General features: G+C 61.2%; 107 protein-coding genes (2 of these 107 cut by a window edge). 68 read left to right on the forward strand and 39 right to left on the reverse strand.

Annotated elements, in window-relative coordinates; all coding sequences use genetic code 11:
• Positions 1-815 carry the 3' portion of a 2-isopropylmalate synthase gene (locus KI612_RS06235; RefSeq protein WP_226442954.1) on the forward strand. It extends 730 nt beyond the left edge of the window, so the window shows 815 of its 1,545 coding nt (coding positions 731-1,545); its start codon lies off the left edge, out of view; the stop codon is at positions 813-815.
• A 36-nt stretch (positions 816-851) separates the two neighbouring features.
• Here KI612_RS06235 and KI612_RS06240 read toward each other — a convergent pair whose 3' ends face one another.
• Together KI612_RS06240 and wrbA are read right to left on the reverse strand one after the other, a co-directional pair.
• Positions 852-1,211, reverse strand: coding sequence for a DUF2069 domain-containing protein (locus KI612_RS06240; protein ID WP_226442955.1), 360 nt, complete (start codon positions 1,209-1,211; stop codon positions 852-854).
• Positions 1,208-1,804 carry an NAD(P)H:quinone oxidoreductase gene (wrbA, locus tag KI612_RS06245; protein WP_226442956.1) on the reverse strand — a complete coding sequence of 199 codons (597 nt, stop codon included), beginning with the start codon at positions 1,802-1,804 and terminating at the stop codon, positions 1,208-1,210. Before wrbA ends, KI612_RS06240 begins: the two co-directional genes overlap by 4 nt.
• Between wrbA and KI612_RS06250 the strand changes: the two genes are divergently transcribed.
• Positions 1,772-2,659: a YihY family inner membrane protein gene (locus tag KI612_RS06250; RefSeq protein WP_226442957.1), complete on the forward strand. Its 888-nt coding sequence runs from the start codon at positions 1,772-1,774 to the stop codon at positions 2,657-2,659. The genes wrbA and KI612_RS06250 overlap by 33 nt on opposite strands.
• Here the strand turns inward: KI612_RS06250 and KI612_RS06255 are convergent.
• Positions 2,631-4,145, reverse strand: a complete 1,515-nt coding sequence (locus tag KI612_RS06255; RefSeq protein WP_226442958.1) for a hypothetical protein — start codon at positions 4,143-4,145, stop codon at positions 2,631-2,633. The two genes, KI612_RS06250 and KI612_RS06255, sit on opposite strands and share 29 nt — an antisense overlap.
• Positions 4,146-4,321: 176 nt before the next feature.
• Between KI612_RS06255 and rpsP the strand changes: the two genes are divergently transcribed.
• The 4 genes from rpsP to rplS are packed head-to-tail and all read left to right on the forward strand — an operon-like array spanning position 4,322 to position 6,291.
• The gene (gene rpsP, locus KI612_RS06260) at positions 4,322-4,576 is read left to right on the forward strand and encodes a 30S ribosomal protein S16 (protein WP_226442959.1); all 255 of its coding nucleotides are present in this window, start codon (positions 4,322-4,324) and stop codon (positions 4,574-4,576) included.
• A 12-nt stretch (positions 4,577-4,588) separates the two neighbouring features.
• Positions 4,589-5,101, forward strand: a complete 513-nt coding sequence (gene rimM, locus KI612_RS06265; RefSeq protein ID WP_226442960.1) for a ribosome maturation factor RimM — start codon at positions 4,589-4,591, stop codon at positions 5,099-5,101.
• Positions 5,102-5,120: 19 nt separating this feature from the next.
• Positions 5,121-5,885, forward strand: a complete 765-nt coding sequence (gene trmD / locus KI612_RS06270; RefSeq protein WP_226442961.1) for a tRNA (guanosine(37)-N1)-methyltransferase TrmD — start codon at positions 5,121-5,123, stop codon at positions 5,883-5,885.
• 25 nt (positions 5,886-5,910) lie between these two features.
• On the forward strand, positions 5,911-6,291 hold the full coding sequence (gene rplS / locus KI612_RS06275; RefSeq protein WP_226442962.1) for a 50S ribosomal protein L19: 381 nt from the start codon (positions 5,911-5,913) through the stop codon (positions 6,289-6,291).
• A gap of 95 nt (positions 6,292-6,386) precedes the next feature.
• Here the strand turns inward: rplS and folE2 are convergent, their stop codons facing one another.
• Genes folE2 through xseB form a run of 4 tightly spaced genes read right to left on the reverse strand, consistent with a single transcriptional unit; the run spans position 6,387 to position 10,198 of the window.
• A complete protein-coding gene (folE2, locus tag KI612_RS06280) occupies positions 6,387-7,187 on the reverse strand; it encodes a GTP cyclohydrolase FolE2 (RefSeq protein ID WP_226442963.1) in 801 nt (266 codons plus the stop codon).
• Positions 7,188-7,201: 14 nt separating this feature from the next.
• Positions 7,202-9,067, reverse strand: coding sequence for a 1-deoxy-D-xylulose-5-phosphate synthase (gene dxs, locus KI612_RS06285; protein WP_226442964.1), 1,866 nt, complete (start codon positions 9,065-9,067; stop codon positions 7,202-7,204).
• Between the two features lies 1 nt (position 9,068).
• Complete coding sequence (locus KI612_RS06290; RefSeq protein ID WP_226442965.1) at positions 9,069-9,962, reverse strand: polyprenyl synthetase family protein; 894 nt, start codon at positions 9,960-9,962, stop codon at positions 9,069-9,071.
• Entirely contained in the window at positions 9,959-10,198 is a 240-nt protein-coding gene (gene xseB / locus KI612_RS06295; protein ID WP_226442966.1) for an exodeoxyribonuclease VII small subunit, read from the reverse strand. The genes KI612_RS06290 and xseB overlap by 4 nt, the downstream gene beginning before the upstream one ends.
• A gap of 105 nt (positions 10,199-10,303) precedes the next feature.
• Here xseB and KI612_RS06300 point away from each other — a divergent pair, with 105 nt between their 5' ends.
• The 4 genes from KI612_RS06300 to KI612_RS06315 all read left to right on the forward strand — a co-directional run bounded on the left by KI612_RS06300 (position 10,304) and on the right by KI612_RS06315 (position 13,585).
• Positions 10,304-11,440: an aromatic ring-hydroxylating oxygenase subunit alpha gene (locus KI612_RS06300; protein WP_226442967.1), complete on the forward strand. Its 1,137-nt coding sequence runs from the start codon at positions 10,304-10,306 to the stop codon at positions 11,438-11,440.
• Between the two features lie 66 nt (positions 11,441-11,506).
• Complete coding sequence (locus tag KI612_RS06305; protein WP_226442968.1) at positions 11,507-12,358, forward strand: DMT family transporter; 852 nt, start codon at positions 11,507-11,509, stop codon at positions 12,356-12,358.
• 40 nt (positions 12,359-12,398) lie between these two features.
• Positions 12,399-12,746, forward strand: a complete 348-nt coding sequence (locus KI612_RS06310) for a SpoIIAA family protein (RefSeq protein ID WP_226442969.1) — start codon at positions 12,399-12,401, stop codon at positions 12,744-12,746.
• Positions 12,743-13,585, forward strand: coding sequence for a sulfurtransferase (locus KI612_RS06315; RefSeq protein WP_226442970.1), 843 nt, complete (start codon positions 12,743-12,745; stop codon positions 13,583-13,585). Before KI612_RS06310 ends, KI612_RS06315 begins: the two co-directional genes overlap by 4 nt.
• A gap of 37 nt (positions 13,586-13,622) precedes the next feature.
• Here KI612_RS06315 and KI612_RS06320 read toward each other — a convergent pair whose 3' ends face one another.
• Complete coding sequence (locus tag KI612_RS06320) at positions 13,623-15,032, reverse strand: YdgA family protein (RefSeq protein ID WP_226442971.1); 1,410 nt, start codon at positions 15,030-15,032, stop codon at positions 13,623-13,625.
• A gap of 91 nt (positions 15,033-15,123) precedes the next feature.
• A complete protein-coding gene (gene queG / locus KI612_RS06325; protein ID WP_226442972.1) occupies positions 15,124-16,179 on the reverse strand; it encodes a tRNA epoxyqueuosine(34) reductase QueG in 1,056 nt (351 codons plus the stop codon).
• Here queG and tsaE point away from each other — a divergent pair.
• The 3 genes from tsaE (at position 16,174) to KI612_RS06340 (ending at position 18,908) form a co-directional block, all read left to right on the forward strand.
• Complete coding sequence (gene tsaE / locus KI612_RS06330) at positions 16,174-16,689, forward strand: tRNA (adenosine(37)-N6)-threonylcarbamoyltransferase complex ATPase subunit type 1 TsaE (protein WP_226442973.1); 516 nt, start codon at positions 16,174-16,176, stop codon at positions 16,687-16,689. The genes queG and tsaE overlap by 6 nt on opposite strands.
• Positions 16,623-17,969, forward strand: coding sequence for an N-acetylmuramoyl-L-alanine amidase (locus KI612_RS06335; protein ID WP_226442974.1), 1,347 nt, complete (start codon positions 16,623-16,625; stop codon positions 17,967-17,969). The genes tsaE and KI612_RS06335 overlap by 67 nt, the downstream gene beginning before the upstream one ends.
• A gap of 87 nt (positions 17,970-18,056) precedes the next feature.
• Positions 18,057-18,908, forward strand: coding sequence for a hypothetical protein (locus KI612_RS06340; protein ID WP_226442975.1), 852 nt, complete (start codon positions 18,057-18,059; stop codon positions 18,906-18,908).
• Positions 18,909-18,959: 51 nt separating this feature from the next.
• Here KI612_RS06340 and KI612_RS06345 read toward each other — a convergent pair whose 3' ends face one another.
• Entirely contained in the window at positions 18,960-20,012 is a 1,053-nt protein-coding gene (locus KI612_RS06345) for a GGDEF domain-containing protein (protein ID WP_226442976.1), read from the reverse strand.
• A 168-nt stretch (positions 20,013-20,180) separates the two neighbouring features.
• On the opposite strand from KI612_RS06345, the gene KI612_RS06350 reads away from it, so the two are divergent.
• The 12 genes from KI612_RS06350 to rpsT all read left to right on the forward strand — a co-directional run bounded on the left by KI612_RS06350 (position 20,181) and on the right by rpsT (position 32,438).
• A complete protein-coding gene (locus tag KI612_RS06350; protein ID WP_226442977.1) occupies positions 20,181-21,101 on the forward strand; it encodes a bifunctional riboflavin kinase/FAD synthetase in 921 nt (306 codons plus the stop codon).
• Between the two features lie 9 nt (positions 21,102-21,110).
• Positions 21,111-23,909 carry an isoleucine--tRNA ligase gene (gene ileS, locus KI612_RS06355; RefSeq protein ID WP_226442978.1) on the forward strand — a complete coding sequence of 933 codons (2,799 nt, stop codon included), beginning with the start codon at positions 21,111-21,113 and terminating at the stop codon, positions 23,907-23,909.
• Positions 23,902-24,387 (forward strand): signal peptidase II, encoded by a 486-nt coding sequence (lspA, locus tag KI612_RS06360; protein WP_226442979.1) that lies wholly within the window; start codon positions 23,902-23,904, stop codon positions 24,385-24,387. Before ileS ends, lspA begins: the two co-directional genes overlap by 8 nt.
• Positions 24,384-24,815 carry an FKBP-type peptidyl-prolyl cis-trans isomerase gene (locus KI612_RS06365; protein WP_226442980.1) on the forward strand — a complete coding sequence of 144 codons (432 nt, stop codon included), beginning with the start codon at positions 24,384-24,386 and terminating at the stop codon, positions 24,813-24,815. The genes lspA and KI612_RS06365 overlap by 4 nt, the downstream gene beginning before the upstream one ends.
• Positions 24,816-25,742, forward strand: coding sequence for a 4-hydroxy-3-methylbut-2-enyl diphosphate reductase (ispH, locus tag KI612_RS06370; protein WP_226442981.1), 927 nt, complete (start codon positions 24,816-24,818; stop codon positions 25,740-25,742).
• 210 nt (positions 25,743-25,952) lie between these two features.
• Complete coding sequence (locus KI612_RS06375; protein WP_226442982.1) at positions 25,953-29,315, forward strand: pilus assembly protein; 3,363 nt, start codon at positions 25,953-25,955, stop codon at positions 29,313-29,315.
• Positions 29,315-29,824 (forward strand): GspH/FimT family pseudopilin, encoded by a 510-nt coding sequence (locus tag KI612_RS06380; RefSeq protein ID WP_226442983.1) that lies wholly within the window; start codon positions 29,315-29,317, stop codon positions 29,822-29,824. Before KI612_RS06375 ends, KI612_RS06380 begins: the two co-directional genes overlap by 1 nt.
• A 22-nt stretch (positions 29,825-29,846) precedes the next feature.
• The gene (gene pilV, locus KI612_RS06385) at positions 29,847-30,353 is read left to right on the forward strand and encodes a type IV pilus modification protein PilV (protein WP_226442984.1); all 507 of its coding nucleotides are present in this window, start codon (positions 29,847-29,849) and stop codon (positions 30,351-30,353) included.
• Entirely contained in the window at positions 30,350-31,108 is a 759-nt protein-coding gene (locus KI612_RS06390) for a PilW family protein (protein WP_226442985.1), read from the forward strand. The genes pilV and KI612_RS06390 overlap by 4 nt, the downstream gene beginning before the upstream one ends.
• A gap of 8 nt (positions 31,109-31,116) precedes the next feature.
• A complete protein-coding gene (locus KI612_RS06395) occupies positions 31,117-31,638 on the forward strand; it encodes a pilus assembly PilX family protein (RefSeq protein ID WP_226442986.1) in 522 nt (173 codons plus the stop codon).
• Between the two features lie 12 nt (positions 31,639-31,650).
• Positions 31,651-32,085: a type IV pilin protein gene (locus KI612_RS06405; protein ID WP_319002992.1), complete on the forward strand. Its 435-nt coding sequence runs from the start codon at positions 31,651-31,653 to the stop codon at positions 32,083-32,085.
• A gap of 83 nt (positions 32,086-32,168) precedes the next feature.
• Positions 32,169-32,438: a 30S ribosomal protein S20 gene (gene rpsT, locus KI612_RS06410; RefSeq protein WP_226442987.1), complete on the forward strand. Its 270-nt coding sequence runs from the start codon at positions 32,169-32,171 to the stop codon at positions 32,436-32,438.
• A 71-nt stretch (positions 32,439-32,509) separates the two neighbouring features.
• Here the strand turns inward: rpsT and KI612_RS06415 are convergent, their stop codons facing one another.
• Positions 32,510-32,809 (reverse strand): DUF3579 domain-containing protein, encoded by a 300-nt coding sequence (locus KI612_RS06415; protein WP_226442988.1) that lies wholly within the window; start codon positions 32,807-32,809, stop codon positions 32,510-32,512.
• Positions 32,810-32,990: 181 nt separating this feature from the next.
• Between KI612_RS06415 and KI612_RS06420 the strand changes: the two genes are divergently transcribed.
• Entirely contained in the window at positions 32,991-33,221 is a 231-nt protein-coding gene (locus KI612_RS06420; protein ID WP_226442989.1) for a hypothetical protein, read from the forward strand.
• Between the two features lie 7 nt (positions 33,222-33,228).
• On the opposite strand, the gene KI612_RS06425 is transcribed toward KI612_RS06420, so the two are convergent.
• Positions 33,229-33,990, reverse strand: coding sequence for a ParA family protein (locus KI612_RS06425; protein ID WP_226442990.1), 762 nt, complete (start codon positions 33,988-33,990; stop codon positions 33,229-33,231).
• A 140-nt stretch (positions 33,991-34,130) separates the two neighbouring features.
• Between KI612_RS06425 and KI612_RS06430 the strand changes: the two genes are divergently transcribed.
• The 6 genes from KI612_RS06430 to KI612_RS06455 are packed head-to-tail and all read left to right on the forward strand — an operon-like array spanning position 34,131 to position 38,632.
• Positions 34,131-35,303: an aspartate aminotransferase family protein gene (locus KI612_RS06430; RefSeq protein WP_226442991.1), complete on the forward strand. Its 1,173-nt coding sequence runs from the start codon at positions 34,131-34,133 to the stop codon at positions 35,301-35,303.
• Between the two features lie 3 nt (positions 35,304-35,306).
• Positions 35,307-36,227, forward strand: coding sequence for an ornithine carbamoyltransferase (argF, locus tag KI612_RS06435; RefSeq protein WP_226442992.1), 921 nt, complete (start codon positions 35,307-35,309; stop codon positions 36,225-36,227).
• Between the two features lie 24 nt (positions 36,228-36,251).
• Complete coding sequence (locus tag KI612_RS06440; RefSeq protein ID WP_226442993.1) at positions 36,252-37,592, forward strand: argininosuccinate synthase; 1,341 nt, start codon at positions 36,252-36,254, stop codon at positions 37,590-37,592.
• A 3-nt stretch (positions 37,593-37,595) separates the two neighbouring features.
• Positions 37,596-37,820 (forward strand): DUF2788 domain-containing protein, encoded by a 225-nt coding sequence (locus KI612_RS06445; protein ID WP_226442994.1) that lies wholly within the window; start codon positions 37,596-37,598, stop codon positions 37,818-37,820.
• Positions 37,821-38,132 (forward strand): pyrimidine/purine nucleoside phosphorylase, encoded by a 312-nt coding sequence (gene ppnP / locus KI612_RS06450; protein WP_226442995.1) that lies wholly within the window; start codon positions 37,821-37,823, stop codon positions 38,130-38,132.
• Between the two features lie 5 nt (positions 38,133-38,137).
• Positions 38,138-38,632 (forward strand): YajQ family cyclic di-GMP-binding protein, encoded by a 495-nt coding sequence (locus tag KI612_RS06455; RefSeq protein ID WP_226442996.1) that lies wholly within the window; start codon positions 38,138-38,140, stop codon positions 38,630-38,632.
• Positions 38,633-38,713: 81 nt separating this feature from the next.
• Here the strand turns inward: KI612_RS06455 and KI612_RS06460 are convergent, their stop codons facing one another.
• Positions 38,714-39,427: a type 1 glutamine amidotransferase gene (locus tag KI612_RS06460; protein ID WP_226442997.1), complete on the reverse strand. Its 714-nt coding sequence runs from the start codon at positions 39,425-39,427 to the stop codon at positions 38,714-38,716.
• Here KI612_RS06460 and KI612_RS06465 point away from each other — a divergent pair.
• The 14 genes from KI612_RS06465 to KI612_RS06530 all read left to right on the forward strand — a co-directional run bounded on the left by KI612_RS06465 (position 39,411) and on the right by KI612_RS06530 (position 57,258).
• The gene (locus KI612_RS06465) at positions 39,411-40,088 is read left to right on the forward strand and encodes a retropepsin-like aspartic protease family protein (RefSeq protein WP_226442998.1); all 678 of its coding nucleotides are present in this window, start codon (positions 39,411-39,413) and stop codon (positions 40,086-40,088) included. The genes KI612_RS06460 and KI612_RS06465 overlap by 17 nt on opposite strands.
• A 10-nt stretch (positions 40,089-40,098) precedes the next feature.
• Positions 40,099-40,356 carry a hypothetical protein gene (locus KI612_RS06470; RefSeq protein ID WP_226442999.1) on the forward strand — a complete coding sequence of 86 codons (258 nt, stop codon included), beginning with the start codon at positions 40,099-40,101 and terminating at the stop codon, positions 40,354-40,356.
• Positions 40,353-40,946, forward strand: a complete 594-nt coding sequence (locus tag KI612_RS06475; RefSeq protein ID WP_226443000.1) for a CoA pyrophosphatase — start codon at positions 40,353-40,355, stop codon at positions 40,944-40,946. The genes KI612_RS06470 and KI612_RS06475 overlap by 4 nt, the downstream gene beginning before the upstream one ends.
• Positions 40,947-41,009: 63 nt before the next feature.
• On the forward strand, positions 41,010-41,933 hold the full coding sequence (locus KI612_RS06480) for a CobD/CbiB family protein (protein WP_226443001.1): 924 nt from the start codon (positions 41,010-41,012) through the stop codon (positions 41,931-41,933).
• Positions 41,934-41,956: 23 nt separating this feature from the next.
• Positions 41,957-43,138 carry an acetyl-CoA C-acyltransferase family protein gene (locus tag KI612_RS06485; RefSeq protein WP_226443002.1) on the forward strand — a complete coding sequence of 394 codons (1,182 nt, stop codon included), beginning with the start codon at positions 41,957-41,959 and terminating at the stop codon, positions 43,136-43,138.
• A 204-nt stretch (positions 43,139-43,342) separates the two neighbouring features.
• Positions 43,343-44,755 carry a circularly permuted type 2 ATP-grasp protein gene (locus KI612_RS06490; protein ID WP_226443003.1) on the forward strand — a complete coding sequence of 471 codons (1,413 nt, stop codon included), beginning with the start codon at positions 43,343-43,345 and terminating at the stop codon, positions 44,753-44,755.
• Positions 44,756-44,758: 3 nt separating this feature from the next.
• Complete coding sequence (locus tag KI612_RS06495; protein WP_226443004.1) at positions 44,759-44,953, forward strand: alpha-E domain-containing protein; 195 nt, start codon at positions 44,759-44,761, stop codon at positions 44,951-44,953.
• Positions 44,947-45,894, forward strand: a complete 948-nt coding sequence (locus tag KI612_RS06500; RefSeq protein ID WP_226443005.1) for an alpha-E domain-containing protein — start codon at positions 44,947-44,949, stop codon at positions 45,892-45,894. Before KI612_RS06495 ends, KI612_RS06500 begins: the two co-directional genes overlap by 7 nt.
• 845 nt (positions 45,895-46,739) lie before the next feature.
• Positions 46,740-47,867, forward strand: coding sequence for an aminotransferase class V-fold PLP-dependent enzyme (locus tag KI612_RS06505; RefSeq protein ID WP_226443006.1), 1,128 nt, complete (start codon positions 46,740-46,742; stop codon positions 47,865-47,867).
• Positions 47,868-48,021: 154 nt separating this feature from the next.
• Positions 48,022-51,396 carry a transglutaminase family protein gene (locus KI612_RS06510; protein WP_226443007.1) on the forward strand — a complete coding sequence of 1,125 codons (3,375 nt, stop codon included), beginning with the start codon at positions 48,022-48,024 and terminating at the stop codon, positions 51,394-51,396.
• Between the two features lie 81 nt (positions 51,397-51,477).
• Positions 51,478-53,997 carry a circularly permuted type 2 ATP-grasp protein gene (locus tag KI612_RS06515; protein WP_226443008.1) on the forward strand — a complete coding sequence of 840 codons (2,520 nt, stop codon included), beginning with the start codon at positions 51,478-51,480 and terminating at the stop codon, positions 53,995-53,997.
• Between the two features lie 2 nt (positions 53,998-53,999).
• Complete coding sequence (locus tag KI612_RS06520) at positions 54,000-54,998, forward strand: transglutaminase family protein (protein WP_226443009.1); 999 nt, start codon at positions 54,000-54,002, stop codon at positions 54,996-54,998.
• Positions 54,998-56,257 carry a TIGR03862 family flavoprotein gene (locus KI612_RS06525; protein WP_226443010.1) on the forward strand — a complete coding sequence of 420 codons (1,260 nt, stop codon included), beginning with the start codon at positions 54,998-55,000 and terminating at the stop codon, positions 56,255-56,257. The genes KI612_RS06520 and KI612_RS06525 overlap by 1 nt, the downstream gene beginning before the upstream one ends.
• Before the next feature lie 110 nt (positions 56,258-56,367).
• Entirely contained in the window at positions 56,368-57,258 is an 891-nt protein-coding gene (locus KI612_RS06530) for a response regulator (RefSeq protein ID WP_226443011.1), read from the forward strand.
• 6 nt (positions 57,259-57,264) lie between these two features.
• On the opposite strand, the gene KI612_RS06535 is transcribed toward KI612_RS06530, so the two are convergent.
• From KI612_RS06535 to KI612_RS06560, 6 genes are all read right to left on the reverse strand, one after another.
• Positions 57,265-60,564 (reverse strand): ATP-binding protein, encoded by a 3,300-nt coding sequence (locus KI612_RS06535; protein WP_226443012.1) that lies wholly within the window; start codon positions 60,562-60,564, stop codon positions 57,265-57,267.
• A gap of 6 nt (positions 60,565-60,570) precedes the next feature.
• The gene (locus KI612_RS06540) at positions 60,571-65,337 is read right to left on the reverse strand and encodes a PAS domain-containing protein (RefSeq protein ID WP_226443013.1); all 4,767 of its coding nucleotides are present in this window, start codon (positions 65,335-65,337) and stop codon (positions 60,571-60,573) included.
• Positions 65,334-68,417: a PAS domain S-box protein gene (locus KI612_RS06545; RefSeq protein WP_226443014.1), complete on the reverse strand. Its 3,084-nt coding sequence runs from the start codon at positions 68,415-68,417 to the stop codon at positions 65,334-65,336. Before KI612_RS06545 ends, KI612_RS06540 begins: the two co-directional genes overlap by 4 nt.
• A 35-nt stretch (positions 68,418-68,452) precedes the next feature.
• Entirely contained in the window at positions 68,453-69,538 is a 1,086-nt protein-coding gene (locus KI612_RS06550) for a response regulator (RefSeq protein ID WP_226443015.1), read from the reverse strand.
• Positions 69,539-69,658: 120 nt separating this feature from the next.
• Positions 69,659-70,543: a ribosome small subunit-dependent GTPase A gene (rsgA, locus tag KI612_RS06555; RefSeq protein WP_226443016.1), complete on the reverse strand. Its 885-nt coding sequence runs from the start codon at positions 70,541-70,543 to the stop codon at positions 69,659-69,661.
• A complete protein-coding gene (locus KI612_RS06560) occupies positions 70,540-71,790 on the reverse strand; it encodes a M48 family metallopeptidase (protein WP_226443017.1) in 1,251 nt (416 codons plus the stop codon). The genes rsgA and KI612_RS06560 overlap by 4 nt, the downstream gene beginning before the upstream one ends.
• Positions 71,791-71,880: 90 nt before the next feature.
• On the opposite strand from KI612_RS06560, the gene orn reads away from it, so the two are divergent.
• Positions 71,881-72,390, forward strand: coding sequence for an oligoribonuclease (gene orn, locus KI612_RS06565; protein WP_404818097.1), 510 nt, complete (start codon positions 71,881-71,883; stop codon positions 72,388-72,390).
• Between the two features lie 18 nt (positions 72,391-72,408).
• Here orn and KI612_RS06570 read toward each other — a convergent pair whose 3' ends face one another.
• The 6 genes from KI612_RS06570 to KI612_RS06595 all read right to left on the reverse strand — a co-directional run bounded on the left by KI612_RS06570 (position 72,409) and on the right by KI612_RS06595 (position 78,912).
• Positions 72,409-74,031, reverse strand: coding sequence for an ArnT family glycosyltransferase (locus KI612_RS06570; protein ID WP_226443019.1), 1,623 nt, complete (start codon positions 74,029-74,031; stop codon positions 72,409-72,411).
• Between the two features lie 60 nt (positions 74,032-74,091).
• Entirely contained in the window at positions 74,092-74,313 is a 222-nt protein-coding gene (rpmE, locus tag KI612_RS06575; RefSeq protein WP_226443020.1) for a 50S ribosomal protein L31, read from the reverse strand.
• Between the two features lie 114 nt (positions 74,314-74,427).
• On the reverse strand, positions 74,428-75,687 hold the full coding sequence (gene rho / locus KI612_RS06580) for a transcription termination factor Rho (RefSeq protein WP_226443021.1): 1,260 nt from the start codon (positions 75,685-75,687) through the stop codon (positions 74,428-74,430).
• A gap of 157 nt (positions 75,688-75,844) precedes the next feature.
• Positions 75,845-76,171, reverse strand: coding sequence for a thioredoxin TrxA (gene trxA / locus KI612_RS06585; protein ID WP_226443022.1), 327 nt, complete (start codon positions 76,169-76,171; stop codon positions 75,845-75,847).
• Positions 76,172-76,276: 105 nt separating this feature from the next.
• Positions 76,277-76,879, reverse strand: coding sequence for a response regulator transcription factor (locus KI612_RS06590; RefSeq protein ID WP_226443023.1), 603 nt, complete (start codon positions 76,877-76,879; stop codon positions 76,277-76,279).
• Positions 76,876-78,912, reverse strand: coding sequence for an ATP-binding protein (locus KI612_RS06595; RefSeq protein WP_226443024.1), 2,037 nt, complete (start codon positions 78,910-78,912; stop codon positions 76,876-76,878). Before KI612_RS06595 ends, KI612_RS06590 begins: the two co-directional genes overlap by 4 nt.
• 89 nt (positions 78,913-79,001) lie before the next feature.
• Between KI612_RS06595 and KI612_RS06600 the strand changes: the two genes are divergently transcribed.
• The 21 genes from KI612_RS06600 (at position 79,002) to KI612_RS06700 (ending at position 99,861) form a co-directional block, all read left to right on the forward strand.
• Entirely contained in the window at positions 79,002-80,351 is a 1,350-nt protein-coding gene (locus tag KI612_RS06600) for a dicarboxylate/amino acid:cation symporter (protein ID WP_226443025.1), read from the forward strand.
• A gap of 159 nt (positions 80,352-80,510) precedes the next feature.
• The gene (locus KI612_RS06605; RefSeq protein ID WP_226443026.1) at positions 80,511-81,515 is read left to right on the forward strand and encodes a TRAP transporter substrate-binding protein; all 1,005 of its coding nucleotides are present in this window, start codon (positions 80,511-80,513) and stop codon (positions 81,513-81,515) included.
• 62 nt (positions 81,516-81,577) lie between these two features.
• Positions 81,578-82,360, forward strand: coding sequence for a TRAP transporter small permease (locus KI612_RS06610; protein ID WP_404818080.1), 783 nt, complete (start codon positions 81,578-81,580; stop codon positions 82,358-82,360).
• On the forward strand, positions 82,357-83,640 hold the full coding sequence (locus tag KI612_RS06615) for a TRAP transporter large permease (protein WP_226443027.1): 1,284 nt from the start codon (positions 82,357-82,359) through the stop codon (positions 83,638-83,640). Before KI612_RS06610 ends, KI612_RS06615 begins: the two co-directional genes overlap by 4 nt.
• Positions 83,641-83,754: 114 nt before the next feature.
• Positions 83,755-84,441: a hypothetical protein gene (locus KI612_RS06620; RefSeq protein ID WP_226443028.1), complete on the forward strand. Its 687-nt coding sequence runs from the start codon at positions 83,755-83,757 to the stop codon at positions 84,439-84,441.
• Positions 84,442-84,512: 71 nt separating this feature from the next.
• On the forward strand, positions 84,513-84,941 hold the full coding sequence (ndk, locus tag KI612_RS06625) for a nucleoside-diphosphate kinase (protein ID WP_226443029.1): 429 nt from the start codon (positions 84,513-84,515) through the stop codon (positions 84,939-84,941).
• 64 nt (positions 84,942-85,005) lie between these two features.
• On the forward strand, positions 85,006-86,097 hold the full coding sequence (gene rlmN / locus KI612_RS06630; protein ID WP_226443030.1) for a 23S rRNA (adenine(2503)-C(2))-methyltransferase RlmN: 1,092 nt from the start codon (positions 85,006-85,008) through the stop codon (positions 86,095-86,097).
• Positions 86,094-86,888, forward strand: a complete 795-nt coding sequence (gene pilW / locus KI612_RS06635; protein ID WP_226443031.1) for a type IV pilus biogenesis/stability protein PilW — start codon at positions 86,094-86,096, stop codon at positions 86,886-86,888. Before rlmN ends, pilW begins: the two co-directional genes overlap by 4 nt.
• The gene (locus KI612_RS06640) at positions 86,888-87,802 is read left to right on the forward strand and encodes a RodZ domain-containing protein (RefSeq protein WP_226443032.1); all 915 of its coding nucleotides are present in this window, start codon (positions 86,888-86,890) and stop codon (positions 87,800-87,802) included. The genes pilW and KI612_RS06640 overlap by 1 nt, the downstream gene beginning before the upstream one ends.
• Positions 87,803-87,805: 3 nt before the next feature.
• Entirely contained in the window at positions 87,806-89,035 is a 1,230-nt protein-coding gene (gene ispG, locus KI612_RS06645; RefSeq protein WP_226443033.1) for a flavodoxin-dependent (E)-4-hydroxy-3-methylbut-2-enyl-diphosphate synthase, read from the forward strand.
• Entirely contained in the window at positions 89,032-90,330 is a 1,299-nt protein-coding gene (gene hisS, locus KI612_RS06650; RefSeq protein ID WP_226443034.1) for a histidine--tRNA ligase, read from the forward strand. The genes ispG and hisS overlap by 4 nt, the downstream gene beginning before the upstream one ends.
• Before the next feature lie 4 nt (positions 90,331-90,334).
• Positions 90,335-90,973, forward strand: a complete 639-nt coding sequence (locus tag KI612_RS06655) for a YfgM family protein (RefSeq protein ID WP_226443035.1) — start codon at positions 90,335-90,337, stop codon at positions 90,971-90,973.
• Positions 90,973-92,127, forward strand: a complete 1,155-nt coding sequence (bamB, locus tag KI612_RS06660; RefSeq protein WP_226443036.1) for an outer membrane protein assembly factor BamB — start codon at positions 90,973-90,975, stop codon at positions 92,125-92,127. Before KI612_RS06655 ends, bamB begins: the two co-directional genes overlap by 1 nt.
• Positions 92,124-93,455 carry a ribosome biogenesis GTPase Der gene (gene der, locus KI612_RS06665; RefSeq protein WP_226443037.1) on the forward strand — a complete coding sequence of 444 codons (1,332 nt, stop codon included), beginning with the start codon at positions 92,124-92,126 and terminating at the stop codon, positions 93,453-93,455. The genes bamB and der overlap by 4 nt, the downstream gene beginning before the upstream one ends.
• Positions 93,456-93,532: 77 nt before the next feature.
• Complete coding sequence (hfq, locus tag KI612_RS06670) at positions 93,533-93,769, forward strand: RNA chaperone Hfq (protein ID WP_011288708.1); 237 nt, start codon at positions 93,533-93,535, stop codon at positions 93,767-93,769.
• A gap of 63 nt (positions 93,770-93,832) precedes the next feature.
• Positions 93,833-94,987, forward strand: a complete 1,155-nt coding sequence (hflX, locus tag KI612_RS06675) for a GTPase HflX (RefSeq protein WP_226443038.1) — start codon at positions 93,833-93,835, stop codon at positions 94,985-94,987.
• A gap of 36 nt (positions 94,988-95,023) precedes the next feature.
• Positions 95,024-96,328, forward strand: coding sequence for an FtsH protease activity modulator HflK (gene hflK / locus KI612_RS06680; protein ID WP_226443039.1), 1,305 nt, complete (start codon positions 95,024-95,026; stop codon positions 96,326-96,328).
• The gene (gene hflC / locus KI612_RS06685) at positions 96,328-97,215 is read left to right on the forward strand and encodes a protease modulator HflC (RefSeq protein ID WP_226443040.1); all 888 of its coding nucleotides are present in this window, start codon (positions 96,328-96,330) and stop codon (positions 97,213-97,215) included. The genes hflK and hflC overlap by 1 nt, the downstream gene beginning before the upstream one ends.
• Entirely contained in the window at positions 97,212-97,397 is a 186-nt protein-coding gene (locus KI612_RS06690; RefSeq protein ID WP_226443041.1) for a DUF2065 domain-containing protein, read from the forward strand. The genes hflC and KI612_RS06690 overlap by 4 nt, the downstream gene beginning before the upstream one ends.
• A complete protein-coding gene (locus KI612_RS06695; protein WP_226443042.1) occupies positions 97,394-98,548 on the forward strand; it encodes an ATP phosphoribosyltransferase regulatory subunit in 1,155 nt (384 codons plus the stop codon). Before KI612_RS06690 ends, KI612_RS06695 begins: the two co-directional genes overlap by 4 nt.
• 5 nt (positions 98,549-98,553) lie before the next feature.
• Positions 98,554-99,861, forward strand: coding sequence for an adenylosuccinate synthase (locus KI612_RS06700; RefSeq protein WP_226443043.1), 1,308 nt, complete (start codon positions 98,554-98,556; stop codon positions 99,859-99,861).
• 94 nt (positions 99,862-99,955) lie between these two features.
• On the opposite strand, the gene KI612_RS06705 is transcribed toward KI612_RS06700, so the two are convergent.
• From KI612_RS06705 to KI612_RS06770, 14 genes are all read right to left on the reverse strand, one after another.
• Positions 99,956-100,339 carry a hypothetical protein gene (locus KI612_RS06705; RefSeq protein ID WP_226443044.1) on the reverse strand — a complete coding sequence of 128 codons (384 nt, stop codon included), beginning with the start codon at positions 100,337-100,339 and terminating at the stop codon, positions 99,956-99,958.
• 201 nt (positions 100,340-100,540) lie between these two features.
• Positions 100,541-102,772, reverse strand: coding sequence for a PhoX family protein (locus KI612_RS06710; protein WP_226443045.1), 2,232 nt, complete (start codon positions 102,770-102,772; stop codon positions 100,541-100,543).
• 86 nt (positions 102,773-102,858) lie between these two features.
• Positions 102,859-103,647, reverse strand: coding sequence for a type II secretion system protein N (locus tag KI612_RS06715; protein WP_226443046.1), 789 nt, complete (start codon positions 103,645-103,647; stop codon positions 102,859-102,861).
• Positions 103,644-104,150 carry a type II secretion system protein GspM gene (gene gspM, locus KI612_RS06720; RefSeq protein WP_226443047.1) on the reverse strand — a complete coding sequence of 169 codons (507 nt, stop codon included), beginning with the start codon at positions 104,148-104,150 and terminating at the stop codon, positions 103,644-103,646. Before gspM ends, KI612_RS06715 begins: the two co-directional genes overlap by 4 nt.
• Complete coding sequence (gspL, locus tag KI612_RS06725; protein ID WP_226443048.1) at positions 104,147-105,328, reverse strand: type II secretion system protein GspL; 1,182 nt, start codon at positions 105,326-105,328, stop codon at positions 104,147-104,149. Before gspL ends, gspM begins: the two co-directional genes overlap by 4 nt.
• On the reverse strand, positions 105,325-106,239 hold the full coding sequence (gene gspK, locus KI612_RS06730) for a type II secretion system minor pseudopilin GspK (RefSeq protein ID WP_226443049.1): 915 nt from the start codon (positions 106,237-106,239) through the stop codon (positions 105,325-105,327). Before gspK ends, gspL begins: the two co-directional genes overlap by 4 nt.
• Complete coding sequence (gspJ, locus tag KI612_RS06735; RefSeq protein ID WP_226443050.1) at positions 106,220-106,804, reverse strand: type II secretion system minor pseudopilin GspJ; 585 nt, start codon at positions 106,802-106,804, stop codon at positions 106,220-106,222. The genes gspK and gspJ overlap by 20 nt, the downstream gene beginning before the upstream one ends.
• Positions 106,801-107,166, reverse strand: coding sequence for a type II secretion system minor pseudopilin GspI (gene gspI / locus KI612_RS06740; RefSeq protein ID WP_226443051.1), 366 nt, complete (start codon positions 107,164-107,166; stop codon positions 106,801-106,803). Before gspI ends, gspJ begins: the two co-directional genes overlap by 4 nt.
• Entirely contained in the window at positions 107,163-107,615 is a 453-nt protein-coding gene (locus KI612_RS06745; RefSeq protein WP_226443052.1) for a prepilin-type N-terminal cleavage/methylation domain-containing protein, read from the reverse strand. Before KI612_RS06745 ends, gspI begins: the two co-directional genes overlap by 4 nt.
• Before the next feature lie 13 nt (positions 107,616-107,628).
• Complete coding sequence (gspG, locus tag KI612_RS06750; protein WP_226443053.1) at positions 107,629-108,069, reverse strand: type II secretion system major pseudopilin GspG; 441 nt, start codon at positions 108,067-108,069, stop codon at positions 107,629-107,631.
• 7 nt (positions 108,070-108,076) lie between these two features.
• Positions 108,077-109,288, reverse strand: a complete 1,212-nt coding sequence (gspF, locus tag KI612_RS06755) for a type II secretion system inner membrane protein GspF (RefSeq protein ID WP_226443054.1) — start codon at positions 109,286-109,288, stop codon at positions 108,077-108,079.
• Positions 109,289-109,292: 4 nt separating this feature from the next.
• Positions 109,293-110,765, reverse strand: a complete 1,473-nt coding sequence (gspE, locus tag KI612_RS06760) for a type II secretion system ATPase GspE (RefSeq protein WP_404818081.1) — start codon at positions 110,763-110,765, stop codon at positions 109,293-109,295.
• Positions 110,766-110,782: 17 nt separating this feature from the next.
• Positions 110,783-112,846 (reverse strand): type II secretion system secretin GspD, encoded by a 2,064-nt coding sequence (gene gspD / locus KI612_RS06765; protein WP_226443056.1) that lies wholly within the window; start codon positions 112,844-112,846, stop codon positions 110,783-110,785.
• 9 nt (positions 112,847-112,855) lie between these two features.
• Positions 112,856-113,036: the end of a type II secretion system protein N gene (locus tag KI612_RS06770; RefSeq protein WP_226443057.1), read on the reverse strand. It continues 323 nt past the right edge of the window; only the last 181 of its 504 coding nucleotides appear in the window; its start codon lies beyond the right edge, outside the window; the stop codon is at positions 112,856-112,858.

The raw sequence follows: 113,036 nt of genomic DNA on the forward strand, positions 1-113,036 counted from the left end.
AAGTGGTGATGGCAGTGCGTACGCGCGCCGACGTTTTTCCGGTCGAAACCCGGATCGATACGACGCAGATCGTGCCGGCCTCGAAACTGGTTTCGCAGATCACCGGTTATCCGGTGCAGCCCAACAAGGCGGTGGTCGGGGCCAATGCCTTTGCGCACGAATCCGGCATTCACCAGGATGGCGTGCTCAAGCATCGCGAAACCTACGAGATCATGCGCGCGCAGGATGTCGGCTGGTCGCAGAACAAGCTGGTCCTCGGCAAACATTCCGGGCGTAACGCCTTCAAGACTCGCCTGCAGGAACTGGGGATCGAGCTCGATAGCGACGAAGCGCTGAATGCCGCCTTCGCCCGTTTCAAGGAACTGGCTGATCGCAAGCACGAAATTTTTGATGAAGATCTGCATGCGCTGGTTTCCGACGAGGTGGTGACGCCGGAGCAGGAACATTACAAGCTGGTCTATTCGCACGTCTGTTCGGAAACCGGCGAGATGCCGCACGCCTCGGTGATCCTCAATGTTGGCGGCGTCGAGCAAAAAGGCGAGGCTGGCGGCGGTGGACCGGTGGACGCGACGTTCAAGGCGATCGAAAGCATTGCCGGTAGCGGCGCCGAATTGCTGCTCTATTCGGTGAATGCGATCACGACCGGGACCGACGCCCAGGGCGAGGTGACGACACGGCTTGCCAAAGGCGGGCGCATCGTCAATGGCAATGGCGCGGATACCGACATCGTCATTGCCTCGGCGCGTTCCTACCTGAATGCACTGAACAAGCTGCATTCGACGCTGGACAAGGTGAGGGCGCAGGGCGACGTCTAAAGGTGCTTGCGCCCCGCAGAAAAGGCCGCTCCGTTGTTACTGGGCGGCCTTTTCTTCTTGCGGGAGGCGCGTGCTGCGAATGTAGAGGATCAGGGAAACGAACAAGATGGTGGCGAGAACGGTTTCGCCGGCGGCCAGCCACTGCGAGAGCCCGTGGTCGCTGGTGGCGCGGAGCAGACCTTCCATCAGGTAAAACTGGATGAAGAGTGACAGCCATTTGTAGGTGTAGCGCTTGCCGCGCAGGATGCCGAACAGCGGAATCAGCAAAAAGACCGCCTTCAGGATCATCCAGGAGCCACCTGGGCGCAGTGGCGCCAGCCAGCCTTCCCAGAGAAGGCAAAGAAAGGTCAGGGCGACGAGGCTGATGCTCGCTGTCAGTTGGTAGTGCTTGCTCACGGTCGACTCAGTTTCAGGGCAATATTTGCCAGACGCTTGCCCTGGGCAAAGGCGAGCCGGCTTTCGGTTTCGGAGAGTTGCGGGTTGCCGTCGCTGCCTGCCACCCGGCTGGCACCGTAAGGCGTGCCACCGGTGCTGGTGTGGGCGAGGTCGGGCTCGGTGAAGGGCAGGCCGGCGAGGAGCATGCCATGGTGCAACAGGGGCAGCATCATGCTGAGCAGGGTGCTTTCGTTGCCGCCGTGCTGGCTGGCGCTGGAAGTGAACACGCAGGCCGGTTTGCCGGCCAGGCTGCCGTTTTGCCAGGCGGCAATGGTGCTGTCCCAGAAGTATTTCATCGGTGCGGCCATGTTGCCGAAGCGAACCGGGCTGCCCAGGGCGAGGCCGGCGCATTCTTCAAGATCGGCGAGTTCGACATAGGGCGCACCGGCGTCCGGGATGGCGTCAGCACTGGCTTCGCAGACGGTGGATACGCGCGGCACGGTGCGTAGCCTGGCCTGGGCGCCGGGGACGGATTCGATGCCGCGCGCAATGCGTTCGGCGAGGGCGCGCACCGAGCCGCGATGGCTGTAATAGAGAACGAGGATGTCTTGCATGGTCGGCTATTATACGGCCCCATGCAAACGCACTCCCGTTATCGTCGAACCCGGCCAAAATCAGTTCGCGCCATCAGCATATTTCAGCGTTTTCATAATGAAAACATGATGCAGACGAGCTCGGCGCTGGCTTTCACCACCTTGATGGCGCTGGTGCCGCTGGTTGCCGTGGTGCTTTCGGTGGCGGATACGGTCCCTTATCTCGATGTGTTGCTTGGTCGCCTGGATTTGCTGATTCAGGGGGCGATGCTGCCGCAAGGGGCGGCCGGTACGATTGCCGGCAGCATTGGCCGCTTTTCGCACAAGGCGCAGCAGTTGACCGTAGCCGGCATTGCCTTTCTCAGCATCACGGCGTTTTTGCTGATGAATACCATTGAGCGTGCGCTGAATCATTTGTGGCAGGTCGGGCCGCGGCCGCTCCTGGCGCGCTTGCGTCTTTACGCGCTGGCGATGGCGGTCTGGCCGTTCCTGCTGGGGGCGGTGGCGGCAGCCATGTCGTTTGCCGTAACGACCTCGCTCGGTTTGTTCGATGAGCCGGTCTGGATTCGCCGCTTTCTGCTGAAGGGGGTTTCAATCGCCTTGCTCGGCTTGTTTTTTTCCTTCGTTTATTACGCCGTCCCCAATGCCAATGTGCCACGGCGGGCAGCCTTGCTGGCCGGGCTTTTTGCCACGCTGGCCTTTGCTGCGATGCAGAAGGTGTTTGAACTCTATCTGGTCAGTTCGGCAATGCTGAAAAGCATCTACGGTGCCTTTGCCGCATTTCCGGTGTTTCTGATCTGGCTGCACCTGTCCTGGGCGGTGGTGCTGTTTGGCGGCCTGATCGCGGCTAGTCTGTCCCGTCCGGCGCAACGCTGAATATTTCGATCAGGCCGGTTTGTTCATCGAGGTGGGTGGCGCGTACCTCGCGGATTTCGAGGTTGTGTTTCTCCACCAGAACGATGATCCGGTGACTTTCATCCTTGAGGACGCCGCTTGGCATGATCAGTGATTGTGCGCGGGGGGGCGTCAGTTTCTCCGGCAGGACAAGGGCTGAGATGCTTCGCGGGTCACGCGAATCGGGGAGTGTTATTTTGGCGGCAATGGCCTGGGAGGCGAGGAGTTGCAAACCCAGTTCAATGTGCTCCGGATTCTCGGAAAGAGCCCAGCGCACGATGCAGATGTGCCACAAGGGCACGCTTTCGCTGCGTTCGCCGGTTGGTTGCAGGGCGACAACATCGCCAACCCGCAGGCGATGGGTCTGCCCGGCCATGTGCATCAAGGCATAGCCGTCCGGGCTTTCGTTGATCACCATCCATTCGCTGAGGTTGTTGTTTTCCTCGTGCGGGGCCTTGAACAGGCGCCATAGATTGTTCAGGCCGACACACAATTGCACACGATAAGACTGGCGACGCCGAGGAAAGCGGCGTTTTGCCGGTTGTCCCCAGAGCAGGTTGAGGCGGCGCAGGGTGCCTTGCCCTGAGCTGGTTTCGGCAAAAGCGCCCAGGCCGAGTGCGGCTGCCTTGACGCCCTGTTTGAGCAGGGAGAGGTCTTCGCGTGCCTTGTTGGCGATTTCTTCGCAGGAGAAATACAGTATCCGTGTTTCCGCGGCGGGAATCCGTCTGATCAGTGCGTGGGCGGGGAGGTCCTTTTCCAGGTCCACCCAGAAAATGCCGGTGCTGTCCGGCGGGTTATCAAACAGGTTGAGATTGTGGTTGTTCTGTTCGATGTACTGGCTGATGAATTCGAGTTCGCGAGAATTGAACGAGGCGGGCTGGGCGATTGCCGCAAGCAGGGCGCTGGTGTAGATCTGCAGTATTGACTGGCTGTCGCGCGGGCCGGGGAGTTCGGCAACCCCCAGGCGGCGCGCGGTGCGGAATGCGGAATGGAGCTGTTGCCACAAGCCGATTCCGGTTGGTGAGGCAACCAGGTGGTTGATCCGGATTTGCCAGCTGATGCAGTACATGACGCGGCGCAGTGTTGTCTGCGGCGTGCGGGATGGGGAGCCGCCCAAGGGGTCGAAGAGTTCGGCCAGTGTGTTGAAGTAATCCTGGGTCAGGGTTTCCAGCAGCTTCAGGGTCAGCCGGATGCGCTGGCGCAGTTTGCGTGAAATCGGCAGGGCAACTTCATAAAGGCTGGGGCGTTCCGCTTCGACCAGCTTTTCAGCTTGTCCGTACAGCAGGTCGAGGAGCTTGATGCGCTGGGCCGTTGGGATGGGGGTTTCCCGCAGCAACAGAAGTTGCCGGTAGAGCGGATCGAGGTTTTCGCCTTCCTGCTGGTCGTGCGTCAAGGCCAGCCACTCAAGAATGCTCTTGATATTGGCTTCGGCTGAAGTTGCGGGATGGTTCTCCAGATCGGCGCTCATTTCGGGCGAGAATATACAGAAATTTACATTCTGACCATCTGTGTGGCGACCAAAGGTCTGTTCCGCCCTCCGGGTGGCATCGTGTGCCCATCGTTTTTAGATTGGCTAAGTGGCTTGTTTTTCCTTGGTAAAGAGATATAATCTCGGGTCTTTTTTCCAGCTTACGAAAGAATCACATGGTTGTTATTCGTCTTGCACGTGGTGGCGCCAAGAAGCGTCCTTTCTACAACATGGTTGTTACCGATTCGCGCAATCGTCGCGATGGCCGCTTTGTCGAGCGCATCGGCTTCTACAACCCGGTTGCCTCCGGCAATGCTGAAGGCCTGCGCATCGCTACCGATCGCCTGGCTTACTGGCAAGAGAACGGCGCCCAGCTCTCCCCGACGGTTGCCCGTCTGGTCAAGCAGCACGCTGCTCAGCAAGCCGCCTAAGCAGTTTTCGCTTTGACCGGCAACGATATTGTTATTCTGGGGCGGCTTGCCGACCCCTATGGAATTCGTGGCTGGCTGAAGCTGCATCCTTTTGGCGATGACCCGCTGGACTGGGGTGAAATTCCCGTTTGGTGGGTCAGCAAGGACGGCGAGACGTGGCGTGAATGCGGGCTGAAAGGCCTGAAAGTTCACGGTAATGGTGTCGTGGTGCTGCTTGAGGGCATTGACGACCGGACCGCAGCCGAAGCCATGAAGGGTGTATTGGTCGGGGCGCCGCGCGATGCGTTGCCCGAGACTGATGAAGATGAGTTTTACTGGGCCGATCTGATCGGTCTGGATGTCATAAATACCGCCGAAGAGCGGCTCGGCAAGGTGGTCGGGCTGCTTGAGACGGGGGCGCACGATGTCTTGCGCGTCGTTGGTGATGACGAAGTCGAACGCCTGCTGCCGTTTGTGGCGGCAGTCGTGCTGACGGTGGACAAGGAAGCGCGACTGATCCGCGTGGAGTGGGGGAGCGACTGGTGAGTCGCAGGGGCAGCAAGGGGTGATCCGCTTTGACTGCATTACCCTCTTCCCGGAGATGTTCGCGGCAGTAACGGAAAGTGGCATTACCCGTCGGGCGCTGGAAGAGCAGCGCTGGGCCTGGCAAGGCTGGAATCCGCGTGATTTCGCCGAAAATGCCTGGCGGCGGGTGGATGATCGTCCTTTCGGTGGTGGGCCTGGCATGCTGATGCAGGCGGCGCCGCTGGAAAAGGCGATCAATGCTGCCAAGGCGCAGCAGCGTGAGGCGGGGCTGGCGAACAGCCGGGTCATCTACCTCTCGCCGCAGGGGGCGCCGCTCACTCATGAACGGGTGATGCAGCTGGCGACTGGCGAGGAAGGTTTGATTCTTCTTTGCGGGCGTTATGAAGGAATTGACGAGCGTCTGATCGAGCGCTGTGTCGATGAAGAAATTTCGATCGGGGATTTTGTCCTGTCCGGCGGCGAGTTGCCGGCGATGGTGCTGATTGATGCCGTCGTCCGCCAGTTGCCGGGCGTATTGGGCGATGCCGCTTCGGCGGTGGAAGATTCGTTTGTCGGTGGTTTGCTGGATTGTCCGCACTACACGCGGCCCGAGGTTTATGAGGGCGCAGCGGTGCCGGAGGCCTTGATGTCCGGCGACCACAAAAGAATTCGACGCTGGCGGCTTAAACAGTCGCTGGCCCGGACCCGGAAGCGCCGGCCGGATTTGCTGGCGCACCGCGTGTTGAGCGCGGAAGAAACGCAACTACTCACGGAGATTTCCGGAGAGGAGCAATGCGGTGAGTAAGTGTTTATAAATTAGAGGATCTCACATGAACCTGATTGAACAGCTGGAAAAAGAAGAAATTGCCCGTCTTGGCAAGACCATTCCCGACTTCGCACCGGGCGACACCGTTGTCGTGCAAGTGAAGGTCAAGGAAGGTAACCGCGAGCGTCTGCAGGCTTACGAAGGCGTTGTCATCGCCAAGCGTAACCGCGGTCTGAACTCTGCTTTCACCGTTCGCAAGATTTCTTCCGGTGAAGGCGTCGAGCGTACTTTCCAGTCCTATTCCCCGCTGGTTGCTTCGATCGAAGTCAAGCGCCGTGGTGATGTGCGTCGCGCCAAGCTGTACTACCTGCGCGAGCGTTCGGGCAAGTCGGCTCGTATCAAGGAAAAGCTGGTCCGCAAGGAAAAGCCGGTCGCCGCTGCTTAATACGCAGATCAAGACCACAAAAAAGGGCGCTTCGGCGCCCTTTTTTATTTTCCGGTTTTTGCCCCTGGCGGGGCGTTGACCGGTGAGGAAGCCGTTCAGGCTGCCGTCTTGTCCTTTTCAATCAGCGCGTAGGCTGAGTGATTGTGAATGGACTCGAAGTTTTCCGATTCGACCACGTAGGCGTCGATGCGGCCTTCGGCGTTGAGGCGGGCGGCAACGTCGCGCACCATGTCTTCGACGAATTTCGGGTTGTTGTAGGCGCGTTCGGTGACGTACTTCTCGTCGGGGCGCTTGAGCAGGCCGTAAAGCTCGCAGGAGGCTTCCTGCTCGACCAGTTGGGCAAGCTCCTCGATCCAGACGAAATCGTTCGTTCTGGCCGTCACCGTGACGTGCGAGCGCTGGTTGTGGGCGCCGTACTCGGAGATTTTCTTCGAGCAGGGGCACAGGCTGGTCACCGGGACGACGACCTTGACCGAGGTGGTGACTTTGCCGTGACAGATGTCGCCGATGAAGGTCACGTCGTAATCCATCAGGCTCTGCACGCCGGAAACCGGGGCCGTCTTGTTGATGAAGAACGGGAAGTTCATCTCGATGTGGCCGGTTTCGGCTTCGAGCTTGACGACCATGTCGCTGAGCATGGCCGGGAAGTTCTCGACCGAGATCTCGCGCTCGTGGCTGTTCAGGATCTCGACGAAGCGCGACATATGGGTGCCCTTGAAATTGTGGGGCAGGCCGACGTACATGTTGAACACGGCGATGGTGTGCTGGACGCCGACGGATTTGTCCTGGACCTTGACCGGATGCCGGATCGACTTGATGCCGACCTTGTTGATGGCGATCTGGCGAGTGTCGGCAGAGTTCTGGACGTCGGGGATGGTGCTGTTCGGGGTGCTCATGGGCTGTTCTTCAATCAATTATTGTGGGTTGTTGCGGGGGAAGCCGCACGTACGGCGCGCACGATGCCATCCTTGTCGAGGCCGAGTTCGGCCAGCAACTGGCCTTGTTCGCCGTGGTCGATGAAGCGGTCGGGCAGGCCGAGGCGCAATACCGGCACCGTCAGTCCGTTTTCCGCCAGCACCCGTTCGATTTCCGAACCGGCGCCGCCGATGATGGCGTTCTCTTCGATAGTGACCAGCAGGGAATGGTTCCCGGCCAGTGCAACAATCAGTTCGACATCAAGCGGCTTGATGAAGCGCATGTTGGCTACGGTTGCGTCGAGTTCATTGCCGGCGGCCTCGGCGGCGGTGACCAGGCTGCCGAAGGCGAGCAGTGCGATGTCCTTGCCCTGGCGACGGATTTCGCCCTTGCCGACGGGCAGGCTGTCAAGATTGGTTTCCGGGATCTTGCCGCTGCCGCCGCCGCGCGGGTAGCGCACCATGCTCGGGCAATCGAGTCCGTAGGCGGTGGACAGCATCTTGCGGCATTCGGCTTCGTCGGCCGGGGCCATGACTACCATGTTGGGAATGCAGGTGACGAAGGAGAGGTCGAAGGTGCCGTGGTGGGTCGGGCCATCGGCGCCCACCAGGCCGCCGCGGTCGACGGCGAAAACAACCGGTAAATTCTGCAGGGCGACGTCGTGGATCAGTTGATCGTAGGCGCGCTGCAGAAAGGTCGAGTAGATGGCGACGACCGGTTTCAGGCCTTCGCAGGCCAGCCCGGCGGCAAAGGTCACGGCATGTTGCTCGGCGATGCCGACGTCGAAATAGCGGTCGGCGTGTTCGCGGGCAAAGCGGACCATGCCGGAACCTTCGCTCATTGCCGGCGTGATGCCGATCAGGCGCGCATCGGCCTTGGCCATGTCGCATAGCCAGTCTCCGAAAACCTGGGTATAGGTCAGCTTGCCGCCGCCCTTGCCGGATTTGATGCCTTCATCCGGCGCGAATTTGGCGACACCGTGATAGAGGATGGGATCGGCTTCGGCCAGCTTGTAGCCCTGGCCCTTCTTGGTGATGACGTGCAGGAATTTCGGGCCCTTCAGGTCGCGCAGGTTTTCCAGCGTCGGGATCAGGGCGTCGAGGTCGTGGCCGTCGATCGGACCGTAATAATGGAAGCCGAACTCCTCAAACAGCGTACCCGGCGCGATCATGCCCTTGACGTGCTCCTCGGCGCGGCGCGCCAGTTCGAGCAGCGGTGGCGCAAAGCCGAGCATGTGACGGCCGGCCGAGCGGGCGACGTTGAAGGTCTTGCCCGACATCAGGCGGGTCAGGATGTTGTTGAGCGCGCCGACCGGCGGCGAGATCGACATCTCGTTGTCGTTGAGGATGACCAGCATGTCGGTATCGCCGACACCGGCATTGTTCATCGCCTCAAAAACCATGCCGGCGGTCATCGCGCCGTCACCGATGATGGCCACCGCCTTGCGGTTTTCGCCTTTGAGCTTGGCCGCTTGCGCCATGCCCAGGGCGGCCGAGATCGAGGTCGAGGAATGGCCGACGCCAAAGGTGTCGTAAGGGCTCTCGCAACGCTTCGGGAAGCCGGAGATGCCACCGTGCATGCGCAAGCGGCTCATGCCTTCGCGGCGTCCGGTCAGGATCTTGTGGGCGTAGCACTGGTGGCCGACGTCCCAGACCAGGCGGTCATCCGGTGTATTGAATACGGCGTGCAGGGCAATCGTCAGTTCGACGGTGCCGAGATTGGACGACAGGTGACCACCGGTCCTGGCGACGGAGTCGATCAGGAAGTCGCGCAGCTCGCTGGCGAGTTGCGGCAGTTGCTTGCGTTCCAGACCGCGCAGGTCGGCTGGGCTGTTGATGCTTTCGAGCAGGGGATAGCTCATCTCAGAATTGCCGGTGGCAGATGAAGTCGGCCAGCTCGGTCAGGCGGCTGGCGCGGTCGCCGAAAATGGCAAGGGCGGCGAGTGCATCGGCGCGCAGTTCGTCGGCGTAGCGGCGGGCGCCGTCGAGACCGAGCAGGCTGACGTAGGTCGGCTTGTCGGCGGCTTCGTCCTTGCCGGCCGTCTTGCCGAGCGTGGCGGTGCTGGCCGTGCAGTCGAGGATGTCATCGACCACCTGGAAGAGCAGGCCGGCGCGCTTGGCGAAACGGTCGAGATTGCTGCGCTCGTCGGCCGACAGCGGCTGGCCGGCGAGGGCGCCGAGCAGCACGGCGGCGCGGATCAGGGCGCCGGTCTTGAGGGCGTGCATCAGTTCGAGTTCGGGCTGGTCGAGCGCCTTGCCGACCGAGGCGAGGTCGATCGCTTGGCCGCCGGCCATGCCGCGCGAGCCGCTGGCGTGGGTAAGCAGGCTGATCATTTCGAGCTGGCGGGCCGGGTTGGCATCGGGCTGGCTGGCAAGCAGTTCGAAGGCGAGCGTCTGCAGACTGTCGCCAACGAGCAGGGCTGTCGGTTCGTCAAATTCGACGTGGCAGGTCGGTCGACCGCGGCGCAGCACGTCGTCGTCCATGCACGGCAGGTCGTCGTGCACCAGCGAATAGGCGTGGATCAGTTCGACGGCGCAGGCAGCATAGTCGAGTTGCTCGGCGCTGGCGCCGGTCAGTTCGCCGGCGGCGAAGGCCAGCAGCGGGCGGACGCGCTTGCCGCCACCCAGCGTCGCGTAGCGCATGGCTTCGTGCAGGCGGGCGGGGATGCAGTCAGGGCCGGGCAGGTGCCGGGCGAGTGCGGTTTCGGTGCGGGCCTGGGTAGCGGCCATCCATTCGGCAAACGGGGTAGCGCTCACTCAGCCTCCAGGCTTGTACGGTCAACGTCCTTGAACTGGCCATTTTCGAGAACACGAATCTGCGTCTCGGCAGCACTCAGCTGGGCCTGGCAGTGTTGCATCAGTTCCATGCCGCGACGATAGGCGGCGATGGAGGCTTCGAGTTCGAGTTTGCCGCTTTCCATGCTGGAGACGATGTTTTCGAGCTCGCCCATGGCGGTTTCGAATTTCATGTCGGCGATGGGGGATTGATCCATGTCAACGGGTTTCGAGGAAACACGCGAAAATACTCCATCCGGGGGCTTCTGGTCAAATTGCGGGCAGGGTAAAATCCCGCTTTTTTAACCCGCTGGAGGCGTGGAATGTCCGACGTGGCGAGCTTGTCCCGTTTGGTCCCCGCAGTTTCCCAACTGCCGGTGGACTGGTATTTCGATGAAAAAATTCATGAGCTGGAGAAAAAGCTCATCTTCGATGCCGGTCCGGGATATGTCGGCCACCAGCTGATGGTGCCGGAAGCGGGCGATTATCGTTCGCTGGAGTGGAAGGACCACGGCCAGATGCTGCTCAACGGCGGCCAGTCGGGCGAACACGCGGGTATCTGGCAGATGTCCAACGTCTGCCGGCATCGTCAGGCGATCATGCTGCAGGGCTCAGGCAAGCTGCAGGGCAATGTCGTCTGTCCGATCCATCGCTGGACCTACGATACCGCCGGTCAACTGATTGGCGCGCCGCATTTTCCGCAGAACCCCTGTCTCAACCTGAACAAGGCGAAGCTGGAAAACTGGAACGGCCTGCTCTTCAAGGGACCGCGTTCGGCCAATGCCGACCTGGGCGGGATGAATGTTGCCGGCGAGTTCGATTTTTCCGGCTACAAGCTCGACCACGTCGAGATGCACGAGTGCAACTACAACTGGAAGACCTTCATCGAGGTTTATCTTGAGGATTACCACGTTGTGCCTTACCACCCGGGCCTGGGCAATTTCGTCACCTGCGACGACCTTAGCTGGCAGTTCGGCGAATGGTATTCGGTGCAGAAGGTCGGCATCACCTCGCTGATGAAGGATTCTTCCTCTACCGCCTACAACCGCTGGCAGAAGGTGGTGCGCGAGTACTACGGTGATCGCGGCCAGACGCCGCCGCAGGGTGCCGTGTGGCTGACCTATTATCCGAATATCATGGTCGAGTGGTATCCGCACGTGCTGGTCGTGTCGACGCTGATTCCGCAGGGGCCGAACAAGACGATGAATGTCGTCGAGTTCTACTACCCCGAGGAAATTGTCGATTTCGAGCGCGACTTCATCGAAGCCGAACGTGCCGCCTACATGGAAACCGCGATCGAGGACGACGATATCGGCGAGCGCATGGATCGCGGCCGCAAGGCGCTGCTCGCCGAAGGCCGCAACGAAGTTGGTCCTTACCAGAGCCCGATGGAAGACGGCATGCAGCACTTCCACGAGTTCTACCGCCGGATCATGCAGTCAGCCATCGAGACGCGCTGATCGGTGCATGCAAGGCAAGGGGCGTCGGGGTAAAATCCGGCGCCTTTTTTATTTTTGAGCCGCTTCATGCAATCACTCTGGATGGTCGTCGCCAGCCTGCTTTTCGCTTGCATGGGGGTGTGCGTCAAATATGCTGCGCAAACGCACTCGGCGGTCGAAATCACCTTTTACCGCAGCTTCATCTCGCTGATCCTGATGTTTTGCCTGGTGCGCCTGCGTGGCGTGCCATTGGCGACACCGCACTGGCGCTGGCAAATCAGTCGCGGCGTGGTCGGCTTCGTCGCGCTGTTCGCCTATTTTTATGCAATCACGCTGTTGCCGCTGGCGACGGCGGTGACGCTCAACTACACCTCGGCGATCTTCCTCGCCATCTACCTGGCGCTGGCCGGCATGCGCCTGCGCGCCGGCATTCTCGGGGCGCTGCTGGTCGGCCTGCTCGGCGTCGCCTTGCTGTTGCGGCCGACGCTGGGTGCCGAACAACTGGTTGGCGGACTGGTTGGTCTCGGTTCCGGCGTGCTGGCCGGCATGGCTTATTTCAGTGTGCGCGAACTGGGCGAGCGTGGTGAGCCGGAGGCGCGTACGGTGTTTTACTTTTCCCTGGTTTCCTCGGTCTGTGGCGGAGGCTGGTTGTTGTTCAGCGAACTCCATGCGGTCGACCTGCACAGCGGCCTGCTTTTGCTCGGCGTCGCCTGTTTTGCGACAGTGGCCCAGCTCGCCATGACCCGCGCCTACACGCGCGGCAAAACGCTGATGTCGGCAGCGCTGGCTTACAGTACGGTGATTTTTTCCAGCCTGTTCGGCGCCTTGTTCTGGGGTGAAGTGCTCGATGGCGAGGCGTGGTTTGCCATCGGCCTGATCATCCTGTCCGGCATTGCGGCAACGCACTTTTCCCGCGTCGCGCCGGTGGAACAGGATTAAACGGCGTTAAACTCGAAGCAAACAACAACGGAGTCAAACCATGATCGTCATCGACCACCAACCCAGCCGCGTCAATGTTTCCGTCTTTGGCGAATTCACGCTGGCCGATTACAAGGAATTCGAGGAAGTCGTCAATTACAAGGTCAAGTTCGAAGGTCCGGTCGATCTCTGTTTCGATCTGAGCCAGATGGCCGATCTGACCATCGACGTCGCCTGGGAGGAGATCAAGTTCTCGCGCGCCCATGCCAACGATTTCAAGCGTGTTGCCGTGGTCACCGACAGCCAGTGGGTGACGTGGAGCGCCTGGTTGTCGCAGACCTTCGTCAATGCCGACGTCGAAGTGTTCGACAACGCCGAAGAAGCGCAAGGCTGGCTCGCTTCAGCATGAATTACACGACCCTGGTCGACGTCGCGACGCTGGCGGCGCATCTCGATGATCCGGCCTGGCTGGTGGTCGATGTGCGCCACCAGCTGGCTGATACCGGCTATGGCGAGCGCGCCTATGCGGCCGGGCATATCCCTGGAGCGGTCTTCCTGCACTGCGACCGCGACCTCTCGGGGCCGATGAATGGCGCCAATGGCCGTCACCCGCTGCCGGCGCCGGAAAAACTGGCGCAGTGTTTTGGCGCGATCGGTATCGGGCCGCAAACGCAGGTCGTGGTGTACGACGATGCGCAGGGCATGATCGCCGGTCGCCTGTGGTGGCTGTTGCGCTGGCTCGGACATGACCGGGTCGCCTTGCTCGACGGCGGCCTGCAAGCCTGGCAGGCGGTCAACGGCCCGTTAACGCCGGAAATGCCGCGCCGCTCGCCCACCACTTTTTCGGTCACGATGTGCGAATCCTGCGTCGATGCCGACTACGTGCGCGCCTTCATGCAGACCTCGCGCATGCATCTGGTCGATGCACGGGCGCCGGATCGTTTTCGTGGCGAGAACGAGACAATGGATCCGGTCGGCGGTCACATCCCCGGCGCGGTCAACCGCTTTTTTCGCGACAATTTGCAGGCCGATGGCCGTTACAAGCCGGCCGCCGAACTGCGTGCCGAGTGGCTGGCCGTACTCGCCGGCACGACGCCGGAGCAGGTCGTGCATCAGTGTGGTTCCGGGGTTTCTGCCTGCCACAACATGCTGGCCATGGAGATTGCCGGACTGACCGGCTCCCGGCTCTATGCCGGTTCGTGGAGCGAATGGTGTGCCGACCCGGCGCGGCCGGTCAGCACCGGTTGAAACAAAGCCCCGCCCGTTTTTGGCGGGGCTTTTTTCCTTATTGGGCCGGGGTGACCGCCTGCGGGTTGAACGGCACGCCATTGACGCTGAGCTGGCCCTTGCTGAAACCGATCTTGCTGCGCAGCATGCTGCCGTCCTGCTGTACATAACCTTGCTCGATCAGCCCGGCGATCTGCGGTGTCTGGGCGGATTCGCCGAGCAGGCTGGCCGGCAGGGCAATATCCGCGCTGGCCTCGAGTTTGCCGAGCAGCATGAAAGGATTGGCCAGTTCTTCCGGTTTCAGTTCGCCCAGCTTGGCGCTTGCCGAGATTTTGGCTTCGCCTTGCGGGCTCTGGAAGCTGATCCGGTCGACACGGATTTCCGGGCTGAATTTGAGCAGCGCCAGCGCCGGATCGCGCAGCGGTGCCATGCTCTGCAGCATGGCAGCCGGCTCCCGGGTGGTGCGGCGGCTCGGGTCGGCATACCACTGCAGCAGGGCGCGATGCAGGTTGGCCAGCGTGCGCGCATGCAGGTGGCGCAGCGAAAAATCGTAGTGAGCCGGGCCGTAGTTCTGCGCGCCGACTTGTGCCACCTCGACGCCGATCTGGCCGATCAGGTCGATGAACTCGCCATTGACCGGCAGCGCCGCATCGTAGGTCAGTTGCTTGAGCAGGAAGGCCGGCTTTTCGACGCCTTCGGCATCTTTGCCTTCGTTGAAGCTCAACTGCGCCAGCGTCATCTTGCTGTTGCCGACATAAAAACGGGGCTCGTCGTCAAACAGGCGCTGCTGGTCGGCTTCCAGATGCAGTCCGTTCATCTGGACGAGGCCGCCCTGCTCATTCCTGATCTCCAGGCTGGGCGCGTCGGCTTGCAGCGTGTAGCGCTGCATGTGGCTGCTGAAATCGACCACCATCCGGATGCCGCCCCAGCTTGCCCGGCTCGTTTTGCCTTCTTCTGTTTTCGGCAGGTCGAAGGCAATGGCCGGACTGCTTGCCGTGCTGATGCCGCCGCCCAGGAGACGGAATTCACTATGGATCTGCAGCGGCTTCTGCTCGCCGAACAGTGCCGTAGCTTGTTGCTGTTGTTCGGCAGTAAGTACCAGTTCGCTGTCGGCGACAGCGGCGGCCAGCGTCGAGAAGCCGGGGAACGGGCCATGCGTGAACTCGGTGCGCAGCGTGATCCTGATTGGTTCGGCGGGCGGGGTTTCTCCACCGTTGGCGCTATCGCCTGTCTGGGCCAGGGTGGTCAGTTCGTCTATGCCGACCAGTTCGATGGTGGCAATTTCCGTCGAGGAAAAAATGCCGCGCTGGAAGTCGCGGCTGACCAGTTTGACGTAAGGCTGCTGGTCGAAGGAGCGATACTGTTCGTCGAGCCTGGCTTCGACGCGCGTTCCGAGAAACCAGGCGCTGGCCGGGTAGGCGATGGCGACGAGGGCGGCGCCCAGGGCGAGAATGGCGGGTTTTTTCATGGTCGGATCAGTTGGTGGAAAGGCAAACGGGTTGCGGGTGCGGCGCATCATGCCATTGTTATAGTTTGGCCGGCAAGCGGCACGCGGAAACTCAGGCAGTGCGCTCGCCCAGGCGGGCCAGCGCCCACGCGACATGCTCGCGCACGAGCGGCGAAGGATGGTCGGCCCGGCTATTCAGTGCGGCCAGCGTGGCTGGCGTCGCTTCGCCATTGCCCAGTCCGATGGCGATATTGCGCAACCAGCGTTCATGCCCGATGCGCCGGATCGGGTTGCCAGCAAGGCGATCGTTGAATTGCTGCTCGCTCCAGGCAAACAGCTCGGTCAGTTGCGCCGTGTCCAGGCCGTGGCGCGGCGCAAATTCGCCATCCCCCGGTTGCGCAAAACGGTTCCACGGGCAGCACAGCTGACAGTCGTCGCAGCCGTAGATGCGGTTGCCGATCAGCGGGCGGAATTCCTCGGGAATGGCGCCGTCCAGTTCGATGGTCAGGTAGGAAATGCAGCGTCGCGCATCGACCCGGTAAGGCGCGATGATGGCGCCGGTCGGGCAGGCGCTCAGGCAGGCCGTGCAGCTGCCGCAGTGTTCGGCGATGGGCGCATCGGGCGGCAGCGGCAGGTCGGTGTAGATTTCGCCGAGAAAGCGCCAGGAGCCCTGTTGCGAGAGCAGCAGCGTGTGCTTGCCGCGCCAGCCGAGGCCGGCCTGGCTGGCGAATTCGACTTCCATGACCGGTGCCGAATCGGAAAAGGCGCGGTAGCCGAAGGGGCCGATCCGGACGCTGATTGCATCGGCCAGTTTCTGCAGCCGGCTGCGCACCACCTTGTGATAGTCGCGCCCTTGGGCGTAGCGGGAAATCGCCGCCTGGCCGGGCTGGTCGGCGATTTTTGCATGTGGCAGGTAGTCGACCGCTGCGGAAATCACCGTGATCGTACCGGGTTGCAGCAAGGCGGGCTGGGCGCGCAATTCGGCGTGCCGGGCCATATAATCCATCCCGCCATGGCAGCCGGCGGCCAGCCAGTCGCGCAGATGCCCGGCGGCAGCGCCCACTTCGGCGCGCGCCACGCCGATGGCGGCAAAGCCCAGTTTTTCTCCGGCCTGACGGATGTCTTCCTTCAGCGCCGCGTAATCCACAGTGGAGTCCTGATCGTGCATAGCCCCGATGTTACCGCCGTTTATGAATTGCCCGACGAGGCCGCAACGCAGCGCCTCGGTGCCTGCCTGGCGCCGCTGCTCGCCGGCGGGCGCGTCGTCTTCCTCGAAGGCGACCTCGGGGCGGGTAAAACGACGCTGGTGCGGGCCCTGATTCGGGCGCTCGGTTACGCCGGGCCGGTCAAAAGTCCGACCTATTCTCTGGTTGAAGTTTACGTAATTTCGAGCTTATACTTATATCACTTTGATTTTTATCGGTTCGAGTCACCGGAGGAGTTCCTCGATGCGGGCTTTTCTGAATACTTTAACGAGCATGCGCTCTGCCTTGTCGAATGGCCGGAACGCGCTGCAGGCTGCGTACCGTCGCCAGACCTGCGGTTGCGCCTTCATCATGCAGGTCTCGGGCGTGTCCTCGAAGCCGTGGCAGATACACCGGAAGGGACGCAATGCATAAGAGGGCTAAAGTCAGCCTGGACCGACGGCAGCTACTCCGCTATGCCGGCGCCTCGCTGATCCTCTCTGTTTCACCACTGGCCGGGGCCGCCATCAAGGCGCCCTCGGTGCTTGCCGTGCGCATCTGGCCGGCACCCGATTACACGCGCGTCACGCTCGAATGCGACGCGCCGCTCAAATACACGCAATTCACCGTCGAGAATCCGGACCGTCTGGTCGTCGATATCGAAGGTGTCGAATTCAACAGTGTGCTCGACAGTCTGGCGCGCAAGGTCGCGACCGACGATCCCTACATCAAGCTGCTGCGTGCCGGACGTTTCAAGCCCGGCGTCGTGCGCCTGGTCATGGAGCTCAAGACCAAGGTCACACCGCAGGTTTTCGAACTCAAGCCGGCCGGCGAATACGGCCACCGGCTGGTTCTCGACGTCTATCCGGTCAATCCGCCCGACCCGCTGATGGCGCTGCTTGAAGGGCGCAAGGATGCGGTCGAGCCGCCGCGCCTCGAACAGGATTTCCAGATCGGCAAGAAAGAGCCGGAAGATGCGCCGCTGAAAAAGGCCGAGAAGCTGCCGGAAGCGCCGGAGGTTCACACCAGCAAAAAATCGGGTAAACCGGTGGTCGACCGTCTGGTCACGGTCATGCTCGATCCCGGCCATGGCGGCGAAGATCCGGGGGCGATCGGGCAGGGCGGCTCCTACGAAAAGAACGTTACCTTGCAGGTCGCCAAGCGCCTCAAGGCGCGCATCGATGCCGAACCCAACATGCGGGCCGTGCTGACGCGCGATTCCGATTTCTTTGTGCCTTTGGGCATGCGCGTGCAGAAGGCGCGCCGCGTCCAGTCTGACCTCTTCCTGTCGATCCACGCCGATGCCTGGATCAAGCCGGATGCGCGTGGTTCCTCGGTCTTCGTGCTTTCCGAGCGCGGCGCCTCAAGCACGCAGGCGCGCCTGCTCGCGCAGCGCGAGAACGAGGCGGATCTGGTCGGCGGCGTCAATCTGGGGGCCAAGGATCTGTTCCTTGCCCGTACCCTGCTCGACCTGTCGCAGACGGCGACCATCGCCGACAGCCTGAAACTGGGCAAGTACCTGTTGGGCGAACTGGGCTCGGTGAATACGTTGCACAAGAACAATGTCGAGCAGGCGAGTTTTGCCGTGCTCAAGGCGCCGGACATTCCCTCGGCACTGATCGAGACGGCCTTCATTTCCAATCCGGAAGAAGAGCGTCGCCTGAACGACGATGCCTATCAGGACAAGCTGGCCGAGGCCATCGTGCGCGGTGTGCGCCAGTATTTCAGCAAGAATCCGCCGGGGCCGAAAGCGAAACTGGCAACGCTGGGCTGATTGCCCAGGCTCAGGCCGCAGCCTGCCGGCAAGGCGTGAATCACCGATTCGCGCCTTTTTTATTTCAGTGTTTTCTTTGGGTGATGCATGCGCAAACTGATTGCCGAACTCCAGCGGCTCTATTTTCTTCCCGATCAACACTGGCAGAACGATGCGGGTGATGATTCACGGTCCGGTGCCGCCATCGCCGATGCGCTGGCCCGCAGCCTGGATGGCGAATTCGCCATCGAACTCCGGCAACCCGTCGCTGAGGGCCAAGTCCGGTTGATGCGGCTGAATTTCAGGAAAGCGCGTGACTGGGAGGCCGTCGCCCAACTGTATCAGGCGGTGCAGGACGAACTCGACCTGCCGCGGCCGGCGATTTCGGTTTCCGCCGAGAGCGGTTTCCACCTATGGTTTTCCTTGGCTGCACCGATTTCGGTCGGGTCGGCAAGGTCATTTCTCGAGGCTTTGCGGCGCAGATACCTGGCTGAGATTCCCGTTGCGCACATTGAATTTTTTCCCGGCGATGACAGCGCCGTCGGTGTGACGCTGGTGCCGGCGCTGCAGCGGGCGAGCGGAAAATGGTCAGCCTTCATCGACCCGAGCATGGGCAGCATGTTTGTCGAGGAGTCCGGGCTGGACATGGCGCCCAACATGGAGCGCCAGGCGGACATGCTGGCAGCGCTCAAAAGCATCAAGGCGGAAGATTTCGCACGGGCTGTCGAATTGCTGCTGGCACCTGTCGCAGCGGCGAGTCCGATGCCTGCCCTTGCTTGCGGCGAGAGCGATGCCAGCTCGGTACTGCGACAGTCTGCCGATCTTCTCGGTGTCGGCAGCAATTTCACGGATCCGGCCGGTTTCCTGCTGGCGGTGATGAATGATGCAACGGTCAGCGCCAGCCATAGAATCGAGGCGGCCAAGGCCTTGTTGCCTTATTTTGCCGGCCCGGCGAAGTAAGCGGCTGTAGCGGTCAACGTCTTGTTTTGGCCGGTTTTCCGGCGGGGCGGCTCAGAACAGTTCGACTTCGCCACTGGCCGGTGCGCGCAGCTTGAGTTCGCCTTGCGCAACCAGCATCTCGTAGCAGTCAACGCGGTTGCGGCCGTGCTCCTTGGCGTAATAGAGCGCTTCGTCGGCGCGGTCGATGGCATCGGTCGGCGTGTCGTTGGGCAGCAGCCGGCTGAAGCCGATGCTCACTGTGACATGCCCGATCCGGCTGAAGACCTGCTTTTCGACATCCTTGCGAAAGCGTTCCAGCGTGGCCATGGCTGATGCCTGGTCGGTCGGCTGGAGGAGGGCGATGAACTCTTCGCCACCAAAGCGGAACAACTGGTCGTCGAAGCGGAAGGAGTTCTGCATGACTTGCGCCAGCATGATCAGCACTTCGTCGCCGATCAGGTGGCCGAAATTGTCGTTGACCTGCTTGAAGTGATCGATGTCGCAGACCGCCAGCCAGTGGCTGCTCAGTGTCGACTCACCGCGTCGGCGCAGCGGCGCCTGCAGCGTGTTGGTGCGCAAGTGTTCGTCGGCTGCTGATTTGCCGAGCAGTTCGAACAAATGCTTGTCAAAGGTTTTGCGGCTGGCCAGTCCGGTCAGCGTGTCGGCTTCGCCGTAGTCGAGCAGGGCGATGTGGTTGCCGAAGTACTCGATCAGTCCCATCAGCGAGACACGCTGGTCGGCCGAAAACTCTTCCGACAGCGCCAGATCGATCATGTAAATCGGCTGATCCAGACGGTTGACCGGGAAGACGATCCGGTGCGAACCATCCTCCAGCATGTCGAGAACGGCCGACGCCTCCTTGCGGCAACGGTTGAGCAGTGGATCGCGGTCGATCGGCTGACAGAAACGATGGTCCGGCAGGTAGGCGTTATGGACAAAACGTCCGTCCGGGCCATAGCCGGCGCAGGCAAAAACGGTGGCTTTTTTCTTACCCGGATAGCAGCGGTAAATGGTGACCGACTGCGGATGAAACAGCTCGGTCAGCGCATCGACCATGGCGGCATTGATCTCGGTGCGATCGCGGCACGACGAAAGTTTGACGATGTGGGCGATCAGATTGAGCATGGAGCCTGGTATATGGGCGGAATTTGTCTTTGACCGTTGATTATAGCCAAACGCTTATCCCGGAAGGCGTCTTATCTTGTGTCGGCTGTTATTTTTCTTATTTCTCTTTAGTGGCTGTCGGCGGACCGGGGCCGTTATAATTCAACGTTTTTTTTCGCTCCCAAGCCCATGCGCGTCTTTCGCGGTCACTCGCGTCCAGTTCCCTCTCCCGTTGTGCTCGCCATCGGCAATTTCGACGGCGTGCATCTCGGCCATGCCGCGCTGCTCAAGCAACTGGCGGCGGCCGCGGCACGCCTGCAACTGGCGCCGACGGTGCTGACTTTCGAGCCGCATCCGCGCGAGTTCTTCGCGCCTGAGTCCGCCCCGGCCCGTCTCACCACCCTGCGCGAAAAACTTGAGCTGCTTGCCGATTGCGGCGCCAGCCAGGCAATGATCTGCCCGTTCAATGCGGCCTTTGCTGCCTTGTCCGCCGAGGAATTCATCGAACAGGTGCTGGTGCGCGGCCTGCGCATCAAGCATCTGATCATCGGCGACGACTTCCGTTTCGGGCGCGGGCGCAGCGGCGACTTCGCCTTGCTCCAGGCGGCCGGCAAGCAGCAAGGTTTTACCGTCGAAGCCATGCAGAGCGTCACGGTCGACGGCGAAAGAGTCTCCAGTTCCGGCGTCCGTCGTGCCCTGGCGGCCGGCGACATGAACCATGCGGCAGCCCTGCTCGGGCGCCCCTACATGATAGACGGCAGCGTCCGGCATGGCGACAAGATCGGGCGCCAGCTCGGTTTTGCCACGGCCAATATCCGCATCCGCCACAATCCGCTGCCGATGACCGGCGTGTTTGCCGTTGAAGTCGCCGGTCTCGGCGAACAGCGGCTGCCCGGCGTCGCCAATCTCGGCATTCGGCCGACCCTGGGCGGCACGCGGCCGCTGCTCGAAGTGCATCTATTCGATTTCGACCGCGACATCTACGGCACCCACCTTTCCGTTCGTTTCGTGCACAAGCTGCGCAACGAGCAACGCTTTCCCAATTTTGATGCCCTCAAGGCGCAGATCGCGGCAGATGCCGCGGCCGCCCGGGCCTTCTTCAAGCTGTGAGCACGCAAAATGGCTGATTACAAAGACACCCTGAACCTGCCGGATACGGCTTTCCCGATGCGTGGCGACCTGCCCAAGCGCGAACCGCAATGGGTCGCCCTGTGGCAGGAAAAGAAGCTCTACCAGCGCATCCGCGAAATCTGCGCCGGCCGGCCGCGCTTCGTGCTGCACGATGGTCCGCCCTACGCCAACGGTGACATCCACATCGGCCACGCGGTGAACAAGATTTTGAAGGACATTATCGTCCGCTCGAAGACGCTGTCCGGTTTCGATGCGCCCTACGTGCCGGGCTGGGACTGTCACGGCCTGCCGATCGAGCACCAGATCGAAAAGCTGCACGGCAAGGCCATCCCGGCCGACAAGGTGCGCGAACTGTCGCGTGCCTATGCCGCCGAACAGGTCGAGCGCCAGAAGAAGGATTTCATCCGTCTCGGCGTGCTCGGCGATTGGGACAATCCTTACCTGACCATGAATTTCGCCGCTGAAGCCGGTGAAATCCGCGCCCTCGGCAAGATTCTCGAACGCGGCTACCTGTACCAGGGCCTGAAGCCGGTGAACTGGTGTCTCGATTGCGGTTCGGCGTTGGCCGAAGCCGAGGTCGAGCACGAGGACAAGACCTCGCCGGCCATCGACGTCGCTTTCGAAGTGCATGAAAACCACGCCGCCAAGCTGGCGGCGGCTTTCGGCCTGACGCATCTGCGCGGCCCGGCCTTCGCCGTGATCTGGACGACGACGCCATGGACCCTGCCGGCCAACGAAGCGGTCAGCGTGCATCCGGAGCTGACCTACGACCTTGTCGAAACGGCGAAGGGCGCCCTGATCCTGGTGCACGAACTGGCCGAATCGGCGCTCAAGCGCTACGAACTCGAAGGCACGGTGATCGCCTCGACGACCGGCGACAAGCTCGACCAGATCCTGCTCAAGCACCCGTTCCAGGCGCGCGACGTTGCCATCATCTGCGGCAAGCACGTCACCACCGAGGCCGGTACCGGCCTGGTGCACACCGCGCCGGCGCACGGCGTGGACGACTACAACGTCGGCCGCCAGTACGGTTTGCCAGTGAACAACCCAGTCGGCAACGATGGCCGCTTCATTTCGACCGTTCCGGCGCTGTCGACCGGTGAGCTGGCCGGCAAGACGGTCTGGGAAGCCAATCCGCTGGTGCTCGCCGAACTGGCCGCCAGCGGTCGACTGCTGCACGAAGAGAAAATCCGCCACAGCTATCCGCACTGCTGGCGCCACAAGACGCCGATCATCTTCCGCGCCACGACGCAATGGTTCATCGGCATGGACCGCAAGCAGGACGAGAATGCGCCGACCCTGCGCTGGATCGCCGAGCGCGCCGTCGATGAAACCCAGTTCTTCCCGGCCTGGGGCCGCGCCCGCCTGGAAGGCATGATGAAGACCCGCCCGGACTGGTGCGTCTCGCGCCAGCGCAACTGGGGCGTGCCGATTCCCTTCTTCCTGCACAAGGAAACCGGCCAGCCGCATCCGCGCACGGCCGAACTGGTCGAGCTGGTTGCCCAGCGCGTCGAGAAGGCCGGTATCGAAGCCTGGTTCAGCCTGGATGCCGCCGAACTGCTCGGCGCCGAGGCCGAGCAGTACGTCAAGATGAAGGACACGCTGGACGTCTGGTTCGATTCCGGGACGACACACTGGCATGTCCTGCGTGGCACGCATGCGGCCGATCTGGCCTATGTCGCCGATCTTTACCTCGAAGGCTCCGACCAGCATCGCGGCTGGTTCCAGTCCTCGCTGCTCTCCGGTTCCGCCATCGACGGCCAGGCGCCGTACAAGGCGCTGCTGACGCACGGCTTCGTCGTTGACGGCAAGGGCCACAAGATGTCGAAGTCCAAGGGAAACGTCATCGCGCCGCAGCAGGTTTCCGACAAGATGGGTGCCGAGATTTTGCGCCTGTGGACGGCGTCGACCGATTACTCGGGCGAGCTGACCATTTCCGACGAAATCCTCAAGCGCGTCGTCGAAGGCTATCGTCGCATCCGTAACACCTTGCGCTTCCTGCTCGCCAATGTTTCCGACTTTGATGCTGCAGCCGACATGCTGCCGGTTGAAGACTGGCTGGAAATCGACCGCTACGCGCTGGCCCTGACCCGCGAACTGCAGGCAGGCTGCCGCGCCGATTACGACAAGTACGAGTTCCACCGCGTCGTCCAGGCGCTGCAGACCTTCTGTTCGGAAGATCTTGGTGGCTTCTACCTCGATATCCTCAAGGACCGTCTGTACACGACGGCACCGAAGTCGCAGGCGCGCCGCTCGGCACAATCCGCGCTGTGGCACATCACGCAGGCCTTCACCCGCCTGCTGGCGCCGATCGCTTCCTTCACCGCCGAAGAAGTCTGGTCGGTGCTGACTGGCAAGGCTGATGACTCGGTGATGTTCCAGCTTTGGCACGACCTGCCGGCGCTGGCCAACGAAGGCGAACTGCTCGCCAAGTGGGCCATCGTGCGCGCTGTCCGTGCCGATGTCACCAAGGCGCTGGAAGAACAGCGCGAAGCCGGCAAGATCGGCTCGGCGCTGCAGGCCGCGGTCGAAATCCGCTGTGCTGGCGAGAAATACGAGGCTCTGGCTTCGCTTGGCGATGATCTGAAATTCGTGCTGATTTGCTCGTCGACCGTGCTGGCGCAGGGTGAAGCCGAGCAGGTGATCGCCTCGCCGCTGGCGCACGCCAAGTGCGAACGCTGCTGGCACGTCCGCGAAGATGTCGGCGCCGACCCGGCGCATCCTGGCTTGTGCGGACGCTGTGTCAGCAACCTGCACGGTGCCGGCGAGGCGCGTCACTGTGCCTGACAAGGCGGCTCACTGGTACGCCCTGGCCGGGCTGGTCATAGCGCTCGACCAGCTCAGCAAGTGGCTGGTGCTGGGCAATATCGAGTTCGGCCAGACGATCTATGTCGCGCCGTTCTGGAACTGGGTTCTGGCCTATAACCCCGGTGCCGCCTTCAGTTTCCTGGCCGATCAGCCGGGCTGGCAGCGCTGGCTGTTCACCGTGCTGGCGCTCGGCGTGTCGGGCTGGATCGCGCTTGAGTTGCGCCGCCATCCCGAACAGAAGACGCTGTCGCTGGCGCTCGCGCTGGTCATGGGCGGGGCGCTCGGTAACGTCATTGACCGCGTGCGTTTCGGCGCGGTCGTCGATTTCATTCAATGGCATGTCGCCGGTTACTACTGGCCAGCCTTCAACGTCGCCGATTCGGCCATCACGCTCGGCGCCATTTTGCTGGTCCTGGCGCAGTTGACCGCCGGCGGCCACGACAAGGATACAAAATGAGCAGCACCGTCCGTTCCGACAGCTATCTGACCCTGCATTACCGCATCACCACGCTCGACGGCGAGGAGTTTCTGTCTACCTTCGACATGAGCCCGGCCACCTTGCAGATGGGCAGCGGTCAACTCGCCGAAAACCTCGAAAATGTCCTGATCGGTTTGCCCGCCCAGGAAAACTTTGTTTTCGAACTGGAGCCGGCGCAGGCTTTCGGCATGCACAACGAACGCCTGGTCGAGCGCATCGCGCGCAGCGGTCTGCCGGCCGAGATGGAACTGAAGGAGAATTCCGTCGTCGAATTCACCGCGCCCAACGGCGGTACCTTTGCCGGCTTCCTGCGCGAGCTGGATGCGACGCACGCCCTGTTCGACTTCAACCACCCGATGGCCGGAAAGACGATCCGCTTCGAGGTGAAAATCATCGGAATCATGTAAATGCAAGTTCTCCTCGCCAACCCCCGCGGCTTCTGTGCCGGCGTCGAACGCGCCATCGCCATCGTCGAGCGCGCGCTGGAAAAGTTCGGTGCGCCGATCTACGTGCGCCACGAAGTCGTGCACAACAAGTTCGTCTGCGACGACCTGCGTGCCAAGGGGGCGGTATTCATCGAGGAATTGGCCGAAGTGCCGGCCGGCAGCACTGTCATCTTCAGCGCCCACGGCGTCTCGAAGGCGGTCCGTGCCGAAGCCGAAGAGCGCGGCCTCAAGGTGTTCGACGCGACCTGTCCGCTGGTCACCAAGGTGCATGTCGAAGTCGGCAAGATGCGCAACCAGACGCGCGAAGTGGTGATGATCGGCCACAAGGGCCACCCGGAAGTCGAAGGCACCATGGGACAAAGCCCGGAAGGCATGTATCTGGTTGAAACGGCCGAGGAAGTCGCCAGCCTGGATGTGAAGCATCCCGAACAGTTGTCTTTCGTCACCCAGACCACGCTGTCGGTCGACGATGCGTCGGTGGTCATTTCTGCCCTGCGCACGCGATTCCCGGAAATCCAGGGGCCGAAGAAGGACGACATCTGCTACGCCACGCAAAACCGCCAGGACGCCGTCAAGGCGCTGGCTGAACAGTGCGACCTGGTGATCGTCGTCGGCAGCCCGAACAGCTCCAACTCGCGCCGTCTCAAGGAAGTTGCGGTAGCGCGCGGGATTGACGGCTACCTGGTCGATGGTCCCGACGAAATCGACGCAGCCTGGCTGGCCGGCAAGAATAACGTCGGCATCACCGCCGGCGCCTCGGCCCCCGAAATCCTGGTCAGCCGCGTGGTTGACCGTATCCGCGCGCTGTCCGGTGCCTCTGTGGCACAACTGGCTGGCGTGGAGGAGGGCGTCTCGTTCGCGCTGCCGAAGGAACTGGCTGATCGCTGAGTCGTGAGTCTGTCGGCATACCGCTGACCCCCTGCTTTGTTCCGCTTGTCGTGAGCGCAGGCACGGTGACAAATATCTGAATTACATTGCAGGCGTCTTCAAGGTTTGTGTGGTGCCGTGCTCGTGTGAAAATTGCCGGCCGCATGTCCCGTTTGTCTTGTGGCTTTCCCGTGGATATTGCTCGGGAAGCCGGAAAAGCAGAGGTTAGTCATGAACTATCGCTTCCGACTCAATTCCATTCGTCTGGCGCTCTGCCTGGCTTTTCCGGTAGCCGGCATGCCTGCTTTCGCGGCCGAGCCTTTCCCTTCGCTGCCGCCGACGCTATCGACATCGGTGACGCCGAATATCGTACTTTTTCTTGATACCTCGGGCAGCATGCTGCAGGACAGCAACAACGCCTGGATGCTGACCAATCTCTGCAATTCCTACAACAATTGGAGTGCTTGCGTTAACAATAATACTAATAATTACCGCACACGAATTGACGACGAGGCGTATTCCCCGAATACCAAGATGAATATCGCCAAGCGGGTGGCCAGAAACCTGATCAATAACAATACGGCCTTGCGGTTCGGCCTGTTTACGTTCCACGACAGTCAGGGCAGCATTGGTGGTACCGAGCGTGGTGAGGCGAGCCGCTTACGCTATGCGGTAAACGACATGAGCGTCGCGGCGAACAAGACAGCACTGTTTACCGCCCTGAACGGGATTTACGGGCGAACCAGTACGCCGCTGGCTGAGGGCTTGCTCGAAATCACTCGCTACTACGAAGGAAAGACCTCCCTCTACAGCGGAGTCAACGGCAATACAGCCTATACCAGTCCGATTCAGTACCGTTGCCAGAAAAACTTTACCATTGTGATTACCGATGGCGAGGCGACAGATGATGATAATTTGCCGGGTAGCGGTAAAAGTGCGCTTGACTATACGGCACGCAATTCAAGTGGAGGTGCTGTAAGCAAGAGTTTCTCGGTCTGTACCGCTTCGAATGCAACGGCTGCTGATGGCTATTCGGTGACCTGTCCCTCCAAGTACGATGGAACCACGACGGACCGCAGTTTTGGCGATGCAGATAATCGCTCCAGCGCTATCCGCGACGTCGCGATGTATGGCAATGTGGCCGACCTGCGGGTGGGGGGGACTGATGCCGACCTCAAGAGCTTTGATGATCCGAAGTTTGCCAAGCAGAATATGTACACCTACACCGTCGGTTTTTCGGTGACCAATCCCGTGCTTCCTTCTGCTGCTCTGGTCGGTGGAGGCAAATATTACACGGCGACTGATGAAGCGACCTTGTCGGCGTCGCTGGCTGACGCAGTGAATGCGATCAAGGCCTCCACATCGAATGCTGGTGGTCTGGCGACAACCAATCCGGTCAAGATATCCGGGAACAAACTATTTCAGCCGGTCTTCAATCCTGATGGCTGGTATGGTGAGTTGCGTTGTTATGACTATGACAGCGTTACTTATGATGGGGCTGGCAATATCGTCAGTGGTGCTTGCACGCCCAATGCCAAGGCGCAGATTCCTGCTGCGGCCAGTCGGACAATTTATTCATCGAAATGGTCGGCTGCCGCAGGTCAAATCGATTCAGGAACGGCGACGACGGGTACCGGGGCGTTCGCCTTTACAACAGGTTCTTTGGCCTCAATGACCACCGACCAGAAAAATACGCTTGGCTCCACAGATACTGACCGCCAGAGCATGATTACCTTCCTGCGTGGTGGTACGGTGAGCGGCATGCGGACGCGCACCTATTTGCTGGGCGATATCATCGATGCTCAGCCCATTGTCGTTGCGGTGCCATCCGGGGTTACTTCAGATACGACCTACGATGCATTTAAAACCACGAATGCCAGCCGCAGCATGGTTTTTATCGGAGCCAACGATGGCATGATGCACGCGTTTGGCATCTCGAATATGACCGAATTGATGGGTTATGTTCCTTCGTCGATTTATCCCCATCTTGATGATTTGAGCAAGACGGACTATGGCGTTTCGGGTGGCACACCGCACACCTATCATGTCAATGGTGAGGTGCGCCAGGCTGATCTCAAGTTGAGTGGTGCCTGGAAAACTATTCTTGTAGGCGGTGTTTCCCAAGGCGGGCAAGGATTTTATGCGCTTGACGCAACGTCATCTTCACAATTGACGACATCTGCTGCTTCTGCAGTCAAGTGGGAGTGGAACGATCAGCATGACAACGAAATGGGTTATACCTTCGGCGCCCCGCTGATTTATAACGTCCGGACATCGGCATCGACAGTCGTGCCTGCGGTCATTTTGGTCAATGGCTACGAAAACGACTATGACGACACGGCCGTTGGTGGCAAACGCAAGGCCGAGAACACCGCTGTTTGTACCCGGGTTGTCAGTGGTGTCACGAAAGCCTGTAATACCTCGGCACTGTTTATCGTCAATGCTGACACCGGTAAATTGATCAAGAAAATTTCCGTTCCCGGGCGCTCGGATGGGATTGGCGGATTGTCCTCGCCCGCCGGCGTCGACTTCGGCCAAGATGGTGTGCTTGATTATGTTTATGCCGGGGATCTTAGCGGCAAGCTGTGGCGATTTGACCTGACGGCCTCTGATCCGGCTTCTTTCTCGGTGGGGAGTAACCCGGTTTTCGATGCCGGAACCGGTCAGCCAATTACCTTGCGCCCCGTGGTCAAGGCCATCAATACGGCGGCAGGGGTAGCCAGGGGGAATCTGGTGATGTTCGGTACTGGCAAGCTGCAAACCGATATTGACCGCAATTCGACAACGACGCAGAGCTTTTATGCTGTTCTCGATGAAATGGCGACTACGCCAACGACGGTCAGTAAAACCAGTTTGTTGCAGCGCCAGTTTGATACTGATGAGCACGCTGTGAGCGGGACGGGATATTCTGCTGGTACCTATCGCAAGGTGTTGGATCTGGCCAGCAATGTGACGATTGATCTGACCTCGGCTTCAGAAGCTTGGAAGGGTTGGTATATGGATTTTCCGACTTCATCGGAGCGCCTAGTGAGTTCTCCTCTGTTGCTTGAGTACATGTTGCTTTTTGGTACGGGTATTCCGTCGTCGGCTGAAAAATGCATTCCTGGTGGTAAGGGCTGGGTGATCGGGCTGGATCCTATGACTGGTGGCGTGACTGTTAGTAGTACAAAAAAACAGTACTCTTTTGTTGATGTCTACGCAGACGGCAGTTCGACGACCGCCGATAAAGTGGCTTTCGCGACGGGTAGTGCCTATGTCAACGGATTTGCGACTGACGGGATTCCGACTGAGCTGACCTATGTTGCCGATCAGAGCAAGATTGTCACCATCGATTCGACAAGCAATAGCGGGTTGGGTAGTTCCGGCAATGTTATTGCCCTCAGGGATGCTAATGTGATGTCGGTCTATGGAGGGAATGCGGCAGCCGGTGTCAGCAAGGGTGATGCCATGGGTGCGCCAACAGCGGACGGTCGCTATGGTGGGCGAATTGTTGGCGGTGTGGTTGGGGGGCCAACAGTATTCGATAAGAAAGGACCGCCTCCTCCGACTGATGCCTACAAAGTACAAACCACGATATGGCGGGAGATCAAGTGATGCCTCTTTTTGTCGGTTATCGTCGGTTTGAGGGCGCAGGTTTTTCTCTGATCGAAGTGATGGTGGTGCTGGTGATCGCGATTGTCCTGACGCTGGTTGCAGTGCCGGGCATGACCAATCTTTTTCGCGACGCCCGCCTGTCGACGCAGACGGACATGTTGATCAGTACGCTAAACAGCGCCCGTCTTGAGGCTGTAAAGCAAAGAAAGAACATCACGGTTTGTCCGATGACCAATGCTGATACCGGAACGGCGTGTTCCGCTTCGGCCAGTGACTGGACAAATGGTTTTGGTGTTTGGGATGGTACTGCAATCATTCAGCGGGTTGCGGCCAAGGGGGATGCGGCGATAACGACTGCGGCAACCTCCGTGGTTTTCGTCGGTACCTTTGGTAGCACGTCGGCGGCGGCCAGTTTTACCCTGTGCGCCAGCGGCAGAAAGCAGCAGCAAATTGATATTGGTGTTTCAGGTCATGTTTCCAAGAAAATCAATTCGACGCTTTGCTCGTAGTATTGAAAAGGAAGGTCAAGTCATGAAGCAGCAGGGGATGTCGCTGATTGAGGTCATGGTCGCCGTAGCCATTCTGGCTGCGGGCCTGCTTGGTCTTGGAGCCTTGCAGGCGCGTTCGGTGACAATGAATCAGAGTGCTTATTACCGCAGTATCGCGGCCGATCTCGCATCGGATCTGGCCGATCGTGTTCGTGCCAACCGGTCGACCTATTTGGCCAAAGGCGATACGGGTATTCCCACGAATTTCCCCTTGCCGCCTAATTTTGCGAGTTGTCCGCAGAATACTTCGGCACCGGATACTGCTCCAACTTGTGCTACGCAGATTGGTGGGCGTAATGCTTATCTGGTGCAGGCCGAGATGACGGCCTGGAATACAGCTTTGCGGGCCCAGCTTAAAAATGCGACTTACACACTGGTTTCTGCTGATGCCGGCAATGGTTTTCTCAAGTATGTGCTGACCATCACCTGGCTGGATGACCGGACTTCATCTGCTGCTGCAAATACGACTTATACGGCGGTGATCGAATGATGCGCAGACGCAATGCGAGTCGAGGCTTTACCCTCGTTGAACTGATGGTGGCGCTGGTGATCGCTCTGGTTGCCATGCTTGCGGCCATTTCACTTTATGTCGGTACCCGGCAGACTTACCGCATACAGGGTATGCAGTCGCGTTTGTCTGAAGATGGGCGTTTTGCCATTTCGATGCTGCAGCGCCTGACCTTGCAGGCCGGTTTTCGTGACAATCCTGCGACGGCGATTACCGCTGGCTATATTACGCCAGTCACTTCGTCGCAATTTACGGTTAAATTTACTGGTGATAACGTTAATACAGTCGGCTGTAGCGGTGCTGCGGTTACAGGCGCTCAGTCGCTGACGATAAGTGAAAACTCCACCGACAAAAAGCTGACATGTGGGGCCGTCGACTGGATTGCGCCCGCCGGTAGTGGCACCGAGTTGATGGATTTTCTTGTCGAGTATGGCGTTGACTCCGGGCCCAATACGACTCCCGCTGAGTATGGATGTGGCGCAGATATTGCATCCACGGTGTACAAGGAAAGGGATTGTGTGGCGGATGCCTATCCCGTGGCCGCAACTGCTCTGGCCAGCATGGACAAGATTGTTGCACTTCGTTTTTGTCTGGTTTTGCGTACAGAGGATACCGATGTCTCGGTAAATAAAAATGCGGCCTACAAGGATTGTTCGAATGTCGATATTGCCAATTCACAGACCGATCACAAGCTGTATCGGACCTTCCGAACAACGGTCCAGGTAAGGAATCGCTGAGGTCTTCCATGAAAAAAATATCGATGTGCGAAGGTGGTTTTGCGCTTATCGTAGCGATGATCATTCTGGCGGTGATGAGCATTCTTGTCGTCAGTTCCGTGCGCAATACGACCCTGAGCGAAAAGATGTCGGGGAGCTATTTGGATCGTAACCTGGCGCAGCAAGCTGCAGAGCAGGCACTTAGACAGGGAGAGGCAATCCTTGTCACCAATGGGGAAATGTGTGCTTCGGGTTGTGCAGTTTCATCGGCTGGTGCTGTGACCTCGTCAGCCGTGACGACTGCCTTTTCTGCGGTGGCTTGGGATGAGAGTGCTGCTGTGAGTATCAGTAAACCAACTTCACAAAAAACATCTGCGAAGTATTTCGTTAAGCTTCTGCCTGACTCTGCCAAGCCCGGCTATCCTTCTTATGCTGGTTCTCTTAGTGGTATGGCAAGTTGCAAGCCGTATAGTGTCATGGGCAAGGGGCTTGGGCTGGATTCGCGTACGGTTGTGATACTGCAGACCGTGGCATTGGTATGTCCTGTTTAATAAAGGAACGGTATGAATAATCGTTATTCCGAGCATCGTTTTGTCAGCTTCGGGCGATCAGCAGGTTTTACTCTCATCGAGTTGATGATCACTGTCGCCATCATCGCAATTCTGGTCAGTATTGCTTTCCCCTCTTACAACAATCAGATGGTCAAGTCGCGGCGTGCCGATGCGCAGCGTGAGGTGGTTTCCTATGCGCAGTCGCTGGAACGCTGGTTCACCACCAATGGAACCTATCTGAATGCGGCGGGGACGGCCTGTGGTGTTGCTTACTCGGGGGCAACCCAGTATTACGATGTTGCATCGGGAACGGTTTGCACAGCTACCACGTTCGCTATTACCGCAAACCCAGTTACGAGTGGTCCGCAGAGTTCGGACGGAACCTTGACGCTGAACCAGACCGGTGCTCGAGGAGGGTCGGTAAATAGCGGTAACTGGAAGTATTAGGTGAAAATTGTTGTTTCGCCTTGTCGCAAAAGACTTTTACTAGTATAATTTTCTTTTGTTTTTTCACCGTATCTGGAATCTTCATGGCCAATAGCGCACAAGCCCGCAAGCGCGCCCGTCAAGCTGACAAGCAGCGCTCCCATAACGCCAGCCTGCGTTCGACCCTGCGTACCGCGATCAAGCGCGTGCGCCAGGCGATCGAAGCTGGTGATAAAGCCGCAGCTCAGGGCGTCTTCCAGCAATCCGTTGCGGTTCTCGACCGTATTGCTGACAAGAAAATCATCCACAAGAACAAGGCTTCTCGTACCAAGAGCCGCCTGTCTGCCCAGATCAAGGCTATTGCTGCTGCCTGATCCGGCTGGATGACAATAAAAAAGGCATCTTCGGGTGCCTTTTTTATTGTCTGTTGTCTTGCCGGTGAGGGTTATTTTTTTTCTTCGAGTGAACAGACGCCGTCAATGATCTGAAGGTCGTTGTCCTGAGCGAAATTGAGCATGAAACGATAGGCCATTGGTTCGACTTCTCCGAGGCGGCCGTCAACGAAAACTGCTTTTTCCCCGTTGTAGTCACCAGGGCCGACATAGGGGGAGTACTTCATCTTGCGTTCGGCGCCGAAGGCCGACATGACGCCACAGAGGCGTTCGGCCCAGTCGCTGGGGCGAAATTTCTTTCCTTGTTTGGTAAGGCCAACAATGATGAAGGTGGTCGATTCTGATGTTGTCATTGTTCTACTCTGCTTTTATCGGGCGTTGCGACCTTTGGTGGAGGCATTCTAGCAGAAGCGTTGTAGCTGTGGCGCCTTTGCCACTATTGCTAGAAAACTTGTTTTAACAGAAAGGGATGCGTTGTTTTTGTAGAATCGTCTGCATATACTGAAGCTACTTCATTGATATGCAGAGGGTTTTATGGTGCCCCATACCGTTCTGAAATATCTGTTTCGCATTCGAACCCGTAGCGGTGTCGTCGTTGAAAATTTGTCGATCTACGGTCGGGACGAAGTGGAAGCGAGACGCAAGCTGTGCCAGATGTACAACGACTGCGAAATTCTTGAGGCGCGCGGCCAACCGATGGCCTTGGGGGCGCGCAATGCGGCCTGCAGCTACGAGGATGTGGTCGATATGATTGTGGCCGGCTAGGCTGTTTTTAGATGTCGCCTTTGCGCTGCAATTCGTCGAGCAGTGACTTGTAATCATGGGCGCCCGCGCTCGACGCGTTGTGGCGGAAGACGTCGCGGTTAACCGACGGACTTTCCGCTACGGCGACATTTTCTGAAATGACGGTGTCGCAGACTTCGTTGCCATAACGTTCGCGCAGTTTGTTGCGGACGTCGTCGCTCATGCGGCGGCGGCGGTCGAAGCGGGTGAGCAGGTAGCGGCGTTCCACTCTTCTTTTGAGGACGGGCTCAAGGACTTGCAAGGTGCGTGTGATGTGCTCGGCGGCCTGGAGCGACAGGTAATCGGTCGAGATCGGAATGAGCAGGCGGTCGCAGGCAAAAATGGCATTCAAGGCAAGTACACCGATATAAGGGCAGCAGTCGATGATGGTTGTACGCTGTGGCTTTTCGCTTTCGAGCAGGTCGAGGCCGCTGCGCAATTTGTTGAGAATGGCCGGCCCCTTGCCGAAAATCGAGTCGACCTTGATCAATTGCTGGTGCGCAGGAATCAGTTGGCCGATATTTTCCCACTCGACTTCCAGTTCGGCGAGGCTGCGGCTGTCCTGGTAGAAGGCAAACAGGCTGCGGCTGGCTTCGGTGGGCAGCGTGCCATGGATGCTTGACAGATGTCCTTGCGGATCAAGGTCGATCAAGAGTGGAGGCGTGCCGGCACGATGCAGCGCAGCGCCGAGATTGAGTGCGGTTGTCGTTTTGCCGACCCCGCCTTTCTGGTTGAATATAGCGATGCGCATGGTTTTGCCGTTCTATACAAGGCTCTATTTTTCACTTAACATCTGGTTTTCTGCAACTCTTTCCGGTTATTGCGATCCGTAAAGTGTTGTGGTCGTTTCGGCGGCGCTGGCCGCCGTTTTCGTTTTTTGGGGTTGTGCTCATGTCGCATGTCATGAATACCTATGCCCGGTTGCCGGTGACTTTCAGTCATGGTCAGGGATGCCGGATTACAGATACCGAAGGCAAAGAGTACCTCGACGCGCTGTCCGGTATTGCAGTTTCTACGCTGGGGCATGCTCATCCCAAACTGGTGGCTGCGATTTCAGCCCAGGCTGGCCGGATGTTGCACACCTCCAACCTGTACCGGATTCGCGAGCAGGAAGAGCTTGCCGACAAGCTGTGCGAGCTTTCCGGCATGCAGGAAGTTTTTTTCGGCAACTCCGGTGCCGAGGCCAATGAGGCGGCGATCAAGCTGGCTCGTTTTTATGGTCACAAGAAGGGTATCGAGTCGCCGACCATCATCGTCATGGAAAAGGCTTTCCATGGCCGGACCCTGGCCACTCTTTCGGCGACCGGCAATCGCAAGGCGCAGGCAGGCTTCGAGCCGCTGGTCGCCGGCTTTGTCCGCGTTCCCCACGATGATCTGGACGCAATCCGGGCGGTTGCCGAACACAACAAGAACATCGTCGCTGTCATGCTGGAAGTGATCCAGGGCGAAGGCGGCATCCATCTGGCTTCGCTCGAGTATCAGCGTGGCCTGTGCCAGTTGTGCGACGAGCAAGGCTGGTTGCTGATCTGCGACGAGGTGCAATGCGGCATGGCACGCACCGGCAAATGGTTCGGTTATCAGCACGCCGGCATCCAGCCTGATATCGCCACCCTGGCCAAGGGCCTTGGCTCGGGCGTGCCGATTGGCGCCTGCATGGCGGGTGGCAAGGCGGCCGGGTTGTTCGGGCCGGGTAACCACGGTTCGACTTTTGGCGGTAATCCGCTGGTATCGACGGCAGCGCTGACGACGATTCAGACCATCGAACAGGATGGCTTGATGGCCAGTGCCGAACGCATCGGTGCCTTGATTCGTTCGCTGATGGCCGATGCGTTGGCTGGTGTCAAAGGCCTGGTCGAGATCCGTGGTCATGGTCTGATGATCGGTATCGAACTCGATCGTCCGTGCGGCGAACTGGTCGGCAAGGCGCTGGCGGCCGGCTTGCTGATCAATGTGACGGCTGACAAGGTGGTGCGCTTCCTGCCGCCACTGGTTTTCAGCGAAAATGATGCTCGGGAGCTGGTCGACCGTAGCGCTCCCCTTATCAAGGAATTTCTGGCGGCCTGAACCATGGCGATCAAACATTTTCTGCAATTCAAGGATTTCACCCGCGACGAGCTGGAGTACGTCTTCGACCGTACGCGCTGGATCAAGAACCAGTTCAAGTCCTACCAGAAGTACTGGCCGCTCAGCGACCGCACGCTGGTGATGATTTTCGAAAAGGCCAGCACGCGCACCCGTCTCTCCTTTGAGGCGGGCATGCAGCAACTCGGCGGTTCGGCGATCTACCTGAACACGCGTGACTCCCAGCTGGGGCGCGGCGAGCCGGTCGAGGATGCGGCGCAAGTGATTTCGCGGATGAGCGATATCGTCATGATCCGCACTTTCGAGCAGGACATCATCGAGCGTTTTGCCGCCAATTCGCGCGTGCCGGTGATCAATGGGCTGACCAACGAATACCACCCGTGCCAGATCCTTGCCGACATCTATACCTACATCGAGCATCGCGGCTGCATTCAGGGCAAGACGGTTGCCTGGGTCGGCGATGCCAACAATATGTGCAATACCTGGCTGCAGGCAGCAGAAGTGCTGGATTTCAAGGTACATGTATCAACGCCGCCGGGGTACGAGATCAATCCCGAGTTGGTTGGCGTGATCGACGAGTCGCATTTCAAGGTCTTTGCCGACCCAATGGATGCCTGCCGCGGTGCCGATCTGGTAACCACGGATGTGTGGACCTCGATGGGCTTCGAGGCAGAAAACGAAGAACGGATCAAGGCCTTTGCCGACTGGTGTGTCGATGGTGACATGATGCGTGTCGCCAATGAAGGGGCGGTATTCATGCACTGCCTGCCGGCGCACCGAGGTGAGGAAGTGACGGCAGAAGTCATCGACGGACCGCAATCGGTGGTCTGGGATGAGGCGGAGAATCGTCTGCACGTCCAGAAGGCGTTGATGGAATATTTAATGTTGGGCCGTATCAACGGCTGAGTTGAATTGAAACAAGGAACTGAAATGAGCGACATCAAGAAAGTAGTGCTGGCCTATTCAGGCGGTCTGGATACCTCGGTCATCCTCAAGTGGTTGCAGGATGTGTACAAGTGCGAAGTCGTCACCTTCACGGCTGACCTCGGTCAGGGTGAAGAGCTGGAACCGGCACGCGCCAAGGCGCTGAAGGCGGGCATCAAGCCAAAGAACATCTACATCGACGACGTGCGCGAAGAATTCGTCCGCGATTTCGTCTTCCCGATGTTCCGCGCCAATACCGTCTATGAAGGCGAATACCTGCTCGGTACCTCGATTGCCCGGCCGCTGATCGCCAAGCGCCTGGTCGATATCGTCAATGAAACCGGTGCCGACGCCATCTGTCACGGCGCCACCGGCAAGGGTAACGACCAGGTGCGTTTCGAGCTCGGCGCCTATGCGCTGAAGCCGGGCATCAAGGTCATCGCACCGTGGCGCGAGTGGGACCTGATGTCGCGCGAAAAGCTGATGGCCTATGCCGAGAAGCATGGCATCGAAATCGACATGAAGCACAAGAAGGGTGGCTCGCCGTATTCGATGGACGCCAACCTGCTGCATATCTCCTACGAAGGTCGTCACCTGGAAGATCCGGCCGCTGAAGCCGAAGAATCGATGTGGCGCTGGACCGTGTCGCCGGAAAAGGCGCCGAACAAGGCCGAGTATCTCGACCTCGAATTCGTTGCCGGTGATCTGGTGGCAATCAACGGCAAGAAGATGAAGGCGCACGAGCTGCTTGCCACGCTGAACGAGCTTGGCGGCAAGCACGGCATCGGCCGTCTCGACCTGGTCGAAAACCGCTACGTCGGCATGAAGTCGCGCGGCTGTTACGAAACCCCGGGCGGCACCATCCTGCTGCGCGCACACCGTGCCATCGAGTCGGTCACGCTGGATCGCGAAGTCGCCCACCTCAAGGACGACCTGATGCCGCGTTACGCCAGCCTGGTGTACAACGGCTACTGGTGGAGCCCGGAGCGCAAGGCGCTGCAGGTGCTGATCGACCATACGCAACAGACGGTCAACGGCACGGTTCGCCTGAAATTGTACAAGGGCAACGTCATCGTCGTCGGTCGCGATTCGCAGACCGATTCGCTGTTCGATTCGACCATCGCCACCTTCGAGGACGATGCCGGTGCTTACGATCAGCGCGATGCTGGCGGTTTCATCAAGCTGAACGCCCTGCGCATGCGCATCGCCGCCAATCTGGCAGCGAAGAAGGCGGGCAAGCCGGCGGCCAAGAAGGCAGCCTCGGCAGCCAAGGCCGCACCGGCCAAGGCGGCTGCACCGAAGAAGGCAGCAGCCGCCAAGAAGCCGGCCGCCAAGAAGAAGGCTTAAGACATGGAAAGCGGCACCGTATTCGGTTTCAACGAAGAACAGATCGCAGACTTTTTCTCGACCTGGGGTGTCGCGGCTTTCATTATTTTCATGCTCTTCATCATCGGCGAGATTGCCTGGAAGTCGAAAGCCGGCAAGACGGGCACCTTCGTGCTCTTCTTTGTGCTGGCTTTCGGCATGGTCGGTTTTGTCGCCAAATCAGTCATTCAGAAAATCTGGGGTATTTAAATGTCGCAATACGACAAGGTTTCCGTGGTCAAGAAGGCCAATGTTTATTTTGACGGCAAGTGCGTCAGCCATACCGTCGTGCTCGAAGACGGCACCAAGAAGACAGTTGGCGTGATCCTGCCATCCAGCCTGACCTTCAATACCGGCGCGCCGGAAATCATGGAAGGCGTTGGCGGCTCGTGCCGCGTCAAGCTCAAGGGCGAAAGCGAATGGACGACCTATGGTGATGGCCAGTCCTTCAACGTGCCGGGCAATTCCAGCTTCGAAATTGCCTGTGACGAGCCGTATCACTACGTCTGCCATTTCGGGTAATAGCCATGCCGAGCTTTGACTTCACCTCCGAAGCCGACATGGTCGGCCTGAAGAATGCCATCGACGTCACTTCGCGCCAGATCGACAATCGCTATGACTTCAAGGGCACTTCGGCCAAGGTCGAACTGAACGAGAAGGACAAGGTCATCACCCTGTGGGGCGACTCCGACTTCCAGCTTGACCAGATCAAGGACCTGCTTTTCCCGGCCATGGAAAAGAAGGAAAAGGAAAGCGTCAAGCGCCTCGATCACCAGAAGGTGGTCAGCGTTTCCGGCAACAAGGTCAAGCAGGAAATGAAGATCAAGGACGGGATCGACAGCGAACTCGCCAAAAAAATCGTCAAGCTGGTCAAGGATGGCAAGCTCAAGGTCCAGGCCTCGATCCAGGGCGATACGGTGCGTGTCCAGGGCGCCAAGCGTGACGATCTGCAGGGCTGCATCGCGTTGATCACCAAATCGATTACCGATTTCCCGATCAAGTACGGCAATTTCCGCGACTAGACATTCCTGTCGGTCGACCGGCTGAAAAAGGCAAAAACGGGCATCGTGGATGCCCGTTTTCTATTAGCCGGATACTCCGGTTCAGCGCTGCAGCCCCTTGATCCAGGTCGAATAAAGCTGTTCCGACAGGAGGCGCATTTTCGGCAGGCGGGCGGCGATTTCCTGCTGCATGACTTCCGGCAACTGGACGCTGGGCTGGTCGGCGGCTGTGATCGCCTCGTCGGCCCACTGTTCGCACCAGGTGGCGATCATTTCGGGAGTCATTTCGACATGGCATTGCATGCCGAGGTGCGGCCCCTTGACGAACATCTGGTTGGCGCAGTGCGCGTTGCTCAGCAGGCGGCTGGCCTCCTCCGGCAGGCTGAAGGTCTCGCCGTGCCACTGGAAGATGGTGCCCGCCTTGCCGGCAAAGGGACCGAGCCATTGTCGGGCGATTGCATTGTCCTCGCCACAGCCTTCGCTCCAGCCGATTTCCTTGACCGGGTTGCGGGTGACCTGGCCGCCCAGCGCCTTGCTCAACAGCTGGCCACCGAGGCAATGGCCGATGACCGGAATGTTGCTGGCCGCGGCCTGGCGAATCAGCGCGCAGACAGGCTCTATCCAGGGCAGGGGGTCATTGACGCTCATCGGCCCGCCCATGAAACAGAGGCCGGAAAAGGCGTCGACCGTGGTCGGTACGGCTTCGCCTTCGTCAAGGGCGATCAGTTTCCATGGAATCCCTTGCTGCTCAAGGAATATGGCAAAATAACCGGGACCTTCAGTCGGGGAGTGGCGAAAGATGGCAACAGGTAGCATGGCAATAAAGTCGTCAGGGAAAATGATGCTTCATTTTACGCTGGCCTTGCTGACTGCAGGCCTGTTTCCCGTGCTTGCCGCGGCGCAGGAGGTTGGCTTGGCTGGCATCATGGGAAGCAAGGCCATGCTCATGGTCAATGGTGGCGAGCCGCAGGCCGTGGCGATCGGGCAAAGCCTGGATGGCGTCAAACTGCTCTCCGTTCAGGGTGATCAGGTCGTGGTCGAAGTCGGGGGCAAAAAACGGCCGCTGCGCGTCGGGCAGCATGCGATTGGCGTCTCGAATGGCGATGGTTCGGGCAAGATCATCATGACGGCCGATGGTCAGGGACATTTTTATACGACAGGGACAATTAACGGAACTTCGGTGCGCTTTGTGGTGGATACTGGAGCGACGATGATTTCCCTGGGCGCAACCGATGCCAAGCGGATTGGTTTGGATTTTAATCGTGGCGAGAAAATGATCTCGCATACGGCCAACGGCCAGACCGTGGTCAGCAAGCTGCAACTCGATACTGTTCGCCTGGGTGATATCACCCTGCATGGCGTCGATGCAGTGATTCACCAGAATGAAATGCCGATTGCGCTGCTGGGCATGAGTTTCCTCAACCGGATGGAAATGCAGCGCGACGGCAGTACCATGACACTTAAAAAACGATTCTAGGAGAGAGATCATGCCGGACCGTGACCAGGAAATAAGCATGTTGCGCCATGAGCTGGAAATGCTGATGAGCGAGCGCCAGTCGATATTGCGGATTGTTGGTGCGGCGGCGGCACTGATCGCCTGTCTGGACAGCAAACGTTTGCCGGTGGGCGCGATTGAAGCGGCCGATGTGGTTGCCACGTCGATCAATTGCCTTTCGGAAGAAACTTTGCAGGATGCGCTGAATGCCGTTCATGCCGAAATCGAGGACAATGTTTCGGCAGCATGAATCCCGATCTGCAAAGCATCAGAAATTGCCTGCTGGCGGTTCCTGCCGCCAGTGACTTCGTTCAGGAAGAGGGGGGGGAGGGTTTGTCGCTGACCGCGGCGGCCGTGCTTTTCCCGATCGTGCTGCGTGAAACCGGGCCTACCGTTCTGCTCACCCAGCGTACAGCCCATTTGCGCGACCATGGTGGCCAGATCAGTTTTCCCGGTGGCCGGGTCGAGAATGAGGATCTGACACCGGTTGATACCGCCTTGCGAGAAACGGAAGAGGAGATCGGGCTGGCGCGTCAGCACATCGAGATTCTCGGCTTTCTGCCGGAGTACCGAACCGGCACCGGTTTCAGGGTGACGCCTGTGGTCGGATTGGTGCAACCGCCCTTTGAATTGAGCGTTGATCCTTTCGAAGTCGCTGAGGCTTTCGAGGTGCCGCTGGATTTCCTGCTGAATCCGCTGAATCACAAGGAACATTCGCTGCATTATCGGGGTGCCATGCGGCATTTTTTCGCCATGCCTTATGGCGACTATTTTATCTGGGGGGCGACGGCTGGCATGATTCGTTCGCTGACTGCCCGTCTTGGTCTGCATCCCGCCTGAGCTTGTGGTATGGTGGTGCTTTAGCATAAGAAAACAAGCCGATTACGGCGAAATCTCTGCCCCATGAGTCTTTTCTCGCTGATTGCTGTTTTTCTCATCGAGCAGCTACAACCCCTCTCTTACCGCCGCGTGGTGGTTGCCCCTCTTTCGGCCTGGGCGGATTTCATCGAGTCCCGCTTCAATGCGGGCGAGTATCGTCATGGCGTCATCGCCTGGTGTCTCGCCGTGTTGCTGCCGGTTGGTATGGTGGCCGTGCTTTACGGCCTGCTTTATTCGTTGAATCCCCTGTTGGCCTGGGCATTCAATGTTGTCGTGCTGTATCTGACCATGGGTTTTCGTCAGTTCAGCCATCATTACACCGAAATCCAGCTGGCATTGCGCCAGGGGGATTTGACCCAGGCCCGTGCGCTGCTTGGTGAATGGCTGGGGCGTTCGGTCAGTGACCTGGGGTCGGAAGATATTGCCCGGCTGTCGATAGAGCAGGCGCTGCTTGCTTCGCACCGCCACGTATTTGCCGTGTTGCTCTGGTTTGTCTTGTTGCCGGGGCCGTGTGGTGCTGTTCTTTACCGGATGTCGGCAGTGATTGCCGAGCGATGGCACAACCGTAATGTGACTGAGCATAATGTGTTCTTCGCGTTTTCCCGCCAGGTTTTCGGTATTATCGACTGGCTGCCATTGCGTGCTACGGCTGCCGTCTTCGCCATCGTCGGTGATTTTGAAGATGCGGTTTATTGCTGGCGGACGCAGGCGGACCAATGGCCGGAGCGTGATCAGGGGATCGTGCTGGCCAGTGGCGCCGGGGCCCTGGGGGTTCAACTCGGGATGCCGGTGCTCGATGATGGCCTGGTGACGGATCGTGCCGCGCTGGGAACCGGTGATCCGGCGGATGTCGATTTCATGCAGAGTGCCGTGGGGCTCGTCTGGCGGGCCACGGTCATGTGGATTGTGTTGCTGTTTTTGTTGGGGCTTGCCAGTCTGGCAGGCTGAATGATTCTTACAAGGAGATGTTTATGAGCAGAGAAGTCGTCGTTCTTAGCGCAGTCCGTTCGCCGATTGGCGCCTTTGGTGGTTCCCTTGCTGATTTCGAAAGCACCGAACTGGCCGGCATCGTCATGAAGGAAGCGATTGCCCGCTCCGGTGTCGATCCGCAGGCAATCAACTACGTTACCGTCGGCACCACGATGCCGACCGATTCCCGCTACGCTTATGTTTCCCGCGTTGCTTCGATTCAAGCCGGCCTGTCGATGGATTCCGTCGCCATGCAGGTTTCCCGCCTGTGTGCCTCCGGCCTGCAGGGCATTGTGACCACTGCCCAGAACCTGATGCTGGGTGATGCCGACTACGGTATCGGTGGCGGTGTCGAAGTCATGTCCAAGGCTGCCTACCTGCTGCCGGCATTGCGTTCGGGCGCCCGCATGGGTGATACCAAGGCCATCGATTCCATGGTTGCCGTCCTGACCGATCCGTTCGGCGTTGGCCACATGGGTATCACGGCCGAGAACCTGGCTGCCAAGCATGGCATTACCCGTGAAGAGCAGGATGCCTTCGCTGTCGAATCGCAGCGTCGTGCCGCTGCAGCGATTGAAGCCGGCCATTTCAAGTCGCAAATCGTGCCCATCGTCAAGCAGACCCGCAAGGGCGAAGTGGTGTTCGATACCGACGAATACGTCAAGGCCGGTACCACGCTGGAATCGCTGGCCAAGATGAAGCCGGCTTTCAAGAAGGACGGCACGGTCACCGCTGGTAACGCCTCCGGCATCAACGACGGCGCAGCCTTCTTCGTGCTGGCTGCTGCTGACGTCGCCGCCAAGAATGGTCACAAGGCACGTGCCCGTATCGCCGGTTATGCCGTTGCCGGTGTGCCGAATGATGTCATGGGCGAAGGTCCGGTTCCGGCCACCAAGCTGGCCCTGAAGAAGGCCGGCCTGACGCTGGATCAGATGGATGTCATCGAGTCCAACGAAGCGTTTGCTGCCCAGGCTCTGTCTGTTTCCAAGCTGCTCGGTCTCGATCCGGTCAAGACCAATCCGAATGGCGGTGCCATCGCTCTCGGCCACCCGGTCGGCTGCTCTGGTGCTTTCATCGCGACCAAGGCCCTGTATGAACTGGAACGTGTCGGCGGCAAGTATGCGCTGGTCACGATGTGTATCGGTGGTGGTCAAGGTATTGCCGTCATCTTCGAACGCGCCTGATCGCTTCGGTCTTTCCGTTGTACAGAAAACCCGCCGGAGCAATCCGGCGGGTTTTTTATTTGCACCACTTTGAAATACAGATGCACCACCGTAGGGCGCGGCCCTGTTCTGTTGATTTCTAATTCACTGATTTCGTGATGTTTTGGACAGTGGCATGGAATCTGCTGAATTACTTTCGAGAGCATCCTCAGCGACGAGTCCAATATGAACTTCTATAACGAAATGATGGACGCCAACGACGGCGTCCGTGCTCACTACCAGGGTTACGATCAATGGCTCAAGGCGACACCGGCGGAGCGCATCGCGCGCAAGCGGGCTGAAGCGGACCTGGCTTTCCATCGGGTTGGCATCACCTTCGCGGTGTATGGCGAAGAGGCAGGCAAGGAGCGTCTGATTCCCTTCGACATCATTCCGCGCATCATTCCCTCGGCTGAGTGGCTAGCGCTGCAGGCTGGCCTGCGTCAGCGTGTCACGGCGCTGAACATGTTCCTGCACGACATCTACCACGATCAGGAAATTCTCAAGGCTGGCAAGATTCCGGCCGAGCAGATTCTCAACAATGCCCAGTATCGCCCGATCATGCAGGGTGTCGATGTGCCGGGTGGCGTCTACGCCCATATCGCCGGCGTCGATATCGTGCGTGCCGGAGCGGGCGAGTTCTACGTGCTGGAAGACAATCTGCGCGTACCGTCCGGTGTTTCCTACATGCTCGAAGACCGCAAGATGATGATGCGCCTCTTCCCCGAGTTGTTTGCCAAACACAAGGTGGCGCCGGTGCAGCACTACCCGGACATGCTGCTGGAAAAACTGCGCGCCGTCGCGCCGCAGGGCGTCAGCAATCCGACCGTGGTTGTGATGACGCCGGGCGCCTATAACAGCGCCTATTTCGAACATACCTTCCTCGCCCAGCAGATGGGTGTCGAACTGGTCGAAGGGCGTGATCTCTTCGTCAAGGACGAAGTGGTCTACATGCAGACGACGCAGGGGCCGCAGCGCGTCGATGTGATCTATCGTCGGATCGACGACGACTACATGGATCCCAAGGTTTTCCGCGCCGAATCGACGCTGGGCGTGCCTGGCATCCTCAAGGCCTACCAGGCCGGCAACGTGACCCTGGCCAATGCAATCGGTACCGGTGTTGCCGACGACAAGTCGATCTACCCGTACGTGCCGGACATGATCCGTTTCTACCTCGGCGAAGAGCCGAAGCTCAACAACGTGCCGACCTACATGTGCCGCAAGCCGGACGATCTGAAATACGTTCTTGACCATCTGCCGGAGCTGGTGGTCAAGGAAGTGCATGGGGCCGGTGGTTACGGCATGCTGGTCGGACCGGCTTCGACGAAGGAGCAGATCGAGCATTTCCGGCAACTGCTGATTGCCAAGCCGGAGGGCTATATCGCCCAGCCGACGCTCGCCTTGTCCAACTGCCCGACTTTTGTCGAGGAAGGCATCGCGCCGCGTCACCTTGATCTGCGCCCCTTCGTGCTGTCTTCGGGCAAGTGCGTCAACATGGTGCCAGGCGGCCTGACCCGTGTTGCCCTGACCAAGGGCTCGCTGGTCGTCAATTCGTCGCAGGGCGGCGGTACCAAAGACACCTGGGTTCTGGAGGATTAAGTCATGCTGAGTCGTACTGCCGATCACCTTTTCTGGATGTCCCGCTATATCGAGCGGGCCGAAGGCCTGGCTTGCCGGGCTTCAGCGCAGGCTCACATGAGCGAAGCGAATGTTACGCCGGAGCTAAAACCGGGTGGCTTTGGCGCAGCCAAAGCCGGAGGTTTGCGGCCTGCCGTTCAAGGAGAAACAACATGTTGAGCCGTACCGCCGATCATTTGTTCTGGATGTCCCGCTACATCGAGCGGGCCGAAAACCTCGCCCGTCTGCTCGACGTTACCTGGCAGATGTCCCTGGTGCCGCAATCGCTTGATGCCGCCAACCAGAACTGGAACGCCATCATCGCCCTGAACAGCCTTGAGGCGGCCTATGCCAAGAAATATTCGGAAATCACTGCCGAGAACGTCCTGCGTTTCATGGTCAGCGATGCCGACAACTTCGCCTCCATTCACAGCTGCCTGCGCATGGCGCGTGAGAATGCCCACGCCGTGCGTGGCACGATCACCACGGAAATGTGGGAAACCCTCAATTCGACCTGGCTGGAAGCGCGTGAAAAAAGCTTCGAGCAACTTTTGAACGCCGGGATCAGCGAGTTCTTCGAGTGGGTCAAGATGCGCTCCTCGCTGTCGCGTGGCACGACGCTGGGCACGCTGTTGCAGGACAAGGCGTATCACTTCATTCGCCTCGGCACGCTGCTTGAGCGGGCGGACAACACGGCACGCATTCTCGACGTCAAATATCACGTCCTGCGCCCGCACGGTGACGAGGGTGCGACCGACTTCTATCAGTGGGGCGCCTTGCTGCGTTCGGTATCGGCCTTCGAGGTTTATCGCAAGGTTTACCGCGATGCCATCACACCGGAACGGGTTGCCGAGTTGTTGATCCTGCGCGACGACATGCCGCGTTCGCTGCATTTCTGCATGAACGGCGTGGTCAAGAATCTCGATCTGATCGCCAACAGCCATTCCGGCGAAACCCAGCGTCAGGCCGGTTTGCTGCATGCCAAGCTGCATTACGCGCGGGTCGAGGATATTCTCGAGCAGGGTTTGCATGAGTGGCTGACTGACTTCATGGATCACATCTATATGCTGGGGGATGGGATCAGCAAGGACTTTTTGGCGCCGATGGCGGAGGCGGCTTAAGGTTGGTTTTTCTCCAGCCACGATCGGGTTTCGGGTCGTGGCTGGAGTGTCGTCCTCCGTAATTGGGTATTTCGTTGTTTGGCGTGATGTTTCCGCCTTGCGAGCGGGCAGCATCGCGTGTTGAACCGTTGCTTTCCGCCTTGCGGGCGGGCGTACTTTCTTTTGCTTCGCCAAAAGAAAGTAGCCAAAGAAAAGGCGACCCCCGGGTCGGCGCCGGGCGTTGCCCGGTTCCTTGCGCTACTCGGTCGTCCGGGCGGCTTGCTAAACTCGCCTGCGGCTCAGACAGACGCAAGCCGAATGCCCCCGGCCGTCCTGCGTTGCTCAGCGCCTCTCAGGGGGACCCGAAAGGCGTCTCGGAACAACGGCTCTGCCCTGGAAAAAACAAAAAAGGTGTTTTTTAGCGGTCGACCGCTGGAAAACGGCCAAAACCATTTTGAGCGGTTCGGCGGCGACGCTTTTCCGGGTCCCCATGTGGAGCGCCGAGCAACGGAGCTGATGGCGGATAAAGGGCGAGGACTGTCTGAGGGGCGTAGCCCCGAGTTCCGCAGCCCCCGCCAGCAGCGAGTAGCGCAGGGGAGTCGGCGCAGCCGACCGCGTAGCCTGGGGTCGCCTTTTCTTTGCTTACTTTCTTTTGGCGAAGCAAAAGAAAGTGAGACGCCCCGCAAGGGCGGAACCCGCACGTAAAACAAGCACAGCATCTTCCGTAAGCGAGACGGACACCCCGCCGAGCGGAAACCAGCCGCCAATCAAACCAGAACCCACATTTGCCGCGCACCGGAATAGCCCGAAAGCCCCCTTCGGCGTTATCCTCCCGGATCAACAAAAACACCCTCAGGAGCCACCCCATGTCCCGTCTGCTGCCCGCCGTCGACCCCGACGGCCTGCTCGAATATTCCGTGGTCTATACCGACCGCGCCCTGAACCATATGTCGCAATCCTTCCAGGGCACGATGCGCGATGTGTCGCGGATACTCAAGCAGGTCTATGGCGCGCATTCGGTGGCCATCGTGCCGGGCAGCGGTACCTTCGGCATGGAGGCGGTGGCCCGCCAGTTTGCGACCGACAAGAAGGTACTGGTGATTCGCAATGGCTGGTTCAGCTTCCGCTGGACGCAGATTTTCGAGATGGGCCGGATTCCTTCCGAGGCAGTCGTGCTCAAGGCGCAACGCCAGGGCGAGGGAAGCCAGGCGCCGTTTGCGCCGCCAGCGGTCGACGTCGTGGTGGCGGCCATTTTGCGCGAGAAGCCGGCCGTGGTTTTCGCGCCGCATGTCGAGACGGCATCCGGCATCATCCTGCCGACCGCGTATATCCAGGCGGTGGCCGAAGCGGTACATGCCGTGGGCGGCTTGTTCGTGCTCGACTGCATCGCTTCCGGCGCAATCTGGGTCGATATGCAAGTAACCGGCGTCGATGTGCTGATCAGCGCGCCGCAGAAGGGCTGGAGCGCCTCGCCGTGCTGCGCGCTGGTGATGCTGGGCGAGCGGGCGCGCGCGGCAATCGAGACGACGACCAGTACCAGTTTTGCCTGCGACCTGAAAAAGTGGCTGCAGATCATGGAAACCTACGAGGGCGGTGCGCACGCTTATCACGCAACGATGCCGACCGACGGCATCGCGCGCCTGCATGAAGTGATGCTGGAAATGGAAGCCTACGGTTTCGATCGCATCATGGCAGAGCAGCAGGCGCTGGGCGATCAGGTGCGGGCGCTGCTCGCCAGCCAGGGTTTCCCCAGCGTCGCGGCCGAGGGCTTCGGCGCGCCGGGCGTGGTGGTCAGCTATACCAGCGATCCGGATATCCAGACCGGCAAGAAATTCGTCGGTCTCGGTCTGCAGACGGCGGCTGGCGTGCCGCTGCAATGTGACGAACCGGCCGATTACCGGACGTTCCGGGTTGGCCTGTTCGGGCTGGATAAACTGCACAACATCGAGCGTACGCTGCGTCATCTGGCTGACGCATTGGTGCAAGTAAAATAATGCGACAAGAGGTGCGCACCGGCCTGGTGCGCACCAGGTTGAACCAGGCCTTGGCTTGGTGCCTCTGGCTCGGCGCATTGCCAATAATCAATGGCTTACAAGCTGGTTCATGTCTTGCTTTTAAGCTATCAGTCTATTTGCCCGGAGCAAGCCCGTGTCCATTCACGTTGCACTAAATCACGTCACTCATTACTCCTACGATCGCCTGATCAATCTCGGGCCGCAGGTCATTCGCCTGCGCCCCTGCCCGCATTCGCGGACACGCATCCTCTCCTATTCGCTGAAGGTCGGGCCGGAAAAGCACTTCATCAACTGGCAGCAGGATCCGCAGGGCAATTACCTGGCTCGCCTGGTCTTCCCGGAGAAGACCCGCGAATTCCGTGTCGAGGTCGACCTGGTCGCCGAGATGTCGGTGATCAATCCTTTCGACTTCTTCCTCGAGCCGCACGCCGAGAAGATTCCTTTCGCCTACGAGGCCGGCGAGCGCCACGAACTGGCGCCTTATCTGTACAAGGTTAACTACGGCCCCGAGTTTGACAAGTACGTGGCCGGCATTTCGCGCGAACCGCTGCGCAGCGTCGATTTCCTGGTCGCGATCAATGCCCAGGTACAGCGCGACATCGGCTACACCATCCGCATGGAACCCGGCGTCCAGACGCCGGAGGAAACGCTGACCAAGCGTTCCGGCTCCTGCCGCGACTCCGCCTGGCTGCTGGTGCAGGTGCTGCGTCACCTGGGGCTGGCGGCACGTTTCGTTTCCGGCTACCTGATCCAGTTGACCGCTGACGTCAAATCGCTGGACGGCCCGTCTGGTCCGGAAAAGGATTTCACCGATCTGCACGCGTGGACCGAGGTGTATCTGCCGGGCGCCGGCTGGATCGGCCTCGATCCGACCTCTGGCCTGTTCGCCGGGGAGGGCCATATCCCGCTTGCCTGCACGCCGGAACCCTCGTCGGCGGCGCCGATCAGTGGCGGTATCGACAAGTGCGAAACCGAATTCAGTCACCACATGGGCGTTACCCGCTTCTGGGAGGCACCGCGCGTCACCAAGCCCTACAGCGACGAACAGTGGCTGGAAATCGAAAGCCTCGGTCACAAGATCGACGGCACGCTGCAGGAACTTGACGTTCGCCTGACCCAGGGCGGCGAGCCGACCTTCGTCGCGGTCGACGATCCGGATGGCGCCGAATGGAATACCGCCGCCCTCGGTCCGACCAAGCGCATTTTCGCCGCCGACCTGTTCCATCGTCTGCGCGAGAAATACGCGCCGAACGGCCTGATGCATTTCGGCCAGGGCAAGTGGTATCCCGGCGAACAACTCCCGCGCTGGTCTCTGAACTGCTTCTGGCGCAAGGATGGCGAGCCGATCTGGAATTCGCCGGCGTTGTATGCCAATGAAAGTATCAATTACGGCGTTACCGCCGAGCAGGCCGGCCACTTCCTGCGTCGCGTTGCCGAGCGTCTTGGTGTCACCGGCGAGCATGTCTTCCCGGCCTTCGAGGACGTCTATTACTACATGTGGCGCGAGCGCCGCCTGCCGGGCAATGTCGATCCCTTCGATTCGCGTGTCGACGACGCACTGGAGCGCGAACGCCTGATGAAGGTATTCACCCAGGGCATGACGCATACCATCGGCTACACGCTGCCGATCATGAAGAACCTCGCCGACCAGTGGCAGACCGGGCCGTGGTTCCTGCGTGCCGAACGCTGTTACCTGTTCCCCGGCGATTCGGCCATGGGTTACCGCCTGCCGATCGACTCGCAGCCGTGGACGGCACAAAGCGATTACCCCTACGTCAATGTGCCGGATGCCGAAATGGCGACCGATCCCTTGGCGACGCACGCCGAACTGCGCGAGCGAGTCAATGCGGCACGTGCCGCCCGCGGGCCGCAGATGCAGGACAGGCGCAGCAGTTCGGCTGCCGGCTTTGCCGAAGTGCATGGCAAGGGCCGCGCCTGGGAAAAGCCGAGCGATACTCGTCCCGGCTTCAAGGAATCCGCCGCCTGGATCACGCGCCTCGCGATGTGCGCCGAGCCGCGCGACGGCAAGCTCTACATCTTCATGCCGCCGACCGAGAAGCTCGACGATTACCTGGAAATCGTTGCTGCCGTCGAGTCGACCGCTGAGGAAATGAACCTGCCGGTGATCATGGAAGGCTACGAGCCGCCGTCCGATCCGCGCCTGACGCATTTCCGTGTGACGCCCGACCCCGGCGTCATCGAAGTCAATATTCACCCGGCCAAGAGCTGGGATCAACTGGTCGAGCAGACGACGCATCTCTACGATGCGGCGCACCTGACCCGCCTGACCACCGAGAAATTCATGGTCGACGGCCGCCACACCGGCACGGGTGGTGGCAATCACTTCGTGCTCGGCGGTGCGACGCCGAACGACTCGCCCTTCCTGCGCCGCCCGGATTTGCTGAAGAGCCTGATCGCCTACTGGCACAATCATCCCAGCCTGTCCTACCTGTTCTCCGGCCTGTTCATCGGCCCGACTAGCCAGGCGCCGCGTGTCGATGAAGCGCGCAACGACTCGCTCTATGAGCTGGAAATTGCCTTCAAGCAGATCCCGCAGCCGGGCGGAATGCACGCAAACTCGGTGCCGCCCTGGCTGGTCGACCGTATCCTGCGCAACTTGCTTACCGACGTGACCGGCAATACGCACCGTTCCGAGTTCTGCATCGACAAGCTCTATTCGCCGGACGGCCCGACCGGGCGCCTCGGCCTGCTCGAGCTGCGCGCCTTCGAAATGCCGCCGCATGCGCGCATGTCGCTTGCCCAGCAACTGCTGCTGCGCGCCATGATTGCGCGCTTCTGGGAGCAGCCCTACGAGCCGGCCCGTCTGGCGCGCTGGGGTACCGAGCTGCACGACCGCTTCATGCTGCCTTTCTATGCCGAGCAGGACTTCAAGGACGTCATGCAGGAAATGACCGAGGCGGGCTACCCGTTCAAGGCAGAATGGTTCGCACCGCATTTCGAATTCCGTTTCCCGAAGTACGGCGATTTCGCCGTCAAGGGCATCGAGTTCGAATTGCGCCACGCGCTGGAACCCTGGCATGTCATGGGCGAGGAGGGCGGCGCCGGGACCACGGTGCGCTACGTCGATTCCTCGGTTGAGCGCGTCCAGGTCAAGGTCAAGGGCATGGCGCCGGATCGTTATGTGCTGACCTGCAACGGCGTGCCTGTCCCGCTGCAGAATACCGGCATCAACGGCGAATTCGTTGCCGGCGTGCGTTACCGTGCCTGGCAGCCGGCTTCCTGCCTGCATCCGACCATCGGCGTGCATGCGCCGCTGGTTTTCGACCTGGTCGATACCTGGATGCAGCGTTCGCTGGGCGGTTGCCAGTATCACGTGACGCATCCGGGCGGGCGCAGTTTCGATACCTTCCCGGTCAATGCCTTCGAAGCCGAAAGTCGCCGTCTGGCCCGCTTCTTCCGCTTCGGCCATACCCCGGGCAAGATGTCGGTCGGGACACCGCAGATCAGCGCGGAGCACCCGTTTACGCTAGACTTGCGCCGTTCCTAACCCTTCCAGATGCGGGTTGCGGCTTTCGGGCCGCACAAAAAAGGGCCGGAAACGGCCCGCCCGCATTGCTTGACTGGCTGAATGGCCCGCACACTCCTCGCAATCTACCCCCACAGCGCTCGCCGCTACGATGAAATGCTCGACGCTGACGGCACTGTCCGTCCGCACTGGCGGCAGTTCTTCATTCATCTTGACGCGGTCGCGCCTGACGAAATGCATCGTCGCCTTGATTTCGTCGATCGACGGATCCAGGAAAACGGGGTCACCTACAACGTTTACGCCGATCCCAGCGGCGCCGACCGGCCGTGGGCGCTCGACCCGCTGCCGCTGATCATCTCGGCAGAAGAGTGGGCCGAAGTCTCGGCTGCGGTCGCGCAACGGGCAACCCTGCTCAATGCCATTCTGGCCGACCTCTACGGCGAGCAGAAGCTGCTTGCCGAAGGCCTGCTGCCGCCGGCGCTGGTCTATGGCCAGCACGGCTATCTGTGGCCCTGTCAGGGCATCAAGCCGGCCGGCGGTGTCTGGCTGCATCAATATGCGGTCGATCTGGCGCGTTCGCCGGATGGTCGCTGGTGGGTGATTGCCGACCGCACGCAGGCGCCGTCCGGGGCCGGTTATGCACTGGAAAACCGCCTGATCGTTTCGCGCGTTTTCCCGGAAATGTTCAGCGACCTGCACGTGCAGCATCTGGCCGACTTCTTCCGCGACCAGCAGGATGGCCTGGCTGCCATCGCACCGGTCGACGCAGGCGAACAGCCGCATATTGTGCTGCTGACGCCGGGACCGTACAACGAAACCTATTTCGAGCACGCCTATCTCGCGCGTTATCTCGGCTTCCCGCTGGTCGAGGGGCAGGATCTGACGGTGCGCGGCGATACCGTTTATCTGAAGACCCTGCGCGGCCTGAAGCGGGTGCATGTCATCCTGCGCCGGCAGGATGATGACTACTGCGATCCGCTTGAGTTGCGCGGCGATTCGGCGCTTGGCATCCCCGGGCTGCTCAACGTGGCGCGCGCCGGGCGTGTTGCGATTGCCAACGCGCTGGGCAGCGGTCTGCTGTCGTCCGGCGCGCTGATGGGCTTTCTGCCGGCAATCTGCCGCAAGCTGCTCGGTGAGGAACTGGCGATGCCCTCGGTGGCGACTTGGTGGTGCGGCGAAAAGCCGGCCCTGGAATACGTGCGCGAAAACTTCGACGATCTGGTCATCAAGCCGGCTTACCCGACGCAGCGCATGGACCCGGTGTTCGGGCATGAACTGGAAGGCGCGGCGCGCGAGGAAATGCTGCGCCGTATCGAAGCCCGGCCGCATGCCTATGTCGCCCAGGAAATGGTCGATCTGTCGCAAGGCCCGACCTGGAGCCGTTCGCACGAGCGGCGCCTGCTTGCCCGCCCGGTCGGTCTGCGTGCATACGCAGTGTCCTCGGCCGATGGTTATTCCGTGATGCCGGGTGGCCTGGCGCGCGTCGCGACCGGTGCCAATGCCCGCATCATCTCGATGCAGCGCGGTGGCGCCTCGAAGGACGCCTGGGTGCTGACCGATGGCCCGGTCAGCGAATTCACGCTGTTGAAGCCCTCGGTCGGGGTGCGCGATCTGGTCCGGGCCGGCGCCAACCTGACTTCGCGCGTCGTCGAGAACCTGTTCTGGCTTGGCCGTTACTCCGAGCGTTTCGACGACAGTGCCCGCATGTTGCGGGTTGCCTTGAGCCGGGTGGTCGAGTCGGGTGGCGAGAAGACGCCGGCCCTGACTTCGGCCATGGAAATGGCCATGCTGATCGGTATCCTGCCCAAGCCGGAAGAGGATAACGAGATCAAGGAAGGCAGCGAGCATGTCCTGCTCGAGGCAATTTACGATCCGGATCAGCCGGGCAGCCTGGCCGGCAATATCCGCAGCCTGATGTGGGCGGCGACGCATGTGCGCGATCGCCTGTCGCTCGATCACTGGCATTCGCTGAACCGTCTGCAGCGCGAGCAGCAGACCGCGCTGAAGGCGCATCCGACCCTGGTCGAGGCGATTGCCTTCCTCGATCGCGTCCTTGGTGTTTCGTCGTCGCTGACCGGGTTTGCGATGGACAACATGACGCGTGATGACGGCTGGCGTTTCCTGATCATCGGTCGACGTCTCGAACGCCTCTCTTTCCTGGCGCAGGCGATTGCCTATTTCCTGACCATGGCATCGACGCGCGGACCGGGCAGCCTTGAATGGCTGCTCGAACTGACCGACTCGATCATTACCTATCGTTCGCGCTACTCGCGTCTGCCCGAGTTGCTGCCGGTGCTCGACCTGCTCGTTTTCGACAACAGCAATCCGCACGGCGTGGCCTTCCAGGGCGGCGTCGTGGCGCGCTATCTCGACCGCATGGCACGCGATCTGGGTGACGACAGCGGCAGTCTGCTGCCCGATGTGCTGGCCCGGTTGCGCGAATTCGACATGAGCAAGCTCGAGCATGCGCAACTCGACAGCAGTCGCGCCGACTCGCCCTGCGCCGAACTGGCCAAACTGCTGCGCGAGCTTGATGCGGCAGCCGTGAAGTTGTCGGACTGGCTGGGCATGCGCTACTTCACCCATGTCGGCGATGTCAGCCGGCAAACGATGGCGCTCTGAGCATGGACAAGACTCCCGTCCGCTATCACGTCCTGCACGAAACGACGTACGACTACGGCTGCAATATTTCCCTGTCGCAGCAGCAACTGCATCTCTCGCCGCGCATCCTTGCCTGGCAGCAGATCGAGGAGCAGTGCATCACGATCAAGCCGGTGCCGACCTGGCGTCGCGATGGTCAGGATGCCTTCGGCAATCCGGTGACCTGGATGGCTTTCCATGCACCGCATGACAGTCTGCGCATCAGTTCGGTGATGGCGGTTGCGGTCATGCCGCATCTGCCGGTCGATCTGGAAAGCTCACTGCCCTGGGAAGAAGTGCGCGAACGCCTGGCCTACGATGCTTCGGCGCCGAAGCCGGAAGATCTCGATGCGACGCGCTTCCTGTTCGAAAGTGCCCACGTCCGCATCAAACATGAACTGGCCGATTACGCGGCCGACTGCTTCCCGCCGGAAACGCCGGTGCTGGTCGGGGCCCAGGCGCTGATGGCGAAAATCTTCCGCGAGTTCAAATTCGATCCGGAGGCGACCACGGTGTCGACGCCGGTCATGGAAGTTCTCGAAAAGAAACGCGGCGTTTGCCAGGATTTCGCTCACCTGATGATTGCCTGCCTACGCGCGCTCGGCCTGTCGGCACGCTATGTCAGCGGTTATCTGCTGACCCGGCCGCCGCCCGGCAAGCCGCGCCTGATCGGCGCCGATGCCTCGCATGCCTGGGTTTCGGTGTATGCGCCGGGCTTCGGTGACAATTGGGTGGACTTCGATCCGACCAACAACCTGCTGCCCGATACCGAGCACATCACGGTCGCCATCGGCCGCGATTTCGGCGACATCTCGCCGCTGCGCGGCATCATCCTTGGTGGCGGCGGGGCCGAACCGGAAGTGGCCGTAACGGTCACGCCGCTCGACGAGGAAGAGTTGCTGCCGGAACTGGCCGGCAAGGCGCCCGCCAAGGCGGCGGAAAAAGTGCCGAAGGCGCCGGAAGCCGACGTCGAGGAAGCCTGATGCCGCGGATTGCCATCATCGGTGGCGGTCCGGCGGGCTTGATGGCGGCGGAGGTGATTGCCGCCGCGTCTGAAAATTGCCCGTTCGGGACGGTCGACCGTCTGGAAGTGCAGGTTTTCGATGCCATGCCCTCGGTCGGTCGCAAATTCCTGATGGCCGGCAAGGGCGGCATGAACATCACGCACGCCGAGCCGCTGCCCGCTTTCATTGCCCGCTACGGCGAGCGTAGCGGCGAAGTGGCTGCCTGGCTGGCGCGTTTCGGCCCGGCTTCGCTGCGCGACTGGATCCATGGCCTGGGTATCGAAACCTTTGTCGGTACTTCCGATCGCGTCTTTCCGACCGACATGAAGGCGGCGCCGCTGTTGCGTGCCTGGCTGCACCGCCTGCGCGAGCTTGGCGTGCAATTCCATGTCCGGCATCGCTGGCTGGGCTGGACGGCCGAGCGGACATTGCGTTTTGCGACGCCGGCCGGCGAAATCGAATGCATCGCCGATGCGGTGGTCCTGGCGCTGGGTGGTGGCAGTTGGGCAAAACTGGGTTCGGATGGCGCCTGGGTGCCCCTGCTGCTTGAACGCGGCGTTGCCGTTGCGCCGCTGAAACCGGCCAATTGCGGTTTCGATGTGGCCTGGAGTCGGCATTTCAGTGAGCGCTTTGCCGGTCACCCGGTCAAGCCGGTGGTCGCCTCCGTTGCCGGGCTGAGCCGGCAGGGCGAGTTCAACATCACGGCGGGCGGTATCGAGGGCGGTCTGGTTTATGCGCTGTCGGCGCCCTTGCGCGACGCCCTGGAACGGGACGGCAAGGCGGCGCTGACGCTCGATCTGGCGCCCGGGCGTACGCTGGAGCGACTGAGCGCCGATCTGGCGCGGCCGCGCGGGCGTGATTCCCTGGCCAATCATCTGCGCCGGCGGGCCGGTCTGGATGGGGTCAAGGCCGGCTTGCTGCGCGAATTGTGCCCGCCCGAGGCGTTGACCGATACGGCCAGCCTGGCTGCGGCGATCAAGGCGCTGCCCTTGCCGGTGCAGGCAGCCCGACCGATCGATGAAGCGATCAGCAGTGCCGGCGGGATTCGCCTGGCAGCACTCGATGCGCGCCTGATGCTGGCGGAGCTGCCAGGCACCTTTGCGGCGGGAGAAATGCTCGACTGGGAGGCCCCGACCGGTGGCTATCTGCTGACTGCCTGTTTCGCCAGTGGGCGAGTGGCCGGTGAAGGTGTCCTCGACTGGCTGGCAGGCTGGGATCAGCAAGGTATTTCCGGGTAAGTTTTTAGCCAAACTGAACTTTGGTACATGTCCCAGAAGTGTTAAATCCGCTAATCTAGCGCGCATTCACTGTCGATAGCATCGGCGGAGCGATAACCGGGAGAACCGCCTTGACGCAGACGTGCATACTGGTCGTTGATGATGAGCCGATTGGCCGCGAAACGCTGGCGGAAAATTTGAGCGAAGAAGGTTATGCGGTGGTCGAGGCGGACTCGGGAGAGGCCGCCTGGCGCCTGATCGATGCCGATCCGGAGCGCTTTGACGCGATCCTGCTTGATCGCATGATGCCCGACATGGACGGCATCGAAATCCTGCGCCGGGTCAAACTGCGGCCGGACATGATGCACGTGCCGGTCATCATGCAGACCGGCATGACGGCGGATGCCGATGTGCTCGAAGGCCTGCAGGCCGGTGCCTATTACTACCTGACCAAGCCTTTTTCCGCCGATACGCTGCTGGCGATCGTCGCCGCCGCGACGCGCGATTACCGCGGCCACAAGGAACTGGCGGAGGCGGTGCAGCGCCAGAGCAGCACGCTTTCCTGTCTGGTCCAGGCGCGCTTCGTGTTCAATACCCCGGAAGAAGCGCGTGACCTCGCCGCCCTGGCCGCCAATGCGGCACCCGATCCCGGGCGTGTCGCACTTGGCCTGTCGGAGCTGATGCTCAACGCTGTCGAGCATGGCAACCTCGCCATTGGCTATGACCAGAAATCCAGGCTCATCGAGGATGGCAGCCTGCATGAGGAAATCAGCCGGCTGCTCGAGCAGCCGGAGTTCAACGGGAAATATGCCGAACTCGAAATCGAGCGTAGCGCTGGCGAACTGGTTTTCACCATTCGTGACCAGGGGGCCGGTTTCGACTGGCAGGCTTATCTCGAAATGAGTCCGGAGCGGGCTTTTGATACCCATGGCCGGGGTATCGCCATGTCACGCATGATCAGTTTTGACAGTCTTGAGTATCGTGGTCGCGGCAACGAGGTGAAGGCGCTTATCCGGCTTTGAGCCGGCTCATGCCGGTGAACAGCTGTCGCTGGTGAGGGCCAGGCGGCTTTCCAGCAGGTGCAGTGCCTGCGGGAAATCGAAATTGTCGAGCTCACGGCGGAAGTCCGGATAGTCCGGGCCGAGCAGCTTGCTCAGGATGGCGGCGGACTGCTGTGCCAGGTTGAGGCTGTTCATGTTGTCTTCCGCCAGCAGGGCACGCAACTGCTCGATCAATTGCCCTGTATCGGTGTTTGTGCCGATGGCCAACACGACCCTTTCTTCACCGATTGCCTGGAATACGTCTTTGCGCAGCCGGGTATGCACGCCGTCCAGCTCGCTGATCAGCGCATTCAGCCGGTCAGTCTGGTTCTCCCGTATGGCGAGTTCCAGAGCGGCAGCCGCCAAACGGATGCCGTCCAGCCCGAGGGTTGCCGAGGCGCCTTTTTCGGTATGTGCCAGGCGGCGGGCCGTGGCGCTGTCGCCAGTGCCGAGTGCGCTGCGGATTTCGTCGGCGGCACCGGCATGGCGCTCAAGATATTTGCGCAGCAGACTGATATAGCGCTCGGCCTTGCCATTCAGCGCAGTGAGTCCGGCCGCCGTGTTCAGGCCGGGAACCACCGCCAGTCGGGCGAGCGTAGCTGCCACGCCAGGATCGCCAGCCGCGGCAATCCGGTTGGCCGGTGGCTGCAGCAGCAATGCCGGGGTGCTGACCGCCGGCAACCAGTGCAGGATTTTGGCGTAGAGAATCTCGGGGCTGACCGGCTTGCCGATATGGTCGACCATGCCGGCCGCTAGGCAGGCTTCCCGGTCTTCGTTGAAGGCATTCGCGGTCATCGCAACGACCCGGGTTGCTGCCCGTCCGGGTAGGGCGAGAATGCGCCGGGTGGCCTCCAGACCGTTCAGCACCGGCATCTGCATGTCCATCAGGATCAGGTCGTAGGCAGTCTTTTCCGCCATTTCAACGGCCTGCTGCCCATTCTCCGCGAGATCGGCTGTGAGTCCGGCGTGCCGCAACAGTTCGAGTGCGACCTCCTGGCTGAGCGGGTCGTCCTCGACCAGGAGGATGTGCGCGGTCTGGCGGGTTTGGCGGATTTTTGCCTCCAGATCGATGTCGACCGCTGCCGTTTGCCGGCTTTCGATTGTTGCTGCGGCAACGCCCAGGCGAACCGTCATCCAGAACGTGCTGCCATTTCCTGGCTCGCTGCGCATGCCGGTATCGCCGCCCATCAGGCGGGCGAGCTGGCGGCTGATGGCCAGGCCGAGGCCGGTGCCGCCAAAGCGCCGGGTCGTCGAGTCGTCTGCCTGCTCAAAGGGGCGGAACAGGCGTTCCTGGATGCCGGGTTCGATACCGATGCCGGTATCGCTGACTTCGATACGCAGCAATACCTGCCTGGCAGTCTGCTCGGCCACTTCTGCATGCACCCTGATCTGGCCATGCTCGGTGAATTTGACCGCGTTGGAGAGGAAGTTGAGCAGGATCTGCTGCAGGCGTTTGGGATCGCCGCGCACGGCCGGTGGGAGATCCGGCGACAGTTCGGCAAACAGCGCCAGCCCTTTGTCGTGGCTGCGATATTCAATCATTTCCAGCGTTTCGCCGATCAGACGCGAGATCGAGAAGTCGCTTTCCTCAAGCTGGAGTTTTTCGGCTTCGATCTTGGATATGTCGAGAATGTCATTGATGACGTCGAGCAGGTGTTGTGCCGAATCCTCGACCCGGCTGAGACGCTCTTTCTGCAGCGGATCACTGGCGTCACGGCGGATCAGGTGGGTCAGCCCGATCACGGCATTGAGCGGCGTGCGGATTTCATGGCTCATGTTGGCCAGGAAGGCGCTCTTGGCCCGGCTGCCGCGTTCGGCGTACTCCTTGGCCATGGCCAATTGGCTGGTTCGCTCGCTGACCATGGCTTCCAGGCGGCGCCGGTATTCCATCAGTTCGGCTTCTGCCTGGCGGCGTTCGGTGACGTCGGAGGCAAAACCGAGGATATGCGAAACCCCGTCGATATCGATGATCGCCGCCGAGAGCTGGATGTCGTGCAGCTTTCCTGATTTGTCACGCCACTGCGTTTCGTAATTGAGCGTAGACCCTTGCCGGATCAGTTTTTCAACCCATGCAGAACGGGCTGTCCGGTCTAGCCACAGCCCGAGTTCGGTACCCGTCTTGCCCAGCATTTCCTCGCGGTTCCAGCCGAAGTAACGCTGGTAGTTGTCGTTGGCGTCGACAAAGCGGCCATCGTCGGTGCGGGCAATCGAGGTTGCCATCGGACTGGCGTTGAAGGCAATGCGGAAACGCTCCTGTTCGGCCCGGGTGGCGCTTTCCGCTTCGAACAGGCCACGGTAATGGCGGGTTCCCCGTTGCTGGTAAATGAACCCGAAAATGCCGGCCGTCGCCAACAGCAGTCCGATGGACAGGGCGATGATCAGACGGGAGGCGAGCAGCCATTCGGCGAGTGCTTCCTCGCGATCGATCTTGGTGACGATATGCCAGGACGAGTCGGGAATCGACTGGAGGGCTGCAATAACCGGGGTGCCGCTATAGTCGGGGCCTGCAACGATACCGCTCGCCTTGTCGAAGATCGCACGTACCGCCGGTATATCTTTATTCTCCGGGGAGATGCGCAGTTGCGAGGTTGCAGCCGGGCGATTACGTAGTTCGTTGAGAAACTGGACTTGATCTTCATCGCGCCGGACGAGGAGCGTTTCCGCCGTGCGACTGGCCAGCGGCCAGGACTGCAGGGTCGGGAAAAGAAAGTCACCGGGATCGATCTGCATGGCGAGGGAGCCGATCCAGCGGGTGCCGTGGTCGGCAAACAGCGGAACAATGACCGAGACGTGGAACAGGCCCTCATCGTGATCCCGATGGAAATCGGTCAGGCCGGCATGCTGGGATTTTGCTGCCAGTTCCTGATAAAGAGCGTAGTCGGTGAGCTGTCTTGCCTGGTGATCAGTCAGACTCATCCGGATATTGCTGTTGCTGTCGAGCAGCAGGATGTCGTGGTATTGATAGTTTTTCAGCAATGACAGGAAGCGCGCGCGCAGTTGCTGTTCTGTCCTGGCATCCGGCCGCTTCAGCCAGTTGTCGATCAGGTTGCCCAGTTCCCTGTCCTCGCTGATGACCTGGCCATCCGCAACCCGTTCGTGGCGCCAGTCGGTGATTTGCCGAGACTTGAGTTCGGCCACGGCCAGCAGTTGCTGACCGGCTTTCTCGAGCATCTGCTGGTGCTCGGTTTTGTAGAGCAATGCACCGCCAACAATCTGCAAGACAAAGACGAGGATCAGGCTGGGTATGAACCAGCGTGGTAATTCCGAGATTGCCTTTGGTGCGGACATGACGCGCTATTTTTCTGGTGCAGGGGGTGTTGCGGAGTCCAGTCGGACCAGGGCGGATTCGAAATCAAAATTGCTGATGGCGGTTTCGAAGGCCGCATAGCCTTCTCCCAGCAACTCGTGCAGAAGCGGCACCTGTTCGGCAAGCAGGGTCTGGGCACTGAGATCGCCATCGTTCAGGCGATGACGAAGTTCGCGCAGTATTTTATTGCTGGCCGGGGTTTGGGTCTGGGCCGGTGGGGCGTTTTCGCTTGCTGCCGGGGGCGGCAGGAGTGCGAGCAGGCTGGCACTGAGTGTCTGGTAGGCGGTCGCGCAATGCTTGATCAGGGTTTCGATGTCGCCACTCTGATCGCGAATGGCGATTTCGAGCTCGGCTGCCGTCTGGCGCACGACGGTTGCGCCGAGCGTACCAGCTGCCCCTTTCAAGGAATGCGCCAGGCGCCGGGCCTCGTTCGGGTTGCCGTTGTCCAGTTCGCGCCGAATGCTTGCGAAATCCTCGGCATGGTTGCCACAGAATTTACCGAGCAGACGGCAGTAGCTGTGCAAGCGGCCGCGTACCGATTGCAGGCCGAAAGATGCATCGAGATCAGGCGTCGTGTCGAGGGCTGCGCGCAATTGCGCCTCGTCGAGAGGGGCTGGCGGGGGCGGTACTTCCTGAATCCGGGGCGTGGTGGCTAATGCGCCCGCCGCTTCGGGTAGCCAGCGGACAAGCGCGCTGAACAGCACGTCGGGGTCGACCGGTTTGGCTATATGGTCGTTCATGCCGGCGGCGAGACAGAGGTTGCGGTCATCGTCGAAGGCATTGGCGGTCATCGCCAGAATGGGGACGTGCGCGTAGCCCGGCAACTGGCGAATCTGGCGGGTCGCTTCCAGACCGTCCATGACCGGCATCTGCATGTCCATCAGGATCAGGCTGTAGGGCGGCTGGCCGGCGGCCATGGCAACCGCCTCGGCACCGGTGCGGGCAATATCGACGTCGAGACAGACGCCGCTCAGCAGATCGGTGGCAACCTCTTCATTGATCGGGTTGTCTTCAGCCAGCAGGACGCGCGCGCCAGCAAGCCGTTCCGTTATTTCCCGCTCGTTGTTACGGGGCGGGGGCAGGCTTGGCGAGGCGAGGCCAGGCAACCCGGCTCGACCGAGACGGGCCGTAAACCAGAAGGTGCTGCCGGCGCCCGGAGTGCTATTGACGCCTACCGCACCATTCATCGCTTCGGCGAGGCGGTTGCTGATCGCCAGGCCGAGGCCGGTGCCACCGAAGCGCCGGGTTGTTGAACTGTCGGCCTGCTCGAAGGGATGGAACAGTCGCGCCTGGACCTCCCGGCTGATGCCGATGCCGTTGTCGCGGACTTCGCAACGGACCAGCAGGCCATCGTTGTTTTCATGGATCAGGCGGGCAAGCAGGCGAATCTCGCCGCGCTCGGCAAACTTGACGGCGTTGGACAGGAAATTGAGCAGGATCTGCTGCAGGCGCAGCGGGTCACCATGCAGCCTGGATGGCAAATCCGGATCGATTTCCCAGTTGACCGGCAGGTGTTTGCTTTCGGCGCGTTCGGCAATCAGCGAGCAGGCCGTCTTGAAGACATCGGCAAGCGAAAAGTCGGTATTTTCCAGGCTCAGCTTGCCGGCCTCGATTTTCGAGAAGTCGAGGACGTCGTTGATGATGGAAAGCAGGTGTTGCGCCGCATTGGCTACCTTGTTGAGGCGGGAAAGCTGGGTCGGCTCACTGGTCGCACGCTGGCTGAGGTGGGTCAGGCCGATGATGGCGTTCATCGGCGTACGGATTTCGTGACTCATGTTGGCCAGGAAGGCGCTCTTTGCCCGGCTCGCTTTTTCCGCATCGTCCCTAGCCTTGATCAGTTCGGTCGTGCGTTCTTCGACCAGCGCTTCGAGGTGGTCGCGGTGGCTTTCGAGTTCGGCGGCAAGCCGCTTCTTCTCGGTGATGTCCTCCTTGATTGCCAGGTAATGGGTAATGTGGCCATCCGGCTGGCGGACCGGGGAAATGATGGCAAATTCTTCGTAGACCGTATCGTCCTTGCGCCGGTTGATGAATTCGCCACGCCAGATCTCGCCGCGGGCCAGGGTGTCCCAGAGGTCCTTGTAGGTGCTCTGCGGGGTCTGGCCGGAGTGGAGCAGGCGCGGGTTGGAGCCGAGGATTTCCTCGCGGCTGTAGCCCGTGTTGCGGACAAAGGCATCGTTGACGTACTCGACATCGCCGAAGGTGTTGGTGATGACGATGCTGTGCGGGCTTTGTTCGATGGCCAGCGAATGCTTGTGCAGCTCTTCCTCGGCGGCTCGCCGTTCGGTGACATCCTGCACCGTGCCGACCGCATAGACCGCCTCGCCTGCCGCGTTGAAGTGAACATGGGCACGTTCGCGTACCCAGCGGATGGCCTGGTTGACGATGATCCGGTGTTCAGTGTCATAGACCCGGCCATGCAGCGCAGCTTGCCAGTCGGCGATGACGCGTTCGCGGTCGTCGGGATGAATGCGGTCGATGAAGGAGGCGAACACCAGCGGGCCATTTTTGCTTAGTCCGAAGATCTTGTAGGTTTCATCGCTCCATTGCAGATCGTGGCGCAACAGGTCGAGCGTCCAGCTACCGAGGTTGGCGATGCTCTGGGCCTCGCGCAAGGCAGCCTGCTTTTCGAGCAGGCTCTGCTGCATGGCATGCGCTTCGGTGATGTCCTGGATGGTGCCGAACAGCCTGCTCAGGCGGCCGTTTTCATCGAGTTTGACCTGGCCGACGCCATGGACATGGCGAACCATGCCGTCATTCTGGCGGACGATCCGGTATTCGACATCGAAATGCAGGTTCTGGGCGCGAATCTGGGCGCGCTGGTAGGCAATCAGGCTTTCCCGGTCATCGGGGTGAACGATTTCGATCCAGCTTTGCTTGGAGCGGACGAACGTGGCATCGATCCCGAAAATTTCGTCGAGCATCGGCGAGGCGGTCCAGATGTCGAGTTTCGGGTCGAACTGGAAATGTCCGAGGCGGGCCAGGCGTTCCGCCCGCTGCAGATTGGCTTCGCGCTGGGCCAGGGCCGTACGCGAGCGCTGCATGGCGAGTCCGATGCCGATTTCACCGGCCAGATCGCAGAGCAGGGGGATTTCATCATCGCTGAACGCATCCGGCTCGGTTGCGTACAGATTGAGCGAGCCAATGACGCGGCCGTTGATGCGCAAGGGCAGGGCGGCCGATGACTGAAAGCCGGAGTCGCGGGCGAAGTCGCGCCACAGTGCATAGCTGGGGTCATTCAGCACATCGTGGATGATCACCGGCACGCCGGTGCGGATGGTGCGGCCGGTTGGTCCCTGGCCATTGGGTACGTCGGCCCAGCTGATGTTGAGCGAGGCCAGGTAGTCGGCGCCGAGGCCCGATTCGGCGAGCGGGATGACACGCTTTTCGCTGTCGTCCATGGCCTGGGCGATCCACGCGTAACGGTAGCCCCCGATTTCGACGGCTGTACTGCAGATCTCGTTGAGCATCTGGAGTTCGTCATCATGCCGGATCAGGGCCTGGGCAATGCCGCTCATCAAGCGCAGGGCGCGATTCTGGCGCTTCAGGGCGACGCTGGCCCGGCGTCGCTCGCTGATATCGGTCAGGATGCCGGTGGTCAGTCTGGGGCGGCCGTCCTCGGTGTGCTCGATGACGCAGCCCCGGTCTTCGATCCACCGCCAGTTGTTTTCCTTGCACCGGATACGGTATTCGCTGCGGTAAACACGGATTTTGCCCTGTGCGACGGCGTCGACCGTTGCCCGCAGCGCGGCCAGGTCTTCCGGGTGTATCCGGCCCAACCAGTCTTCCTGGCTGCGTGGTGCATTGGCGGCCGTGCACTCGATCAGCTGCAACGCACCTTCGCTGAAGAAATGCTTGCCACTTTCATGATCAAACTCCCAGCTGCCGGCGCCGGCAGCATCGAGCGCCATCTGCAGGTGAGCTTCGAGGCGCAGCCGGTCGCGTTCCCTGGTTGCCTTCTCCAGCGCCTCCTCCAGATGGTGCGAGGCGAGATGCTCGAAAAGCCGCCGCTGGCTGACAACGCCGACAATATGCTCGTGCTGGTCGAAAACGACCATGTGCCGCATGTGGTGCTCGGTCATCTGTTCTAGGGCAGCGCTGACCGACTGTTCGACCTTGAGACCAAGTACCGGCGAACTCATGATCCGGTCAACCCGGATCTCGGCGAATTGCTCAAAGTCCCTGACCAGGCGCGGAATGTCGCGTTCGGTGATGATGCCGAGCGGGCGACCTTCCTGATTGGTAATGATGACGTAGTCGGAGTCGGCATCGACCATGCGATTGATCGCCTGCTCGAGTGAGGCATCCGGCCCGAGATGCGGGATGTCGCGTGCCATCAGGCTGTCCAGGGTGCGCAGATGGCGGAAGATGTCGGCGCCGATATGGATGCGGAAATCGGTGTCGCTGACCAGGCCAAGCGTGTGGCCGCTGGCGGAGACAATGACCAGATGCCGGATCTGATGCTGCATCGCCAGTTGGCGTGCGGCAAATAGATTCATCTCGCTGTCGCGGGTGATCAGCGGGTGGGACATGATCGCTTCGATGGGCGTGTCGAGCGGGCGATGTGCTTTCAGGGCATGAACGATGTCGGTTTCGGTAATGATGCCCACCGGTTTGCCAGCGACTTCCACCAGCATGCTGGATATCCGGGCTTCCGCCATCAGACGGGCGGCCTCCCGCAACGGCTGCTGCGGTGCAATGCTGCGGACGACGCGGGTCATGACGTCGGCGAGGGTGGCGAAGGCTCCGGCTTTCATGCATTCCCCGCGGAACTGCCTGACAGGCTGGCCAGTGCGTTGTCAATCAACGGAAGCATGCGCTGATGTTCGCTGCTGAGCAGCTGCAGCAGTTCTCCGGTTTCTCCGGTCGGCTTGCCGGCATGCAGTGCGGCCTCCAGTTGTGCCGCAGCATGCTGGATGGCAACGATGCCCAGGGTGCCGGCGGCGCCCTTCAGGGTATGGGCGGAACGGGTCGCCTCTTCCAGTTGGCCGGCGGCAAGTTGCTGCGATATTTCCGCTGGAACATCGGCGTGGCTGCGAATGAAAGTGGCCAGCAGGCGCAGGTAGCTGGCCTTGCGGCCGCGTACGGAATTGAGTCCGATCACGCTATCGAGGCCGGGGATATTGCCCAGCGTATCGGTCAGGTCGGGCATCGGTGAGGCTTCAGTGGGGTGTTCGGGAGTGGGCACGTTGTCCATGGGGGCTGATTGGGCGGGCAGCCATTTGATCAGGGCTGCGTAAAGATCCTGCGGGTCTACCGGTTTGGCGACATGGTCGTTCATGCCGGCCTCGAGGCAACGCCGTCGGTCTTCACTGAAGGCGTTGGCGGTCATGGCGAGAATCGGGACCTTGCGACCGCTTGCCGCTTCCGCCTGACGGATCGCTGTGGATGCGCTGAGACCATCCATGATCGGCATCTGGACATCCATCAGGATCAGGTCGTATGCCTTCTTGCTGGCCATTTCGACGGCTTTTTTACCGTTGACCGCCACGTCGGCCTGCAGGCCCACGGCATGCAACAAATCGAGGGCGACTTCCTGGTTGATCAGGTTGTCTTCGGCGAGCAGGATGCAGTTCCTGCCGTGGCGTGCGGCGAGCAGTGATTCGGCATCGCCGGCCGGCGCAAGCTCATGGTCGGTGCCGCCCGCTTGTTTCGCCGGCTGCAGGCAGGCGGTGAACCAGAAGGTACTCCCGACGCCCGGTGTGCTGCTCAGGCCGGTCTCGCCGCCCATCAATCGGGCCAGGCGACGGGCAATGGCCAGGCCGAGGCCGGTACCGCCAAAGCGGCGGGTGGTCGAGCTGTCGGCTTGTTCGAAAACATCGAAGATACGTGCCTGTTGTTCCTGCGGGATGCCGATGCCGGTGTCGCTGACGGTAAAGCGCACGATTAGTCCTGCTGGCGTTTGCTGCTGCAGGGTCACCTTGACGGTGATCGAGCCCTGTTCGGTAAATTTGACCGAATTGGACAGGAAATTGAGCAAAATCTGGCCGGTGCGCAGTGAGTCGCCATTGACCAGCGCGGGCAGGGCGGGGTCGATTTCGCTGTGGAATTCAAGGCCACGCGAGCGGATGCGATCAATCAGCAGGGCACTCGTGTTGTCGAGCAGACGGCTCAACGAGAAGTCGTCGGGGACCAGTTCCAGCTTGCCGGCTTCGATTTTCGAAATGTCGAGAATCTGGTTGATGATGGCCAGCAGGTGGTGGGCTGCGCTGCTTACCTTGCCCAGGCGTTCCAGTTGCGCGGGTTCTTCGGTGTTGCGCTCGACGAGATGGGTGAGGCCGATGATGGCGTTCATCGGCGTGCGGATTTCATGGCTCATGTTGGCCAGGAAGGTGCTCTTGGCACGGCTTGCTTCTTCTGCCACCTCCTTGGCGGCAGCCAGTTCGGCCGTGCGGGCCTGGACCAGTTCTTCCAGGTGGTGGCGGTGCTTTTCCAGTTCGACAGCAGCCTGGCGCTGCTCGGAAATGTCGTCGATGAACACGACCAGATGGGGCTCGCCATCCATCTGTACGGTTTCCGCCGACATGCTGGTGATGCGTCGTTGTCCATCGCTGGCCACGCCGATGCTCTCAAAATCGTTGATACGGCCGTCGCGACGGATGATTTCGACGAATTTCTGCCGGTCACCTTCATCGCCCCAGAGACCGGCTTCCAGTGTTGTCTTGCCGATCAGATCGGCGCGTGTCCAGCGATATTCCTTGAGTAGGCAGTCGTTGGCATCGACCAGCTTGCCATCGCGCAGGCGGGTGATGCAGGCAGCGACCGGTGCCGCCCGGAAGGCGGTGGCGAGGCGTTCCTGCAACTGGGAAATTTCGTTTTGCGCCTGCTCGCGTTCCGATACGTCGACAATGAAGGAAAGGACGTAGGCTTCGCCATGCAAGGTGATGATTTCAGCCGACAGGCTGACTTCTATCGGTTCACCGTTGCGTTTGTGCCATTTTGCCCGGCAGTCGCGAAGGCGTTTTCCGGCAACGAGTTGTTGCCGCCAGGTGTCGCGGCTTTCGGGGTTGGGCCAGAGCTTGCTGTCCAGCGTGCTTTGCTCGAGCAGCTCTTCACGGGCCCAGCCTGTGGTCGCGCAAAAGCGCGGATTGGCATCGAGGAAGATGCCGGCTTCGAATGTGGTGATGGTGATGGCGATCGGGCTGGCATCAAAAGCGACCTGGAAGCGCTCCTGCAGTTCATGCAGTTGCGAGACATTGCGGCCGATGCCGAGTACCCCGATCAGCTTGCCATGGGCGTCACGCATCGGCGCCTTGATGGTGTTGAGCATCTCGCGATGGCCATCACTGGCAAAGGTGACCCACTCCTCGTTGCTGCGCGGTGCGTCGGCGAGCAGGGCGGCCTGGTCGTTGGCGCGGAAAAAACTGGCTAGCTCGTGGTCGACAAAGTCAAAGTCGGTCTTGCCGAGTATGTCGGCCTCCCGGGCACCGAAGAATTGCTCGAAGCGCCGGTTGCAGCTCAGGTAAACCCCCTCCGGGTCTTTCAGCCAGACGAGATCGGGCAAGGTGTCGAGCAGTGTCCTTAGCTGACCATGCTCTTCGGAGATTCGCCGGGCGGCGGTCAGGGCGATGGCTTGTGCCTGATGTTCACGTCTTTGCCTTTCATTGATCTGACCGAGCAGGCGACGCAGCAACACGACCAGCAGGAGTGCGGTGATGCCGACGAAAAACCAGCCCTTCAGAATGCTGGCCAGGGCCAGCTCGGCCGGGTCGGGAAAAAAAAGGCCGGCCAGCCGGTCGGACACGAGAATCCACAGCACGGAAAGCGCGATGTAAGGGAATACAATCAGCGCAATTGCCCGGCTGATGCTCCCGTTTTCTTCTTGCTGCATATTCATGCGTCTGCCTTGATGCGCTGAGCCGCGATGAGTGGTCAGTCGGAGTAAGCGTCGGCAATGGCCTTGAAGGTCGCAAACTGGCTGGTAAAGGCTTGGACAATATCCGGGTCAAAATGTGAACCGCTGCCTTCGACGATCATCGCATGTGCCTGTTCGAGCGGGAAAGGCGGCTTGTAGATCCGTTTGCAGATCAATGCATCGAAAACGTCGGCCAGTGCCATCAGGCGGGCGGCGATGGGAATTGCATCACCGCGCAGGCCTTCCGGGTAACCGCTGCCATCCCATTTCTCGTGATGGTAATGCGCGATCTGCTTGGCGATGGCAAGGAACTCGACCGGCTTCTCGGCATCGCGTTCGGCCAGTTCGATAGCGTCGCTGCCCAGCTTGGCGTGGGTTTTCATGATTTCCCACTCTTCCGGCGTCAGTTTGCCGGGCTTGAGCAGCACGTGATCGGGAATGCCCACCTTGCCGATGTCGTGCAGCGGGGCAGACTGGGCCAGGGCGTCGATGGTGCGCGGATCAAGAAAGGCGGCAAAGCGCGGATGATCGGCCAGAGCCTGGGCCAGGGTGCGGACGTATTGCTGGGTGCGGCGCAGGTGATTGCCGGTTTCCGGATCACGCGTTTCGGCGAGGCGGGCGAGGGCGTGGATGCTGACCTGCTGGATCAGCTGGTTTTCGCCCATGCGATGGGCAACTTCGGCTTCGAGATAACTGTTCTGGTCACTCAGGAAATCACGCGCCCGCTTCAGTTCCAGCTGGGTCCGGACGCGGGCGAGGACGATGGCCGGACGCAGCGGCTTGGTGATGTAGTCGACGGCGCCGCAGTCCAGACCGTGTTCCTCATCTTCGGTGGCATCCATCGCCGTGACGAAGATGACCGGAATCTGGCTGGTGACCGGATCGGCACGCAGGGCGGCAATGACGCCGTAGCCGTCCATGTCGGGCATCATGACGTCGAGCAGGATGAGATCTGGTGTCGGGTGACTGTGCGCAATCTGCAAGGCGCGCCGGCCGGAATTGGCAGCCCGCACCCGATAGGTGGGTTGCAGCAATTCGCCGAGAATGCTCAGGTTCTCGGGCGTGTCATCAACGATCAGAACGGTCGGTTGGCCGTTGGTCATTTCGTCTCCCCGCTGGCGTGGCGGACTTTGTTGTACGCAGATTATGGGCGCCTCGCGAAAATATTGCTACCGCCGGAGAGACAAGCAAGGCAGGCATTCCTTGCTTGTGCGGGCAGACTGTCAAGCCGGGCGTAGTGTTCCCATGATGCGGTGGTAGGTGGCAAAGCGCTTTTCTTCGATTTTTCCGGCGTTGACCGCTGCGCTCAGGGCGCAATCCGGCTCGCGGTTGTGGCGACAGTCGCGGAAGCGGCATTGCCCGAGATAGGGCCGGAATTCGCGGAAGGCATGTTCGATTTCCTGCGTGTTCAGATGGCCGAGACCGAATTCCTGCAAGCCCGGCGAGTCGATCAGCTGGCTGGCGGCATCGAGGTTGTAGAGCGTGGCGTGCGTCGTGGTGTGCTTGCCGGAGTCGAGTGCGGACGAAATTTCGCGCGTCGCGGCCCGGGCTTCCGGGAACAGCGCATTGACCAGCGTCGATTTGCCCATCCCGGACTGGCCGACCAGCACGCTGGTTTTGCCGTGCAGGGCCGGGCGCAGGTCCTCGGCGTGCTCGAGGGCGGAGAGTTCGAGCACGCGATAGTCGAGCGCGGCGAACATTTTCAGGCGTTCACGGGCGATTGGCAGCTTGTCGGCGAGGTCGCACTTGTTGAGCACGATCAGGACTTCGATTTCCTCGCTTTCGGCGGCGATCAGGGCACGCGTCACCAGTTCGTCGGAAAAGCCGGGTTCGGTGGCGACGACGATGACCAGCTGGTCGACATTGGCGGCGATCAGTTTCTGTTTCACCTCGTTCGAGCGGTAGAGCAGGCTGCTGCGCGGCTGGATTGCCTCGATGACGCCCTGGTCGGGCGCCGTCTGCTTGATATCGACGCGGTCGCCGCAGGCGACATCGCTCTTCTTGCCGCGCGTGAAGCAGGGCAGCAGGCTGCCGTCGGCCAGTTGCACGAAATACTGCCGGCCATGCGCGGCGACGACGCGCCCTTCGATCAGGCCGGGCTGGCTCATGCGGTCTGCTCCAGTTTCTGCAAGTGGGCAATGCGCTGGGCGGCCGGCGGGTGCGAGTCGTAGAACAGCGAATGCAGCGGGTCGGGCGTCAATGTCGCGGCATTGTCTTCGTAGAGCTTGACCAGGGCGCGTACCAGATCGCCAGCCGAGGCGTGTTCGGCTGCGTAGGCGTCGGCCTCGAATTCGTTGCGGCGCGACAGGTAGCTGCCGAGCGGGCCGAGCAGGAAGGTGAATACCGGGATGACGAGGAAGAAGAGCACCAGCGCCAGGGCCGTGTTCTGCGCCGGCACGCCCAGCCCCGAGTAGAACCACGGCGCATCGATCAACTGGCCGAGCAGCCAGAGGAAACCGAGTGACAGCGCGAACATCAGCGCCATGCGGTAGACGATGTGGTGACGGCGAAAATGCCCGAGCTCGTGGGCGAGCACGGCTTCGACTTCGGAAGGCGTCAGGCGCTCGAGCAGGGTGTCGAAAAAGACGATGCGCTTGTTGTTGCCGAAGCCGGTGAAGTAGGCGTTGCCATGGCTGGAGCGTTTCGAGCCGTCCATCACGAAGAGGCCGCTGGAACGAAAGCCGCAGCGCGTGAGCAGGGCTTCGATGCGCGTTTTCATCTCGCCGTCGGCGAGCGGCGAGAATTTGTTGAACAGCGGCGCGATCCAGGTCGGGTAGACGGACATGATGAGCAGGTTGAAGGCGCTCCAGAACAGCCAGACGTAGAGCCACCACAGGCTGCCCATGCTGTTCATCAACCAGAGTACGGCAAGGATCAGCGGCGCGCCGATGCCGATGCCGATCAGCGTCTGCTTGGCGAGATCGGCGAAGAACAGGCCGAGCGTCATGCGGTTGAAGCCGTGTCTGGCCTCGATGACGAACTGGCGGTAGAGCGAGAAGGGCAGGTCGATGATGCCGGAAATCAGCATGACGCTGAAAATCAGCGCCAGCCCGTAAGGCAGCCCGTCGAGCCGGGCCGAGCACAGGTCGTGCAGCCAGGCGAGGCCGCCGCCAAGGGTCAGGAACATCAGCAGGGCGCTGTCGACCAGCGTCGTCTGCAAGGCGAAGCGGCTACGGTCGACGCTGTAATCGGCGGCTTTTTGGTGGGCAGCGAGCGGAATGCGTGCGGCGAACTCGGCCGGAACCTCGGCCCGGTGGGCGGTAACGAAACGGATGTGGCGCAGGGTGAGCCAGAGGCGAACCGCCAGGCTGAGCAGGAAGGCGGCGATAAACAGGGTGGTGAATGGTGTGGTCACTAAGTTGGCTGCAAAGCTGTGAGAAAATCGGGGTTTTCAGAAGTGGGCGATTATATGACAGGCAACGCAAACAACCTCGTCTGGCTGGATATGGAAATGACCGGCCTGAATCCGGAGGGTGACCGCATCATCGAGATGGCGATGGTGGTGACCAATTCCGAACTGGAGATGGTTGCCGAATCGCCGTCCTGGGTTGTCCATCAGTCCGATGCGACGCTCGCCGGCATGGACGAATGGAATCAGAAAACGCATGGCCGCTCGGGCCTGATCGACAAGGTCAAGGCTTCGGAGATGGACGAAGCCGCGGTCGAGGCCGCCGCGCTCGAATTCCTCAAGAAGTATTCCCTGCCCGGCCATTCGCCGATGTGCGGCAATACCATCGGCCAGGACCGCCGTTTCATGGCGCGCTACATGCCGACCCTGGAAGCCTTCTTCCACTACCGCAATCTCGACGTCAGCACGCTCAAGGAATTGTGCAAGCGCTGGCAGCCGGAAGTCTACAAGGGTTTCAAGAAGAAGGGCCGGCACACGGCACTGGCCGACATCCACGAGTCGATCGACGAACTCAAGTATTACCGTGAACATTTCCTGAAGGGCTGAGCCCTTCATGCCGGGCGGTCAACGCCGGAAAAGACGGAATTTTTCCCGGCGTTCGCCCGGCCGGCTGCCTTCCCAGACCTTGCTCCAGCGGGCATCGGGGGCAGCCAGTTGCGCGCGGTTTTCACCGCCGACCAGCAGCCAGTTGCACTGGCGGCCGGCGGTGCTGTCCACGGCTGCCGGTTCGATACCGACAAAGTAGGCCAGTGACGCCAGTTGAGTATCGTTCAGTCCGCGCTCGGCAAGGCAGCCATGATCGTTCGGCAGGGTGCTGGCGATGGCCTGGGCAACCGGACGATAGCTCTTGCCGTAGTCGAACCAGGGCAGGATCAGGGTGGTGGCGAGCAGCCACAGGCAGGTGAAGCCCATCGTCCAGTGCGTCAGGCTGCGGTAGGGGGAGCGCGGTGCGGTAAAGATCAGCCAGCCCCACCACAATGTTCCAGCCAGGCCGACCAGCAAGTCGGACCAGTCGAGGCTGCCGACGAAACCGGGACGCAAGACGACCACCCGTTCCGCCATCTTGCCCGGCCAGCCGAGCGCCATCGCCGACCAGCCGAGCCAGACCAGCGCGGCGAACAGGCTGAAGCTCATCATCGCGAACCAGTCGAAGGCATTGGCGGCGCCGCGCCGCAGCGTCAGTGCCCCTGGCGTGGCGAGCAGGGCCAGCGACGGCAGCAGCAAGAGTGTCGGAATCTGGCGTGGGCGATAGGCCAAAGCCAGCATCAGGAAGGTCAGCAACAGGAAAACCAGCGGCAGCAACTGGGCCGGGGCTGCAAGGTTCTTGCGGCGTGTCCACAAGGTCCAGCCGGCCAGTGGCAGGGCCGGGAAGGCAAACCAGGGCAGCATGGCGAGGAAGCGCCCGGCGCCGGTGAATGAGAACGGGGTTTGCAAGGGGGCCAGTTCGGTTGCGATCCAGCCATGCAGGCGGGCCGGTTCCATGGCGAGGAGCAGCAAGGGCCAGGGCAGGATCAGCAGGAGAGCGATGCCGAGGCCGATGGCCAGTGTCTGGAGTGCTTTCGGGCGATCCGGCGACAGCCACCAGGCGATTGGCAGTATGGCAAGCAGCGGCAGGGTCGGGGCAACGCCGGCACTGAGCAGGCAGCCGGCGACAGCAATGCCGTAGAAGATTCCGGTCAGACGGGGGCGTCGACCGATGGCAGCGAGGCTGCCCAGGGCGCCGGCATAGGCGGCGAGCGCAATCAGCATCGGCTGCGCATCGTGAGCGTGGAAAAGCAGACCGGTGCAACCAGCCAGCAACAGCGGGCTGGCTGCCGCACTTTCCTGGCCGTAAAGTTCGCGCCCGGCGTAATAGAGGCCGGTCAGGGCCAGTGTCACCCAGATGCCACTGGCGAGGCGCATGGCTTCGTGCAGCGGCAGCAGCCAGCCGAAAATCTTGCCGGTCAGGGCGGCGCTCCAGTAATAGAGCGGTGGTTCATGGAAGGAGCGGCCGGCCAGGTCGGGTGACAGCCAGTCAGCGTAGGTCAGCATGTGCCAGGCGGTACCGATGTGGATGGCGTCTTCGCCCTTCCATGGGTCGCGCCCGAATAGCCCGGCCAGCACGTAAAAGGCGAGCATGGCGGCGAGCATCCAGCCGGCCGGTGGCAGGCGGATGCCGCGACGGATCAGGGCAGCTAGCTCAGGCATGTGCAGTGCAAATGAAAAAGGCAGCCCAGCGGCTGCCCTTTTTTGTGCGATTCAGCCAGATCAGGCAGAAGCCTTGCCGCGCATGGCGCCGAACTTCTGGTTGAACTTTTCAACGCGACCCGCGGTGTCGACGATCTTCTGCTTGCCCGTGTAGAACGGGTGGCAGAGCGAGCAGACTTCAACATGAAGGGCTTTCTTCATGGTCGACTTGGTGGTGAAGGTGCTGCCACAGGAGCAGGTTACCTGGATTTCGTTGTACTCGGGATGGATGTCGGCTTTCACTTTGTGTCCTTTCGTTATGCGACCGGCGGATGTGGCCGACCTGGAAAACGCGTGATTATCCTCGAATAATCACGCGCTTGCAATACTAAATGCCTGTTTTTCCTGGCAGTCTGTTTAGCCGCGACGCATTGCGTCAAAAAACTCCTGGTTGCCCTTGGTCGATTTGACCTTGTCGAGCAGGAATTCCATGGCTTCGAGATCGTCCATCGGGTAGCAGAGCTTGCGCAGGACCCACATCTTCTGCAGGACGTCCGGCTTGAGCAGCAGCTCTTCACGACGGGTGCCGGAACGGTTGACGTTGATCGCCGGGTACATCCGCTTCTCGGCCATGCGGCGGTCGAGGTGGATTTCGGAGTTGCCGGTACCCTTGAATTCTTCGTAGATCACTTCGTCCATGCGCGAACCGGTGTCGATCAGCGCCGTGGCGAGAATGGTCAGCGAGCCGCCTTCCTCGATGTTGCGTGCGGCGCCGAAGAAACGCTTCGGTTTCTGCAGGGCGTTGGCGTCGACGCCGCCGGTCAGTACCTTGCCGGAAGCCGGTTGTACGGTGTTGTAGGCGCGGGCGAGGCGGGTAATCGAGTCGAGCAGGATGACGACATCCTTCTTGTGTTCGACCAGGCGCTTGGCTTTCTCGATGACCATTTCGGCAACGGCGACGTGGCGCGAGGCCGGTTCGTCGAAGGTCGAGGCAACGACTTCACCCTTGACGGTGCGGGTCATTTCGGTGACTTCTTCCGGACGCTCGTCGATCAGCAGCACGATGAGAATCACTTCCGGATGGTTGGCGGTGATGGCGTGTGCAATGTTCTGCAGCATCACCGTCTTGCCGGTCTTCGGCGGGGCGACGATCAGGCCGCGCTGACCGCAGCCGATCGGGGCGATCATGTCGATGACACGGCTGGTAATGTTCTCTTCGGACTTGATTTCGCGTTCGAGCTTGAGATGGCGCGTCGGGTGCAACGGCGTCAGGTTCTCGAACATGATCTTGTTCTTGTTGGCTTCCGGCGGGAAGCCATTGATGCGATCGAGCTTGGTCAGGGCAACATAACGCTCGCCATCTTTCGGCGTACGAATCTCGCCTTCGATGGTGTCACCGGTACGCAGGTTGAAGCGGCGGACCTGCGACGGCGAGACGTAGATGTCGTCCGGATTGGCCAGATAGGAGGTATCCGGTGAACGAAGGAAACCGAAGCCGTCCTGCAGCACCTCAAGCGTGCCATCGCCGTAGATGGTGACGCCTTTTTTGGCTTCATTCTTGAGAATGGCGTAAATCAGTTCTTGCTTGCGCATCCGGTTGGCGTTCTCGATGCCGGCTTCGGTGGCCATGTCGAGCAGCTTGCTGACGTGATGCGTCTTTAGTTCGGAAAGTTGCATGTGTGGGTGTACGTGGCGCCAGAACGGGGGCCGGACAAAAGAAGCCGGAACCAGGGCGCAGATTTAAATGCTTGAGGAGGGGAGGACGTCAGGCGGTGTGCCTGCCACGTCGGCCTGAAGACGCAGAACGCATCTTCAGGCGGGGAGCGTACGGTGATTACAGGTTGCTGTCAATGAATGCGGCGAGCTGGCCCTTGGAGAGGGCGCCAACCTTGGTTGCTTCGACGTTGCCGTTCTTGAAGATCATCAGCGTCGGGATGCCGCGGATGCCAAACTTGGCCGGCGTAGCCTGGTTGTCGTCGATGTTCACCTTGGTGACCTTGAGCTTGCCGGCATATTCGGCAGCGATTTCGTCAAGGATGGGGGCGATCATCTTGCAAGGGCCGCACCATTCTGCCCAGTAATCGACGAGAACCGGTTGCTGCGCCTGCAGCACTTCGGCTTCAAAGGTGTCGTCGGTGACGTAATGGATGTGCTCGCTCATGAATTGCCTCGTGAATGGAGTGAACCGGAGTGTCGGGAAACTGGTGCCGGAATGGCACTGGTATTGCGGCAAGATGCTAACGAAAAAAGGAGGCTTAGGGAAGGGTCAGCGGCCGGGTTTGAGCAAATTGGCCAATTCGACGGCAGTCTTGACCTGCATCTTGTCGAAAAGGTTGGCTCTATGCACTTCCACGGTGCGCATGCTGATGTTCAATTCGTCGGCAATGACCTTGTTGAATTTGCCGGCCAGCACCAGTTCCATGATCTGGCGTTCGCGGGTGGTCAGGCTGGAAAGTCGGGTATTCAGCGAGTCGACCGTTGCGCTGGCAACGCGCTGGCGGGCGTCGAGTTCCATGGCTTCCTCGATGCGGGTCGCCAGTTCGTTGTCATTGAGCGGTTTTTCGAAAAAATCGAAAGCCCCTTTTTTGAGCGTGCTGACCGCCAGCGGGACATCGCCGTGGCCGGTCAGAAAAATGACCGGCAGACTCGAGTTCTGCTCGCGCAATTTGTCGAAACAATCGAGGCCGCTCATGCCCGACATCCGCATGTCGAGTACGATACAGCCAGCCAGTTTGCTGTTCCAGGCGGCCAGGAAGTCTTCAGCGTTGGCGTAGGTGGTGCAGGGGATACCGCGTGACTGCAGGAGCCAGGAAAGGGCATCGCGGATCGCTTCGTCGTCGTCGACCAGGTGGGCTTGCGGCGTATTCATGCGGTTTCCAGGGGCAGGGTGAATGAGAATATCGTACCGTTTCCGGTGGGTGAGTCGGGATTGTCCTCGGCCCAGAGTCGGCCACGGTGGAATTCGATGATCGAGCGGCAGATCGACAGGCCAACCCCCATGCCTTCCGGCTTGGTGGTGAAAAAGGCGGTGAACAGTTTTTCCCGGATTTCGGGCGCGATGCCGCAGCCATTGTCGGCGACGCTGATTTTCAGTTCGGCATCTGCGATGCTGGTCTGGATGTGCAAGCGACGATGGGCCTCTGGTGTGCTTGCCATGGCTTCCATGCCATTGCGGATCAGATTGAGCAGCACCTGTTCGAGCATCAGGCGATCAGCCGGAATCGGTGGTAGCTGAGGCATGTCGCAGTCTATCCTGACGTGGCGCTTGCGGGCGTCGGACTCGATGAAGCCGAGGCAGTCGTCGATGACTTCCGTCAGTTGGCAGGGCGCGCGCTTGGGTTCGCTCTTGCGCACGAAGTCGTGTACCCGGCGAATGATGCGGCCGGCACGCTGGGCCTGGACGCCGATTTTCTCCAGCGCCGGCCGGATGTCCTGCGGCGTGCAGTCCGGGCGTTCGAGCAGGTTGAGGCAGCCGCTGTTGTAACTGGCGATCGCAGCCAGTGGCTGGTTCAATTCGTGCGCCAGGGTTGAGGCCATTTCGCCCATGGTGACCAGACGCGAGGTGAATTGCAGCTGTTCCTGTTGCTGCCTGGCCAGTTCCTCGGCGTGTTTGCGTTCGGTGACGTCGAGTACGGAGGCCATCCAGCCGGTGTGCCGCCCCTTGCCGTCGATCAGTTTTGCTTCATAAACCAGGGCGTGGAAACGTTCGCCGTTCTTGCGCATGAAGGTGATCTCGAAACCGTCGAGCGGCGCCTTGCCTGCCATGACCGACTGGTGCACGGCAAAGGTCTCGTCTATTTGTTCCGGAATCCAGTAGGGCATGGGTGGCGTGCTGCCGACCAGTTCCTCGCTGGAAAAGCCGGTGATCTTGCAGAAAGCCGGGTTCACATAAATTACCTTGCCATTCAGGTCGCGGGCGCGCATGCCGACCGTCAGCGAGTCTTCCATCGCGGTCCGGAAAGCGTGTTCGGCGCGCAAGGCTTCTTCGGCGCGCGAGCGCTTCTTCATCAGGTCGCGGACAATCCACAGACTCCATAAAACGCCGGCGGCGAGCGTGATGATGGCAATGGTGAGCAGGCGTTGCAGCTGGTTGGTGTTGTTCTGATAGCTGCTGATCCGCAGTTTGAGGCCGTAGCCGGGGGGGTCGAAGAGTATTTCGTAAATCTGGTTGCCGACGTCGTCAATCCGCGTTTTGGCGGCGTACTGGACTTCGTTGTCATCGATGATGACAACCTTGTATTTTTCGGTGAACCACCAGGGAACCAGGTTATTGAGCAGGGCTTCGAGCGGGTAGACGGCGACCAGCATGCCGGCGAATTTCTGGTCGTGGTAGATCGGGACGACGACCTCGATGAAGGCGCGGTTGTTTTCCAGGAAAAAAGGCTCGCTATAGACCAGCTTGCCCAGTCGGCGGGCCATTTCGAAAGCCTTTTCGGTGATGGGAGGGCCGAATGCCTCGATTTCGTGCTCCGGTGGCGTCATGCTTGGCAGCGCGTTGATGACTTTGCGTTGCGTGTCGAACCAGAGCAGTTGCGAGATTTCGGGGTTGTTCTTGAGCAGGTGGCTGGCCCGCAGTTCGAAGGTGTGGCGCGGTTTCGGCAACAGGGTCATGTCGACCGCCAGTTGTTGCAACTGCTCTTCGTTGCCGTTCAGATGAAACTGCAGGTTTTGCTCAAGCCAGAGGACATCCTTGATCAGTCCGCTGCGCTCCTCGTCGACTTCGTTGAGATGCAGCAGCCAGAGCAGGCTGAGCAGGGCAGTGACGAGCAGGATGATGCCGAACTTGGGCAGGGCGAGCAGCCAGCGCAGTTGGTGCGGGCTCGGGGTGCGGGCTTGGGCGACGGGGGGCATCGGTAAATGGTACATCACGTTCTTTTGCGAATTGACATTGGGGCTATCCACAATTCGGATTTCCACAATGGCCGTTGCTTGGTGCTTTGGTGATACTCGGGAAAATTCTCAATAGACCATTTCCAGAGGAGTCGATTCGCGTGGCCAAAAAGTCCGTCTTCAAAAGCCTGTATTTTCAGGTGCTGGTTGCCATTGCCCTGGGGGTCAGTCTCGGGCATTTCTATCCCGAGTCGGGGGCGGCCATGAAGCCGTTGGGGGACGGGTTCATCAAGCTGATCAAGATGATCATCGCGCCGATCATCTTCTGTACCATCGTGGTCGGCATTGCCGGCATGGAAGACATGAAGAAGGTTGGCAAGACCGGCGGCCTGGCGGTGCTTTACTTCGAGGTGGTGAGCACGATTGCGCTGATCATCGGTTTGATTGTCGTCAATGTGTGGGCACCGGGTGTCGGCATGAATGTCGATCCGGCTTCGCTTGATACCAAGGGCATCGCCAAGTATGCCCAGCCGGGCCAGATGCAGTCCACGGTTGATTTCCTGATGAACATCATCCCGACCAGCGTCGTTGATGCCTTCGCCAAGGGCGACATGCTGCAGGTGCTGTTCTTCTCCATCCTCTTCGGCTATGCCATGCACGCCTTCGGTGAGCGTGGCAAGCCGGTCTTCGAGCTGATCGAAAAGCTGTCGCACGTCCTGTTCGGCATCGTTGGTGTGATCATGAAGGTTGCTCCGATCGGTGCCTTCGGCGCCATGGCCTACACCATCGGCAAGCATGGCGTTGGTAGCCTTACCCAGCTGGCCAGCCTGATGGGGGCCTTCTACCTGACCTGCGTGATTTTCATTCTGGGGGTATTGGGCAGCATTGCAGCGGTCCACGGCTTTTCCATCATCAAATTGATCAAGTACATCAAGGAGGAGCTGTTCCTGGTGCTTGGCACTTCCTCGTCGGAGTCGGCATTGCCGCGCCTGATGGCCAAGATGGAAAACGCTGGCGCCCAGAAGTCGGTGGTTGGTCTGGTCGTGCCGACAGGCTATTCCTTCAATCTTGACGGTACCTCGATTTACCTGACGATGGCTGCTGTGTTCATTGCGCAGGCGACCAACACGCCCCTTGATCTGGAGCACCAGATTACCTTGCTGGTCATTCTGTTGCTGACTTCCAAAGGGGCGGCAGGGGTTACCGGCAGTGGCTTCATTGTGCTGGCAGCCACACTGTCTGCCGTTGGTACCGTGCCGGTAGCCGGTCTGGCGCTGATTCTCGGGATCGATCGCTTCATGTCGGAAGCACGGGCATTGACCAACTTCATCGGTAACAGTGTCGCGACGCTGGTCGTGGCAAAGTGGTGCAATGCGCTCGATAGTGCCAAACTCAGTGCTGTGCTCAATGGCGAAACACAGGATGAGGCTGATTTCCCCGAATTGGTGCTTGATGATGCACAGGAGCCACCGATTCCGCACAGTCCGCGTCCCATCGTTGAACATCACTGATTTTCCGAACGCCCGGATTACCCGAACCGCCAGCCAGTCTGGCGGTTTTTTATTGGGGCGTATCATGTGGATAACCACAATACGCGGCGGTTTCGTATTTCGTAATAATTTCACTTGGTCGCAATTTTCCCTGCGATTCCATTTTTGGAGGAGAAAACAATGAAAGTTTCCAAACTTCTGGTTGGTCTGCTGGCCGGTGCCCTGTCTCTGGCTGCCTATGCGCAGCAGCCGATCGTTATCAAGTTCAGTCACGTTGTTGCTGCCGATACGCCCAAGGGCAAGGCGGCCGAAATGTTCGCCAAGAAAGCTGGCGAGTTGACCAAGGGCCGGGTCAAGGTCGAGGTTTATGCCAACTCGACGCTGTACAAGGACAAGGAAGAAATGGAAGCGCTGCAATTGGGCGCGGTTCAGATGCTCGCGCCGTCGCTGGCCAAGTTCGGTCCGCTGGGCGTCAAGGAATTCGAAGTGTTTGACCTGCCGTTCATCTTCAGCGATTACGATGCGCTGCGCAAAGTGACCAATGGTCCGGTCGGCAAGCAACTGCTGACCAAGCTCGAACCCAAGGGGATTCGCGGCCTGGGCTACTGGGACAACGGCTTCAAGTCCTTCTCGGCGAACACGCCGATCAAGACCCCGGCCGATCTCAAGGGCAAGAAGATGCGTATTCAGTCGTCCAAGGTGCTTGAGGAGCAAATGCGTTCGCTTGGTTCCCTGCCCCAGGTGATGGCTTTCTCCGAGGTTTATCAGGCCTTGCAAACCGGTGTGGTCGACGGTACGGAAAACCCGATTTCCAATCTCTATACGCAGAAAATGCATGAGGTCCAGAAGCATCTGACCCTGACCCAACATGGCTATCTTGGTTACGCCGTGATCGTTAACAAGAAGTTCTGGGATGGCTTGCCGGACGATGTGCGCAAGCAGCTTGATGATGCCATGGAGCAGGCGACCCGTTACGCCAACCAGATCGCCAAGGTTGAAAACGACAGCGCTCTGGATGCAGTGAAGAAGAGTGGCAAGACCGCTGTTTACACGCCGACCCCGGCTGAGCGCCTTGCCTTCAAGAAGGCGCTGGTGCCGGTGCATCAGAAGATGGAAGGTCGTGTCGGCAAGGAAGTCATCCAGGCAGTTTACAAGGACACCGGTTTCAAGCCCGACAGCCTGTAATTCGCCAGTGAAATAAAAAAAGATCGGGGGCTGCGGCCCCCGGATCACAGCAGGGGACACTTATGCTGAACAAAGCACTAAATCACCTAGAAGAGCTGTTGGTGACCTTCCTTATGGGAGCGGCCACCCTCATCATCTTCATCGCGGTCATGCACCGCTACCTGGCCGGGGTGGAAATTCCCGGGCTTCAGGACTGGTTGCTGACGCTCAATTTCGGCTGGACGCAGGAACTCTGCATCATCATGTTCGTCTGGATGGCCAAGTTCGGTGCTGCCTATGGTGTGCGCACCGGCATCCACGTCGGGGTCGATGTACTGATCAATCGTCTTGGTGATGGCATGCGCGGCAAATTCATTGTTTTCGGCTTGCTCGCCGGTGCCTTGTTTACCGGCATCGTGGCGACGCTGGGGGCGCATTTCGTCTGGGAAAACGGCGCGCATTACGCGATCTTCCAGTTCCTCGGGCTGGATACGGGTGACAACTATGAAGGGCCGACGACGCCCGATCTCGAGTGGCCGACCTGGATTGTCTACAGCGCCATTCCGCTCGGTTCTTCGCTGATGTCCTTCCGCTTCCTGCAGGTGACCTGGAGTTTCCTGAAGACTGGCGAATTGCCGCATCACGATCATGGTCATGTCGACGGGCTGGATGACGAGACGCCGCCAGTCGATGTCAATCTTTATGGCATGGATGACAACCTGCACATGCACGATCTGAAGCATCCGTTGATGGGCGAGCGCCGGAGTGGTAGCGAGCGCCGTGAGCAGGATGGTGGCGTGCCGGCAGGCGAAGAGCATCGCCATGGCGAGCGGCGTGGTGGCAACGGTAAAGGAGAGGCGCAATGAACGCCCTGGTGATTTTTGGCCTCTTGGCCGTACTGATGCTGACCGGCATGCCGATCTCGATTTCGCTTGGCCTGACCGTGTTGACCTTCCTGTTCACGATGACGCAGGTGCCGCTCGAATCGGTGGCTCTCAAGCTGTTTACCGGTATCGAGAAGTTCGAGATCATGGCGATTCCCTTCTTCATTCTGGCCGGGAATTTCCTGACCCATGGCGGGGTGGCGAAGCGGATGATCAATTTCGCAACCTCGATGGTCGGCCACTGGTACGGTGGTCTCGGTCTGGCCGGCGTCGTGGCCTGTGCGCTGTTTGCCGCCGTTTCGGGATCCAGTCCGGCGACGGTCGTGGCAATCGGTTCGATCCTGTTGCCGGCCATGGTCAAGGCAGGCTTTCCCAACAAGTTCGGGGCTGGCGTCATTGCCACGTCGGGGGCGCTGGGTATCCTGATTCCGCCGTCCATCGTCATGGTGATGTACTCGGTGGCGACCAATACCTCGGTCGGCGCCCTGTTCATGGCCGGTGTCATTCCCGGTCTGGCGTTGGCAGCAACCTTGGGTGGGGTGACCTGGTATCGCGCCAGGAAATACGACTATCCGCGCCAGCCGAAGGCGACCTGGGGGGAGCGCTGGAAGGCTTTCCGGGCTTCCGTCTGGGGCTTGCTGTTGATCGTTGTGGTGATGGGCGGGATTTATTCCGGCATCTTCACCCCGACTGAAGCGGCAGCGATGTCAGCGGTCTACGCCTTTGTTTGTGCCGTTTTCATCTACCGCGACCTGGGCCTCAAGGATGTGCCGAAGGTGCTGCTCAATTCGGCCAACATGTCGGCGATGCTGCTCTACATCATCACCAATGCCGTGCTGTTCTCCTTCATCATGACCAACGAGAACATTCCGCAGGCGCTGGCTGACTGGATGCTGGGCAATGGTCTGGGGACGATCACCTTCCTGCTGGCGGTGAACATCATCCTGCTGCTGGCCGGGAATTTCATGGAGCCGTCGTCGATCGTGCTGATCTTTGCGCCGATTCTCTTCCCGGTTGCGGTGGCGCTCGGCATTCATCCGGTGCATTTCGGTATCCTGATGGTGGTGAACATGGAAGTCGGCATGTGTCACCCGCCGGTTGGTCTCAATCTCTATGTCGCTTCGGGTATTACCAAGATGGGTATTACGGAATTGACCATTGCGGTCTGGCCGTGGCTGCTCTCGATGCTTGGTTTCCTGATGCTGGTGACTTACTGGCCGGAGCTGTCGCTCTGGTTGCCGCGGACCCTGGGCATGATCTGATTCTTGCCTGCTGTTTTGGTAAAAAGGCCGTCTTCCGGCATTGTCGGAAGGCGGCCTTTCTGTTTCGGCAGGGAGGCTGTGGCACAATCGCCTTCTTTTTGCACCGGTGCCCCCATGAAATTTGCCCTGTCGCTGATTGCCTTCGTTATTGCGGCGCTGATCCTGCCCTTCTTTTTGCCCGGCCTGGGCAAGCAGGAAGGTGTCGATCCGAACAGCAACCTGCCCTGGCAGATCACGCTCGACGGGCAGGGCGGGAGTTCGGTGTTCGGTCTGCAGCCCGGGGTCAGTACGCTGGCTGACGTGCGTCGCCGCCTGGGCGACACGATTGAGGTGGCGATCATTGCCCAGCCGGACGAGGAAGGGGCGCTGGAAGGCTATTACTCGCAGGTGCCGCTCGGTTTTGTCCTGGCCAAGGTGATCGTGACGGTCGACGTCCCGAAAGAGACGATTTTGGCCATGCGCGAGCGCGCCCTCAAGGCGCAGCACATGGAAAGCACGACGCGCAAGATTACCCTGCATCCGGACGATCTGGCGCAGGCCGAGCAGATGCGGGTCAAGGCGATCAGTGTCATTCCGACGGTCAATCTTGATGAAGCGACGGTGGTTCAGCGCTTCGGCCAGCCCGGTGAGCGTCTGGTGGTGTCGGAAAAGCGGACGCATCTGCTTTACCCGCAGCAAGGTCTCGACGTGCTGGTCGATTCCGATGGCAAGGAGTTGCTGCAATATGTCGCGCCGCGCAACTTTGCGACGCTGGTCGAGCCCTTGCGGGCGGCGGAGGCGGCAAAAGCCGTGGTGCAGTGAGGCGGGCGTTCGCATCGCTATTCTGCTAAAATTGCCCGTTTTTCAACTGTCTAGCTTTGCGGAGCAATCATATGGCTATCGAACGCACCCTCTCCATCATCAAACCCGACGCTGTTGCCAAGAACGTTATCGGCAAGATCTACTCCCGTTTTGAAACCAACGGTCTGAAGATCGTTGCCTCCAAGATGGCCTGGTTGTCGCCGCAGGAAGCCGGTCAGTTCTACGGCGTGCACAAGGAGCGTCCTTTCTTCAAGGATCTGGTTTCCTTCATGATTTCCGGTCCGGTGATGATCCAGGTTCTGGAAGGCGAAAACGCCATCGCCAAGAATCGCGAACTGATGGGCGCGACCGATCCGAAGAAGGCTGACGCCGGCACCATCCGCGCTGATTTCGCCGAATCGATCGATGCCAACGCCGTGCACGGCTCAGATGCCCCGGAAACCGCCGCTGTTGAAATCGGTTTCTTCTTCCCGGGCATGAATGTTTACGCTGGCCGCTAAGAGCAGCTACTAGGATCGAGGATCGAGCCGGCAGCAAAAAGCTCGATCCTGCGTCCTGAATCCTATGCAAAACCTACTTGATCTCGATGGCGAAAGCCTGACCGCCTGGTTCGCCGAACAAGGCGAGAAGCCCTTCCGCGCCCGCCAGGTCTTGCGCTGGATCCATCGTTCCGGCGTGGCGGACTTTGATGCCATGACCGATATTGCCAAGAGCCTGCGCGAGAAACTCAAGCAGCGGGCTGTTGTGATGCCGCCGACGGTCGTTTCCGACAAGTTGTCGGACGACGGCACGCGCAAGTTCCTGATTGATGTCGGCAATGGCAATGCCGTCGAAACGGTGTTCATTCCCGAAGATGATCGCGGCACCTTGTGCATTTCGACGCAGGCCGGCTGCGCGCTTGACTGCGCCTTCTGTTCGACCGGCAAGCAGGGTTTCAACCGTAACCTGACGGTGGCGGAAATCATTGGCCAGCTGTGGCAGGCCAATCACGCACTCGGTGCGGTCCACGGCGACGAACGGGTCATTTCCAACGTTGTGCTGATGGGCATGGGCGAGCCGCTCGCCAATTTCGAAAATTCCGTTGCCGCCTTGAAGCTGATGCTCGACGACAACGCTTACGGTCTGTCGCGGCGTCGCGTCACCGTATCCACCTCCGGCCTGGTGCCGGTCATGGATCGTCTGGGCGATGAGTGCCCGGTTGCCTTGGCTGTCTCGCTGCATGCGCCGAACGACAAGCTGCGCGACCAGATCGTGCCGATCAACCAGAAGTACCCGTTGAAAGAGCTGATGGCTGCCTGCCAGCGTTATCTGGACAAGGCGCCGCGCGATTTCATTACCTTCGAGTACATCATGCTCGACGGTATCAATGACAGCGATGCGCATGCCCGCGAACTGCTGGCGCTGGTCAGGCAGGTGCATTGCAAGTTCAACCTGATTCCCTTCAATCCCTTTCCGGGCTCGCCGTTTCGCCGTTCTTCGGCCGAGCGGGTGCGGCGTTTTGCCGACATCCTGATGGGGGCTGGCATCGTCACCACGACCCGCAAGACCCGTGGTGATGATATTGATGCAGCCTGCGGCCAGCTGGCCGGTCAGGTCATGGACAAGACCAAACGTACTGCCGGGCGGGTGATTCCGCTCAAGGAGGCCAGGTCATGAAGCGTGTTGTGCTGAAAAGCCGGATCGCCGGCGTTCTTCTCAGTGTTTTCTGTGTTTTCCCGGTTTTTGGGCAGATTTACGATAGTCAGCCGACTAACCGTAGCCAGAATTCCGGTGATCCGAGAAATCGTGCCAAGATTCATACCGAGTTGGGGGGCATGTATTTCCAGAGCGGGCACATGGCGGCTGCACTGGATGAGCTTGGTATCGCCATCAAGGCCGACCCCGGATTTGTTTCGGCCTACAGTGTGCGCGGCTTGGTCTATACGCAACTGCGTGATTACCCCAAGGCCGAGGAAGATTTTCGTTATGCACTGAACCTCGCGCCTAACGATCCCGAAGTCAATAATAACTACGGTTGGTATCTCTGCGAGACCGGCAAGGAGCGCCAGTCCATTGCCTACTTTCTGCAGGCCCTGAAAAACCCGCTCTATGAAACGCCTGATCGAGCCTATGCCAATGCCGGCACCTGCGCCTTGAAGGCCGGAGACGTGCAGGGCGCAGAGGGGTATTTGCTCAACGCCCTGCGTTTCGCGCGCGATGGTGCGCCCGGCCCGCGTCTGCAATTGGCCAAGCTGTTTTTTCAGCGAGGCATCAATGAAGAGGCGCGCATCTATCTGAGCGAGGCGCTCAAGCAGATGGAGCCTCCGACATCAGAAGCGCTTTGGCTGGGGGTGCGGATCGAACGCAAGCTGGGCAATCGTTCTGCTGAAAGTGGTTACGCCTCCCAATTGCGGAGTCGCTATCCGACCTCGGATGAATATCAGGAATTCCTGAAGGGCAATTATTAATGAGTGAAGAGATGGATATTGGCGAGCGCGCAGTGGAAGATGCCGGCCAGGATGTCTTGCCGGTCATGCCCGCGGTTGGCGCACAGTTGCGTGCGGCACGCGAGGCACGTGGTATCGCCCTGTCGGAAGTCGCTGCCACCCTGAAACTGGGCGTGCGCCAGCTTGAAGCGCTGGAGCGTGGTGACTGGCAAGTGTTGCCGGGCGCGACCTTTGTGCGTGGTTTCGTGCGCAACTATGCCCGCTTCGTACAAATCAATCCTTTGCCGTTGATGAGCCAGCTTGATGCGGTACTCGAGAAGCCGGTCAGTCGTTTGGGCGAGGCGGATTCGCAACAGACCGCGATGCCGCAAGGCGGGCCCGGTATTTCCCGGCGCGACCGGATGGTCGTGCTGAGCGGTGGTCTGCTGGTGGTATTCGCGGCGCTGATATATTTCCTGTTGCCGAACGACCTCTCGGTCTGGCGTGACAGTGTTCAGGAGCTGATCAGTTCGCTGGCCCGCAAGGACGAAGTGGCTCCGGTTGCTGTGGTCGAACCGGCGCCTGCCAGCGAACCGGTTTTCCCGCCGGGCACGACGCCGCAGCAGGTCATGAATCCGCAGGCTGAGACGCCAGCGGCCGACGCCGTGGCGCCGCAAGCGGCAATGCCGGTGGCGGAAAAGTCCTTGCAGGTAGCCGGTGCGCCGGATATGCGCTTTGTTTTTGAAAAGGAATCCTGGGTCGAAGTGCGTGATCGCGATGGCAAGGTCATCTTTTCGCAGCGCGGTCAGGCGGTTTCAGAGCAGAGCGTTTCCGGTCAGGGGCCGTTCTCCCTGGTGGTGGGTTTTGCGCCCGGGGTCAAGTTGTTCTGGCACGGTCAGACCGTCGATCTGGCGCCCTATACGCGTGGCGATGTCGCCCGGTTGGTTCTGGAGTAGTTTGTGAGTGCTGTGGAAAAACGTTTGACCCGCGTTTGTCGCGTTGGTCACGTCGAACTGGGTGGCAAGTCGCCGGTCGTCGTGCAGTCGATGACCAATACCGATACCGCCGACTATCTGGCGACAGCCATTCAGTGTGCCGAGTTGGCGCGTGCCGGTTCGGAACTGGTGCGCATCACCGTCAATTCGCCGGAAGCTGCCGCGGCCGTGCCGAAAGTGCGAGAGCATCTCGACCGGATGAACTGCAATGTGCCGCTGATCGGCGACTTCCATTACAACGGTCATCGCCTGCTCACCGAGCATCCGGCCTGTGCCGAAGCCTTGGCCAAGTACCGGATCAATCCCGGCAACGTCGGTTTCGGCAAGAAGAAGGATGAGCAATTCGCCCAGATGGTCGAGTTGGCCTGCCGCTATGACAAGCCGGTGCGTATCGGTGTCAATTGGGGCAGTCTCGACCAGGAATTGCTGGCCCGCATCATGGACGAGAACAGTCGCAAGGCGGTGCCACTGGATGCAACCGAAATGATGCGCCATGCGATGGTTACCTCGGCGCTCGAGTCCGCAGCCAAGGCAGAGGAAGTTGGTCTGGCCGGCGAGAAAATCATCCTGTCCTGCAAGGTGTCGAGTGTCCAGGATTTGATCGCCATCTATCGTGAGCTGGCCAGGCGCGCGGATTATGCCCTGCATCTCGGGTTGACCGAGGCGGGTATGGGGTCGAAGGGCATCGTTGCGTCGACGGCTGCGTTGTCCGTGCTGCTGCAGGAAGGCATCGGCGATACCATCCGTGTTTCCCTGACACCCGAACCGGGTGGTTCGCGCGCCCAGGAAGTGATCGTCGCCCAGGAAATCCTGCAGACCATGGGCTTGCGCGCCTTTACGCCGATGGTTGCGGCCTGTCCCGGTTGTGGTCGGACGACGTCGACCTTCTTCCAGGAACTGGCAGGCGAGGTGCAGGATTTCGTGCGCGCCAAGATGCCGGAGTGGAAGCTGCAATACGACGGCGCCGAGAATATGACCTTGGCCGTCATGGGTTGCATCGTCAATGGTCCGGGTGAGTCCAAGCACGCCAATATCGGCATTTCCCTGCCGGGTACCGGCGAAGCGCCGTCGGCGCCGGTCTATGAGGATGGTCAGAAGACCGTCACGCTCAAGGGCGACAATATCGCCAACGAATTCAAGCAGATCATCGAGCGCTATGTGGCGCGTACCTACACCAAGAAACTGAAGTCATGAGTCAAACATTGCAAGCCGTGCGCGGGATGAACGACGTCCTGCCCGACGAAGCCGCCTTCTGGGAACTGTTCGAGGACACCATTCGGTCGTGGCTGAAGAGCTACGGTTATCGTCCGATCCGCATGCCCATCGTCGAGCCGACGCCGCTCTTTAAACGTGCCATCGGTGAAGTGACCGATATCGTCGAGAAGGAAATGTATTCCTTCATCGATGGCCTGAACGGTGAGGCGTTGACCCTGCGTCCGGAAGGCACGGCCGGTTGCGTGCGGGCCGTCATCGAACACAATCTGGCAGCACGCCAGACACAACGCCTGTACTACATGGGCCAGATGTTCCGGCATGAGCGGCCGCAGAAAGGGCGTTATCGCCAGTTTCATCAGGTCGGTGTCGAGTCTTTCGGCATCGCCGGGCCGGATATCGATGCCGAAATGATCCTGATGGGCGCCCGTCTGTGGAACGACCTCGGGCTGGATGGCATCGAGCTGCAGATCAACAGTCTCGGTCAGCCGGCTGAGCGTGCCCAGCATCGTGCGGCGTTGATCGCCTATTTCGAAGCCAGCGCCGAACTGCTCGACGAAGACGCCAAGCGTCGTTTGCACACCAATCCGCTGCGCATTCTCGATACCAAGAATCCGGCCATGCAGGCGTTGTGTGCTGCTGCGCCGAAACTGATCGATTATCTCGGTGCCGAATCGCTGGCGCATTTCGAAGGCGTGCAGGCCATCCTGCGTGATGCTGGTATCCCGTTCAAGATCAATCCGCGTCTGGTGCGTGGCTTGGACTATTACAACCTGACCGTTTTTGAATGGGTCACCGACAAGCTCGGCGCCCAGGGCACGGTTTGCGCCGGTGGTCGTTACGACGGCCTGGTCGAGCAACTGGGCGGCAAGCCGACGCCGGCCTGCGGTTTTGCCATGGGCGTCGAGCGCCTGATCGCGCTGATCAAGGATTCCGGTGGCGAGCCGGCTGCCCCGGCGCCGGACGTGTACCTTGTGCATCAGGGCGAAGCCGCGGCCCGCCTTGCCTTCCGTGTTGCCGAAGGCTTGCGTGACCAGGGGATTGACGTGCTGCTGCATTGCGGTGGTGGCAGCTTCAAGTCGCAAATGAAAAAAGCCGATGGCAGTGGCGCCGGCTTTGCCGTCATTATTGGCGATGACGAGGCGTCGACCGGTGAGGCGCAGCTCAAGTCGTTGCGGGCCGAAGGTTCGGCGCAGCAGAAACTTAAAGTCGATGATCTGGCCGAAGCCATCATCGATCAATTGATTGATTCAGACGCAGACAGCGAAGAGGAATAAGCACATGGCGCATTTGGACCTCGAAGAGCAGGAACAGATTGATTCCCTGAAAACCTGGTGGAAGATGTACGGCAATCTTTTCACCTCGGTGGTGGTGGCTGCATCGATTGGCGCCATCGGCTGGCAAGGCTGGAACTGGTACCAGCGCAGTCAGTCGGCCCAGGCTTCTGCCATCTATGGCGTGCTGGAACAGGCCGTGGCAACGCAGGATACGGCAAAGGTCAAGGCCGCTGCCGGCGAGCTGGCCGAGAAATTCGGCCGTACCAGCTACGCCGGGCTCGGCGCCTTGCTGGCTGCGAAGCAGTTATTCGAGGCCGGCGACCTGAAAACGGCACGCGCCCAGTTGAGTTGGGCGGCTGACAACGGCAAGGATGAGGTTCGCGATCTCGCCCGCCTGCGTCTGGTTGCGGTCCTGCTGGACGAAAAGGAATACGATGCCGCTCTGAAGCAACTTGAGGCAACCCACGCCGCTGTCTTTGCTGCTCGCTTCCTCGAGTCGAAGGGTGATGTCCTGACCGCACAGGGCAAGAAAGCCGAAGCCCGCACCGCCTATCAGGCAGCCCTCGACAAGGGCGAAGCCAAGGCCGGTCCGGCGCGTGAACTGCTGCAACAAAAGCTCGATAGCCTGGGGGAGGCCGCCTGATGTCACGTCGCCTGCTTGTCCTGCTGATTGCCGCCGGCTTGTCCGGTTGCGCCACCATTTCCGACGGGATTGACGCGATCAATCCGTTTTCCAGTTCCGGTCCGAAGATGACGCCGCTGCAGCCGATCAAGGATGCTCTCGAACTGCGTGTGCAGTGGTCGGCTGGCGTAGGCAAGGCCGGCAGTTACAGCTTCGCACCGGCCATCGTTGGCAAGTCGGTTTACGCCGCTGCCCGGGACGGAACGGTCCACAAGCTGGAAGAGGGCAAAACCGTCTGGAAGATCGATGCGGGTCAGCCCCTGTCCGCCGGCGTGGGTGCCAATGCCCGTCTGGTAGTGGTCGGTACGGCCAAGGGCGATGTCCTGGCGTTCTCGGCGGTGGATGGCAAGCCGCTCTGGCAGGCCAGAGTCTCCAGCGAGGTGCTGGCTGCACCGACGGTGGGCGATGATGGTGTGGCCGTGAAGAGCGGTGACAACCGCGTTTTCCTGTTCGATGGTGGCGATGGTGGCCGCAAGTGGGTGTACCAGCGTTCGACGCCGACCTTGTCGGTGCGCAGCGCCGGCTCTCCGGTGTTCGCCGACAGTTATGTGTTCGTCGGTTTCCCCGGCGGCAAACTGGTTGCTCTCAGCCTGCAGAATGGTGCGCCGGTCTGGGAGGGCGCGGTTGCCTTGCCGAAGGGCGCCACCGAGCTTGACCGCGTGGCCGATGTCGTCGCGCCGCCGGCGATTGACGGGCGCCAGGTTTGCGCTGTCGCCTTCCAGGGGCGGGTTGCCTGTTTTGACCTCGGTCAGAGCGGTGCCCTGATCTGGTCGCGCGATATCTCGTCGGCGACCGGTGTGGCGCTCGACGGGCGCTACCTGTTTGTGACCGATGACAAGGGTGCCGTTTATGCACTTGACCGCCTTTCCGGCAGCAGCCTGTGGAAGCAGGACAAACTCCTGAATCGACGTGTTTCCGGCCCGGCCGTCTATCGCAGCAACGTGGTTGTTGCCGATGGCGAAGGTCTCGTGCACTTCCTTTCACGCGAAGATGGCAGTTTTGTCGGCCGTCAGAAAACCGATGGCACGCCAGTCCGTGCGCCGGTACAACAGCTTGGTTCCGGTTTCCTGGTGCAGACCAGTGGCGGCAATCTGAGCGCTATAGAGGCCCAATGAAACCTACGCTAGTCCTGGTTGGCCGACCCAATGTCGGCAAATCCACGCTTTTCAATCGCCTGACCAAGTCACGTGACGCGATCGTCGCCGATCTGCCGGGTCTGACCCGCGACCGTCACTACGGTCACGGCAAGCTTGGGCGCAAGCCTTACCTGGTGGTCGATACCGGCGGTTTCGAACCGTTGATCAAGGAAGGCATCCTGCACGAAATGGCGCGCCAGACCGAGCAGGCGATTGCCGAAGCCGATGCCGTGATCTTCGTGGTCGATGGTCGTACCGGCCTGACCCCGCACGACAAGGAAATCGCCAACAAGCTGCGGCGCCTGGCGCGCCCGGTCATCGTCGCGGTCAACAAGGCGGAAGGCCTCAATTCCGGCATGGTCGAGGCCGATTTCCACGAGCTTGGGTTGGGTGAGCCGTATGCCATTTCCGCCGCGCATGGCGAAGGTGTGCGCGGCCTGGTCGATCTGGCGCTCGATACCTTCCCCGAGCCCGAGGAAGAAGAAGCGAAATCCGACGCCATCCGCGTCGCCATTGTTGGTCGGCCGAATGTCGGCAAATCGACGATGATCAATACGCTGCTTGGCGAAGAGCGCGTCATCGCCTTCGATGCGCCGGGTACGACCCGCGACTCGATCGAAATCGATTTCGAGCGGGGCGGCCGCAAGTACGTGCTCGTCGATACGGCCGGCATGCGCAAGCGCGGCAAGGTCTTCGAGTCGATCGAGAAGTTTTCGGTGGTGAAGACCCTGCAGGCGATTGAAGACGCCCATGTCGTCATCCTGATGGTCGACGCGCAGGCTGATGTGTCCGAGCAGGATGCCCATATTGCCGATTTCATCGTGCAATCCGGACGCGCCCTGGTCGTTGCGGTCAACAAGTGGGACGGCCTCGATTCCTACACCCGCGAGCAGACCCGCCTGGTCCTGCAGCGCAAGCTGAAGTTCCTCGATTTTGCCAAGTTCCATTTCGTTTCGGCCAAGGAAAACATCGGTCTCGAGTCGGTCTTCCGCTCGGTCGATGCCGCCTTCGCCGCGGCGATGACCAAAATGTCGACGCCGCGTCTGGCTCGCGTCCTGGCCGATGCCGTCGCCCGTCAGGCGCCGCCCAAGCATGGCCTGTTCCGGCCGAAGCCGCGCTACGCCCACCAGGGCGGCTCGAATCCGCCGATCATCGTCATTCACGGCAATGCGGTTGACCAGATCAAGGACAGCTATCGTCGTTATCTCGAAAATACTTTCCGCGAAGCCTTCAAATTGCATGGAACTCCCTTGCGAATCCAGTTCGTGACCGCGAAAAATCCGTTTGCCGACAAAGATAAAAACTAATCCGTAAATTCTTCGCCACGGCCAAGTAATTTTGGGTACATTAGGCATCTCATAACAACACACATGGAGTCCACACCATGAGCAACAAAGGGCAACTTTTACAAGACCCCTTCCTTAACGCTCTCCGTCGCGAGCACGTTCCCGTTTCGATTTACCTGGTCAACGGGATCAAATTGCAGGGCCAGGTTGAATCGTTCGACCAGTACGTCGTACTGCTCAAGAACACCGTGACCCAGATGGTGTACAAGCACGCAATTTCCACGGTGGTTCCGGCCCGTCCGGTTAACCTCCAGCAAGAACAGGCGGCGGAATAATTTTTCCCCGTCTTGTGGCCCGCGTTGCTCGCGGGCCTCTTTATTTGACTTCCGGAAACACCCATGAATGAACGACCCGCCGCCGGTGAACGTGCGGTGATCGTTCAGCTTGACTTCGGCCAGCCTGATTTGCAGGATCAGCTGGAAGAAGTCCGGCTGCTTGCCGAGTCGGCGGGGGCTGTCGTTGTCGCCGAGGTTTTTGGCCCGCGGCACAGCCCGGACCCGAAAACCTTTGCCGGCAAAGGCAAGGTCCTGGAAATCGCTGCAACATTGCGTGCCGGCGAAGCCGACCTGGTGATTTTCAATCATGAACTTTCACCGGCGCAGGAACGTAATCTCGAACGCGAACTCAAATGTCGCGTGATCGATCGTACCAGTCTGATTCTCGATATCTTTGCCCTGCGCGCCTCGAGTGCAGAGGGCAAGTTGCAGGTCGAACTGGCGCAACTCGAGCATTTATCCACCCGGCTGGTCCGTGGCTGGACTCACCTTGAGCGCCAGCGTGGCGGTATCGGCATGCGCGGTCCGGGCGAGAAACAGCTTGAAACCGACCGGCGTTTGCTCGGCAACCGTGTCAAGTTGCTGAAGGAGCGTCTGGAAAAGCTTTCCCGGCAGCGAAACGTGCAAAGAAAAGCCCGTTTGCGTGGTGATGTGCTCAGTGTTTCGCTGGTCGGTTACACCAATGCCGGCAAGTCTACGCTGTTCAATGCGCTGACCCATGCAGGGGTTTTTGCTGCCAACCAGTTGTTCGCCACCCTGGATACCACGTCGCGCAAGCTATGGGTCGAAGGGGCTGGCAATATTGTCATTTCGGACACGGTGGGCTTTATCCGTGATCTGCCGCACTCGCTCGTTGATGCCTTTCATGCCACACTGGAGGCGGCCACCGATGCCGATCTGCTGCTGCATATCGTGGATAGCGCGAGCCATGCCCGAGATGAACAGATGTTTGAAGTGAACAAGGTACTTGAAGAGATTGGCGCCCGTCAGGTGCGGCAGGTCATCGTCTGGAACAAGATCGATCTGACCGAGGCTGCGCCGGGAGTCGAGCGGGACGAGTATGGTACTATCGCGCGCGTTCGCGTCAGTGCGCGGGCAGGAGACGGCCTGGATTTGTTGCGTGAATCCCTTGCCGAATTTGCCCGGGCCAAGGCCGAAAGTCGCCAGCGTGAGCTGGCGGCGGCAGAACGCGAAGCCCAACAAGATTACATAAGCTGATACCCGACATCCATGATTCCGACCCTAGGTATATTTATGTCGCTCAACGACCCGCAGTGGGGCAACCGTGGTGGTAACGACGGTGACAAATCCGGTGGTGGCGACCCGCGTCGTCCCAATGACGGACCGCCCGATCTGGAAGAGTTGTGGCGTGATTTCAACCGCAAATTGTCCGGCATGTTCGGCAAGAAGACCGGTGGTGGCGGTAATGGCGGCGGTGATGGTCCGCGTCTGCCGCAGTTCGATTTCAATCCGCGTTTTCTCGGTGGTGGTGTCGGTTTGCTCGGCGCCCTGGTTGCCGCTGTCTGGCTGGTTTCCGGCTTTTATATTGTCGATGCTTCGCAGCGCGGCATCGTGCTCCAGTTCGGCAGTTTCCATGAAACGACCGAGCCGGGCCTGCGCTGGCGTTTTCCCTATCCGGTGCAGTCGCACGAAATCGTCAATCTGAACGGTGTGCGTACTGTCGAAATCGGTTATCGCGGCAGCGAGCGCAACAAGGTGCTGAAAGAAGCCCTGATGCTGACCGATGATGAAAACATCGTAAACATCCAGTTTGCCGTGCAGTACATCCTGAAGGATCCGGTCGAATACCTGTTCAACAATCGTTCGCCGGATGAAGCCGTGATGGGCGCTGCCGAAACGGCGGTGCGCGAGATCGTCGGCAAGAGCAAGATGGATTTCGTGCTCTATGAAGGTCGCGAGCAGATTGCGACCCAGGCTTCCAAGCTGATGCAGGACATTCTGGATCGCTACAAGAGCGGCATCCTGATTTCCAAGGTGACGATGCAGAATGCGCAGCCGCCGGAGCAGGTACAGGCGGCCTTCGATGATGCCGTCAAGGCTGGCCAGGATCGTGAACGGCAAAAGAACGAAGGCCAAGCTTACGCCAATGACGTGATTCCGAAAGCCAAGGGTACCGCCGCACGCCTGATGGAAGAAGCCAACGGTCACAAGCAGCGCGTCATTTCGACGGCGGAAGGTGATGCCTCGCGCTTCAAGCAGGTTCAGACCGAGTACGCGAAGGCGCCGGAAGTGACCCGTCAGCGCATGTATCTGGAAACCATGCAGCAGGTTTATTCGAGCACCAGCAAGGTGCTGATCGATGCCAAGGGACAGGGCAACCTGCTTTACTTGCCGCTCGACAAGCTGATGCAGGCCACGGCAGCGACGGCTGCCGTTGCGGCCGAAACGCCGACTTCGATCCAGTCCGGCCGGCCGGCCACGCCGCTGTCGTCGGAAGTGCCGCCGCAGCTCGAGCAGGCACCTGCGGTTGGCGGCAAGTCGTATTCAGGTAGTTCGCGTGAAGGCTCGCTGAGCTCGCGTGATCGGGAGAGTCGTTGATGAGTCCGCGTATCAATTTGATCGGTGCCTTGATCGCCAGCGTGCTGGTGGTCATTGCGATGTCGGTATTTACCGTTGATCAGCGCCAGTTCGCTGTCGTCTTCCAGCTGGGTGAAGTCAAGCAGGTGATCACCGAGCCGGGGATGAATTTCAAGATTCCGCTGATCCAGAACGTGCGTTTCTTCGAAAAGCGCATCATCACGCTCGACAATGCCGAGCCGGAGCGTTTCATCACCTCCGAGAAAAAGAACGTGCTGGTCGACTCCTACATCAAGTGGCGCATCGTTGATCCGAAGCTCTATTACATCTCGGTCGGCGGCGACGAGTCGCGTGCCAAGACCCGTCTGAACCAGACGGTCAACGCCGGTTTGCGTGAAGAATTTGGCAAGCGGACCGTGCATGATGTCGTGTCCGGCGAGCGTGACAAGATCATGGAGCAGATGCGCGAAAAGGCCGATGCCGATGCACGCAAGATCGGTGTCCAGATCGTCGATGTCCGCGTCAAGCGTGTCGAATTGCCCAGCGAAGTGAGCGATGCCGTCTATCGCCGCATGGAAGCGGAGCGCAAGCGCGTTGCCAACGAACTGCGTTCGGAAGGTTCGGCCGAGGCGGAAAAGATTCGCGCCGATGCCGATCGTCAGCGTGAAATCATCATCGCCGACGCCTACCGTGATGCGCAGAAGATCAAGGGCGAGGGCGATGCCAAGGCGTCGGCGATCTATGCCGGTGCGTTCGGTCAGAGTCCCGAGTTCTATGCCTTCTACCGCAGTCTGGAAGCTTATCGCGGCAGCTTCAAGAACAAGGGCGACGTGATGGTGGTTGAACCCAACTCCGACTTCTTCAAGTACATGAAGAGTCTTGGACGCGGCGCCGACAAAGGCAAATGACCTCGACCCTGCTGCTGGCCTTCGCACTGATGCTGGTGCTCGAAGGCCTGATGCCCTTTATAGCCCCGGCGGCGTGGCGTGAAACCTTTCGCCGCCTCATTCAATTTTCGGATGGACAGATCCGTTTCGTCGGCTTGACGTCGATGATCATCGGTCTGGTCCTGCTCATGGTCTTCGCATGAACTGGCTGTTACCTGAATACATCGCTGATGCCCTGCCGGCGGAAGCCGCTCGCATCGAGCAACTGCGCCGTACCGTCCTGGATCATTTCCGGGCCGGCGGTTTCGAATTTGTCATGCCGCCGATGCTGGAATACCTGGAGTCGCTGTTGACCGGCGCCGGCCAGGATCTGAACCTGCGCACCTTCAAGCTGGTCGATCAGCTTTCCGGCCGGACGATGGGCGTACGCGCCGACATCACGCCGCAGGCGGCGCGCATCGACGCCCACCTGCTCAACCACCAGGGCGTGACCCGCCTGTGCTATTGCGACAGCGTGCTGCATACCCTGCCGGCCTCGGTTTCGGCCGGTCGCGAGCCGCTGCAGATCGGTGCCGAGCTGTACGGTTTTGCCGGCATCGAGGCCGACCTGGCGATCATTCGCCTGATGGCCGGAGCCTTTGCCAAAATCAAGCTGCCGCTCAGCCGGGTCGACCTCAGCCATGTCGGCATCTTCCGCGCCCTGGCCGAAGCGGCCGGACTGGCGCCGGATGCCGAAGAAAATGTGCTCAGCCTGTTGCGTGCCAAGGATGTGCCGGGGCTGATCGAAGCCTGTGCCGGCGTTGCCTCGCCCTACCGCGAAGCCCTGCAGGCGCTGCCGCTGCTTTATGGCGACGTCGGGGTGCTGGCCCGGGCCCAGGCCGAACTGCCGGCCTTGCCGGCGATCACGGCGGCGCTCGACGGTTTGCGTCACCTCGTCGAAGCAGCGCCGGAACTGCCGTTCTCGATCGACCTGTCGGATCTGCGCGGCTATCACTATCACAATGGCGTGGTCTTCGCCGCCTACTGCCCGGACTATCCGGCCGCGATCGCGCTGGGCGGGCGTTACGACGGCGCCGGCAAGGCTTTCGGGCGGGCGCGTCCGGCCACCGGTTTCTCGATGGATCTGCGTGAAGTGGTGCGCCTGGTCGCACCGGGCAAGGTGCAAGGCGCCATCCTGGCTGGCGCTGCCGGCCACGACAAGACACTGGCGGCGCTGATCGCCGCCCTGCGCGAGCAGGGCGAGATCGTCGTCGAACTTCTCCCCGGCGAAACAGCCTGCGAGGGTCCGTTCTGCGACCGCAAGCTGGTCCAGGTCGGTGGGCAATGGATTATTGAAGCAATACAAGAGGATTAATAAAAATGGCCAAGAATGTCATTGTGGTGGGCACCCAGTGGGGTGATGAGGGCAAGGGGAAGATCGTCGACTGGCTGACCGACCACGCCAAGGGTGTGGTCCGCTTCCAGGGTGGCCACAATGCCGGCCATACGCTGGTTGTCGGCGAGCAGGTCTACAAGCTCAATCTGGTGCCGTCGGGCATCGTGCGTGATGGCGTCGATTGCTACATCGGCAATGGTGTCGTGCTCGACATCCACCACCTGATTTCGGAAATTGCCGAGCTCGAGAAGGGCGGCATCGATGTCCGCTCGCGCCTCAAGATCAGCCCGGGCTGCCCGATCATCCTGCCGTACCATTCGGCCATCGACAAGGCGCGCGAAGGCGCCAAGTGTGCCGACAAGAAGATCGGCACGACCGGCAAGGGCATCGGCCCGAGCTACGAAGACAAGGTCGCCCGTCGCGGCCTGCGCGTCTATGACCTGTTCTATCCGGAACGTTTCGCCGAGAAGCTCAAGGAAGTGCTGGAGTATCACAACTTCGTGCTGACCGAGTATTTCAAGGCCGAACCGGTCGACTTCCAGGCCGTCTACGACCAGGCGATGGCGGATGCCGAGTTCATCAAGCCGCTCGTCGTCGACGTCTCTGCCGCGCTGTACGACGCGCATGCTGCCGGCCAGAACATGCTGTTCGAAGGCGCCCAGGGCACGCTGCTCGACATTGACCACGGTACCTACCCGTTCGTCACCTCGTCCAACTGTGTTGCCGGTCAGGCAGCAGCGGGTGCCGGCGTCGGTCCGGGCATGCTGCATTACGTGCTGGGCATCACCAAGGCCTACTGCACGCGCGTCGGTGGCGGTCCTTTCCCGAGTGAGCTGGATATCGACACCGAAGGCACGCCGGGCCACCAGATGTTCTCGGTCGGCAAGGAATTCGGCACGGTCACCGGGCGCAAGCGCCGTTGCGGCTGGTTCGACGCTGCACTGCTGCGTCGTTCGGCCCGCATCAACGGCCTGACCGGCCTGTGCATCACCAAGCTCGACGTGCTCGACGGCCTCAAGGAAATCAAGATCTGCACCGGCTACCAGCTGGGTGACAAGGTGGTCGATCTGCTGCCGATCGGTGCCGACGACGTCGCACGCTGCGTGCCGATCTACGAAACCATGCCGGGCTGGGAAGGCACGACCTTCCGCGTCAAGCGCTGGGAAGACCTGCCGCAGGGCGCCCGCAATTACCTGAATCGCCTCGAGGAACTGTGCCAGGTGCCGATCGCCATCGTGTCGACCGGCCCGGAGCGCGACGAGACCATTCTCAAGCAGCATCCATTCAATTAACCGGCGTCGCCGGTCATGTCTGCAGGGCGTCATTCCTGCGGCAAAGAGAAACGGGCCCGGCGGGCCCGTTTTTATTTTGCCTTGATCGTCCCGCTCAGCGCGGCGGCATGACCGGCTGCCAGCCTTCCGGGCAATACTGGACGTAGGGATAGTATTCGCCGGCCGAGCCGCAGTAATACCAGTTGCCGGCGGCCGGCTGGATGCGCACCGGCGGCGGGGGCGGTGCGATATAGACCGGGGCGGGCTGGTACTGGTTGTAGGCGACCGCACCGACCGCCAGGCCGGCGATGGCGAGGGCTGCCGCCGGACCGATCCAGCCCGGGCCGCCGCGGTGGCCGTGATGGTGATGCCGTTCCGGTCCCGGACGGTAATCGCGGTGGCCGCCGTAGCCGCCGTGGCGTCCCCAGTCGGCCTGGGCGGTACCGATGCTGCCCAGGGCAAGGCTGGCGGCGAGGAGAAGGGCGGTGGCTTTTTTCATGGTCTGGCTCGTTGTGGTCTTGATGAGCCGAATAACGCGGCGCGGTGGCGTACCGATTACCGCTGCCGTGTACGCAATTGTCAGAAATTGTTGCTGTACGGTCGACGCGCTGAAAAAGCCTGTTTTCCAGCGGTCGACCGCTGCCGTAAACGAAAAAAGCTGCCGCACTCGCGCGCGGCAGCTTTTCGGGCTTGAAAGAACTCAGGAACCGATCAGGCCGCCGTCGTTCTTGGTGATGACAACGGTCGTCGAGCGCGGCCGTGCCGTACCGCCTTCCGGCCAGTGGCTCTGGTAGCTGGCGGTGGCGTTGTTGGCCACATCGCTGGCCAGGGTGCGCTCACCCGGGTGCTGGATATTGACGAAGATCGTCTTGCCATCCGGTGTTTCGCTGATGCCGGTGATTTCGCAGCCCTTCGGTCCGACCAGGAAGCGGCGCAGCGTGGCGTTGCTGGCATCCTTGCCGGCGTAGGTGGTGATCGTCTGGTTGGCCGGGCCGGCGGCCGGTACGGCCAGGTTGGCGACGCTGACCGCGCCGCCGTCCCCGTAGGCGCCGGGCAGGGCGGCCAGCATCATGCAGTTGGTGACGTCGGTGTAGGCATCGTCGTCGGTCTGCAGCCACATCAGGCCGGGAATGGCCTGGCTGAACCAGAGACCGTCCGGGGCGGAAAAGTCGTTGTCGTCGGTCAGGCCCGAGATGTTGATCGAGGTCGTGTCGAGACCGGTTTCGGCACCGAACAGGTAGATGTCCCAGTTGAAGGTCGTCGCAGCCGGATTGCTCGTGGTTTCGCGCATGCGGATGATGTGGCCGTTCGGGTTGCCCTTGTTGCCTTCGCCATCATCGTAGTAGCGCGGGTTGGCGGCGTCGAGGGCGCGCGACTTGCCGCTGTTGAAGTTGCCGGTCTTGCCGCGGTCGGCATTCTTGGTCAGGGTCACGTACACGTCACCGGTCACCGGATGTACGCCGGCCCATTCCGGACGGTCCATCGAGGTTGCGCCGACCGCATCGGCGGCCAGGCGGCAGTTGATCAGCACGTCGGCCTGGTTGGCGAAGGTGTAGTTGGCGTAACCGGAGATCTGGGTGTTGCTGATGTTCAGCTCGGTCCAGGTGCCGCTGCCGTCGGCGGCGAAGGTCGCGACGTAGAGCTTGCCGTCGTTGAGATACTTGTCGCCGGCGGTCATGCCGCCATTGGCATCGGCGGCATCCCAGTTGCTCGTCGAAACATACTTGTAGATGTATTCGCCGATCGCGTCGTCACCCATGTAGAAAACGATGGGCTTGCCGGCGACGGCCTTGGCCGGCATTGCACCTTCGTGACCGAAGCGGCCCATGGCAGTGCGTTTGCGCGGCGTGGTGGCGGGTGCGAAGGGATCGATCTCGACGACCCAGCCGAAGGTGTTGGCGGCATTGCGATAATCGAGGGTGCTGTCGGCGCCGGTCAGGTTGAGGTTCCAGCGGTCGTAGAGACCGGTAGCAGAGAGGTCGCCGCCAGCCGGGTTGGCCCACCCGTAGCTGCCGTTGCTGGAGCCTGAGCCGATGTAGCGGTTTTGCGCGGCGGCGGCGTTGGTGCCGAGCGTCGAACTGGCCGGGCGCTTGAAGTAGCCGGCCCAGTTTTCTTCGCAGGTCAGGTAGGTGCCCCACGGCGTGACACCATTGGCGCAATTGTTCAATGTGCCGCGTGTGGCAGTGCCGGCTGTCGAATAAGGGGTGACGAGCAGGCTGTCGCCGCTGGCCGGGCCGGCGATGTCCATCGGCGAAGCGGCGGTGTAGCGACGGTTGAAGCCGGACAGCTTGTTGACCGAGAAATTGCTGCTGCGCACGATCTCGATGGCCGAGACGCCATGGGCATGGACTTCCTTGTCGATCTGGTCAGCGACGCGGGCGGTGTTGACGATGCCGGCCGTATAGTCGGCGGCCGTGTGCAGGAACTGCTGATTGATGTTCTCGTGGTTCATGCACAGCACGCCACGGTTCGAGTTAGTCAGGTCCTTGGCCAGGCCGGCGCTGTTCAGTCCGAAAAAGGCCATGCCGTCATGGTGGTCGCCGGCGCGGAATTCGAAGCTGGCGGCGGTATCCGTGCCGTCGTTGGCATAGGCGGCAGTGGCCAGGTTGATCGGGTCGCCGGTGCGATAGAGATATTGCGCAGTGTAGCCGGTCGGAATACTCAGCACGTCGGCCAGACTCTTGGCGACGACAGTGAAGCCGAGGCTGAAGCTGTCATTGCTGTCGTCGCTCTTGCTGTTGCTCAGGCAACCGGCCAGGCCGACACTCATGAAACTGCTTGCGGCCAGGCCGAAACCGCCCTTGAGGACATTGCGGCGCGACAGGCGGACATTGAGGATATCGGTAAAACCCGGATTGCCGGAGGTGTTCTTGGACACGTCATCCTGGCCGTTCGGCGAGTCGGGGTGGTGCTTGGTAAGGAGTTCGGACATGGCTGTTCTCATTGGTTTGGAAAAATCACGATTGTCGGCAGGCTTCATGATGTTGGTGTGACACGAACGTGAACACGGCATGACAATTATGTTGCAGACCAGTCCAGGCGGTAGCGGCCGCCTCCCTGCGGCTGGGCAATCATTTGCAAGTAGCGGCCGAGGCGGCTCTCCGCATCATTTGCCAGGCGGGCTTCGCCAGTCAGCTTGCCTTGCCAGCCGCGCCCGGCATTTTTGCCGTGCAGGACGAGTTGACCGTCCAGTTCGATGTTTCCCTGTCGGCCACCGGCGAGCCGCGCCTGCAGGCCGTCCGCCTGGTAGGCCCAGGCGATCCTGAGTTCGCCCAGCGGATAATCCTCGAGCAGGCCGCTGGCGGCGCCGTGCCAGACCAGCTCGCCCTGGCTGTCGGGGATGCCGGCAAAGGACCAGTGTGTCGTGCTGCGGCCAAGGGCCAGCCGACCCTGCCAGCCGCTGCCCGGCAGCTTGAGCGCTGGTTGGGCAAGGAGCAGGGCAGCCGGCAGGACGAGGCCGTCGGCGCTCAGGTGCAGGCCGTCGCCGGCCAGGGCGAGCGTCGCGCGGCCGTCGCCAAGGCGGATTTCGGCGCTGGCGGAAAATGGTTTGAGTTGCCAGGCGAGTGGGCCGAGATCGAACCAGGCGTCGGCATCGGGCAGGCGTGCGAAGAGGCGGCCGCGGCCTTGCCACCAGGCGCCGTCGGCCTCGGCGATCCGGCACTGGCCGGCGCAGGCGGCATTGAGCGCCGCCGCCGGCCAGCTTGCCGGCAACTGCGCCAGGCCGAGCAGGCTGCACAGGCCGAGGATGAACAGGCGGCGCGGCCAGTTGGCCGGCCGGCCGACCGGGCGCGGTCGCGGATGTCTCATGGCGCCGTCGCCGCGAAGGCGAAGACGGCATCGACCACGACACCGTCGCCGCCCGGTTGCAGCCGGACGCGTTGCAGGAGCAGGCGGTTTTCCTGCTGCATCGCAGCGGTCCACGTCAGCCAGCGGGCAAAATCGGTACGCCCTTCAAGCTGCAGTTCGCCGTTGCCGTTCCAGCGCGCGACGAGCTTCGGGCCGAGTTCGCCGAGACGCTGCTCGACGGCCTGGCGCAACACTTCGGGGCGCGGCAGCGGGCGTGCCGCGTTGGCGGCGCTCAGTTGCTGCCAGGCTTCGTAAAGGCGATCGCTCTGTTCGGCCGTTGCCGCGAGTTCGGGCATCTGGCGCAGCAACTTGTGCCGGCTGCTGGCCAGCGACCAGGCGAGTTGCACAAGGAGGGCGCCGAGCAGCACCGCGCCGAGTATTTGCAGCGCCCGTCGCTCGCGCGGGGCGCGTTGCTGCCAAAAGGATAGCGCTTGTTGTTGCCAGTTCAGAACAAGGGTTTTCATCGCAAATCTCCGGCCTGGATGCTGAAACTGCCTGGGGTGGCCTCCGCGATCAGGCGCAGGCCCTGGCTGCGGCCGGCCTCGGCGAGGCGGCCGAGGGCTGCGGCATTGAGCTGGCTGAGCAGGTGCAGGCGGCCTTGCTCGTAGCGGATTTCGCCGAGCAGGCCGGCCTCGTTCGGCGTCAGACTGGCGAGCGGGCCGAGCAGGCGCAGGAAGTCGTCATCGGCCAGTTGTCCGGCCTGGCGGCGGGCGTTGTCGACCTGGCGCCGCATCTGGAGCAGCGGATCGACCAGCGTCGCCTGCGGAAAGGCCTGCCGGAAGCGGGTGACGACATGCTGGCGATAGTCGTTTGCCTGACGCTCGAGCCAGATCCACTGCGCCGTGGCGAGTACGGCGACGAGCAGCGCGGCGCCGGCTGCAAGCTGCCCGGCGTGGCGGAAGTGGCGGGCCAGGACGAGGCGCGGCTTGGCTGGTGCCAGTTCGCCGTAAAGAAAGCCGGCACCGGCGGGGAGGCTCAGGCTGGCCGGTTCGGTGCCGCTGTCGCGCAATTCGCCGCTGTTCCTGCCGGTTTCGAGCAGCGCCGTGACCGAGTCCGGCAATTGGCGATCGAGATTGCGATAGCTGCTGATCGGCAGTTGCGCCAGCCAGCTGCCGAGATGCGGATCGCTGTCCAGGCTGGCGAAACTGCCATCGGCCAGCGCCAGGTCGAGGCTGCCGGCGTAGAGCCAGGCGTGGCCGGCCGGCAGTGCCATGCCCAGCGGCCAGGCGGCGCGCGGGGCGAGGCCGAGTTCGCGCAACAGGGCGACGATGCCGGCCAGGCGCTGACGGGCGATGATGCCGATCGCACTGGTTTCGTCCGTGCCCGCCTCGGCGGCCGCAAAGAGCAGTTGTTCGGGGGCTTCGAGCAGATTGTCCTCAAGCGCACCGGCGATCACCTGTGGGCTGCGGGCGCGCGCGGTCTGTGGCAGGCGGGCGCGCTGGCTGGCACACTGGCTGCCGCTGAGCAGGATTTCACAGGGGCAGCCGGCGGTGTCGCCATTGGTTTCGCCTATGCCCGGCCAGTAGGCCGGTTCGCTGTGGCCCTGGCGGACGATGCGGCCGCTCCGGTCGCGCAGCAGCCAGCTGCAGTCGCGGCGGTGTTGCGGCCAGTCGGAGGGAATGAGCAGGATCAGGGTGGTCATCGCAGGCTTTGCCAGTAGATATGGACGGGGCCGCGCTCGCTGGCGCGACTGATCAGGGTGTCGACCCGGCTGCGGCTGCGTCCGGTGCGAACCTCGACATGAATCAGGAAGTGCCGGCTGGCACCGGTCAGCGGCAGCAGCGGCGCGGGCAGGTTGGGTTCGGGCAGGCGGTTCTGGAAGTCGCCCTGGTCGCGGAACGGCTGCTGCAGGCGTTGGCCGGCCAGGGCGCGCGCCGCCCCGAGGCTGAGGCCGGGCTGCACGGCGGCGAGGACTTCCGGCGGCGCGGTATTGATATTGACCGCCTGCTGGCCGGGCAGGACGCTGACGAAATCCTGCAGGCGGCGCATGTTTTCTGCGCTGTAGCCGGCGATGGCGCGCAACTGGGCCGGGTGGTCGAGCGGCCGGGCGAGGCCCGCAGGTTTTTCGTTGCCGCCCAGCGCTGCGGCGAGGCTGTCAGCCAGCCCGTCGGCGAGGCCGAGCAGGGCGAGCAGGCGGCGGTAGGCGCGCAGGGCCTGCGGGTCGAGTTGGCCGTTGCTGCGGCGCAGGTTGTTGAGATTGAAGCGGCCCTGCATGTCCTCGATGCGGCCGGCCACTTCGCTTTCTTCGTAGCGCAGCGGCGGCAACTGGCGCGCCCAGTCCTCATTGAACGTGTCGAGGGCACCGGCGCGGCCGTCCGCGGCGAGGATGGCCTGGGCGTAGGCGAGACCGGCGCGCGCCATGGTGTAGGCCTGCGCCTTGTCGCGGCTGCCGGCCAGGCGTTCGATCCAGTGATCGGTGCGGCTGAGCAGGCTGATCGCGCTCGCCGCCGCCAGTGCGGTAACCAGGATGGCGATGATCAGCGCCGCGCCGCCTTGCGGTCGACGGCCCGGAAACGGCATTTTTGCCCGGACTTCAGTCGGCAGCGGGAACATCGAAGATCCTTTCGATCGTGCCGCCTTCCTGCAGCTGGAGGCGCAGGCGCAGGGCCCGCGGCAGGGCCTGCTCGGGCGGGTTCGGCCAGCTTGCCAGCCAGCGTCCCTGGCGATCGAGATAGGCGAATTCGAGGTGCTCGATGCCGCTCAGCAGGCGGTAGCTGCGGCCCGGCGCGAGCGCGTCCGGCGTCGGCCAGAGCAGCAGGTCGAGCTGGCCGTCCTGCCAGCGGTAGGCGAGGCGGCTGAGCTGGCCGCCGCTGTCGCCGAGCCGCGTAAAACTCATCTGGGCGCTTTTTTCCGTGCTGCTGCCCTGCCAGGGCGGCGCGGCGCGACCGTCGGTCTGTCGTCCGGGGACGGCGATCGCCTGGCGGACGTCGCTGCCGATGCGCTCGCCGACCAGGGCGAGTTCCTGCCAGCGCGCTGTGGTTTCGCTGAGGTGCAGGCTGGCCTGCTGCACGTTGTCGAGACCGCGCCAGCCGAGCGCGCCGATCAGGGCGAGCAGGGCTACCGCGACGAGCATCTCGATCAGCGTGAAACCGGCCGTTTTGCAGCGGTCGACCGTCATGGCGCAGGCAAAAAGGCAACCAGGCGGCCGACCGGTGCAGCCGTGCCGGGGGTGCTGAAGACTTCGATGTCGACGCGGCGGAATTGCGCCTGCGGCAGCGGCGCGACGCGCTGCCGCCAGGTGAAGCTCTGGCTGCCCATCGCGGCCGTGCCGCGGCTTTCGCCGAGCGCCGGCCAGGCGCGTTCGGCGTAGAGCAGGGCGATCCGGTTTTCGGCGATCCAGCCGGCCAGCTGGCGCGTGCGCAGGGCTTCGATGGTGTCGGCCGAGCCGCTGCCGGCGCGGATGGCCGCAGCCAGCCCGACGGCGAGGATGGCGAGGGCGATGAGGATTTCGAGGAAGGTGAAACCGGCGGCGCGTTTCACGGCACTTCCTCGAGGCTGATCAGGCCGCTCGGCTGACCGGCGATCTGCCAGTGCCGGGCGCCGTCGCCGAGGCGGACGACGAAGAGCGGCGGCGTGGCGCCGAAGCGGATCAGGCTGCCCGGCGCCTGGGCATGGCCGTCGATTTCCAGGCTTTCGAGGGCGAGTCCCTCGGCCAGTGGCAGGAAGGGCGGCTGCAGTTCGGCCGGCCGCCAGGTCGCATCCTTCTCGACCAGCAGGCGCGCCGTGCCGTTGTTGACCTGCCAGGCCCAGTCGCGCGCTTCGCGGCTGGCCTGGCGTGCCGCGGTTTCGGCCTGTTCCTGCCAGGCGCGGGCGCTGTTGCGCTGGGCGCCCAGGCGGCTGTCGGGCAGGGCGGGCACGACGCTGGTCGCGAGGATGCCGAGCAGGATCAGCACGACGAGGATTTCGATCAGGGTGAAGCCGCGCGCCATGGTTTTTCGCGGCTTACAGCGCCCAGTTGCCGATGTCGGCATCGTTGCCTTCGCCGCCCGCCTGGCCGTCGGCGCCGTAGCTGAAGACGTCGATCTCGCCATGCAGGCCGGGGTTCAGGTAAAGATAGGGCTGGCCCCAGGGGTCGCGCGGCAGGCGTTCGACGTAGCCGCCGTTCTTCCAGCCGGCCGGTACCGGCGGCAGTTGTGGCTTGCTGACCAATGCCGCGAGGCCCTGTTCGCTGCTCGGGTAGCGCTGGTTGTCGAGGCGGTAGAGCTTGAGTGCCTGGACCAGGCTGGCGATGTCCTGGCGGGCGGCGACGATGCGCGCCTCGTCCGGCCGGCTCATTACCTTGGGCACGACGAGCGCGGCGAGGATGCCGAGAATGACGATGACGACCATCACTTCGATCAGCGTGAAGCCAGCGGTCGACCGGCGGAAAAGGGCATTTTTCATGGAGTACCTAGCGCAGCAGTTGGTTGATTTCGATGATCGGTTGCAGGATGGCGAGAACGATGACGAGCACGACGAGGCCCATGCCGAGAATCATCAGCGGTTCGAACAGGCTCATCGCCAGGCCGAGCCGGTGGCTGACCTCGTCGCTTTGCTGGCGCGCCGCCTTGTCGAGCATGGCGTCGAGGCGGCCGCTGTTTTCGCCGCTCGCCACCATGTGCAGCAGCAGCGGCGGGAAATGCCCGGTCTGGGCGAGCGCACGGTGCAGCGGCATGCCTTCGCGCACCTGGTCGGTGGCAGCGCCCAGCGCGTCCTGCAGCGGACTCAGCCAGAGCACGGCACGTCCGGCCTGCAGGGCATTGAGCAGGGGCACGCCGCTGCCGACCAGGATGGCCAGGGTCTGGGCGAGGCGGGCGCTGTCCAGGCTGCGCAGCAGAGGCCCGAGCAGCGGCAGGCGCATCAGCTGCGTCTGCCAGGCGCGGCGGATCGCCGGCTGGCGCCAGGCGCGGTGGGCCAGCCAGGTGCCGAGCAGGCCGCCGCCGAGCAGGCCGGGCCAGGCGACGCGCAGGAAATCGCTGAGCGCGATCAGGCCGCGCGTCAGGAGCGGCAATTGCTGCTTGCCGTTCTGGAAGACGGCGATCACCTGCGGCACGACATAGGTCATCAGGCCGAGGATCACGGCGCAGGCGACGACGACGACCAGCACCGGATAGACGAGGGCCTGGACCAGGCGCTGGCGCAGGGCGCTGCTGCGTTCGAGGTGATCGGCGAGGCGGGTCAGGATGCCGTCGAGCTGGCCGCTCTGTTCGCCGGCCGCGATCAGGGCGCAGTAGAGGCTGTCGAAACTGCGCGGGAAACGCGCCAGCGCCTTGTGCAGCGGATGGCCGGCGAGCAGTTCGGCGCGGATCGCGGCGAGCAGTTGCCGTGTCGCGGTGTCGGCGCTCTGCTCGATCAGCGCGGCGAGGGCACGCTCGACCGGGATGCCGGCTTCGAGCAGGGTTGCCCACTGGCGGGTGAGCAGCATCAGGGCGGCGTGGCCGAGGCGCGGCGGCCGGCGCAGCGGCGTCTCCGGGCTGGCCGCGCTGACTGCCGTCTGGACCTCGACCGGGAACAGGCCTTGTTCGCGCAGCAGGCTGCGCGCCTGGCGCGCGGTGTCGGCATCGAGCACGCCGGCGATTTCGCCGCCGGCGAGATTGACGGCACGGTAGCGGAAGGCGGCCATGGCGTCAGTTACGTGTCACGCGCAGCAGTTCGGCGAGCGAGGTTTCGCCGGTCGCCAGCCAGCGCAGGCCGTCCTCGTGCAGGTAGCGCAGGCGGCGCTCGCCGCGCCCGGCCAGACGGGCGGCGGCGCGCAGTCCGCTTTCGTCGGTGCCGTGGTGGAGCAGCGGGCGCAGCGTCTCGTCGATCTCGAGCAACTCGTAGATGCCGATCCGGCCGAGATAGCCGGTCTGCGCGCAATGCGGACAGCCGACCGGCTCGCAGAGCCGGCTGATTTCGGGCGGTAATTGGTCGTCTACCGTTGCCGGGCGCGTCGTCTTGCACTGCGGGCAGAGTCGGCGCACCAGGCGCTGCGCCAGGATGCCGAGCAGGCTGGAGGCGAGCAGGAAGGGCTCGACGCCCATGTCGATCAGGCGGGTCGCGGCGCTGGCGCTGTCGTTGGTGTGCAGCGTGGCCAGCACGAGGTGGCCGGTCAGGCTGGCCTGGACAGCGATCTGCGCGGTTTCGCCGTCGCGGATCTCGCCGATCATGACGACGTCCGGATCCTGGCGCAGGATGGCGCGCAGGGCGCGCGCGAAGTCGAGGTCGATGCGCGGATTGACCTGGATCTGGCCGACCCCGGCCAGTTCGTACTCGACCGGGTCCTCGACCGTCATGATGTTCTGCTGCCGCGCATCGAGGCGCGACAGCGCGGCGTACAGCGTCGTCGTCTTGCCCGAGCCGGTCGGCCCGGTGACCAGCACGATGCCGTGCGGCTGGCTGATCAGGTGGTCGGTGCGGGCCAGGGTGTCGGGCGCCATGCCGAGCCGCGCCAGGTCTAGGCGTTTCGGGTCCTTGTCGAGCAGGCGCAGGACGACGCGTTCGCCGTGGCTGGAGGGCAGCGTCGAGACGCGCACGTCGATGCCACGCCCGCCGATCCGGATGCCGAGGCGGCCGTCCTGGGGCAGGCGCTTCTCGGCGATGTCGAGGCTGGCCATGATCTTGATGCGCGACACCATGGCCGCGTGCAGCGCCCGGTTCGGGCGCACCACGTCGCGCAGCATGCCGTCGAGGCGAAAGCGCACGCAGGAGTGGCGCTCGTAGGGTTCGATGTGGATGTCCGAGACGTCCTCGCGCGCGGCCTGGGTGAGCAGGGCGTTGATCATGCGGATGATCGGCGCGTCGTGCCGGGTGTCGAGCAGATCCTCGATCGGCGGCAGTTCTTCGACCAGGCGCGCGATGTCGAGATCCTGGTCGATGTCGTCGGCGACTTCGGCCGCCGTCTGTTCGCCCTGGGCATAGGCTTCGGCCAGGCGGCGGGCGAATTCCTCGGCAGTGACCGGCTGCGGTTGCAGCGGAAGACCGCTGCTGCGGCGGATTTCAGAAAGTGCGGCGAGCGGCAGCGGCGCATCGGTGCGCCAGAAAACAGGCAAGAAATCGGCGTCGACCGTACCGAGCACGACACCGTGCTGGCGGGCGAAAGCGTAGGGCAGGCGGGTCATTGCCGGCATTGCTGCGCTCAGTTCGCGGCCGGCAGGGCCGGCAGTTCCGGCACGCCGGCTTCGCCCCAGCTCGGGATCTGCTTTTCGCCCTGACGCTTCTGGCCGTCGAGCAACTGCTGGTAGCGATCCTCGGTCATGTCCTTGTAGGCGAGTTCGTCACGCACGATGCGCGGGCGCAGGAAAACCATCAGGTTGGTCTTCTTGCGGTTGCGGTCTGCGTAGCGGAAGAAGTTGCGCAGGAAGGGAATGTCGCCGAGCAGCGGCACCTTCTCCTCGTTGGCGCCGAAACTGTCCTCGATCAGGCCGCCGAGCACGATGATCTTGCCGTCGTCGACGAGCACGCTCGATTCGATCGAGCGCGTGTTGGTGATCGGCCCGGTGGTGTTGCTCGCCGTGCCCGACTGCACCGACGAAGCCTCCTGGTAGATCTGGATGCGCACGACGCCGCCTTCGGTGATCTGCGGCTTGACCTTGAGCGTCAGGCCGACGTCGCGCCGCTCGTAGGTCTGGAAGGGCGTCACCGTGCTGGTCGTGCTGGTCGTGCTGTAGGAGCCGGTGACGAAGGGCAGGTTCTTGCCGATGACGATTTTCGCCTCTTCGTTGTCCAGGGTCATGATGTTCGGCGTGGACAGGATGTTGGCGTGCGCCTCGCTTTCCAGGACGCGGGCGAGAAAGCCGAGATTGGCAATGGTGCCGACGCCGGGAATGGTGATCTTGCCGTTGGTGATGCCGAGATTGAGGCCGGTGCCCAGCGTGCTGATCGAGGTCGACGCGGTGATGATGTTCTGGCCGGTGCCGCCGAAATTGGTGCCGCCTATCGTGCTCAGGCCGGTCTTGCCAAGGCCGCTCAGGTCCTGCCACTGGATGCCGAATTCGGCGGCGCGTTCGGCGCTCAGCTCGACGATCAGCGCCTCGATATGAACCTGGGCGCGGCGCCGGTCGAGCATGGCGATGACGTTCTGCAGGTTGTTGAAGACCGGCTCGGGCGCCGTGATGATCAGCGAATTGCTCGCCACGTCGGCTTGTACCATGCTGCCGGGAACGAGGGCGGCGCCGTTCTGGCTGCTGTTGCTCTCGTTCGCCCAGTTGCTGCCGGCGTTGCTGCCCGTTGCTGCGTTCTGCGTGCTCAAGGCGTTGTTGCCGGTGCCTGTGCTGCTGCCGCCGGATTGCGTGCTGCCGGTGAGGCGAGTGTTCTGGCTGGCGGCATTGCTGCTGCCGGTTTCACTGCCAAGGATGGCGCGCAGCATCTGGGCAATGCGCGGCGCCTCGGCGTGTTTCAGGTAAACGACGCGGATGTTGCCGAAGCCGGCATCCGGCTGGTCCATCTCACTGGCCAGCGCGGCGGCGCGGGCAAGCAGGCCGGGATTGTCGGCACGCAGGATGATGCGGTTGCCGCGCGGATCGGCCGTTGCGACCAGGCTGCCGGCGGTGCCCGCGGCGCCGTTGCCGAACAGGCGGCCGATATTGGCGGCGACCTCGATCGCCGAGGCATGCTTGAGGCGGATGACCTGCGGATCGTCACCGTGCGGCACGTCGATCGAGGCGATGATGCGTTCGATGCGGCGCAGGTTGTCGGCGGCATCGGTGACGACCAGGGTGTTGCTGCCGGCGTTGGCGGTAATCGACTGGTTGGGGCCGACCAGCGGTTTCAGCGCATTCAAGACCTGCGGTGCCGATTCGTAACGGATGTGAAAGACCTGGGTCGTGATCTGGTCGCCGAGGCCGCGCCCGCCGACCGGGCCGGCATGCAGGCGGGCATCGGCATCGGGCAGGATCTTGGTCACCGCGCCGCCCTCGACCACCGAGTAGCCCTGCATGCGCAACGCCGAGACGAGCACCTGGTAGGCCAGGTCGCGCGATACCGGCTTGCCGGAAATGATGTTGATCGTGCCCTTGACGCGCGGATCGATGACGAAATTGCGCCCGGTGATTTGGCCGATCGCCTTGACCGCCGACTCGATGTCGGCGCCGACGAAATTGAGGGTCATTTCCTCGCTGGCGGCCAGCCCGGGCAAGGGTGAGGCGAGGCAGCAAAGCAGGAGGCAGGCGTGCAGCAGGTGGCGCTTGAGGCGGGTGTTCATCGGTTGGGGTCAGTTTTCGGAAGAAGGTGAAGCCGGCTCGGCGGCCTGTGCGGCGGGGAGATTCAACTGGCTGCTGGTGCTGCCGGCGAGCAGCTCGACCTGGCGGGGGGTGATGCGCTTGACGATGAACTGTTCGCCGATCCGGTCGCCGACGGCGACGACCAGCGGCGTGGCTTCGCCGTCGCGGCGA

The sequence above is a fragment of the Quatrionicoccus australiensis genome, assembly GCF_020510525.1.
Classification (GTDB): domain Bacteria; phylum Pseudomonadota; class Gammaproteobacteria; order Burkholderiales; family Rhodocyclaceae; genus Azonexus; species Azonexus australiensis_B.

What these genes read in the sequence shown, in the direction of transcription:
- KI612_RS06250 (WP_226442957.1), top strand. Translation starts at nt 1,772, where the DNA reads ATGGCTGTAATAGAGAACGAGGATGTCTTGCATGGTCGGCTATTATAC.
- wrbA (WP_226442956.1), bottom strand. Translation starts at nt 1,804, where the DNA reads ATGCAAGACATCCTCGTTCTCTATTACAGCCATCGCGGCTCGGTGCGC.
- KI612_RS06255 (WP_226442958.1), bottom strand. Translation starts at nt 4,145, where the DNA reads ATGAGCGCCGATCTGGAGAACCATCCCGCAACTTCAGCCGAAGCCAAT.
- rpsP (WP_226442959.1), top strand. Translation starts at nt 4,322, where the DNA reads ATGGTTGTTATTCGTCTTGCACGTGGTGGCGCCAAGAAGCGTCCTTTC.
- rplS (WP_226442962.1), top strand. Translation starts at nt 5,911, where the DNA reads ATGAACCTGATTGAACAGCTGGAAAAAGAAGAAATTGCCCGTCTTGGC.
- folE2 (WP_226442963.1), bottom strand. Translation starts at nt 7,187, where the DNA reads ATGAGCACCCCGAACAGCACCATCCCCGACGTCCAGAACTCTGCCGAC.
- dxs (WP_226442964.1), bottom strand. Translation starts at nt 9,067, where the DNA reads ATGAGCTATCCCCTGCTCGAAAGCATCAACAGCCCAGCCGACCTGCGC.
- xseB (WP_226442966.1), bottom strand. Translation starts at nt 10,198, where the DNA reads ATGGATCAATCCCCCATCGCCGACATGAAATTCGAAACCGCCATGGGC.
- KI612_RS06300 (WP_226442967.1), top strand. Translation starts at nt 10,304, where the DNA reads ATGTCCGACGTGGCGAGCTTGTCCCGTTTGGTCCCCGCAGTTTCCCAA.
- KI612_RS06305 (WP_226442968.1), top strand. Translation starts at nt 11,507, where the DNA reads ATGCAATCACTCTGGATGGTCGTCGCCAGCCTGCTTTTCGCTTGCATG.
- KI612_RS06310 (WP_226442969.1), top strand. Translation starts at nt 12,399, where the DNA reads ATGATCGTCATCGACCACCAACCCAGCCGCGTCAATGTTTCCGTCTTT.
- KI612_RS06315 (WP_226442970.1), top strand. Translation starts at nt 12,743, where the DNA reads ATGAATTACACGACCCTGGTCGACGTCGCGACGCTGGCGGCGCATCTC.
- KI612_RS06320 (WP_226442971.1), bottom strand. Translation starts at nt 15,032, where the DNA reads ATGAAAAAACCCGCCATTCTCGCCCTGGGCGCCGCCCTCGTCGCCATC.
- queG (WP_226442972.1), bottom strand. Translation starts at nt 16,179, where the DNA reads ATGCACGATCAGGACTCCACTGTGGATTACGCGGCGCTGAAGGAAGAC.
- KI612_RS06335 (WP_226442974.1), top strand. Translation starts at nt 16,623, where the DNA reads ATGCATAAGAGGGCTAAAGTCAGCCTGGACCGACGGCAGCTACTCCGC.
- KI612_RS06340 (WP_226442975.1), top strand. Translation starts at nt 18,057, where the DNA reads ATGCGCAAACTGATTGCCGAACTCCAGCGGCTCTATTTTCTTCCCGAT.
- KI612_RS06345 (WP_226442976.1), bottom strand. Translation starts at nt 20,012, where the DNA reads ATGCTCAATCTGATCGCCCACATCGTCAAACTTTCGTCGTGCCGCGAT.
- KI612_RS06350 (WP_226442977.1), top strand. Translation starts at nt 20,181, where the DNA reads ATGCGCGTCTTTCGCGGTCACTCGCGTCCAGTTCCCTCTCCCGTTGTG.
- ileS (WP_226442978.1), top strand. Translation starts at nt 21,111, where the DNA reads ATGGCTGATTACAAAGACACCCTGAACCTGCCGGATACGGCTTTCCCG.
- KI612_RS06365 (WP_226442980.1), top strand. Translation starts at nt 24,384, where the DNA reads ATGAGCAGCACCGTCCGTTCCGACAGCTATCTGACCCTGCATTACCGC.
- ispH (WP_226442981.1), top strand. Translation starts at nt 24,816, where the DNA reads ATGCAAGTTCTCCTCGCCAACCCCCGCGGCTTCTGTGCCGGCGTCGAA.
- KI612_RS06375 (WP_226442982.1), top strand. Translation starts at nt 25,953, where the DNA reads ATGAACTATCGCTTCCGACTCAATTCCATTCGTCTGGCGCTCTGCCTG.
- KI612_RS06380 (WP_226442983.1), top strand. Translation starts at nt 29,315, where the DNA reads ATGCCTCTTTTTGTCGGTTATCGTCGGTTTGAGGGCGCAGGTTTTTCT.
- pilV (WP_226442984.1), top strand. Translation starts at nt 29,847, where the DNA reads ATGAAGCAGCAGGGGATGTCGCTGATTGAGGTCATGGTCGCCGTAGCC.
- KI612_RS06390 (WP_226442985.1), top strand. Translation starts at nt 30,350, where the DNA reads ATGATGCGCAGACGCAATGCGAGTCGAGGCTTTACCCTCGTTGAACTG.
- KI612_RS06395 (WP_226442986.1), top strand. Translation starts at nt 31,117, where the DNA reads ATGAAAAAAATATCGATGTGCGAAGGTGGTTTTGCGCTTATCGTAGCG.
- KI612_RS06405 (WP_319002992.1), top strand. Translation starts at nt 31,651, where the DNA reads ATGAATAATCGTTATTCCGAGCATCGTTTTGTCAGCTTCGGGCGATCA.
- rpsT (WP_226442987.1), top strand. Translation starts at nt 32,169, where the DNA reads ATGGCCAATAGCGCACAAGCCCGCAAGCGCGCCCGTCAAGCTGACAAG.
- KI612_RS06415 (WP_226442988.1), bottom strand. Translation starts at nt 32,809, where the DNA reads ATGACAACATCAGAATCGACCACCTTCATCATTGTTGGCCTTACCAAA.
- KI612_RS06420 (WP_226442989.1), top strand. Translation starts at nt 32,991, where the DNA reads ATGGTGCCCCATACCGTTCTGAAATATCTGTTTCGCATTCGAACCCGT.
- KI612_RS06425 (WP_226442990.1), bottom strand. Translation starts at nt 33,990, where the DNA reads ATGCGCATCGCTATATTCAACCAGAAAGGCGGGGTCGGCAAAACGACA.
- KI612_RS06430 (WP_226442991.1), top strand. Translation starts at nt 34,131, where the DNA reads ATGTCGCATGTCATGAATACCTATGCCCGGTTGCCGGTGACTTTCAGT.
- argF (WP_226442992.1), top strand. Translation starts at nt 35,307, where the DNA reads ATGGCGATCAAACATTTTCTGCAATTCAAGGATTTCACCCGCGACGAG.
- KI612_RS06440 (WP_226442993.1), top strand. Translation starts at nt 36,252, where the DNA reads ATGAGCGACATCAAGAAAGTAGTGCTGGCCTATTCAGGCGGTCTGGAT.
- KI612_RS06445 (WP_226442994.1), top strand. Translation starts at nt 37,596, where the DNA reads ATGGAAAGCGGCACCGTATTCGGTTTCAACGAAGAACAGATCGCAGAC.
- ppnP (WP_226442995.1), top strand. Translation starts at nt 37,821, where the DNA reads ATGTCGCAATACGACAAGGTTTCCGTGGTCAAGAAGGCCAATGTTTAT.
- KI612_RS06455 (WP_226442996.1), top strand. Translation starts at nt 38,138, where the DNA reads ATGCCGAGCTTTGACTTCACCTCCGAAGCCGACATGGTCGGCCTGAAG.
- KI612_RS06465 (WP_226442998.1), top strand. Translation starts at nt 39,411, where the DNA reads ATGGCAACAGGTAGCATGGCAATAAAGTCGTCAGGGAAAATGATGCTT.
- KI612_RS06460 (WP_226442997.1), bottom strand. Translation starts at nt 39,427, where the DNA reads ATGCTACCTGTTGCCATCTTTCGCCACTCCCCGACTGAAGGTCCCGGT.
- KI612_RS06470 (WP_226442999.1), top strand. Translation starts at nt 40,099, where the DNA reads ATGCCGGACCGTGACCAGGAAATAAGCATGTTGCGCCATGAGCTGGAA.
- KI612_RS06475 (WP_226443000.1), top strand. Translation starts at nt 40,353, where the DNA reads ATGAATCCCGATCTGCAAAGCATCAGAAATTGCCTGCTGGCGGTTCCT.
- KI612_RS06480 (WP_226443001.1), top strand. Translation starts at nt 41,010, where the DNA reads ATGAGTCTTTTCTCGCTGATTGCTGTTTTTCTCATCGAGCAGCTACAA.
- KI612_RS06485 (WP_226443002.1), top strand. Translation starts at nt 41,957, where the DNA reads ATGAGCAGAGAAGTCGTCGTTCTTAGCGCAGTCCGTTCGCCGATTGGC.
- KI612_RS06490 (WP_226443003.1), top strand. Translation starts at nt 43,343, where the DNA reads ATGAACTTCTATAACGAAATGATGGACGCCAACGACGGCGTCCGTGCT.
- KI612_RS06495 (WP_226443004.1), top strand. Translation starts at nt 44,759, where the DNA reads ATGCTGAGTCGTACTGCCGATCACCTTTTCTGGATGTCCCGCTATATC.
- KI612_RS06500 (WP_226443005.1), top strand. Translation starts at nt 44,947, where the DNA reads ATGTTGAGCCGTACCGCCGATCATTTGTTCTGGATGTCCCGCTACATC.
- KI612_RS06505 (WP_226443006.1), top strand. Translation starts at nt 46,740, where the DNA reads ATGTCCCGTCTGCTGCCCGCCGTCGACCCCGACGGCCTGCTCGAATAT.
- KI612_RS06515 (WP_226443008.1), top strand. Translation starts at nt 51,478, where the DNA reads ATGGCCCGCACACTCCTCGCAATCTACCCCCACAGCGCTCGCCGCTAC.
- KI612_RS06520 (WP_226443009.1), top strand. Translation starts at nt 54,000, where the DNA reads ATGGACAAGACTCCCGTCCGCTATCACGTCCTGCACGAAACGACGTAC.
- KI612_RS06525 (WP_226443010.1), top strand. Translation starts at nt 54,998, where the DNA reads ATGCCGCGGATTGCCATCATCGGTGGCGGTCCGGCGGGCTTGATGGCG.
- KI612_RS06535 (WP_226443012.1), bottom strand. Translation starts at nt 60,564, where the DNA reads ATGTCCGCACCAAAGGCAATCTCGGAATTACCACGCTGGTTCATACCC.
- KI612_RS06540 (WP_226443013.1), bottom strand. Translation starts at nt 65,337, where the DNA reads ATGAAAGCCGGAGCCTTCGCCACCCTCGCCGACGTCATGACCCGCGTC.
- KI612_RS06545 (WP_226443014.1), bottom strand. Translation starts at nt 68,417, where the DNA reads ATGAATATGCAGCAAGAAGAAAACGGGAGCATCAGCCGGGCAATTGCG.
- KI612_RS06550 (WP_226443015.1), bottom strand. Translation starts at nt 69,538, where the DNA reads ATGACCAACGGCCAACCGACCGTTCTGATCGTTGATGACACGCCCGAG.
- rsgA (WP_226443016.1), bottom strand. Translation starts at nt 70,543, where the DNA reads ATGAGCCAGCCCGGCCTGATCGAAGGGCGCGTCGTCGCCGCGCATGGC.
- orn (WP_404818097.1), top strand. Translation starts at nt 71,881, where the DNA reads ATGGAAATGACCGGCCTGAATCCGGAGGGTGACCGCATCATCGAGATG.
- KI612_RS06570 (WP_226443019.1), bottom strand. Translation starts at nt 74,031, where the DNA reads ATGCCTGAGCTAGCTGCCCTGATCCGTCGCGGCATCCGCCTGCCACCG.
- rho (WP_226443021.1), bottom strand. Translation starts at nt 75,687, where the DNA reads ATGCAACTTTCCGAACTAAAGACGCATCACGTCAGCAAGCTGCTCGAC.
- trxA (WP_226443022.1), bottom strand. Translation starts at nt 76,171, where the DNA reads ATGAGCGAGCACATCCATTACGTCACCGACGACACCTTTGAAGCCGAA.
- KI612_RS06590 (WP_226443023.1), bottom strand. Translation starts at nt 76,879, where the DNA reads ATGAATACGCCGCAAGCCCACCTGGTCGACGACGACGAAGCGATCCGC.
- KI612_RS06605 (WP_226443026.1), top strand. Translation starts at nt 80,511, where the DNA reads ATGAAAGTTTCCAAACTTCTGGTTGGTCTGCTGGCCGGTGCCCTGTCT.
- KI612_RS06610 (WP_404818080.1), top strand. Translation starts at nt 81,578, where the DNA reads ATGCTGAACAAAGCACTAAATCACCTAGAAGAGCTGTTGGTGACCTTC.
- KI612_RS06615 (WP_226443027.1), top strand. Translation starts at nt 82,357, where the DNA reads ATGAACGCCCTGGTGATTTTTGGCCTCTTGGCCGTACTGATGCTGACC.
- KI612_RS06620 (WP_226443028.1), top strand. Translation starts at nt 83,755, where the DNA reads ATGAAATTTGCCCTGTCGCTGATTGCCTTCGTTATTGCGGCGCTGATC.
- ndk (WP_226443029.1), top strand. Translation starts at nt 84,513, where the DNA reads ATGGCTATCGAACGCACCCTCTCCATCATCAAACCCGACGCTGTTGCC.
- rlmN (WP_226443030.1), top strand. Translation starts at nt 85,006, where the DNA reads ATGCAAAACCTACTTGATCTCGATGGCGAAAGCCTGACCGCCTGGTTC.
- pilW (WP_226443031.1), top strand. Translation starts at nt 86,094, where the DNA reads ATGAAGCGTGTTGTGCTGAAAAGCCGGATCGCCGGCGTTCTTCTCAGT.
- KI612_RS06640 (WP_226443032.1), top strand. Translation starts at nt 86,888, where the DNA reads ATGAGTGAAGAGATGGATATTGGCGAGCGCGCAGTGGAAGATGCCGGC.
- hisS (WP_226443034.1), top strand. Translation starts at nt 89,032, where the DNA reads ATGAGTCAAACATTGCAAGCCGTGCGCGGGATGAACGACGTCCTGCCC.
- KI612_RS06655 (WP_226443035.1), top strand. Translation starts at nt 90,335, where the DNA reads ATGGCGCATTTGGACCTCGAAGAGCAGGAACAGATTGATTCCCTGAAA.
- bamB (WP_226443036.1), top strand. Translation starts at nt 90,973, where the DNA reads ATGTCACGTCGCCTGCTTGTCCTGCTGATTGCCGCCGGCTTGTCCGGT.
- der (WP_226443037.1), top strand. Translation starts at nt 92,124, where the DNA reads ATGAAACCTACGCTAGTCCTGGTTGGCCGACCCAATGTCGGCAAATCC.
- hfq (WP_011288708.1), top strand. Translation starts at nt 93,533, where the DNA reads ATGAGCAACAAAGGGCAACTTTTACAAGACCCCTTCCTTAACGCTCTC.
- hflX (WP_226443038.1), top strand. Translation starts at nt 93,833, where the DNA reads ATGAATGAACGACCCGCCGCCGGTGAACGTGCGGTGATCGTTCAGCTT.
- hflK (WP_226443039.1), top strand. Translation starts at nt 95,024, where the DNA reads ATGTCGCTCAACGACCCGCAGTGGGGCAACCGTGGTGGTAACGACGGT.
- hflC (WP_226443040.1), top strand. Translation starts at nt 96,328, where the DNA reads ATGAGTCCGCGTATCAATTTGATCGGTGCCTTGATCGCCAGCGTGCTG.
- KI612_RS06690 (WP_226443041.1), top strand. Translation starts at nt 97,212, where the DNA reads ATGACCTCGACCCTGCTGCTGGCCTTCGCACTGATGCTGGTGCTCGAA.
- KI612_RS06695 (WP_226443042.1), top strand. Translation starts at nt 97,394, where the DNA reads ATGAACTGGCTGTTACCTGAATACATCGCTGATGCCCTGCCGGCGGAA.
- KI612_RS06700 (WP_226443043.1), top strand. Translation starts at nt 98,554, where the DNA reads ATGGCCAAGAATGTCATTGTGGTGGGCACCCAGTGGGGTGATGAGGGC.
- KI612_RS06705 (WP_226443044.1), bottom strand. Translation starts at nt 100,339, where the DNA reads ATGAAAAAAGCCACCGCCCTTCTCCTCGCCGCCAGCCTTGCCCTGGGC.
- KI612_RS06710 (WP_226443045.1), bottom strand. Translation starts at nt 102,772, where the DNA reads ATGTCCGAACTCCTTACCAAGCACCACCCCGACTCGCCGAACGGCCAG.
- KI612_RS06715 (WP_226443046.1), bottom strand. Translation starts at nt 103,647, where the DNA reads ATGAGACATCCGCGACCGCGCCCGGTCGGCCGGCCGGCCAACTGGCCG.
- gspM (WP_226443047.1), bottom strand. Translation starts at nt 104,150, where the DNA reads ATGAAAACCCTTGTTCTGAACTGGCAACAACAAGCGCTATCCTTTTGG.
- gspL (WP_226443048.1), bottom strand. Translation starts at nt 105,328, where the DNA reads ATGACCACCCTGATCCTGCTCATTCCCTCCGACTGGCCGCAACACCGC.
- gspK (WP_226443049.1), bottom strand. Translation starts at nt 106,239, where the DNA reads ATGTTCCCGCTGCCGACTGAAGTCCGGGCAAAAATGCCGTTTCCGGGC.
- gspJ (WP_226443050.1), bottom strand. Translation starts at nt 106,804, where the DNA reads ATGACGGTCGACCGCTGCAAAACGGCCGGTTTCACGCTGATCGAGATG.
- KI612_RS06745 (WP_226443052.1), bottom strand. Translation starts at nt 107,615, where the DNA reads ATGGCGCGCGGCTTCACCCTGATCGAAATCCTCGTCGTGCTGATCCTG.
- gspG (WP_226443053.1), bottom strand. Translation starts at nt 108,069, where the DNA reads ATGAAAAATGCCCTTTTCCGCCGGTCGACCGCTGGCTTCACGCTGATC.
- gspF (WP_226443054.1), bottom strand. Translation starts at nt 109,288, where the DNA reads ATGGCCGCCTTCCGCTACCGTGCCGTCAATCTCGCCGGCGGCGAAATC.
- gspE (WP_404818081.1), bottom strand. Translation starts at nt 110,765, where the DNA reads ATGACCCGCCTGCCCTACGCTTTCGCCCGCCAGCACGGTGTCGTGCTC.
- gspD (WP_226443056.1), bottom strand. Translation starts at nt 112,846, where the DNA reads ATGAACACCCGCCTCAAGCGCCACCTGCTGCACGCCTGCCTCCTGCTT.